Source organism: Vibrio sp. ED002, from assembly GCF_023277445.1.
Lineage (GTDB): Bacteria > Pseudomonadota > Gammaproteobacteria > Enterobacterales > Vibrionaceae > Vibrio > Vibrio jasicida.
The window spans coordinates 1,787,815-1,903,157 of record NZ_CP080238.1; the positions used below are offsets into that span (position 1 = coordinate 1,787,815).

At 45.2% G+C, this 115,343-nt stretch carries 97 protein-coding genes, 4 tRNA genes, 3 rRNA genes, 1 pseudogene and 2 other annotated features (2 of these 107 only partly in view); of the genes and pseudogenes, 37 read left to right on the forward strand and 68 right to left on the reverse strand.

Annotation, left to right across the window (positions count from 1 at the left end):
• Together ITG12_RS08270 and ITG12_RS08275 are read left to right on the forward strand one after the other, a co-directional pair.
• Positions 1–153 carry the 3' portion of a hypothetical protein gene (locus tag ITG12_RS08270; RefSeq protein WP_042606299.1) on the forward strand. It extends 69 nt beyond the left edge of the window, so the window shows 153 of its 222 coding nt (coding positions 70–222); the start codon falls outside the window, past its left edge; the stop codon is at positions 151–153.
• 234 nt (positions 154–387) lie between these two features.
• Positions 388–834, forward strand: coding sequence for a CBS domain-containing protein (locus ITG12_RS08275; RefSeq protein ID WP_095760575.1), 447 nt, complete (start codon positions 388–390; stop codon positions 832–834).
• Between the two features lie 108 nt (positions 835–942).
• Here ITG12_RS08275 and aceA read toward each other — a convergent pair whose 3' ends face one another.
• The 3 genes from aceA to ITG12_RS08290 form a co-directional block, all read right to left on the reverse strand.
• On the reverse strand, positions 943–2,256 hold the full coding sequence (gene aceA, locus ITG12_RS08280) for an isocitrate lyase (protein WP_038878398.1): 1,314 nt from the start codon (positions 2,254–2,256) through the stop codon (positions 943–945).
• Positions 2,257–2,423: 167 nt separating this feature from the next.
• Positions 2,424–4,052 (reverse strand): malate synthase A, encoded by a 1,629-nt coding sequence (aceB, locus tag ITG12_RS08285; RefSeq protein WP_248873934.1) that lies wholly within the window; start codon positions 4,050–4,052, stop codon positions 2,424–2,426.
• A 606-nt stretch (positions 4,053–4,658) separates the two neighbouring features.
• The gene (locus ITG12_RS08290) at positions 4,659–5,564 is read right to left on the reverse strand and encodes a hydrogen peroxide-inducible genes activator (RefSeq protein WP_005424789.1); all 906 of its coding nucleotides are present in this window, start codon (positions 5,562–5,564) and stop codon (positions 4,659–4,661) included.
• A gap of 199 nt (positions 5,565–5,763) precedes the next feature.
• Between ITG12_RS08290 and ITG12_RS08295 the strand changes: the two genes are divergently transcribed.
• From ITG12_RS08295 to ITG12_RS08320, 6 genes are all read left to right on the forward strand, one after another.
• Positions 5,764–6,372: a peroxiredoxin C gene (locus ITG12_RS08295; protein WP_005424820.1), complete on the forward strand. Its 609-nt coding sequence runs from the start codon at positions 5,764–5,766 to the stop codon at positions 6,370–6,372.
• A 275-nt stretch (positions 6,373–6,647) separates the two neighbouring features.
• Positions 6,648–7,391, forward strand: coding sequence for a copper homeostasis protein CutC (locus ITG12_RS08300; protein ID WP_248873935.1), 744 nt, complete (start codon positions 6,648–6,650; stop codon positions 7,389–7,391).
• Positions 7,392–7,457: 66 nt separating this feature from the next.
• On the forward strand, positions 7,458–8,234 hold the full coding sequence (gene ppk2, locus ITG12_RS08305; protein ID WP_042606303.1) for a polyphosphate kinase 2: 777 nt from the start codon (positions 7,458–7,460) through the stop codon (positions 8,232–8,234).
• Positions 8,235–8,243: 9 nt separating this feature from the next.
• Positions 8,244–9,176, forward strand: a complete 933-nt coding sequence (locus ITG12_RS08310) for a LysR family transcriptional regulator (protein ID WP_248873936.1) — start codon at positions 8,244–8,246, stop codon at positions 9,174–9,176.
• 137 nt (positions 9,177–9,313) lie between these two features.
• Positions 9,314–9,958 carry a YadA C-terminal domain-containing protein gene (locus ITG12_RS08315; protein WP_248873937.1) on the forward strand — a complete coding sequence of 215 codons (645 nt, stop codon included), beginning with the start codon at positions 9,314–9,316 and terminating at the stop codon, positions 9,956–9,958.
• 53 nt (positions 9,959–10,011) lie between these two features.
• Positions 10,012–10,491 carry a hypothetical protein gene (locus ITG12_RS08320; protein ID WP_038869543.1) on the forward strand — a complete coding sequence of 160 codons (480 nt, stop codon included), beginning with the start codon at positions 10,012–10,014 and terminating at the stop codon, positions 10,489–10,491.
• 3 nt (positions 10,492–10,494) lie between these two features.
• Here ITG12_RS08320 and phoU read toward each other — a convergent pair whose 3' ends face one another.
• Genes phoU through ITG12_RS08340 form a run of 4 tightly spaced genes read right to left on the reverse strand, consistent with a single transcriptional unit; the run spans position 10,495 to position 15,951 of the window.
• Positions 10,495–11,193, reverse strand: coding sequence for a phosphate signaling complex protein PhoU (phoU, locus tag ITG12_RS08325; protein WP_038869541.1), 699 nt, complete (start codon positions 11,191–11,193; stop codon positions 10,495–10,497).
• A 31-nt stretch (positions 11,194–11,224) separates the two neighbouring features.
• On the reverse strand, positions 11,225–12,043 hold the full coding sequence (pstB, locus tag ITG12_RS08330) for a phosphate ABC transporter ATP-binding protein PstB (RefSeq protein WP_005424834.1): 819 nt from the start codon (positions 12,041–12,043) through the stop codon (positions 11,225–11,227).
• A 2-nt stretch (positions 12,044–12,045) separates the two neighbouring features.
• Positions 12,046–13,719 carry a phosphate ABC transporter permease PstA gene (pstA, locus tag ITG12_RS08335; protein ID WP_038878380.1) on the reverse strand — a complete coding sequence of 558 codons (1,674 nt, stop codon included), beginning with the start codon at positions 13,717–13,719 and terminating at the stop codon, positions 12,046–12,048.
• A gap of 27 nt (positions 13,720–13,746) precedes the next feature.
• Positions 13,747–15,951, reverse strand: a complete 2,205-nt coding sequence (locus ITG12_RS08340; RefSeq protein WP_248873938.1) for an ABC transporter permease subunit — start codon at positions 15,949–15,951, stop codon at positions 13,747–13,749.
• A 208-nt stretch (positions 15,952–16,159) separates the two neighbouring features.
• On the opposite strand from ITG12_RS08340, the gene ppk1 reads away from it, so the two are divergent.
• Together ppk1 and ppx are read left to right on the forward strand one after the other, a co-directional pair.
• The gene (gene ppk1, locus ITG12_RS08345; RefSeq protein WP_042603100.1) at positions 16,160–18,250 is read left to right on the forward strand and encodes a polyphosphate kinase 1; all 2,091 of its coding nucleotides are present in this window, start codon (positions 16,160–16,162) and stop codon (positions 18,248–18,250) included.
• Positions 18,234–19,739 (forward strand): exopolyphosphatase, encoded by a 1,506-nt coding sequence (gene ppx, locus ITG12_RS08350; protein WP_248873939.1) that lies wholly within the window; start codon positions 18,234–18,236, stop codon positions 19,737–19,739. Before ppk1 ends, ppx begins: the two co-directional genes overlap by 17 nt.
• A gap of 34 nt (positions 19,740–19,773) precedes the next feature.
• Here the strand turns inward: ppx and ITG12_RS08355 are convergent, their stop codons facing one another.
• The 3 genes from ITG12_RS08355 to phoB are packed head-to-tail and all read right to left on the reverse strand — an operon-like array spanning position 19,774 to position 22,767.
• Positions 19,774–20,739: a phosphate ABC transporter substrate-binding protein PstS family protein gene (locus ITG12_RS08355; protein ID WP_029789222.1), complete on the reverse strand. Its 966-nt coding sequence runs from the start codon at positions 20,737–20,739 to the stop codon at positions 19,774–19,776.
• Positions 20,739–22,037 (reverse strand): phosphate regulon sensor histidine kinase PhoR, encoded by a 1,299-nt coding sequence (phoR, locus tag ITG12_RS08360; protein WP_039977028.1) that lies wholly within the window; start codon positions 22,035–22,037, stop codon positions 20,739–20,741. The genes ITG12_RS08355 and phoR overlap by 1 nt, the downstream gene beginning before the upstream one ends.
• Positions 22,038–22,077: 40 nt before the next feature.
• On the reverse strand, positions 22,078–22,767 hold the full coding sequence (gene phoB, locus ITG12_RS08365; protein WP_038869529.1) for a phosphate regulon transcriptional regulator PhoB: 690 nt from the start codon (positions 22,765–22,767) through the stop codon (positions 22,078–22,080).
• 224 nt (positions 22,768–22,991) lie between these two features.
• Here phoB and rdgC point away from each other — a divergent pair, with 224 nt between their 5' ends.
• The 3 genes from rdgC (at position 22,992) to ITG12_RS08380 (ending at position 25,729) form a co-directional block, all read left to right on the forward strand.
• Complete coding sequence (rdgC, locus tag ITG12_RS08370) at positions 22,992–23,906, forward strand: recombination-associated protein RdgC (protein ID WP_248873940.1); 915 nt, start codon at positions 22,992–22,994, stop codon at positions 23,904–23,906.
• A gap of 165 nt (positions 23,907–24,071) precedes the next feature.
• The gene (gene yegQ, locus ITG12_RS08375) at positions 24,072–25,472 is read left to right on the forward strand and encodes a tRNA 5-hydroxyuridine modification protein YegQ (protein WP_039977030.1); all 1,401 of its coding nucleotides are present in this window, start codon (positions 24,072–24,074) and stop codon (positions 25,470–25,472) included.
• Positions 25,473–25,474: 2 nt separating this feature from the next.
• Positions 25,475–25,729, forward strand: a complete 255-nt coding sequence (locus tag ITG12_RS08380) for a YfhL family 4Fe-4S dicluster ferredoxin (protein WP_005445273.1) — start codon at positions 25,475–25,477, stop codon at positions 25,727–25,729.
• Between the two features lie 41 nt (positions 25,730–25,770).
• On the opposite strand, the gene ITG12_RS08385 is transcribed toward ITG12_RS08380, so the two are convergent.
• From ITG12_RS08385 to rluD, 13 genes are all read right to left on the reverse strand, one after another.
• Positions 25,771–26,079 (reverse strand): hypothetical protein, encoded by a 309-nt coding sequence (locus ITG12_RS08385; RefSeq protein ID WP_009705551.1) that lies wholly within the window; start codon positions 26,077–26,079, stop codon positions 25,771–25,773.
• Positions 26,080–26,414: 335 nt separating this feature from the next.
• Positions 26,415–27,251, reverse strand: a complete 837-nt coding sequence (gene mepA, locus ITG12_RS08390) for a penicillin-insensitive murein endopeptidase (RefSeq protein WP_248873956.1) — start codon at positions 27,249–27,251, stop codon at positions 26,415–26,417.
• Positions 27,252–27,263: 12 nt separating this feature from the next.
• Entirely contained in the window at positions 27,264–27,596 is a 333-nt protein-coding gene (locus ITG12_RS08395) for a DUF1904 domain-containing protein (RefSeq protein WP_038869523.1), read from the reverse strand.
• Between the two features lie 200 nt (positions 27,597–27,796).
• Positions 27,797–27,873 (reverse strand) — tRNA-Trp (locus ITG12_RS08400).
• 36 nt (positions 27,874–27,909) lie between these two features.
• Positions 27,910–27,986: transfer RNA gene (locus ITG12_RS08405), tRNA-Asp, on the reverse strand.
• A gap of 32 nt (positions 27,987–28,018) precedes the next feature.
• Positions 28,019–28,135 (reverse strand): 5S ribosomal RNA (rrf, locus tag ITG12_RS08410).
• Between the two features lie 93 nt (positions 28,136–28,228).
• Positions 28,229–31,113: ribosomal RNA gene (locus ITG12_RS08415) — 23S ribosomal RNA — on the reverse strand.
• Between the two features lie 294 nt (positions 31,114–31,407).
• A tRNA-Glu gene (locus ITG12_RS08420) sits at positions 31,408–31,483 on the reverse strand.
• Between the two features lie 42 nt (positions 31,484–31,525).
• Positions 31,526–31,601: transfer RNA gene (locus ITG12_RS08425), tRNA-Ala, on the reverse strand.
• 99 nt (positions 31,602–31,700) lie between these two features.
• Positions 31,701–33,245: ribosomal RNA gene (locus ITG12_RS08430) — 16S ribosomal RNA — on the reverse strand.
• Together the 16S, 23S and 5S rRNA genes with 4 tRNA genes alongside form the textbook arrangement of a ribosomal RNA operon.
• 571 nt (positions 33,246–33,816) lie before the next feature.
• Positions 33,817–36,390: an ATP-dependent chaperone ClpB gene (clpB, locus tag ITG12_RS08435; RefSeq protein WP_248873941.1), complete on the reverse strand. Its 2,574-nt coding sequence runs from the start codon at positions 36,388–36,390 to the stop codon at positions 33,817–33,819.
• Between the two features lie 148 nt (positions 36,391–36,538).
• Positions 36,539–37,267 carry a peptidoglycan editing factor PgeF gene (gene pgeF, locus ITG12_RS08440; protein WP_248872954.1) on the reverse strand — a complete coding sequence of 243 codons (729 nt, stop codon included), beginning with the start codon at positions 37,265–37,267 and terminating at the stop codon, positions 36,539–36,541.
• A 1-nt stretch (position 37,268) separates the two neighbouring features.
• Complete coding sequence (rluD, locus tag ITG12_RS08445; RefSeq protein ID WP_104024290.1) at positions 37,269–38,246, reverse strand: 23S rRNA pseudouridine(1911/1915/1917) synthase RluD; 978 nt, start codon at positions 38,244–38,246, stop codon at positions 37,269–37,271.
• Between the two features lie 136 nt (positions 38,247–38,382).
• Here rluD and ITG12_RS08450 point away from each other — a divergent pair, with 136 nt between their 5' ends.
• The 5 genes from ITG12_RS08450 to yjjX all read left to right on the forward strand — a co-directional run bounded on the left by ITG12_RS08450 (position 38,383) and on the right by yjjX (position 43,398).
• Positions 38,383–39,111: an outer membrane protein assembly factor BamD gene (locus ITG12_RS08450; protein ID WP_248872955.1), complete on the forward strand. Its 729-nt coding sequence runs from the start codon at positions 38,383–38,385 to the stop codon at positions 39,109–39,111.
• Between the two features lie 153 nt (positions 39,112–39,264).
• Entirely contained in the window at positions 39,265–40,722 is a 1,458-nt protein-coding gene (locus ITG12_RS08455; protein WP_038868800.1) for a lytic transglycosylase F, read from the forward strand.
• A gap of 369 nt (positions 40,723–41,091) precedes the next feature.
• Positions 41,092–41,418 carry a ribosome-associated translation inhibitor RaiA gene (gene raiA, locus ITG12_RS08460; RefSeq protein ID WP_038868798.1) on the forward strand — a complete coding sequence of 109 codons (327 nt, stop codon included), beginning with the start codon at positions 41,092–41,094 and terminating at the stop codon, positions 41,416–41,418.
• A 108-nt stretch (positions 41,419–41,526) separates the two neighbouring features.
• Positions 41,527–41,648: a sequence feature (Phe leader region), on the forward strand.
• A 13-nt stretch (positions 41,649–41,661) separates the two neighbouring features.
• Positions 41,662–42,840, forward strand: a complete 1,179-nt coding sequence (pheA, locus tag ITG12_RS08465) for a prephenate dehydratase (RefSeq protein ID WP_038866429.1) — start codon at positions 41,662–41,664, stop codon at positions 42,838–42,840.
• A 24-nt stretch (positions 42,841–42,864) separates the two neighbouring features.
• Entirely contained in the window at positions 42,865–43,398 is a 534-nt protein-coding gene (gene yjjX / locus ITG12_RS08470) for an inosine/xanthosine triphosphatase (RefSeq protein WP_042605393.1), read from the forward strand.
• A 99-nt stretch (positions 43,399–43,497) separates the two neighbouring features.
• On the opposite strand, the gene trpR is transcribed toward yjjX, so the two are convergent.
• The gene (gene trpR / locus ITG12_RS08475; protein ID WP_248872956.1) at positions 43,498–43,800 is read right to left on the reverse strand and encodes a trp operon repressor; all 303 of its coding nucleotides are present in this window, start codon (positions 43,798–43,800) and stop codon (positions 43,498–43,500) included.
• Positions 43,801–43,813: 13 nt separating this feature from the next.
• Positions 43,814–45,760: a transglycosylase SLT domain-containing protein gene (locus tag ITG12_RS08480; protein WP_038876277.1), complete on the reverse strand. Its 1,947-nt coding sequence runs from the start codon at positions 45,758–45,760 to the stop codon at positions 43,814–43,816.
• Between the two features lie 373 nt (positions 45,761–46,133).
• Here ITG12_RS08480 and ettA point away from each other — a divergent pair, with 373 nt between their 5' ends.
• From ettA to ITG12_RS08495, 3 genes are all read left to right on the forward strand, one after another.
• Entirely contained in the window at positions 46,134–47,801 is a 1,668-nt protein-coding gene (gene ettA / locus ITG12_RS08485; RefSeq protein ID WP_248872957.1) for an energy-dependent translational throttle protein EttA, read from the forward strand.
• A gap of 257 nt (positions 47,802–48,058) precedes the next feature.
• On the forward strand, positions 48,059–48,427 hold the full coding sequence (locus tag ITG12_RS08490) for a PilZ domain-containing protein (RefSeq protein ID WP_038876273.1): 369 nt from the start codon (positions 48,059–48,061) through the stop codon (positions 48,425–48,427).
• Between the two features lie 29 nt (positions 48,428–48,456).
• Positions 48,457–49,458: a M23 family metallopeptidase gene (locus ITG12_RS08495; RefSeq protein WP_038876270.1), complete on the forward strand. Its 1,002-nt coding sequence runs from the start codon at positions 48,457–48,459 to the stop codon at positions 49,456–49,458.
• 60 nt (positions 49,459–49,518) lie between these two features.
• Here ITG12_RS08495 and tyrA read toward each other — a convergent pair whose 3' ends face one another.
• The 3 genes from tyrA to nagZ form a co-directional block, all read right to left on the reverse strand.
• Positions 49,519–50,646 carry a bifunctional chorismate mutase/prephenate dehydrogenase gene (gene tyrA / locus ITG12_RS08500; protein ID WP_248872958.1) on the reverse strand — a complete coding sequence of 376 codons (1,128 nt, stop codon included), beginning with the start codon at positions 50,644–50,646 and terminating at the stop codon, positions 49,519–49,521.
• Between the two features lie 25 nt (positions 50,647–50,671).
• Positions 50,672–51,745 carry a 3-deoxy-7-phosphoheptulonate synthase gene (locus tag ITG12_RS08505; protein WP_038876265.1) on the reverse strand — a complete coding sequence of 358 codons (1,074 nt, stop codon included), beginning with the start codon at positions 51,743–51,745 and terminating at the stop codon, positions 50,672–50,674.
• A 239-nt stretch (positions 51,746–51,984) separates the two neighbouring features.
• Complete coding sequence (gene nagZ / locus ITG12_RS08510) at positions 51,985–52,968, reverse strand: beta-N-acetylhexosaminidase (protein ID WP_248872959.1); 984 nt, start codon at positions 52,966–52,968, stop codon at positions 51,985–51,987.
• A 100-nt stretch (positions 52,969–53,068) separates the two neighbouring features.
• On the opposite strand from nagZ, the gene ITG12_RS08515 reads away from it, so the two are divergent.
• The gene (locus ITG12_RS08515) at positions 53,069–54,181 is read left to right on the forward strand and encodes an anhydro-N-acetylmuramic acid kinase (RefSeq protein WP_248872960.1); all 1,113 of its coding nucleotides are present in this window, start codon (positions 53,069–53,071) and stop codon (positions 54,179–54,181) included.
• A gap of 64 nt (positions 54,182–54,245) precedes the next feature.
• Positions 54,246–55,172 (forward strand): N-acetylmuramic acid 6-phosphate etherase, encoded by a 927-nt coding sequence (gene murQ, locus ITG12_RS08520; protein WP_248872961.1) that lies wholly within the window; start codon positions 54,246–54,248, stop codon positions 55,170–55,172.
• Between the two features lie 88 nt (positions 55,173–55,260).
• Here the strand turns inward: murQ and ITG12_RS08525 are convergent, their stop codons facing one another.
• Both ITG12_RS08525 and ITG12_RS08530 read right to left on the reverse strand, forming a co-directional pair.
• Positions 55,261–55,590 carry a hypothetical protein gene (locus ITG12_RS08525; RefSeq protein WP_005440588.1) on the reverse strand — a complete coding sequence of 110 codons (330 nt, stop codon included), beginning with the start codon at positions 55,588–55,590 and terminating at the stop codon, positions 55,261–55,263.
• A gap of 110 nt (positions 55,591–55,700) precedes the next feature.
• Positions 55,701–56,042, reverse strand: a complete 342-nt coding sequence (locus tag ITG12_RS08530; protein WP_009707688.1) for a DUF2799 domain-containing protein — start codon at positions 56,040–56,042, stop codon at positions 55,701–55,703.
• 316 nt (positions 56,043–56,358) lie between these two features.
• Here ITG12_RS08530 and ITG12_RS08535 point away from each other — a divergent pair, with 316 nt between their 5' ends.
• From ITG12_RS08535 to btsR, 3 genes are all read left to right on the forward strand, one after another.
• On the forward strand, positions 56,359–57,843 hold the full coding sequence (locus ITG12_RS08535; RefSeq protein ID WP_038876257.1) for a carbon starvation protein A: 1,485 nt from the start codon (positions 56,359–56,361) through the stop codon (positions 57,841–57,843).
• Positions 57,844–57,982: 139 nt separating this feature from the next.
• Positions 57,983–59,653, forward strand: coding sequence for a sensor histidine kinase (locus ITG12_RS08540; RefSeq protein WP_248872962.1), 1,671 nt, complete (start codon positions 57,983–57,985; stop codon positions 59,651–59,653).
• Between the two features lie 33 nt (positions 59,654–59,686).
• Complete coding sequence (gene btsR / locus ITG12_RS08545; RefSeq protein WP_248872963.1) at positions 59,687–60,415, forward strand: two-component system response regulator BtsR; 729 nt, start codon at positions 59,687–59,689, stop codon at positions 60,413–60,415.
• A gap of 82 nt (positions 60,416–60,497) precedes the next feature.
• Here the strand turns inward: btsR and ispH are convergent, their stop codons facing one another.
• From ispH to murJ, 6 genes are all read right to left on the reverse strand, one after another.
• Positions 60,498–61,463: a 4-hydroxy-3-methylbut-2-enyl diphosphate reductase gene (gene ispH, locus ITG12_RS08550; RefSeq protein ID WP_005440578.1), complete on the reverse strand. Its 966-nt coding sequence runs from the start codon at positions 61,461–61,463 to the stop codon at positions 60,498–60,500.
• Between the two features lie 24 nt (positions 61,464–61,487).
• Complete coding sequence (gene fkpB / locus ITG12_RS08555) at positions 61,488–61,919, reverse strand: FKBP-type peptidyl-prolyl cis-trans isomerase (protein WP_005533267.1); 432 nt, start codon at positions 61,917–61,919, stop codon at positions 61,488–61,490.
• Between the two features lie 161 nt (positions 61,920–62,080).
• Entirely contained in the window at positions 62,081–62,587 is a 507-nt protein-coding gene (gene lspA / locus ITG12_RS08560; RefSeq protein WP_248872964.1) for a signal peptidase II, read from the reverse strand.
• 73 nt (positions 62,588–62,660) lie between these two features.
• Positions 62,661–65,489 (reverse strand): isoleucine--tRNA ligase, encoded by a 2,829-nt coding sequence (gene ileS / locus ITG12_RS08565; protein ID WP_248872965.1) that lies wholly within the window; start codon positions 65,487–65,489, stop codon positions 62,661–62,663.
• A 64-nt stretch (positions 65,490–65,553) separates the two neighbouring features.
• Positions 65,554–66,489, reverse strand: coding sequence for a bifunctional riboflavin kinase/FAD synthetase (ribF, locus tag ITG12_RS08570; protein WP_038866392.1), 936 nt, complete (start codon positions 66,487–66,489; stop codon positions 65,554–65,556).
• A 70-nt stretch (positions 66,490–66,559) separates the two neighbouring features.
• Positions 66,560–68,122, reverse strand: coding sequence for a murein biosynthesis integral membrane protein MurJ (gene murJ / locus ITG12_RS08575; RefSeq protein ID WP_248872966.1), 1,563 nt, complete (start codon positions 68,120–68,122; stop codon positions 66,560–66,562).
• A 294-nt stretch (positions 68,123–68,416) separates the two neighbouring features.
• Between murJ and rpsT the strand changes: the two genes are divergently transcribed.
• Positions 68,417–68,677 (forward strand): 30S ribosomal protein S20, encoded by a 261-nt coding sequence (gene rpsT / locus ITG12_RS08580; RefSeq protein ID WP_005440571.1) that lies wholly within the window; start codon positions 68,417–68,419, stop codon positions 68,675–68,677.
• A gap of 133 nt (positions 68,678–68,810) precedes the next feature.
• Here rpsT and ITG12_RS08585 read toward each other — a convergent pair whose 3' ends face one another.
• A complete protein-coding gene (locus tag ITG12_RS08585; RefSeq protein ID WP_038866389.1) occupies positions 68,811–69,113 on the reverse strand; it encodes a metalloregulator ArsR/SmtB family transcription factor in 303 nt (100 codons plus the stop codon).
• A 126-nt stretch (positions 69,114–69,239) separates the two neighbouring features.
• Complete coding sequence (gene nhaR / locus ITG12_RS08590) at positions 69,240–70,130, reverse strand: transcriptional activator NhaR (RefSeq protein WP_038866387.1); 891 nt, start codon at positions 70,128–70,130, stop codon at positions 69,240–69,242.
• A 383-nt stretch (positions 70,131–70,513) separates the two neighbouring features.
• On the opposite strand from nhaR, the gene ITG12_RS08595 reads away from it, so the two are divergent.
• Positions 70,514–71,662 carry a Na/Pi symporter gene (locus ITG12_RS08595; RefSeq protein WP_005440565.1) on the forward strand — a complete coding sequence of 383 codons (1,149 nt, stop codon included), beginning with the start codon at positions 70,514–70,516 and terminating at the stop codon, positions 71,660–71,662.
• Positions 71,663–72,108: 446 nt separating this feature from the next.
• Here ITG12_RS08595 and ITG12_RS08600 read toward each other — a convergent pair whose 3' ends face one another.
• From ITG12_RS08600 to rppH, 5 genes are read right to left on the reverse strand one after another with little or no spacing between them, the layout of a single operon-like run.
• A complete protein-coding gene (locus ITG12_RS08600; RefSeq protein WP_005434888.1) occupies positions 72,109–72,960 on the reverse strand; it encodes a thymidylate synthase in 852 nt (283 codons plus the stop codon).
• Between the two features lie 9 nt (positions 72,961–72,969).
• The gene (gene lgt, locus ITG12_RS08605; RefSeq protein ID WP_038866385.1) at positions 72,970–73,791 is read right to left on the reverse strand and encodes a prolipoprotein diacylglyceryl transferase; all 822 of its coding nucleotides are present in this window, start codon (positions 73,789–73,791) and stop codon (positions 72,970–72,972) included.
• 39 nt (positions 73,792–73,830) lie between these two features.
• Positions 73,831–74,622: a sulfite exporter TauE/SafE family protein gene (locus tag ITG12_RS08610; RefSeq protein WP_038876243.1), complete on the reverse strand. Its 792-nt coding sequence runs from the start codon at positions 74,620–74,622 to the stop codon at positions 73,831–73,833.
• 6 nt (positions 74,623–74,628) lie between these two features.
• On the reverse strand, positions 74,629–76,875 hold the full coding sequence (ptsP, locus tag ITG12_RS08615; RefSeq protein ID WP_038876242.1) for a phosphoenolpyruvate--protein phosphotransferase: 2,247 nt from the start codon (positions 76,873–76,875) through the stop codon (positions 74,629–74,631).
• A 9-nt stretch (positions 76,876–76,884) separates the two neighbouring features.
• Entirely contained in the window at positions 76,885–77,403 is a 519-nt protein-coding gene (rppH, locus tag ITG12_RS08620; RefSeq protein WP_005434895.1) for an RNA pyrophosphohydrolase, read from the reverse strand.
• A 617-nt stretch (positions 77,404–78,020) separates the two neighbouring features.
• Between rppH and mutH the strand changes: the two genes are divergently transcribed.
• Positions 78,021–78,701 carry a DNA mismatch repair endonuclease MutH gene (mutH, locus tag ITG12_RS08625; protein ID WP_038876241.1) on the forward strand — a complete coding sequence of 227 codons (681 nt, stop codon included), beginning with the start codon at positions 78,021–78,023 and terminating at the stop codon, positions 78,699–78,701.
• Here mutH and ITG12_RS08630 read toward each other — a convergent pair whose 3' ends face one another.
• Positions 78,702–79,013 carry a DUF6482 family protein gene (locus tag ITG12_RS08630; protein WP_038866376.1) on the reverse strand — a complete coding sequence of 104 codons (312 nt, stop codon included), beginning with the start codon at positions 79,011–79,013 and terminating at the stop codon, positions 78,702–78,704. It abuts the gene before it with no gap.
• Positions 79,014–79,167: 154 nt separating this feature from the next.
• Between ITG12_RS08630 and ITG12_RS08635 the strand changes: the two genes are divergently transcribed.
• The gene (locus ITG12_RS08635) at positions 79,168–80,202 is read left to right on the forward strand and encodes an NADP(H)-dependent aldo-keto reductase (protein ID WP_038876239.1); all 1,035 of its coding nucleotides are present in this window, start codon (positions 79,168–79,170) and stop codon (positions 80,200–80,202) included.
• 124 nt (positions 80,203–80,326) lie between these two features.
• Here the strand turns inward: ITG12_RS08635 and ITG12_RS08640 are convergent, their stop codons facing one another.
• The 7 genes from ITG12_RS08640 to xerD all read right to left on the reverse strand — a co-directional run bounded on the left by ITG12_RS08640 (position 80,327) and on the right by xerD (position 89,060).
• Positions 80,327–80,578, reverse strand: a complete 252-nt coding sequence (locus tag ITG12_RS08640) for a hypothetical protein (RefSeq protein WP_038866374.1) — start codon at positions 80,576–80,578, stop codon at positions 80,327–80,329.
• Between the two features lie 508 nt (positions 80,579–81,086).
• Complete coding sequence (gene vpsR / locus ITG12_RS08645) at positions 81,087–82,421, reverse strand: cyclic-di-GMP-binding transcriptional regulator VpsR (protein WP_038866373.1); 1,335 nt, start codon at positions 82,419–82,421, stop codon at positions 81,087–81,089.
• Between the two features lie 245 nt (positions 82,422–82,666).
• Complete coding sequence (lysS, locus tag ITG12_RS08650; RefSeq protein ID WP_038866372.1) at positions 82,667–84,199, reverse strand: lysine--tRNA ligase; 1,533 nt, start codon at positions 84,197–84,199, stop codon at positions 82,667–82,669.
• Between the two features lie 35 nt (positions 84,200–84,234).
• Positions 84,235–85,333, reverse strand: a protein-coding gene (prfB, locus tag ITG12_RS08655; protein ID WP_096030938.1) for a peptide chain release factor 2 whose coding sequence is annotated in 2 segments (ribosomal slippage) — positions 84,235–85,257 and positions 85,259–85,333 — 1,098 coding nt in all. Because the reading frame shifts where the segments join, the coding sequence is not laid out codon by codon here.
• A gap of 173 nt (positions 85,334–85,506) precedes the next feature.
• Positions 85,507–87,246 (reverse strand): single-stranded-DNA-specific exonuclease RecJ, encoded by a 1,740-nt coding sequence (gene recJ / locus ITG12_RS08660; protein ID WP_038876237.1) that lies wholly within the window; start codon positions 87,244–87,246, stop codon positions 85,507–85,509.
• Positions 87,247–87,292: 46 nt separating this feature from the next.
• Positions 87,293–88,081 (reverse strand): bifunctional protein-disulfide isomerase/oxidoreductase DsbC, encoded by a 789-nt coding sequence (gene dsbC / locus ITG12_RS08665; protein ID WP_038876235.1) that lies wholly within the window; start codon positions 88,079–88,081, stop codon positions 87,293–87,295.
• A 61-nt stretch (positions 88,082–88,142) separates the two neighbouring features.
• On the reverse strand, positions 88,143–89,060 hold the full coding sequence (gene xerD, locus ITG12_RS08670) for a site-specific tyrosine recombinase XerD (protein WP_038876233.1): 918 nt from the start codon (positions 89,058–89,060) through the stop codon (positions 88,143–88,145).
• Positions 89,061–89,218: 158 nt separating this feature from the next.
• Here xerD and fldB point away from each other — a divergent pair, with 158 nt between their 5' ends.
• Positions 89,219–89,737, forward strand: a complete 519-nt coding sequence (gene fldB, locus ITG12_RS08675) for a flavodoxin FldB (protein ID WP_038876231.1) — start codon at positions 89,219–89,221, stop codon at positions 89,735–89,737.
• Between the two features lie 87 nt (positions 89,738–89,824).
• On the opposite strand, the gene brnQ is transcribed toward fldB, so the two are convergent.
• Positions 89,825–91,138 carry a branched-chain amino acid transport system II carrier protein gene (brnQ, locus tag ITG12_RS08680; RefSeq protein ID WP_248872967.1) on the reverse strand — a complete coding sequence of 438 codons (1,314 nt, stop codon included), beginning with the start codon at positions 91,136–91,138 and terminating at the stop codon, positions 89,825–89,827.
• A gap of 329 nt (positions 91,139–91,467) precedes the next feature.
• On the opposite strand from brnQ, the gene ITG12_RS08685 reads away from it, so the two are divergent.
• Positions 91,468–92,187: a tRNA1(Val) (adenine(37)-N6)-methyltransferase gene (locus ITG12_RS08685; protein WP_038876229.1), complete on the forward strand. Its 720-nt coding sequence runs from the start codon at positions 91,468–91,470 to the stop codon at positions 92,185–92,187.
• A gap of 107 nt (positions 92,188–92,294) precedes the next feature.
• Complete coding sequence (srmB, locus tag ITG12_RS08690) at positions 92,295–93,518, forward strand: ATP-dependent RNA helicase SrmB (protein WP_038876227.1); 1,224 nt, start codon at positions 92,295–92,297, stop codon at positions 93,516–93,518.
• Between the two features lie 60 nt (positions 93,519–93,578).
• Here the strand turns inward: srmB and ITG12_RS08695 are convergent, their stop codons facing one another.
• From ITG12_RS08695 to ITG12_RS08705, 3 genes are all read right to left on the reverse strand, one after another.
• The gene (locus ITG12_RS08695; protein ID WP_038876226.1) at positions 93,579–94,214 is read right to left on the reverse strand and encodes an alternative oxidase; all 636 of its coding nucleotides are present in this window, start codon (positions 94,212–94,214) and stop codon (positions 93,579–93,581) included.
• Positions 94,215–94,416: 202 nt separating this feature from the next.
• On the reverse strand, positions 94,417–95,193 hold the full coding sequence (gene yaaA, locus ITG12_RS08700; protein ID WP_038876225.1) for a peroxide stress protein YaaA: 777 nt from the start codon (positions 95,191–95,193) through the stop codon (positions 94,417–94,419).
• Positions 95,194–95,301: 108 nt separating this feature from the next.
• Positions 95,302–96,738, reverse strand: a complete 1,437-nt coding sequence (locus ITG12_RS08705) for a sodium:alanine symporter family protein (RefSeq protein WP_038876224.1) — start codon at positions 96,736–96,738, stop codon at positions 95,302–95,304.
• A 722-nt stretch (positions 96,739–97,460) separates the two neighbouring features.
• Here ITG12_RS08705 and ITG12_RS08710 point away from each other — a divergent pair.
• Positions 97,461–97,646: a DUF3545 family protein gene (locus tag ITG12_RS08710; protein WP_038876223.1), complete on the forward strand. Its 186-nt coding sequence runs from the start codon at positions 97,461–97,463 to the stop codon at positions 97,644–97,646.
• Between the two features lie 228 nt (positions 97,647–97,874).
• Here ITG12_RS08710 and ITG12_RS08715 read toward each other — a convergent pair whose 3' ends face one another.
• The 3 genes from ITG12_RS08715 to nfo form a co-directional block, all read right to left on the reverse strand.
• Complete coding sequence (locus ITG12_RS08715; protein ID WP_038876222.1) at positions 97,875–98,426, reverse strand: hemerythrin domain-containing protein; 552 nt, start codon at positions 98,424–98,426, stop codon at positions 97,875–97,877.
• Between the two features lie 142 nt (positions 98,427–98,568).
• A complete protein-coding gene (ung, locus tag ITG12_RS08720) occupies positions 98,569–99,249 on the reverse strand; it encodes a uracil-DNA glycosylase (protein ID WP_038876221.1) in 681 nt (226 codons plus the stop codon).
• A gap of 354 nt (positions 99,250–99,603) precedes the next feature.
• Positions 99,604–100,491: a deoxyribonuclease IV gene (gene nfo / locus ITG12_RS08725; RefSeq protein WP_038876220.1), complete on the reverse strand. Its 888-nt coding sequence runs from the start codon at positions 100,489–100,491 to the stop codon at positions 99,604–99,606.
• A 326-nt stretch (positions 100,492–100,817) separates the two neighbouring features.
• Here nfo and grcA point away from each other — a divergent pair, with 326 nt between their 5' ends.
• On the forward strand, positions 100,818–101,195 hold the full coding sequence (gene grcA, locus ITG12_RS08730) for an autonomous glycyl radical cofactor GrcA (RefSeq protein WP_005434930.1): 378 nt from the start codon (positions 100,818–100,820) through the stop codon (positions 101,193–101,195).
• Positions 101,196–101,306: 111 nt separating this feature from the next.
• On the opposite strand, the gene ITG12_RS08735 is transcribed toward grcA, so the two are convergent.
• The 5 genes and pseudogenes from ITG12_RS08735 to thrA all read right to left on the reverse strand — a co-directional run bounded on the left by ITG12_RS08735 (position 101,307) and on the right by thrA (position 108,197).
• Positions 101,307–101,966 carry an NAD(P)H-dependent oxidoreductase gene (locus ITG12_RS08735; RefSeq protein WP_038876219.1) on the reverse strand — a complete coding sequence of 220 codons (660 nt, stop codon included), beginning with the start codon at positions 101,964–101,966 and terminating at the stop codon, positions 101,307–101,309.
• A gap of 45 nt (positions 101,967–102,011) precedes the next feature.
• A pseudogene (locus ITG12_RS08740) lies at positions 102,012–103,251 on the reverse strand (IS256-like element ISVa19 family transposase).
• A 232-nt stretch (positions 103,252–103,483) separates the two neighbouring features.
• On the reverse strand, positions 103,484–104,764 hold the full coding sequence (thrC, locus tag ITG12_RS08745) for a threonine synthase (RefSeq protein WP_038878173.1): 1,281 nt from the start codon (positions 104,762–104,764) through the stop codon (positions 103,484–103,486).
• Positions 104,761–105,717 carry a homoserine kinase gene (gene thrB, locus ITG12_RS08750; RefSeq protein WP_038878176.1) on the reverse strand — a complete coding sequence of 319 codons (957 nt, stop codon included), beginning with the start codon at positions 105,715–105,717 and terminating at the stop codon, positions 104,761–104,763. The genes thrC and thrB overlap by 4 nt, the downstream gene beginning before the upstream one ends.
• A gap of 20 nt (positions 105,718–105,737) precedes the next feature.
• Positions 105,738–108,197 (reverse strand): bifunctional aspartate kinase/homoserine dehydrogenase I, encoded by a 2,460-nt coding sequence (thrA, locus tag ITG12_RS08755; protein ID WP_038878179.1) that lies wholly within the window; start codon positions 108,195–108,197, stop codon positions 105,738–105,740.
• 53 nt (positions 108,198–108,250) lie between these two features.
• Positions 108,251–108,370: a sequence feature (Thr leader region), on the reverse strand.
• Positions 108,371–108,810: 440 nt separating this feature from the next.
• Here thrA and ITG12_RS08760 point away from each other — a divergent pair.
• Entirely contained in the window at positions 108,811–109,281 is a 471-nt protein-coding gene (locus tag ITG12_RS08760) for a hypothetical protein (RefSeq protein WP_038866336.1), read from the forward strand.
• Here ITG12_RS08760 and ITG12_RS08765 read toward each other — a convergent pair.
• Positions 109,278–109,760: a putative 4-hydroxy-4-methyl-2-oxoglutarate aldolase gene (locus ITG12_RS08765; protein ID WP_038866333.1), complete on the reverse strand. Its 483-nt coding sequence runs from the start codon at positions 109,758–109,760 to the stop codon at positions 109,278–109,280. The two genes, ITG12_RS08760 and ITG12_RS08765, sit on opposite strands and share 4 nt — an antisense overlap.
• Positions 109,761–109,813: 53 nt before the next feature.
• Positions 109,814–110,221 (reverse strand): DUF3293 domain-containing protein, encoded by a 408-nt coding sequence (locus tag ITG12_RS08770; protein WP_038866331.1) that lies wholly within the window; start codon positions 110,219–110,221, stop codon positions 109,814–109,816.
• Between the two features lie 361 nt (positions 110,222–110,582).
• On the opposite strand from ITG12_RS08770, the gene arcA reads away from it, so the two are divergent.
• Complete coding sequence (arcA, locus tag ITG12_RS08775) at positions 110,583–111,299, forward strand: two-component system response regulator ArcA (RefSeq protein ID WP_038866329.1); 717 nt, start codon at positions 110,583–110,585, stop codon at positions 111,297–111,299.
• 69 nt (positions 111,300–111,368) lie between these two features.
• Here the strand turns inward: arcA and ITG12_RS08780 are convergent, their stop codons facing one another.
• The 3 genes from ITG12_RS08780 to ITG12_RS08790 form a co-directional block, all read right to left on the reverse strand.
• Complete coding sequence (locus ITG12_RS08780) at positions 111,369–111,818, reverse strand: hypothetical protein (protein WP_038866326.1); 450 nt, start codon at positions 111,816–111,818, stop codon at positions 111,369–111,371.
• A gap of 1 nt (position 111,819) precedes the next feature.
• Positions 111,820–114,180: an aerobic respiration two-component sensor histidine kinase ArcB gene (arcB, locus tag ITG12_RS08785; RefSeq protein ID WP_038878182.1), complete on the reverse strand. Its 2,361-nt coding sequence runs from the start codon at positions 114,178–114,180 to the stop codon at positions 111,820–111,822.
• Positions 114,181–114,400: 220 nt separating this feature from the next.
• Positions 114,401–115,343: the 3' portion of a diguanylate cyclase gene (locus ITG12_RS08790; protein WP_038878184.1), read on the reverse strand. It continues 803 nt past the right edge of the window; only the last 943 of its 1,746 coding nucleotides appear in the window; its start codon lies off the right edge, out of view; its stop codon occupies positions 114,401–114,403.

The window sequence follows — 115,343 nt, forward strand, 5'->3', positions numbered from 1 at the left end:
AACCACCAGAAGATCACCGCAATGCAACAAGCATGTGACTTAAAGCAGGTCCCTCGTTTATGTGCGGTCAACCTTCCTAATAAAAGCTATATCGGCCGATGTGTGGACGCGAAAGCTTATGGTCTTATCTGTGTGCATTTTAAGCAACGTTAAGAGTAACCAAAGCTAAGGTTTCAACGCCTTAGCTTTGGTTATTTATGATAGCGCTTACATCCTAACATCGCCCCAAATGAGTAGCTGGAATTATGGAAAACTCCAGTACATTCTCACCTCTGATTGATCTCCATCTAATCGTTTTATTTTATTAGTGAAAAACGAGGCAGCTCCCAGATATACGGAAAAATATTCTCTATATTTAAAGGAAGGACAATGCCGCTGGAGGTCTCTATGATCAAGGTTGAAGACATGATGACTCGCAACCCTCATACCTTGCTGCGTGAGCACACATTACGTGACGCAAAAAGCATGATGGAAGCGCTTGATATTCGACATATTCCGGTTGTTGATGCCAATAAACACTTACAAGGCTTGGTGACTCAACGCGATATTCTTGCCGCACAAGAATCCTGTTTACACCCAGATGAGGCTGAACAATCTTTTACCCTCGACACCCCGCTTTATGAAATGATGCACACCAACATCATGACAGCAGAACCAAGAGCTGGATTAAAGCAAAGTGCTATCTATATGCAAAAACACAAAGTAGGCTGTTTGCCTGTGGTAACTAAAGGTCACTTAGTCGGAATTATCACCGACACAGACTTTGTTTCCATCGCAATCAACCTACTAGAGCTTCAGGAAGAAGTTGAACCTGAAGAGCTAGAAACAGAATAGTTTGAGCAGAGCTTATTGCACTCACAACAAATAAAAAGCAAAAAAAGAGCGGCTAATTCGCCGCTCAAGATGTCATTACTAACGTAGTAATTATAGACTCTATGCTTGTTAGAATTGGTCTTCTTCGGTAGACCCTGTCAGTGCTGTCACTGAAGATTGCCCGCCTTGGATAGTATTGGTCATTCTGTCAAAGTATCCCGTGCCAACCTCTTGTTGGTGCGCTACGAACGTATAGCCTTTTTCTGCCGCTTCAAACTCAGGACGCTGCACTTTCTCAACGTAATGACGCATGCCTTCGCCTTGTGCGTAAGCGTGTGCCAGTTCGAACATGTTGAACCACATGTTGTGAATACCTGCTAGCGTGATGAACTGGTACTTGTAGCCCATATTCGCCAGCTCTTGTTGGAACTTAGCAATGGTTTCTGCATCTAGGTTTTTCTCCCAGTTGAATGAAGGAGAGCAGTTGTATGCCAATAGTTGGTCTGGGTACTCGGCATGAATCGCTTCTGCAAACTTACGAGCTTCTTCTAAACATGGCGTTGCCGTCTCACACCAGATTAGATCCGCATATGGTGCGTAAGCTAGGCCACGAGAGATAGCTTGGTCGATACCCGCACGAACACGGTAGAAACCTTCTGGAGTGCGCTCTCCTTGAATAAAGTCTTTATCATATGGGTCGCAATCAGACGTTAGCAAGTCGGCTGCGTTTGCATCGGTACGCGCAATAACCAGTGTTGTTGTGCCAGCAACATCCGCGGCTAGGCGAGCTGCTACCAGTTTTTGCACCGCTTCTTGAGTTGGAACCAATACTTTACCGCCCATGTGACCACATTTTTTCACTGATGCTAATTGGTCTTCAAAGTGAACACCTGCCGCACCTGCGTCGATCATCGATTTCATTAACTCGTAAGCGTTAAGTACACCACCAAAGCCTGCTTCTGCATCCGCGACGATTGGTAGGAAGTAATCAATGCCGCCTTCATCTTCTGGCGATTTACCTGCAGTCCATTGAATTTGGTCTGCACGACGGAACGAATTATTGATGCGTTTAACGACCGAAGGAACAGAATCTACTGGATACAGAGATTGGTCTGGGTACATCGTAGACGCAGTATTGTTATCTGCCGCTACCTGCCAGCCAGATAGGTAAATCGCTTCGATACCTGCTTTCGCTTGCTGTACGGCTTGACCACCCGTTAGTGCACCAAGGCAGTTAACATAGCCTTTCTTTGAGCTACCGTTGACCAGTGACCAAAGTTTGTCAGCACCACGTTGTGCAATCGTGTTCGCAGGTACCATAGAACCACGCAGTGTTACTACTTCTTCCGCAGTGTAGGTGCGTTTTACGTTTTTCCAGCGTGGGTTGGTTGCCCAATCTTTTTCCAGAGCTTCAATTTGTTGGCGGCGAGTTAAGTTAGTCATTGGTCTATCCCTCTTATAATGTGCACTTGTGCATGTGCGTTGAGTTTTCCGTTCTCAGGCAGTACATCCTTATCTGCCTCGAATCTTTCACGTAGTCGTTAAACAAACACGTATTAGTTAAATAAACATGTATTAGTTAGATAAATTGAGTGTTTAAAATCTTTGGGTTAATCCAAGTAGTCATAACCTGGAATGGTTAAAAAGTTGGTCAGTTCATCGCTTGTGGTGAGCTTAGCCATCAAATCTGCCGCTTCTTCAAATCGACCAGCTTGGTAGCGCTGCTCGCCAATTTCTTGTTTCACGACTTCAATCTCTTCTTTCAGGTAGAGTTCGAACAGCTCTTTAGTGACCTTCAATCCGTTGTCGAGCGACTTACCGTGTTGAATCCATTGCCAGATAGAAGCACGGGAGATTTCAGCCGTTGCTGCGTCTTCCATCAGTCCGTAAATCGGCACACAACCGTTGCCAGAGATCCAAGCTTCGATGTATTGCAGCGCAACGCGGATGTTATGGCGCATGCCCTCTTCTGAACGTTCACCTTCGCACGGTTCAAGCAGCTCTGCGGCGGTTATTGGTGCGTCTTCTGAGCGGTTCACATCCAATTGGTTGGTGCGCTGCCACAGCGTGGCACTGAACACTTCCATTGCGGTGTCTGCCAACCCCGGGTGAGCAACCCAAGTTCCGTCGTGACCGTTGTTAGCTTCTAGCGATTTATCGTTGTGGATCTTATCCAGTACTTTTTGGTTTTCTTGTGGGTCTTTAGCCGGAATAAAGGCTGCCATGCCGCCCATCGCAAATGCGCCACGTTTATGACAAGTACGCACCAACAATCTTGAGTAAGCGTTGAGGAATGGCTTGTCCATGGTTACCACTTGGCGATCTGGTAGTACGCGATCTGGGTGGTTTTTCAGTGTCTTAATGTAGCTAAAGATGTAATCCCAGCGACCACAGTTTAAACCAACGATGTGCTCTTTTAGTGAGAACAGAATCTCATCCATTTCGAATACGGCTGGTAAGGTTTCAATCAGCACAGTCGCTTTGATAGTGCCAGTATCCAAACCGAAATACTCTTCAGTGAAATGGAACACTTCGCTCCACCACTTCGCTTCATGATACGATTGCAGTTTCGGAATGTAGAAGTAAGGACCGCTTCCCTTTTTCAGTAGCGCTTTATAGTTGTTGTAGAAGTACAGAGCGAAATCGAATAGCGCACCTGGAATGATCTGACCGTGCCACGTTACGTGTTTTTCTTTTAGATGCAGTCCGCGAACACGGCAGATCAACACCGCTGGGTCGTCTGCCAGCTGATAGTGTTTGCCATTGCCAGGGTTGGTGTAGCTGATGGTGCCATTAACAGCGTCGCGCAGGTTGATTTGACCATCCAGAACTTTACTCCACGCAGGGGACATCGAATCTTCGAAGTCTGCCATGAACACTTTTACATTCGCATTCAGTGCGTTAATCACCATCTTGCGATCAGTCGGTCCTGTAATCTCCACTCGGCGATCTTGCAGATCTTGCGGGATTCCGAGGATCTTCCAGCTTCCTTCACGAATGTCTTGTGTCTCTGGTAGAAAGTCTGGCAGCTCACCAGCGTCGATGCGTGCTTGCTTCTCTTCTCGTGCTTCCAGCAACTGTTCAACACGTCCGGCAAATTTTTCACACAGTAGAGATAAAAAGGTTTGGGCTTCAACAGGGAAAATTGCTTGATGTTCAGGAGCAACGACTCCATTCACCTCAAGCATGCCTTGGGTTTGCTTTAGTTGTTGTGTTTTTTGTTCTGTCTGAGCAAGCATAATCATTCATCCTTAACGTGCTTTATCCATCTTGGGCAGTCAGCCTAAAGCTACATTTGTAAGTTATGAACAACAAATTACATCCTTCGATTTGGTGTTCACTTCGCTTCGTCGTGTCTATACATTGCGCAACCTGAATTGCTTTTTCAATCTAGACATAAGTCTTACAAGCCTTTAATTAAGCTAACCCAACAAAGGTTTCAGCGAAACCCCTCAAGTAAACAAAACGTTAAATTCAAAGTTTTATTCGGTATCAAACAAGTGTTTGATTTTTGAGTTCAATTTGTAAGTTATTACGTAATTAAATTACATTAAATTTACAGGTTATTTTTGAATTCAAACAAGCGTATGAATAGTAAGGCAGGAGAAAAATCCTTGTATTCACAAGGGCTAGGAAGAGGAAATTAAACGCGACTTAAACGCGTTACGCAGGCAGTTGTGTAAAATTAACATTGTGAAATTTCACTATTTTATGAAAGCTTCATGAAAGTTCATCTGTAAAATTTTACAAGTCAAAGTTCACGTACAGAATAAAATGCTAAAAAGCGCACTATTTCTAGTGCGCTTTTTGATATTAGATCGGGAGTAGCAGGCTAATACTAATCGCTAAAGCAGTTCAGAGACGACTTCTGCCAATTGATTGAAAGTGTTTGATCGTGACGAGCTCGGACGCCAAACCAAACCAATATCGCGATATGCTTGCTGACCTGGAGGGTCGATCACCACTAAGTTCTGGTTGTGTAGCAAACCATGATCAATCGCCATTTGCGGGATAAACGTGGTGCCCAGACCATTCGCCACCATTTGCACCAATGTATGAAGACTGGTTGCGGTGAATGGGTTGATCTTCTCTTTGTCCGTTAGCTTACATGCTGAAACCGCGTGCTCTGTAAGACAGTGCTCTTTCTCTAATAAGAAGACGGATTCATCTGGCAAGTCTGCATAACGGATCGGTACAGGAACAGAATCCGCTTGATTGGCGCTGATCACCATGCGAAATGGATCTTGACCGACTACACGACTTTCCATTCCTTCTATCTCTACAGGCAGAGCCAGAATCAATACGTCCAACTCACCGTGGCGAAGCGCTTGCAGTAAGTTAGTCGTGGTGTCTTCTCTTAATAGAAGATTTAATTGCGGGAAGCGGTAGTTCACCTCTTGAACAAGATCGCACAATAAGAAAGGTGCTATGGTCGGAATACAACCGACTTTAAGCTGCCCTTCCATATCATCGCCTTGGCATAAGCGACCCAGTTCAACAAGATCTTGCCCTTTGGCGAGCAATTCTCGACCTTGCTGCACCACCATTTCACCAGCTTGAGTGAAGACTAATGGGCTTTTTTTATCTTTCTTTTCGTAAAGTGGACAACCAATCAACTCTTCAAGGTTTTGGATGCCTTTACTTAAGGTGGATTGACTGACAAAACAACGCTCAGCAGCATCACTAAAATGTCGAGTTTCGTGCAGAGTGACCAAATAGTGTAACTGCTTCAAGCTAGGCCATTTATTCATAATTCTATTTGTATCTATTGCTGTTCCAGTGATCGAGATAATAGTTTTGGTGTTATCGCTTTTTTCGATGAACTCAATCTATTTATTTCGCTTTTTTCAATACTACAATCTGTACTATAGTTTGTCTCGCACAAACACGGACCAAACCTAAATAACTGAATGTAGGTTTGGAGCAAACAAAATTTTTAGGAGCAAAAAAATGGTACTAGTAGGTCGTCAAGCCCCTGACTTTACTGCAGCAGCTGTTCTAGGTAACGGTGAAATCGTTGAAAACTTCAACTTTGCAGAATTCACTAAAGGTAAGAAAGCAGTAGTATTCTTCTACCCACTAGATTTCACGTTCGTTTGCCCATCTGAACTAATCGCATTCGACAACCGTCTAGCTGATTTCCAAGCTAAAGGTGTTGAAGTAATCGGTGTTTCTATCGATTCTCAGTTCTCTCATAACGCATGGCGTAACACTGCTATCGAAGATGGCGGTATCGGTCAAGTTAAATACCCTCTAGTTGCTGACGTTAAGCACGAAATCTGTAAAGCGTACGATGTAGAGCACCCAGAAGCAGGCGTTGCTTTCCGTGGTTCTTTCCTAATCGACGAAGACGGTCTTGTACGTCACCAAGTAGTTAACGATCTACCTCTAGGTCGTAACATCGACGAAATGCTACGCATGGTTGATGCTCTTAACTTCCACCAGAAGCACGGCGAAGTATGTCCTGCACAATGGGAAGAAGGTAAAGCAGGTATGGACGCATCTCCAAAAGGTGTTGCAGCGTTCCTATCTGAGCACGCAGACGACCTAAGCAAGTAATAGACACTGCCGCCCAAGCTCAATGGGCGTGTTGGTTGGATGTATATATAAAGCAAAAAGCTATAGCGGGAAAACCGCAAACGCCAATCAGTCTAAGTAAAGTCATAAAAAAGCCCAGAGTTCGCTCTGGGCTTTCTTTTTATCTGCGCTTTGGAAAAGCAAAAGAGGCAAGCATCACGCAAAAAATTTACCTCTATTTCCCTCGGTCTCAGTACAGATTATCCCTTTTCGTCCTGCTAGTATTTGCTGTAATTACAATAATTCAGGACAACCTCGTGAACACTCAACTTGAAGTCTGTATTGATAACATTGAATCTCTCCACAACGCGATTGCCGGTGGTGCAACCCGCATCGAACTCTGCTCTTCACTTGCTTTGGGTGGCTTAACCCCAAGCTATGGCTTTATGCAGCAAGCCGCTAAACGCTCTACTATTCCGGTTTACGCGATGATTCGCCCTCGCCAAGGCGACTTCTTCTACAGTGAGGAAGAAATCGAAATGATGCGTTGGGATATTGAAGCCGCTAAACAAGCAGGCTTGAATGGTGTCGTGCTCGGCGTGCTCACTCAAGACGGCGACATTCATATGCCTTACGCGACAGCGTTGTGTGAATTTGCCCAAGCTCTCGGATTGGGCGTGACTTTCCACCGTGCCTTTGACCAGTGTCGCGATGCTGAAAACGCGTTAGAAGAAGTGATCAGCTTAGACTGTGAACGCATTTTGACTTCGGGACTTGCGCCTTCAGCACCACAAGGGATCGATGTGCTTAGAGCTTTGGTTGAGCAAGCGCAGGGACGTATTGCGATCATGGCGGGCGCCGGTGTCAATGCAGACAATGTTGGCCAGATCGTGGAACAAGCCAAAGTTACTGAAGTGCATTTATCTGGTAAGGCAACTCGCCCGAGCCACATGACCTTTATTGCAGAGCAAAGCAAAATGGGCGCTGCCGATGTGAATGACTTTTCGATTCCAGTCACTAACACTGAAGCTATCGCGAACATGGTAACAGCTCTCAATTAAGCGCTTTCAAATCCCGTCTTTGGTTATTGAGTGCTAACATATTGATAACTAAGGACGGGAGGAAACATGACGAAACTGAAGAAAAAGGAATACGAAGAAGCACTAGAACATCTGCAAATTGAATTAGTTAAGCTCCAAGAGTGGGTCAAACACAAAGGGCTTAAAGTCGTGGTACTGTTTGAAGGACGCGACGCCGCTGGCAAAGGTGGCACCATCAAACGCATCACTGAAAAACTCAACCCTCGAGTCTGCCGTATCGCAGCCCTTCCCGCCCCAACAGAAAAAGAAAAAACACAATGGTACTTCCAGCGCTATGTGGCACACCTGCCTGCTGCCGGAGAAATCGTGTTGTTTGACCGCAGTTGGTACAACCGTGCCGGTGTAGAGAAAGTCATGGGCTTTTGTACTCCCGACCAATATGAGGAATTCCTTCGTTCCTGCCCTGAATTCGAGCGCATGTTGCAACGCTCTGGCATCATCTTAATTAAGTACTGGTTTTCAGTCTCCGATGAAGAGCAAGAAAAGCGTTTCTTAGAACGTATCAATACCCCTATCAAACGTTGGAAGTTCAGCCCGATGGATTTGGAATCACGTAACCGCTGGGCAGAATATTCAGAAGCAAAAGATAAGATGTTTGCCTACACAGACACGAAAAACTGTCCTTGGTGGGTGGTCCCTTCTGATGATAAAAAGAAAGCTCGGCTGAACTGTATCAGTCATTTACTCAGCCAAGTCGAGTACGAAGAACTTGAGCATCCCGTTATCGAATTACCAGAGCTGAGTAAAGAAGGTTATGTTCGTGCCCCTATCGACGATCAAACCTTTGTCCCTGATAAATACTAGAGAGACACCATGGCGAAAGACTTGTTTCATACCCTTGATCTGAACTTACTCAAAACCTTTATGATTTTGATGCAAGAGCGAAACATGCGTAAAGCGTCACAACGTCTATTGGTCTCGCAGCCAGCAATCAGCCAAGCATTACAAAAACTGCGTCATCACTTTGATGACGAACTGTTTGTGAAAGTAAAAACAGGTCTTGAACCGACGCCTTTCGCCGAATCTCTCGCCAACGATATTACGCCGCACCTCGATGGTTTAGCTGCCGCAGTTAATCGCTCCCATCAGTTTGATCCTATCGAAGTGGACAACAAAATACGTATTGCGCTTGCGCCAATTACAATGACTTGCTTGCCCGGTTTCCTCTTCGAACAAATTAGAATATTAGCTCCTAACGCCCAACTTGAACTGGTCGGTTGGTCAAACAGTACTGTGGATGAGATCTTAAAGGGTGAAACCCTGATGGGCGTAAACTACGAATTACTTCTAACCAACAAAGAGATCTACACGCCGAAGCTACTGGATTTGAAAGGGCGTATTTTTGTCCGCGAAGATCACCCAATCACCAAACCTCATGTTGAACCACATGATCTTCGCGGTTACCCAATTGCTTCTTTAATTTCTCCAGGGTGGAACGACAAATTTAGCTATGCATCTGAACTTCTAACCGAAATGGGCGTTGAACACAGCATTGGATTTCGCTCAGAAATGGTCTCTGCAATACTTGATGTCGTCAAACACACCGACATGTATTTACCTCACTCCAATTTACTTCCGGTTGAGCAATTTCCGGGATTAAGAGCCGTTGACGTCACGATTGATGGTCAACCACAAATGAAGTCTGTACATTGCCACATGCACGTCCGAAACCGGAATAACCCTTTAGTAAAATGGTTAACAGAGCTTATTCAACAAGGCCTAAAGTTACAGGCTGATAAGATTTGATTATCACCGAGATAATGATAGCCATTTAGTCATAAATCATACTTCTCAATAAGATAGCCCTGCTTTAAGGGAAATAACAAAAAGCGATTGCTTACAGTAAGGATGCTGTCCCTCGTTTACTTATTGAGAGTTCAGACATGTCTAAAAAAATTGTAAAGCTTACCGCTGCTTACACCCTTCTTGCATCTTTCAGCTCAATTGCAGCTGTTATCCCAGATCGCCCAAGTCCACAAGTGCCAACTAATCCAATAGAAGAGCTACCCATTGCTCCACCGATTGAGGCTGCACCAGAGCATCCAACGCTTCCTGAGCCAGACAATGGTATTCCAGGTGTACCTGAGCGACCAAAACCACAACTTCCAACTAATCCAATTGAAGAGCAGCCTGTTCACCCAATTGAAGGCTCTACCCCACCCAATCGACCTCAACCAGGTTCTCCAGAGCAACCTATTGAACGCGATACCACCGATGAACGATTGACTCACTTGGAAGGGCTCGCGGCAGAATATGATTACCGCTTAAACCAGCAAGCAGAACAAATGGACGGAATCCGAGCAAGTCTACACGCAGTCACCAACGCTCGACCTTACGCGACAAGTGGTGAACTGGCTATCGGTGCAGGTGTTGGCTTCTCAGGTAGCAAAGAAGCGGTCGCGGTTGGCGGTGCTTACGGTCTAACAGACCAAGTTAGTTTATCAGGTACCTTCCACTACGAATCATCGGGTAAGTACTCCTCCTCTGACGTTGCTGGCGGCGTTGGTGTCCAAATTAGCTTTAGATAAAAACTGCACTCAATAAGTCCATAGCCAAGGAAGGCTTTTATTTAGGTAACTCTATGAAACGCAAATTCTTTCTCGCTGCCCTTATTCTCGCTCCTATTAGCGTCCAAGCTTCAGGTATTTATGTTTCTCCAGAAGTTAAGATTGGCTCATTTCGAGGGGCTGGTATCCAACTGGGGGCAACCGATATTGCGGGCTTTGATGCGCTGTATTTTGATTACTCTCAGATTACTTATAAGAGCGGTAATTATGATGAAACCATTGACGCCTACCGTATTGGCTTTCAACACTTATTTGGTCATCAACCACAGATGGGATTTCAAGCGAGCTTAGGATTAGCGCAGTACGATGGAACGTATCGCAATGAACGAAGAGATGCGAACGGATTGAGTATTGGTGGCGCTTACGTATATCAAGTTAACCCATTATTGTCGGTAAGAGCAGGGGCGGATTTAGACGTTTTCATGAACGATAAAACCCACACCTTTACTGATACGGCAATTAACTTTTCTCTGGGCTTTGGCCTGCGCCTTTAAGACTTACTTCAGTACGTCATCGATGCTTTGATCACCAAGGTGACGTACGTCTTTGCCTTTCACGAAATAAATGATGTATTCACAGATGTTTTGACAACGATCGCCCACACGCTCAATGGCACGTGCCGACCACATCACTTGCAGAATATGCGGAATATTTTTCGGGTCTTCCATCATGTATGTCATCAACTGACGAATCACCGCTTCGTATTCCGCATCCAACTTATCATCGAGCTTATGCACTTCTGCTGCGGCTTCTACGTCCATACGCGCAAATGCATCTAACACTTGGTGTAGCATCTGGATCGCTTGACGACATAGTGGCTCTAACGATACATGAAACTGACGTTCTTGCGATGATGGGCTTTCAATTGCGACATAAGCAATGCGCGTCGCAACATCACCAATACGTTCAAGATCGGTGATGGTCTTAATAATCGCCATGATCAAACGTAAGTCTTTTGCAGTTGGCTGACGCTTGGCAATGATACGGGTACAAGCATCATCAATAGACACTTCCATCGCGTTCACTTTATGATCATCACGCACAACTTTACGCGCCAGCTCGATATCTTCCTTATGCAAGGCTTGAATAGCATACGAGAGTTGCTGCTCTACCAAGCCGCCCATGGTAAGTACATGGGTACGAATCGATTCTAGCTCTACGTTAAATTGTCCTGAGATGTGACGTCCAAAGTGCATGGCTTTCCTTTAATCCTTAAGAGATCGTAACTTAACCGTAACGACCGGTGATGTAATCTTCGGTTTGTTTCTTCATTGGAGAAGTGAAGATCGAATCCGCATCCGAGTATTCAATCAACTTACCCATATGGATAAATGCAGTGTGATCACTGACACGCGCCGCTTGTTGCATGTTATGGGTAACGATAACTACAGTATATTGAGTCTTGAGCTCATTGATAAGCTCTTCAATAGTTAAAGTTGATATTGGGTCCAATGCCGATGTCGGTTCATCCAATAATAGAACTTCAGGTTCGATAGCGACGGCACGAGCAATCACCAAACGCTGTTGTTGGCCGCCAGAAAGTCCAAATGCGTTTTCATGCAGACGGTCTTTTACTTCGTCCCATAATGCCGCAGAGCGTAGTGAACGCTCGACCGCATCATCCAACATGCGACTGTTCTTCACACCTTGCAGACGAAGGCCATAAACCACGTTTTCGTAAATCGACTTAGGGAATGGGTTTGGGCGCTGGAATACCATGCCAACTCGGCGACGCAGCGTGGCGACATCCACACTTGGGTTGTAGACGTTCTTACCATGCAGACGTACTTTACCCGTCACTTTACAACCTTCAACTAAGTCGTTCATTCGGTTGATACAGCGCAGCAGTGTGGATTTACCACAACCTGACGGACCGATGAACGCCGTTACGCGCCCTTTCGGAATGCGCATGGAGATATCATGTAGCGCCTGAGCCTGACCATAGAAAAGATTAAGGTTCTCAATCGAGATAGCCGTTTGTTCATCCGTCAGGTTATGCACATCCAATGGTGGCTCGTAACCCAATGTATTATCAAAGTTAAACATACTTAATCTTGTCCTAAAGTTCTGTATTTCTCTCGCAGATTATTACGAATGCTGATTGCTGTTAAGTTTAGTCCGACAATAACCGTCACGAGTAAGAAAGAAGTCGCGTAAACCAGCGGACGCGCAGCTTCGATATTCGAAGTCTGGAAGCCAACATCGTAAATGTGGAAGCCTAGGTGCATAAACTTTCTGTCCAAGTGCACATAAGGGAATTGCCCATCCACTGGCAAGCTAGAAGCTAACTTCACAACGCCCACCAGCATCAATGGTGCCACTTCCCCCGCAGCTCGGGCAATTGCGAGAATTAAACCTGTAATGATCGCAGGGGTTGCCATAGGCAATACCACACGCCACAACGTTTCGAACTGCGTTGCGCCCAACGCCAACGATCCATGACGAACAGAGCTAGGAATACGGGTTAAGCCTTCTTCCGTGGTGACAATCACTACCGGTAACGTCAAGACAGCCAGAGTCAGTGCTGACCACAATAAGCCAGGCGTGCCAAAGGTTGGAGCGGGTAATCGCTCGGCGTAAAACAGGTTATCGATAGAGGCGCCAATAGTGTAAACAAAAAAGCCTAAACCAAACACGCCGTAAACGATCGAAGGAACACCAGCAAGATTAATAACTGCAATACGAATCACGCGAGTAAGAGCATTGTTCTTGGCATACTCATGTAAGTAAATCGCCGCAACTACGCCCAATGGCATCACGATGATAGACATGATGATAACCAAGAAAACCGTCCCGAAAATTGCCGGAAAAACACCACCTTCAGAGTTCGATTCGCGAGGGTCTTCGGATAAAAACTTCCAAACCTGTTTCCCCCAATGGGCAACCTTCTCAGGTAATGACATTTGGTTTGGATACCAGTAGTCCAAAATATCTTCTAACGGAATCGCAACCTGAGTTCCAGTCATGTCTTCGACAATGAGAGAATAATCAGAGAAGCCTAAACGTAACCCATCAAGCTGAGTATCTAGCTTCGCGAGTTCCGCTTCAATTTCGGCTTTTCGTTGGCTATTGTTCACCAAAAACTCGTCCGTGATGGTGTCGTTGAGCTCGTGCTTGCGTTTATCTAAGCGAAGCTGCTCTAACTGCCACCCCAAGTCTTTTACTTGATCATCCACCAACATATCAATTTCATGATGTAAGGTTTCTGCATCATCGAGCTTCTGATCCAAAAGCGTTTGGATGTTGTTTTCGTAGCGTTTTTCCCCGTCTTGGAAGGCTACAAATTTACCGAAGAAGTAGCCACCACTGCTGCGTTCGATCACTGCCCATTCACTCGGCGTCGTCGGATCATCCAACTGTATTTTCAGCACAGAAATAAAATCTGATGGATACAATTCACGGTTAGCAATTTTGATGTTTAAGCGCGTCGCGAATTCTTCATCATCCTCGAGTTTATTCGCCGCATCTTCTGGTAGGTAACTTCTTGGTACAAAACTGCGCTCGTAAACTTGACCAACAAGAGTCGAGTTTTCATGCAACACTTCGCCCTGCACAGGAGTCAGCGCAGCAACATTCCATTGATAAAGTGGCGCGGGCCAGAAGTATGTGAGTCCCTTCCAACCAATCAACAGCAATAAACCAAGGACAGAAAGCAAGCTGATGCTTACCGCTCCCCCAGTTAACCATATCCAAGGTGCGCCAGAACGAATCCAATTTAACACGCTATTACTCGCTCTTTCATTAACTGATTACAACGCACGATATTTATCTCTCAGCCTTTGACGAACCCATTCCGCCAATGCATTCACCGCAAAGGTGAAGACAAACAAAATTAATGCTGATAGGAACAATAATCGGTAGTGAGAACTGCCCACTTCCGACTCTGGCAATTCAACCGCAATGGTTGCCGACAAGCTACGTAAGCCTTCTAGCACGTTCCAATCCATTAATGGTGTATTGCCCGTCGCCATTAACACAATCATGGTCTCCCCCACAGCGCGACCAAGCCCCATCATGATTGCCGAGAAAATCCCCGGACTGGCTGTCAGCAGGACGACATAAATCAAGGTTTGCCATGGCGTGGCTCCCAGAGCTAATGAGCCATCCGATAGGTGCTTCGGCACTGAGAAAATTGCATCTTCTGCAATGGTGAAAATCGTAGGGATAACCGCAAAGCCCATCGCTAAGCCAACCACCAGCGCGTTACGTTGGTCAAAGCCAATACCATGATCAGTCAGGAACAAACGCATGTCACCACCAAAGAAGGCTTGCTCAAGCATTGGCGATACCCACACACCTAAACCAATCAACAGCAAAATCAAAGGCATTAACACCAAAGCATGCCATCCGTTTGGCAGGCGGTTACGTATTGGTTGTGGGATCAGCGCCCATAGTCCGCCCATCACCATGGTGCTCAAAGGCAAAACAAACAGCATCACCACAACGGTAATCAGGTGGTCTTCCACAATCGGAGCGAACCAAAGCCCGGCAAGGAAACCAATGATAACCGTCGGCAAAGCTTCCATTAACTCAATTGAAGGCTTTACCACACGACGCATTCGAGGCGACATAAAATAAGCCGTATAAATCGCTCCTAGTACCGCCAAAGGTACCGAGAATAACATCGCGAACATCGCCGCTTTAATGGTCCCAAACGCAATAGGAACCAAGCTGAATTTCGCTTCGAAATCATCACTGGCCGAGGTCGATTGCCATACAAACTCTGGCTCAGGGTAACCTTCATACCACACTTTTTGCCATAAAGATGACAACGATACTTCTGGGTATGGGTTATCAACGAACGCCACATTTAACTCGTCATTTTGCCAAGTAATTAGATAACGCTCGTTATTCGACATTCCCGCCATCACGGGTGCCAGCTTGTATGCACGCTTAAACAGCACCAGTTTCTCGCTGGTGGTGTAATGGCTCTGCAACGTTCCGTTTGTGTAGAAGCTGTAAAAACCTTTACGGTGGGAATCCGGCAACAAGTACTTAAGCTCCGATGCCAACTTGAATTCACGAATGTGCGTCAAGGTGCGTTGATCACCTTGTAGGGTATCAAACCATTGAGAAACGTGACCATCGTTATGAGTAACCAAGATGGAATAAGCGCCAGCTAATAAGTCAATGGTTCTCACCGAATGTTTAGTATCACCTTGAGTAAGATCGATGACCTCACGCACAGAGAACTTACCTTCTCCTTTCACTAACACAATCAGCTCGGAGCCATTACGCAGGTACAAGTTCTTTCCGTCAGGTGTTAGTAACATTTGATCGGGCGAATCAAAACCTGATGAAAAAGTGTAATCAATGGTGATCGGTGGTGCGTCTAATAGCTGTGGCTCTTGCCAGCGAGCTTTAAGCACTCCTGTCTGAGTCTGCCATACTAACGTTGGGGTTTGGGTCGAAGCACTAAAAGCAAACTGTGTTACCGGATCGCTTGCATTTGTTAGCTGCATACCCATGCCAGAATGAAAAGGAATGACCTCCGGTGGACGGGTATTTTCTCTTAGTGTCGCATTAAATTCTGGCTTAAAAAGGTGAGCGAAACCATTTTCATCAACTAATCCATACCAACCTAAACCAGGGGCAGATTGAGCAAACGCAACAGGGTTGCGAGCCATTTGCTGTGTGTATAAAGCTGGCTTACTCGGGTGATCCAGCGATAAGAAACGAACCTCCCCCGACTGGGTTAACACCAGTCCAATTTGAGAATAGTCATCGACTGAAATTGCGAGAGGTTTCCCACTTTGGGTTGCTCTAGAGGCATAATTGGTTTCGATCTCTGCATCAGAAAATAGAGGGATGATCACCATTGCAAGGTAAACAAAGATCAAAACAAGGGCGGCTAACACGCCTACACCACCGGATGTCACTGCAAATCGAACTAAACGATCTTTGATCAATCGCTTCTTATCTTTTTCCTGCAATGAAAACTCGGCTTGTGCCATTGATCTCTCTACCCTTTTTGACTTAGTACTAGAATATGTCGTTAAGATGACAATTATATTACAGATCACATTAAACGACTGAAAAGAATACAACTCTTATGCATGCCGTAGTATGAAATAAATCTGTAATGAAAAACTCATAATGTTCACACTCTTCTTTTATCCCTCGATGAGTGCGGATTCACTCTTTTTTAGGCTAGGTAAGGTTATGAGCGCAGAAAAACTCTATATAGAAAAAGAACTTAGTTGGTTATCTTTCAACGAACGAGTACTACAAGAAGCTGCCGACAAAACCGTCCCTCTCATTGAACGAATTCGATTTCTCGGGATATTTTCCAATAACTTAGATGAATTCTATAAAGTACGCTTTGCGGATGTAAAACGTCGGATCTTGATCAGCCAAGAACGCGGTGGAAGCGACAACTCTAAGCACTTGTTAACAAAGATGCAAACCAAAGCGTTGAAGCTAAACGAACAATTCGATGAATTATACAGTGAATTAATACGTGAAATGGCACGACGTCGGATTTTTTTAGTTAATGAGCACCAATTAGATGACACACAAAAACGTTGGGTAACCAAGTATTTTCGTAAAGAAGTCATGCCGCACATTACCCCTCTTCTTATTAAAGAAGATATTGATGTTCTGCAGTTTCTTAAAGACGAATACGCTTACATTACGGTCGATCTGCAAAAAGGTGATCAATCCCAATACGCTTTAATTGAGATCCCAACCGATCACTTACCTCGCTTTGTTATGTTGCCTGAAAAAAAAGGCAAGCGACGTAAAACGATCATTTTACTCGACAACATTATTCGCTATTGCCTTGATGAACTTTTTAAAGGCTTTTTCGAATACGATGCTCTTAACGGCTATGCGATGAAAATGACCCGTGATGCTGAGTACGACTTGCGTTACGAGGTTGAGTTTAGCCTGCTTGAACAAATGTCTGAAGGGGTGAATCAACGTCTTACCGCCTTACCTGTACGCTTTGTATATGAGCGAGATATGCCGCAAAAGATGCTCGATTTTTTATGCAAAAAACTACAGATTTCTAATTACGACAACCTCATCCCTGGTGGGCGCTATCATAATTTCAAAGACTTTATTGGTTTTCCTAACGTTGGCCGAGATTATTTAGAAAACAAACCGATGCCGCCAATGAAGTGTGCAGACTTTGAGGGCTACGCAAACAGTTTTGAAGCCATCAAAGCCAACGATATACTGCTGCACTACCCTTATCATACCTTTGATCATATTTCAGAATTGGTTCGACAAGCCTCGTTCGATCCTAAAGTCCTAAGCATCAAGATCAACATCTACCGCGTCGCCAAAGACTCGCGTTTGATGAACTCGTTGATCGATGCTGTACATAATGGCAAGGGAGTCACCGTTGTTGTGGAGCTGCAAGCTCGCTTCGATGAAGAAGCGAATATCGAGTGGTCCAAAATACTAACGGAGGCTGGTGTACATGTCGTCTTCGGCGCCCCTGGTCTTAAGATTCACTCCAAGTTACTGCTAATAAGCCGTCGTGAAGACGGAGAGATTGTTCGCTACGCTCACATTGGTACTGGGAACTTTCACGAGAAAACAGCACAAGTGTACACGGACCTTACCTTGCTGACCGCCGATCAAGAACTCACCGATGAGGTACGAAATGTATTTGGCTATATCGAAAATCCATACCGTCCGGTGAAGTTCAATCATTTGATTGTCTCTCCACGAAACTCACGAACACAATTATATCGCTTAATTGACAACGAAATTGCCAATGCCAAATCAGGAAAAAAAGCAGCACTGACCATCAAGGTCAATAACCTCGTCGATAAAGGCATCGTCAATAAACTCTACGGCGCGAGTAATGCTGGAGTAAAAATCAAGATGATCATTCGTGGTATGTGCTCATTGGTCCCAGGCATTGAAGGGGTGAGCGAGAACATTCAGATCATCAGTATCGTCGATCGCTTCCTAGAGCATCCTCGCGTTGTAATTACTCACAATGACGGCGAACCACAGGTGTACATCTCCTCAGCGGACTGGATGACTCGAAATATCGATCATCGAATTGAAGTTGCAGCCCCCGTCCGTGATCCACGTTTGAAACAGAGGATTATTGATATAACTAACATTCACTTTACCGATACAGTAAAAGCTCGCCTGATAGATAAAGAGATGAGTAACAGCTACGTACCGCGAGGTAATCGTAAAAAAGTTCGCTCACAAGTTGCCATCTACGACTATCTTAAAAATATAGAGAAGCAAATAAGAAAACAAAAAACCGATGCCTCAAATACTTGAACAAGATGTACGCCATATCGCTGCAATTGACCTCGGGTCAAACAGTTTCCATATGGTGGTAGCGAAAGTTGTCGGTAGTGATCTTCAACTTGTCAGTCGCCATAAACAACGCGTACGGTTAGCTGCCGGACTCGATTCAGAGCTCAATCTTAGCCATGCAGCAATGGAACGAGGTCTTGAGTGCCTCGCGATGTTCGCCGAACGCTTGCAAGGCTTTGAAGCTTCAAACGTAAGAATTGCAGCCACCCACACTTTAAGGCGTGCTAACAACGCCCATCTCTTTATCCAACGAGCCAAAGAGGTGCTGCCTTTTCCAATTGAAATTATTCCGGGCGAAGAAGAAGCTCGCCTCATCTATCTCGGCGTCGCACATACTCAAGCGGAATCTAACTCCAAACTGGTCGTCGACATCGGTGGCGGCAGTACTGAGATGATCATTGGTCAAGAGTTTGACCCAGAGCTTCTGAACAGCAAGCAAATGGGTTGTGTAAGCTTTACCGAGCAGTTCTTCAATAACGGCAAACTGTCGCGGAAGAACTTCAGCAAAGCGATTCTCGCCGCAGAGCAACGCATGGAGTCCATTGCTGCAAAATACCGCAAGAAAGGCTGGGATATTGCCCTCGGCTCTTCAGGTACTATTAAAGCGATTCGCGAAGTCTTGATTGGATTGGGTCATGAAGATGGGCTGATCACCAACAAGCGTTTGGGTAAGCTCATCGACACATTGTGCGAATTTGAGTCCATTGATGATATCGAGCTTGTTGGTCTGACCGATGAACGCAAGCCAGTCTTTGCCGCTGGTGTAGCCATTTTGTCTGCCATCTTCCAATCACTAAAAATCAACCAGATGTTCTTCTCTGATGGCGCATTACGTGAAGGTCTGCTTTACGAGATGGAAGAACGCTTCGCCCGTTCTGATATTCGTATGCGCACCACAGAAAATCTAGCAAAACAACATCGCGTTGATATCGAACACGCAGCGCGCATAAAAGGTCATGCAAGAGAGATGCTGTGCAATGTTCGTTCTGAACTTGGTATCAAGAAGAAGAGTGAGCTGTTTGATTTACTAGAATGGGCTGCTTTGCTGCATGAAGTCGGCTTGAGCATCAGTCTGCGCGGTTTCCATCGTCACTCATTCTACATTCTGCTGCACTCCAACTTACCCGGCTTTAACCGCGAACAGCAATTGGTATTGGCGACTTTAGCTCGCTTCCAACGTAAATCCCTCAAGCTTAATGAGTTCCCAGAGTTCAATCTCTACAAAGAGAGTGACATCATCAACTTAATTAAGGTTCTGCGTCTAGCCATTGTGGTCAACGGTCAACGCAATGATGATCCGCTGCCTGAGCTGACACTATCGATACAAGAAGATAAGTGGGTACTTACCTGCGTAGAAGAAGATTGGTTGGAGAGTAACAAACTGCTCGGTGCTGATTTGCAGGAAGAACAGCAACGTTGGGAAAGCGCAGGATGGGCATTGAACTTCTAACCACGAACTCAATGAGATAAAGAAAAAGGTCGGCTTATAAACCGACCTTTTTTAATTCCTCTGCAGCGAAATCGGCAGTAATCGGAACATAACCATCTTTCGCAACCAGCGCTTGCCCTTGGGCAGAGAACATAAAGCGAATGAACTCAGCTTCAATTGGGCTTAGCGGGTAATCAGGATGTTTATTCACGTATACATAGAGGTAACGTGATAGTGGGTACTTACCTGAGATGATATTTTCACGCACAGGGCTAACGTAATCTGTGCCTGTTTTCGCAATTGGGACTAAACGAACACCCGCCACGCGATAGCCTACGCCTGAATAACCTACACCACTAATCGTAGATGCAACAGACTGCACCACTGATGCAGATCCCGGTTGCTCGTTCACACGAGTTTTAAAATCACCGCCACACAAGGCATTGCTTTTAAAATAACCGTACGTACCCGATACTGAGTTACGACCAAACAGTTGCAAGTTACGTTTCGCCCACTCGGCTTTGATGCCTAACTCACGCCAGTTGGTGATGAACTCACTTTCGCCACAGCGTAAAGTCGCGGAGAACATCGCATCCAGCTGATGGAAATTAAGCCCTTTGATCGGGTTATCTTGATGTACAAAAATACCAATCGCATCAATCGCAACACGAAGCGCCGTTGGCTTGTAACCATGCACCCGCTCAAATGCTTCGATCTCACGCATACGCATTGAGCGACTCATTGGACCGAATTGAGCAGTTTGTTCTGTTAACGCCGGCGGCGCAGTCGATGAGCCAGAAGCTTGCACCTGAGCATTAATATTCGGGTAGATAGATTTAAACTCTTCCACCCAAAGCGTGGTCATGCCCGCTAGCGTATCCGAGCCGACAGACAATAAGTTGCCCGCTATACCAGTCGTCTTTTGATAATTCGGCAGCGGTTTATCTTGTGCAACAGCCACGCAGGAAAGCATCAACGTGGCGAGAGTGATTTTCTTGATAGCTTTGGATACAACACTCATTACTTCACCACCAAACGACTTGGTAGGATGAAGGAGAACTTACTGCCGACACCAACTTCACTGTAGATTTCGAGGTGAGAGTCATGGTGGCTCAATGCGTGCTTCACGATGGCCAAACCGAGACCACTGCCCCCCGTATCACGAGAGCGTGCTTTATCCACGCGATAGAAACGTTCGGTCAATCGATGTAAGTGTTGTGGCTCAATACCATCACCGCTGTCTTCAACCTCTAGACAAGCACCTTGTGCGGTTTGATACCAACGGACATTAACGTGAGCACCTGGAGGGGTGTACTTCACCGCGTTGTAAACCAAGTTGGAGATAGCACTGCGTAACTGGTCATCATCACCAAGGACACGTAAGCTAGAATCAACATCGAAAGTCAACTGGTGCTGATCATCACCACTCAAACTGACCGCTTCTTTCTCAAGCACTTCTAACATACTTGGTACGTTCACAACGTCTTCTAGCTCATGCATTGGCGCCGCTTCGATCTTAGACAGCGTTAATAACTGGTTCACCAAACTGTTCATTCGGTTTAGCTGCTCGGTCATTACACCATGTGCTTTACTCCACATTGGACCAACGATCATGTCTGGATCTTCCGTCATCTCTAAATAGCCTTGCAGTACCGTCATAGGGGTACGCAGTTCATGAGATACGTTAGCGAAAAAGTTACGGCGCATACCTTCAAGCTGTTTAAGCTGGCTCACATCACGTACCACCATCAAATGTTCGCCTTCGGTGTAAGGCACGATACGCAATTCCAACATACGTTCGACGTTGAGCGGCGAGCGCATTTCTAGCGGCTCAGAGAAATCTTGCTTGTTGATGTACTTGATAAAATCAGGAGTACGGATGAGATTAGAAATAGGCTGTCCAGAATCTTCTGGCCAGTGGAATCCTAAAAGGTGCTGAGCAAGCTTGTTACACCACACAATATTGCCTTCAGCACGAAAAACCACTACCGCATCCGGTAGCGATTCAGCACCATTACGGAAACGGCGAATTAAATTGGTGAGCTCTTTACGTTTTCGACGCTGACGTTGTTGTAAGCGGTATAAACCGTTAAACAAAGATTCCCAGTTACCACTACCTGATGGTGGGGTCAGACGCTTTTCATCCCATAACCAAGCCGATAAGCGAACCTGATTATGCAGATGCCAAACAAGCTGCAAAGCCGTGGCCGCCAGAAGCAACCACGGCATATAACCGAATATCCATCCTATGATCACCCAAGGGGTGTAAAAAAAAGCCAGCTCCCAGGCCAGCTTTTTCCAAGTTAATCTTTCAACCACTCATTACTCCAGAAATGGTATTGATAAGCTGCTAGCGATGTTATGCCTTCGTCGAGAAACGGTAACCTGCACCACGAACGGTTTGGATGAGTTTGTCGTGACCTGCCGCTTCAAGTGCTTTACGCAAGCGACGAATGTGTACGTCAACGGTACGGTCTTCAACATACACGTTGGTGCCCCAAACGTTATTTAGCAGTTGTTCACGACTGTAAACGCGCTCTTGGTGCGTCATAAAGAAGTGCAGCATTTTGAACTCTGTTGGTCCCATATCAACCGCTTCATTATTTGCGGTCACGCGGTGAGAAACAGGGTCCAACTTCAGACCTTGTACATCAATCACATCTTCAAGCGCTGTTGGCGTTACTCGGCGAATAACCGCTTTAAGGCGAGCCACTAACTCTTTTGGTGAAAAAGGCTTAGTGATGTAATCGTCTGCACCAACTTCAAGGCCACGAACCTTGTCTTCTTCCTCACCGCGAGCTGTTAGCATTACGACAGGAATATTGCGCGTTAACTCTTCACGCTTCATGTGTTTGATGAAGTTGATGCCACTACCACCAGGTAACATCCAATCTAGTAGCACTAAATCTGGGAAGGGTTCAGCCAGTTTAGTTACCGCAGTATCATAATCTTCTGCTTCTACTGCTTGATAACCTTTCTGTTCAAGCACAAAGCACAACATTTCGCGAATTGGAGCTTCGTCTTCAACAACCAGAATCCTTCTAGACATAATTGAGTAACCTTATGTTAGTTAAGCTAATGAATTTAAGAGACCAAGCGCCCCTCTATGCATAAGCATTATTACCATCAATTATGACACTTTTGTGACCTTTGAAAACAAATTTTCATATAAGTTTCTTTTGAGATTCATCATGATCTTTTTCAATTCTATTAGGACATCAGTCGGAAAATTCCCTATGATTAGTCCCTTGTCATCAAGCCTAGAGAAGATTTATGTGGTTTAAAAACTGTCTGGTATACCGTGTTAACCGTGAGGTTAGCTTCAACGCCGATCAACTAGAAACTCAACTAGCCGAGTTCCGATTTACCCCTTGTGGCAGCCAAGATAAACAAAAATTTGGTTGGGTTAGTGCAATGGGCAGACACGGCGACATGATGACGCACGTTTCTGAAAACCGCATTCTTGTTTGCGCTAAGAAAGAAGAGAAAATGCTTCCTGCATCAGTGATCAAAGATTCATTGAATGCCAAAGTTGAAGCAATGGAAGCGCAAGAAGGTCGCCCACTCAAGAAGAAAGAGAAGGACAACCTCAAAGATGACATCGTGATGGATCTACTACCACGCGCATTTAGCCGCAGTAGCCATACTCACGTGCTTATCATGCCAAAAGAAGGCTTCATCCTTGTTGATGCAAGCAGCTATAAAAAAGCAGAAGATGTATTGGCACTATTACGTAAAACAATGGGTAGCCTACCTGTTGTGCCTGCAATCCCTGAAGTCGCGATTGAAACGACCTTGACTGAATGGGTGAAAACTGGCGACACGCCACAAGGCATTTCTATGATGGACGAAGCTGAGCTTAAGTCTGTGCTAGAAGAAGGCGGTGTGATTCGTTGTAAGAAGCAAGAACTGACAACTGATGAAATCCGCAACCACATCGCAGCGGATAAGGTGGTGACTAAGCTAGCACTGAACTGGCAAGATCGTATCGAATTCATCATGGCAGAAGATTCTGGCATCAAACGTCTGAAGTTCTCTGACGAACTTAAAGATCAAAACGACGATATCCCGCGTGAAGATCAAGCAGCTCGCTTCGATGCAGACTTCTCTCTGATGTGTGGCGAGTTCAGCGCTTTCCTACCAAATCTATACGAAGCATTGGGCGGTCTGCCAAACCCTAATGCTTAATTTCGTACAAAGATTAACCATAACGCCCTCACTTTTTTTGAGGGCGTTTGTTTATCTAAACCATAATTCTCCTAGTCACAGGTCACATTTTGACGTAAAATTTGCGCCCCATTTCCATGAGGTGGAATTGGCCTGACTTGTGATCAGATATAAGAGAATTGAGCAATGACAACAGAGAAAGTATTCGTACCTGAGCTACTATCCCCAGCAGGTAGCCTTAAAAATATGCGTTACGCATTCGCCTACGGCGCAGATGCAGTTTACGCAGGCCAACCTCGCTACAGCCTTCGCGTACGTAACAACGAGTTCAACCACGAAAACCTACAAATTGGTATCAACGAAGCGCATGCCCTAGGCAAAAAGCTTTACGTGGTATGTAACATCCAACCGCACAACTCTAAGCTTAAAACTTTCATCCGCGACCTTAAACCTGTGGTAGAAATGGGCCCAGACGCACTTATCATGTCTGATCCAGGTCTTATCATGATGGTTCGCGAAGCGTTCCCAGAAATGCCAATTCACCTGTCTGTACAGGCGAACGCAGTAAACTGGGCAACTGTGAAGTTCTGGGCTGCTAACGGTGTTGAGCGTGTGATTGTTTCTCGTGAGCTTTCTCTAGAAGAAATCGAAGAAATTCGTGAGCACTGTCCTGAAACTGAATTAGAAGTTTTCGTTCACGGTGCCCTATGCATGGCTTACTCTGGTCGTTGCCTACTGTCTGGTTACATCAACAAACGTGACCCTAACCAAGGTACTTGTACTAACGCATGCCGTTGGGAATACAAAGTAGAAGAAGGCAAAGAAAACGACACTGGCGATATAGTAGAAAAATTTGACCCAACGGAAGCGCAAGCAATCGAAGTCGCTGACGAGCGTCCTGAAACAACCATCGGTCGCGGCAAACCAACCGATGAAGTCGTTCTGCTTTCTGAAGCGCATCGCCCTGAAGAAAAAATGGCAGCGTTCGAAGACGAGCATGGTACTTACATCATGAACTCGAAAGATCTTCGCGCAATCCAACACGTTGAACGCCTAACTAAGATGGGCGTTCATTCATTGAAGATCGAAGGCCGTACTAAGTCGTTCTACTACTGTGCTCGTACTGCACAGGTTTACCGTAAAGCAATCGATGATGCGGTCGCTGGTAAGCCATTCGATGAAAGCCTAATGGGCACATTGGAGAGCCTAGCTCACCGTGGTTACACAGAAGGCTTCCTACGTCGCCACACTCACGACAGCTACCAAAACTATGACTACGGCTACTCTGTATCAGATGCTCAGCAATTCGTTGGTGAGTTCACAGGTAAGCGCCGTGGTGACATGGTAGAAGTAGAAGTTAAGAATAAGTTCATCGTTGGTGACAGCCTAGAGCTAATGACGCCAAAAGGTAACGTAATCTTTACGCTAGAAGCGATGGAAAACCGTAAGTCAGAATCAATTGAAGACGCAAAAGGTAACGGCCACTTCGTATTTATCCCAGTTCCAGAAGACATGGATCTAGAATACGGTCTGTTGATGCGTAACTTAAATGCAGGTCAGGATACCCGTAACCCAACTGGTAAGTAATCATGGCACTACTTATTACCGATAAGTGCATCAACTGCGACATGTGTGACCCAGAATGCCCTAACGGTGCAATTACTATGGGTGACAGTATTTTCGAGATTGACCCTGCTCTATGTACAGAGTGTAAAGGTCACTACGAAAAGCCAACATGTCAGTCGGTGTGTCCTATTACAAAATGCATTATTACCGACCCAAATCATGTCGAGACTGAAGAGCAATTGCTAGAGAAGTTTGTGATTATTCAAGGGTTAGCGTAATCGAAAGAGGTTCAACTTTGCCGACAAAGTTGAACCTTTTTTTAACCCGATTTTTCGATAGGATAGATATTACAAAACAGCTCTTTCTCGAAGTGATACTCTAACCTCTCACGCCAATTTTCAGCTTGCGAGACAGGGATCAGATAAAAGTTCTCCCTACTTGTATCAGTAACGAAAGCCATTCCATATTGCATCAGCTCGTAATGCACGTCATTAACAAAGCCTGGGTCAAGGCGTTGGCGCCCAGTCAGGTGATTAACATCCTCTCGAGTCAAAAAGACTCCTTTAGTATCACTGCTAAATCTGTGTCTTAACCACTCTGCAAACTCTTTTGCACAAATCATAGTCATGGTTTTATCCTTGATTAACTCTCGATGGGAAAAGCCTCCTTACCCACCTCAATACACTTGTCTGCGTTGTCGTTTGTCTTTCACCAACCAACAGACATATTGCTAAGAAATCAGAGAATCGCGACGAAAAGATCTTTCTTAATATGAGTTGCCACAACATTTTAAAATAATGCAACTCTTTGTTTATATAAGATTTCTATAATATGCCACAAAAACCTAAAGGTCAGTTTTTGTACTGGTATTATTCACTGTAGACAAAAGTATGATCTTTCTCCAGTTTCATAATAGAGATCCAGAGAAAGCATATTTGGTATTTCGTTGGTAGGACACACCACTTATTTCTGCGTAATGAGCGGCTGACATTGTGTTGGCAGTATCTTTTTCTTCTTCGGTTTAGGCGTTACCTTAGTTTTTTTGGTCACAGGTGGAGGCGTTGCTTTCGGCTTCCAACTTGCTAACTCTGCTCCACAGCCATCTCCTGCAGGTGGTGGCGCTTGGTTAACACAATTAGAGCTCGACTCAGGGCAAGTTAATCTCACGTGGAAGTGGTAATGATGCCCCCACCAAGGCCGAACCTTACGTAACCAATTTCGGTCTTTCTCACCTTCTTGCTTACATAACTGCTCTTTAATCACTGGATGAACAAAGATACGAGCAACATCTTGACTCTTCGCGGCACTTCGAATCAGTTCAAAGTGCCTATCTTCCCAACGGTGTTCTAGAATCTTGTATTTTTTAAGATCTACGACACTCATGGGTTTCGGAAGTTGAAGCTCATTATAAGAAAGCGGTTCATCGGCCAATCGCAGCCAAATATCAATATCTAGGCCAGTTTGATGACTAGAGTGGCCAGAAGAAAAACGTCCACCACGAGCTAGGGATAAGTCCCCAATAAGTAACGTTGTGTTGAGATCTTTACTGGTTTTTTTCGCTAACTCTTCAACAAAGCTTATTGTATGAGGATGCCCATAGTAACGCTTCGTTTTACTGCGTAAAACCTGATAACCAACACCATCAAGCGGGAGAGGAGAAGCACCATCTAAACAGCCATTCGCATAACTGCCGATAGAAGAGGATGTGTTATGTGTGGGACCAAAGACCTGCTCCCACGGAGTAGCAGAAAGAGAAGCTGAGAATAGAAAACTTAAACAAAAAGAAAGACTCGGCTTCATCACGCTCATTCCTTAATAGTGGTCACCATTATCATAGTAGCCTTTGGGAGAGAGTGCAGAGAAAATTACCGCAACATCGATATCTTCACCGGCAATACCACGAACTTGCTCAGTAATCGCTTTAGCCACTTTATTCTGAGTCTCTTGCCCACGGTCAAACCACAGAACTTCAACAAAAGGATATGCACTGCTTACTTCACCTTCACTGAAGAAAGTACTGTAGATGTATTCAAACGTGAAGTCTTCACGAGGACATTCCATTAATGGCTGTAATTCGTCAGTAAGAGGCTTTGATAAAGCTTGAACGGTTTGAGGCTCTACTGCGCGAAATCGAAGATGTGGCATAACATAACTTCCTAATTATTAGAATTCAGCGCCGATAATAACAGGAAGTCACCTTCTAATCACGTTGAGCACTAGCTATGCACTACAAAATAGCACACATACCGCGAGACATAAGCATGACTGACAATTTGAGGGAGAGGCAGAAGCAGAAAAGTGATAAAACGAAAAAGGCTCTAGCATTTCTGCTAGAGCCTTAAATATGGCAGGGGTGGAGAGATTCGAACTCCCAACACGCGGATTTGGAATCCGCTGCTCTGCCAATTGGAGCTACACCCCTGTAGTTCGTGTTTAGTGAGACGACTCTCGGAATAAGTGGCGGAGCGGACGGGACTCGAACCCGCGACCCCCGGCGTGACAGGCCGGTATTCTAACCAACTGAACTACCGCTCCGCACTGGTTAGACATTTAAGTCTAAATTTAAAGCCTGGCGATGTCCTACTCTCACATGGGGAAACCCCACACTACCATCGGCGCTAATTCGTTTCACTTCTGAGTTCGGAATGGAAGTCAGGTGGGTCCAAATCGCTATGGTCGCCAAGCAAATTCTTTAATTCGGAAAACTGATTTTAAGTTCTATTTATACACATTCAATCGTTCTTGCATTGAGTCCATCAAAACCCCTTGGGTGTTGTATGGTTAAGCCTCACGGGCAATTAGTACAGGTTAGCTCAACGCCTCACAACGCTTACACACCCTGCCTATCAACGTTCTAGTCTCGAACAACCCTTTAGGATACTTAAAGTATCAGGGAAGACTCATCTCAGGGCTCGCTTCCCGCTTAGATGCTTTCAGCGGTTATCGATTCCGAACTTAGCTACCGGGCAATGCGTCTGGCGACACAACCCGAACACCAGAGGTTCGTCCACTCCGGTCCTCTCGTACTAGGAGCAGCCCCCTTCAATCTTCCAACGCCCACGGCAGATAGGGACCGAACTGTCTCACGACGTTCTAAACCCAGCTCGCGTACCACTTTAAATGGCGAACAGCCATACCCTTGAATCGACTTCAGCCCCAGGATGTGATGAGCCGACATCGAGGTGCCAAACACCGCCGTCGATATGAACTCTTGGGCGGTATCAGCCTGTTATCCCCGGAGTACCTTTTATCCGTTGAGCGATTACTCTTCCATACAGAACCACCGGATCACTATGACCTGCTTTCGCACCTGCTCGAATTGTCATTCTCGCAGTCAAGCGGGCTTATGCCATTGCACTAACCTCACGATGTCCAACCGTGATTAGCCCACCTTCGTGCTCCTCCGTTACTCTTTGGGAGGAGACCGCCCCAGTCAAACTACCCACCAGGCACTGTCCGCAACCCCGATAAGGGGTCGACGTTAGAACATCAACACTACAAGGGTGGTATTTCAAGGACGGCTCCACACAATCTAGCGACTGTGCTTCAAAGCCTCCCACCTATCCTACACATGTAGGGTCAATGTTCAGTGCCAAGCTGTAGTAAAGGTTCACGGGGTCTTTCCGTCTAGCCGCGGGTACACTGCATCTTCACAGCGATTTCAATTTCACTGAGTCTCGGGTGGAGACAGCGTGGCCATCATTACGCCATTCGTGCAGGTCGGAACTTACCCGACAAGGAATTTCGCTACCTTAGGACCGTTATAGTTACGGCCGCCGTTTACCGGGGCTTCGATCAAGAGCTTCGACCGAAGTCTAACCCCATCAATTAACCTTCCGGCACCGGGCAGGCGTCACACCGTATACGTCATCTTACGATTTTGCACAGTGCTGTGTTTTTAATAAACAGTTGCAGCCACCTGGTATCTGCGACTCTCGTCAGCTCCATCCGCAAGGGACTTCACCATCAAGAGCGTACCTTCTCCCGAAGTTACGGTACCATTTTGCCTAGTTCCTTCACCCGAGTTCTCTCAAGCGCCTTGGTATTCTCTACCCGACCACCTGTGTCGGTTTGGGGTACGATTCCTTACAATCTGAAGCTTAGAGGCTTTTCCTGGAAGCATGGCATCAATGACTTCACTACCGTAGTAGCTCGACGTCGTGTCTCAGCCTTAAGAAGAGCCGGATTTACCTAACTCTTCAGCCTACGCACTTGAACCTGGACAACCGTCGCCAGTACTCACCTAGCCTTCTCCGTCCCCCCATCGCAATTGTAAGAAGTACGGGAATATTAACCCGTTTCCCATCGACTACGCCTTTCGGCCTCGCCTTAGGGGTCGACTTACCCTGCCCCGATTAACGTTGGACAGGAACCCTTGGTCTTCCGGCGAGGAGGTTTTTCACCCCTTTATCGTTACTCATGTCAGCATTCGCACTTCTGATACCTCCAGCATGCTTTACAACACACCTTCAACGGCTTACAGAACGCTTCCCTACCCAATGAAGTAAAACTTCATTGCCGCAGCTTCGGTTTATTACTTAGCCCCGTTACATCTTCCGCGCAGGCCGACTCGACCAGTGAGCTATTACGCTTTCTTTAAATGATGGCTGCTTCTAAGCCAACATCCTGGCTGTCTGAGCCTTCCCACATCGTTTCCCACTTAGTAATAATTTGGAATCTTAGCTGGCGGTCTGGGTTGTTTCCCTCTCCACGACGGACGTTAGCACCCGCCGTGTGTCTCCCGGATAGTACTTACTGGTATTCGGAGTTTGCAAAGGGTTGGTAAGTCGGGATGACCCCTAGCCTTAACAGTGCTCTACCCCCAGTAGTATTCGTCCGAGGCGCTACCTAAATAGCTTTCGGGGAGAACCAGCTATCTCCAGGTTTGATTGGCCTTTCACCCCTAGCCACAAGTCATCCGCTAATTTTTCAACATTAGTCGGTTCTATCCTCCAATTGATGTTACTCAATCTTCAACCTGCCCATGGCTAGATCACCTGGTTTCGGGTCTATATCCAGCGACTAAGTCGCGCAGTTAACACTCGCTTTCGCTACGGCTCCCCAGATGGTTAACCTTGCCACTGAATATAAGTCGCTGACCCATTATACAAAAGGTACGCAGTCACACCACGAAGGTGCTCCTACTGCTTGTACGTACACGGTTTCAGGTTCTATTTCACTCCCTCACAGGGGTTCTTTTCGCCTTTCCCTCACGGTACTGGTTCACTATCGGTCAGTCAGTAGTATTTAGCCTTGGAGGATGCACCCCCATATTCAGACAGGATATCACGTGTCCCGCCCTACTCGATTTCACTGAATGTGCGTTGTCAACTACGGGGCTATCACCCTTTATTGCCGGACTTTCCAGACCGTTCGTCTAACGCATATAAAGCTTAGGGGCTAGTCCAATTTCGCTCGCCGCTACTTTCGGAATCTCGGTTGATTTCTTTCCTCGGGGTACTTAGATGTTTCAGTTCCCCGGTTCGCCTCGCTGCGCTATGTATTCACGCAGCGATACTAGCTTATGCTAGTGGGTTTCCCCATTCGGAAATCCCAGACTCAAGTGGTTTTTACTACCTAATCTGGGCTTATCGCAAGTTAATACGTCCTTCATCGCCTCTGACTGCCAAGGCATCCACCGTGTACGCTTAGTCACTTAACCATACAACCCGAAGGAGTTTCGAGTTGATGTTCAAATCACCAAAGTTGTCTCTCATTATTTGAATGAGCGAGAGACATTTCGATTTTGCCGGACTCAATTTCGAATAATCACTTTAAAAGTGATATTCCCAAGAACACTTGAATGTGTTTTTTGGTGTTTGTCATAAAGACAAACATTGAGAACTTTACAAGTAATCTTAAAGATTACTTTGTCAGCTTTCCAAATTGTTAAAGAGCTAATCACTTCTTATGAAGTAACCATTTTTAAAAACTCTCAAGAGAGAATGTTTAAAGATGGTATCCCGTAGGGGAGTCGAACCCCTGTTACCGCCGTGAAAGGGCGGTGTCCTAGGCCTCTAGACGAACGGGACACTGTAAGCTTGTTTTGCTAAAAGCAGAAACAATATAGCTAGTGGTGGAGCTAATCGGGATCGAACCGATGACCTCTTCGCTGCCAGCGAAGCGCTCTCCCAGCTGAGCTATAGCCCCACATAAAATCGCTTCAGCATTTTATGCAGAACCAATCTTTTGCTCTGAAATTTAAACCATATCAATCTGTGTGGACACTCATCGTGAGTAATCATCGTATAAGGAGGTGATCCAGCGCCAGGTTCCCCTAGCGCTACCTTGTTACGACTTCACCCCAGTCATGAACCACAAAGTGGTAAGCGTCCTCCCGAAGGTTAAACTACCTACTTCTTTTGCAGCCCACTCCCATGGTGTGACGGGCGGTGTGTACAAGGCCCGGGAACGTATTCACCGTGGCATTCTGATCCACGATTACTAGCGATTCCGACTTCATGGAGTCGAGTTGCAGACTCCAATCCGGACTACGACGCACTTTTTGGGATTCGCTCACTATCGCTAGCTTGCTGCCCTCTGTATGCGCCATTGTAGCACGTGTGTAGCCCTACTCGTAAGGCCATGATGACTTGACGTCGTCCCCACCTTCCTCCGGTTTATCACCGGCAGTCTCCCTGGAGTTCCCGACATTACTCGCTGGCAAACAAGGATAAGGGTTGCGCTCGTTGCGGGACTTAACCCAACATTTCACAACACGAGCTGACGACAGCCATGCAGCACCTGTCTCAGAGTTCCCGAAGGCACCAATTCATCTCTGAAAAGTTCTCTGGATGTCAAGAGTAGGTAAGGTTCTTCGCGTTGCATCGAATTAAACCACATGCTCCACCGCTTGTGCAGCCTCGTCAATTCATTTGAGTTTTAATCTTGCGACCGTACTCCCCAGGCGGTCTACTTAACGCGTTAGCTCCGAAAGCCACGGCTCAAGGCCACAACCTCCAAGTAGACATCGTTTACGGCGTGGACTACCAGGGTATCTAATCCTGTTTGCTCCCCACGCTTTCGCATCTGAGTGTCAGTATCTGTCCAGAGCCGCCTTCGCCACCGGTATTCCTTCAGATCTCTACGCATTTCACCGCTACACCTGAAATTCTACCCCCCTCTACAGTACTCTAGTCTGCCAGTTTCAAATGCTATTCCGAGGTTGAGCCCCGGGCTTTCACATCTGACTTAACAAACCACCTGCATGCGCTTTACGCCCAGTAATTCCGATTAACGCTCGCACCCTCCGTATTACCGCGGCTGCTGGCACGGAGTTAGCCGGTGCTTCTTCTGTCGCTAACGTCAAGTAATGCAGCTATTAACTACACCACCTTCCTCACGACTGAAAGTGCTTTACAACCCGAAGGCCTTCTTCACACACGCGGCATGGCTGCATCAGGCTTGCGCCCATTGTGCAATATTCCCCACTGCTGCCTCCCGTAGGAGTCTGGACCGTGTCTCAGTTCCAGTGTGGCTGATCATCCTCTCAGACCAGCTAGGGATCGTCGCCTTGGTGAGCCATTACCTCACCAACTAGCTAATCCCACCTAGGCATATCCTGACGCGAGAGGCCTGAAGATCCCCTCTTTACTCGTAGGCATCATGCGGTATTAGCCATCGTTTCCAATGGTTATCCCCACATCAGGGCAATTTCCTAGGCATTACTCACCCGTCCGCCGCTCGACGCCCTTAACGTCCCCCGAAGGTTCAGTTAAGTCGTTTCCGCTCGACTTGCATGTGTTAGGCCTGCCGCCAGCGTTCAATCTGAGCCATGATCAAACTCTTCAATTTAAGATTTTGTTCGGCTCAACGAATACTGACTTCAAAACTCATCCTTACTCGAAAGTAAGAAGTAATTTTAAAGCTATTACCATTCCAACAGAATGATAATGAATTGACTGTGCCAAGTCTTGCGACTTGATTGGTCACTCAGTTCATTGAAACCTAATTTGAAACCGCTCTTTATTAAGAGAAATTTCTAATTGGATTATCATCAACGAGTGCCCACACAGATTGATAGGTTCTTATTTTTAAAGAGCACACTCTGAAGTTCTCTTCAAAGTGGACGGCCATTTTAGCGAGATAACTTATCGTGTCAAACACTTTTTTAAGTTATTTCTCTGTGAGTTACTTTCGAACTCACTGACCTTGTCATCTCGGCTTCGCTTTGTTTGCTTTCCCGTGACAACGGAGGCGCATTATAGGGAGTTCGTTTAGGAACACAACCCTATTTTTCAAAAAAACTTATCTTTTTGGTTCGTTCGTATAGAAAACAATCAAAATCCGATAAAAGTGCATCAAAAAGGGGGCTACTGCCCCCTAAACCTTGAACTTCATCTCACTTTTCACTGCATTAGTGAAATTACTGGTGAGCGATAACTTGGTCATTGTTCACAATCAGCTGTACTTTCTTATCTGGCAATATTTGTCCGGCTAAGATTGATTTCGCTAGTGGGTTTTCGACATTTTGTTGAATGGCACGTTTTAGAGGTCGCGCACCATACACAGGATCAAAACCAACTTGAGCAATCAAATCGAGGGCTTTTGCGGATACCTCTAATTGGTAACCTTTTTCTTCTAAGCGTTTAGCTAGACGTTCCAGTTGAATAGAAGCAATCGACTTTATGTGCTCTTGACCAAGCGGATGGAATACAACACTTTCATCAACACGGTTTAAAAACTCAGGACGGAAGTGCTTACTAACCACATCCATAACTTCATTCTTAATGCCTTGGTAATCCAGAGTAGCAAAGTTCTCTTGGATGCGAGCTGAACCTAAGTTCGATGTCATGATCACTACAGTATTACGGAAATCAACCGTTCTACCCTGACCATCAGTTAATCGACCATCATCCAATACTTGCAGCAAAATATTGAACACATCGGGATGCGCCTTTTCTACTTCATCTAATAGGATGACAGAATAAGGTTTGCGACGAACCGCTTCTGTTAGATAACCACCCTCCTCATAACCAACGTAACCCGGAGGCGCACCAACTAACCTTGCCACAGAATGTTTCTCCATGAATTCAGACATGTCGATACGTACCAATGCGTCTTCGCTATCGAACATAAAGCTCGCGAGTGTCTTACACAATTCCGTTTTACCCACCCCCGTAGGGCCTAAGAATAAGAAGGAACCAATTGGTTTGTTTGGATCTGATAATCCTGCTCGACTACGGCGGATTGCATTCGATACCACTTCTACCGCTTCTGCCTGACCAATCACACGTTTGTGCAATACCTCTTCCATGCGGAGCAGTTTCTCTTTTTCTGCTTCGAGCATTTTAGAGACTGGTATACCCGTTTGCTTAGAGAGTACTTCTGCAATCTCGTTATCCGTCACCTTATTGCGTAGTAGCGTCATCTCTTGCATCTCAGCTTGAGTTGCAAGGTCGAGTTGTTTTTCAAGTTCAGGAATACGACCGTATTGCAATTCAGACATACGGTTTAAATCACCTGCGCGGCGAGCAAAATCCATGTCCATACGCGCTTGCTCTAGTTCACCTTTAATATGTTGTGTACCAGAAAGGGCCGCTTTTTCAGCATTCCACACTTCTTCAAGCTCCGCGTATTCGCGTTCTTTTTCATCCAACTCTTCATTAAGTGCATTTAAACGTTTTTCACTCGCTTCATCATGTTCATTACTTAATGCTTGTTGTTCGATTTTAAGCTGAATGATCTTACGCTCTAGCTTGTCTAGTGACTCAGGCTTGGAGTCAATCTGCAAACGAATGCTAGAAGCCGCTTCATCAATTAAGTCGATCGCTTTGTCCGGTAATTGACGGTCTGACACATAACGGTGTGACAAACTGGCCGCTGCGACAATCGCAGGGTCGGTAATCTCTACATGATGATGAAGTTCATAGCGCTCTTTTAGACCACGCAAAATCGCAACGGTATCTTCAACACTAGGTTCGTCCACCAGCACTTTTTGGAAACGACGCTCAAGAGCGGCATCTTTCTCTATATACTGACGATATTCATCCAATGTTGTTGCACCGACACAGTGAAGCTCGCCACGTGCCAACGCTGGTTTAAGCATATTGCCTGCATCCATAGAGCCTTCGCCTTTGCCAGCGCCGACCATAGTATGTAATTCATCGATAAAGAGAATAACGTTGCCTTCTTCTTTGGCTAATTCATTCAATACCGATTTCAAACGTTCTTCGAATTCACCACGATATTTCGCTCCTGCTACGAGCGATCCCATATCTAGTGAAAGCACACGACGCCCGCGTAGACCTTCCGGAACTTCATTATTAATGATGCGCTGTGCCAAACCTTCCACAATAGCGGTTTTACCCACGCCCGGCTCACCGATAATGACAGGATTGTTTTTAGTTCGACGTTGCAGTACTTGAATGGTTCGACGGATTTCATCATCGCGACCGATCACAGGATCCAGCTTACCCTGCTCTGCACGTTCGGTAAGGTCAATCGTGAACTTTTCCAAGGCTTGGCGAAGCTCTTCTGCATTGGGGTCATTGACCTTTTGACCACCTCTGATCTTTTCGATTGCTTGGCTAACTTTTTGCTCAGTTAAGCCGAGCTCTTTAAGCAATTGACCAAGAGGACCGCGGTCTTCCATTGCAGCAAGTAAGAAGACTTCTGATGAGATGTAAGAGTCCTGACGCTTTTGAGCCACCTTGTCACACAGGTTAAACAAAGTCCCCATTGAACTAGACAATTGAACATCACCACCAATACCGCTTACTTTTGGCAATCGGTCTAACATCTCGCTCAACTTTGAACGTAACTGAGTAACGTCGACATCTAACATTGTTAGCAATGGACGAATTGGGCTACCGTTTTGATCCAGCAAAGCCACCATAAGATGGACTGGTTCGATGTATTGATGATCGCGCCCTAACGCCAGTGACTGAGCATCAGAGATAGCGATTTGAAACTTACTTGTGAATCTATCAAGACGCATATCTTCCTTCCTAACCTCAACTTAAGAGAATTCTTTTGACAGTTAGAAAGATGGATACGCAAAGGGGGAATTTCAAGGGAGTGAATCAATAAAGATAGCTTTGCAAAAATAGAGCTATGCATCATAGCGAATTTGCGCTTGGTCAGAGTTAATCTTCAATCCAAATAAAAGTGGCTTGTCGACCAGTCACACCATCACGGCGATAGGAATAAAAGTCATCTTTGTCTTGAAAAGTACATAGACCTGAATCAAATACTTGAGTGACACCAAGTTTATTAAGACGCTGAGTTGCAAGCTTGGACATATCCGCTAACCACTTTCCTTCAACATCACGAGGGGTAAAGGCTTGATGAGCTTGTGAGTCGAAATCCATAAAGGCTTGGAGGACATCCTCCCCCACTTCAAATGCTTTTGGTCCAATAGCAGGACCAAGCCACGCCATAACCTCACCAGAAAACAACTCTAATGCGTTTTCAATGATACCATTCGCTAAACCACGCCAACCGGCATGCACCGCAGCAACTTGGGTACCTTGCATATTGGTCAGTAAAACGGGTAAACAATCTGCCGTCATAGCAGAACAGATAACATTGCTTGAAGACGTATATATGCCATCCGCATCGAGCACTTGCAAAGTCGGAGCACTCACTTGAGTGACAACCGTCGAATGAGTTTGGCTTAACCAGATAGGTGCGGTCGGCATATTTGCCTGTTGCGCTAGCCATTCGCGGTTTTTTTCAACTAATGACAGTTCATCCCCAACGTGTGCACCTAAGTTAAGCCCTTGATACGGAGCAGAAGAAAAGCCCCCTACTCTCGTAGAGGAAAAAGCTTTTACATTCTTAGGCGCAGGCCAGTTGGGAATAACTGTCTTCATATTAGAACTCGTCTGGTAGACCGTATTCTTCTGTATCTTTGCGCAACGCTTCTGTCATGACGACCATATCCGTAGGCACTGGAGCATGGAACTCAAGCTCTTCACCAGTGATAGGATGTTCAAAGCGAAGCATTACCGCGTGCAGTGCTTGACGGTCAAAGCCACGAATCATCGCAGTCACTTCTTCTGAAGCACCTGTCGGGATACGAGCACGACCACCGTAAGCAGTATCACCTAATAGCGGATGCTGCAGGTAAGACATGTGCACACGGATTTGGTGTGTACGACCGGTTTCTAGACGAAGACGAATGCGTGTATGCTCGCGGAAGTGCTCAGCAACACGGTAGTGTGTTACTGCTGGCTTACCCAGAGGTGCTACAGCCATCAGCGTACGCTTAGTAGAGTGACGACCAATTGGCTTATCCACTTTACCGCCTGCTGTCATACGGCCGATAGCAATCGCTTCGTATTCACGTGTAATGTTACGTTTTTGCAGAGCACGAACTAGACGAGTTTGCGCCGGAACGGTTTTTGCGACCACCATTAGGCCAGTCGTATCTTTATCCAAACGGTGCACAATACCTGCACGAGGTACTTCTGCAATATCAGGATAATGATGCAATAGCGCGTTGAGCACGGTACCATCTGGAGTACCCGCACCAGGGTGAACAACAAAATCACGAGGCTTATTGATTACGATGATGTCATCATCTTCGTAGACGATATCTAGAGGGATATCTTGCGCTTCCCAGCGTTCTTCATCTTCCAGCTCGGCTTGCAAGGTAATTTCCTCGCCACCCATAACTTTGGTGCGAGGTTTAGTGACAACTTCACCATTCACTTGTACTTTCCCGTCAAGAAGCCATTCTTTCAGGCGAGAGCGAGAAAAGTCTGCGAATAATTCGGCGATAGCTTGGTCCAAACGTTGACCTAATTGGCTATCTTTTACGGTGTTGGTTAAAACAATCTGCTGAGCCATATCGAACTTTTTTAAAAACTGTGAGACTAATGCTCACGACTGTGGAAAAATAGACTATTACGTCATTGTATCTGTTACTGGAAAGAAAGTAACGGCAGCTTAAGAAATATTTAGATTCAAGGAACAGACTCCTGATATGAAACATCAGACTTTAACAGGCCTTTTAGCGGTATCCCTTCTGTTTGGCTGTGCAAGCAAAGAAGAAATCGTTCCTGATGTGCCACCTTCTGAACTGTATGCTGACGCGCAAACGTCGCTTCAAAGTGGTAACTGGCTTTCTGCTATTGAGAAATTGGAAGCTTTAGATTCGCGTTACCCGTTTGGTGCCTACTCTGAGCAGGTACAACTTGACCTTATTTACGCGTACTACAAAAACGACGACCTAGCATTAGGTCTTGCAACGATTTCTCGCTTTATGCGTTTGAACCCAACTCATGAAAAAATGGACTGGGTATTGTACATGCGTGGTTTGAGCCACATGGCGCAAGACCGTAACTTTATGCATGACTTGTTCAACGTTGACCGTAGTGACCGAGATCCAGAGCCAGTTAAGAAAGCATTTGATGATTTCAAAAAACTGCTAGAGCGTTACCCAAACAGCCCATATGCTGAAGATTCACAAAAACGCATGGTGGCACTGAAAAACCGCTTAGCAAACTACGACCTTGCTACTGCGGACTTCTATCTACGCCGTGAAGCTTGGATTGCTGCGATTAACCGTGTCCAAGAACTTCAAAAAGCATTCCCAGATACTGAAGCAGCACGCAAGTCACTGGATATTCAGTTAGAAGCTTACAAGCAACTGGAACTAAAAGATGCCGTTGCCAGAACGGAAGAGCTGATAAAGCTTAACCCAGTAAAATAACACCAACCGCCACAGCTTTGCTTGTGGCGGTTTTGTTCCCCCCCTTCCTTATTTTTGCTTTATCCTTTCTCGTTACCACATTCATTACCTTGATGATTTTTTAAGCGACACATATGCTTAAGGTTCTCCTTCACCATCAACATGGATGTGAACATGGCATTATCAAAGCTATGGACAGGACTTCTACTGTTACTCTCAGCATCAGCATTTGCTTTAGAGTTGTCCCCTCTGAGACAGCCCCCTTACACAGGTGATCTCGATGTCATTAAAGAGAAGAACGTCTTGCGTGTGTTGGTATCTGCCGATTTGGGTTTCTACTACATAGAGGGAGGTGAACCAAAAGGGATTGGCGCTGAGTTGCTTGCGCATTTTGAGAGAGATTTACGCAAACTCAAACCTAAGATCAATATTCAAATCATTCCTGTATCTCGTGATGAGCTGCTTCCTTCCCTAGAACAAGGGCTGGGAGATCTGGTTGTTGCGAACCTCACCATTACCGACGCACGTAAGAAATTGGTTGATTTTAGTGATCCTGCCATTACGGGAATTGAAGAGTGGGTGATCACCGACAAGAAAACACCTGTGATGACCAAGCTTGACCAGTTAAGCGGCAAGGAAATATGGGTACGTGCCAGTTCAAGTTACTTCGAGAGCATTCAGGCATTAAACAAACAACTTAATAAGAAAGGCTTACCACCTGTTGTTGTGCATTTCATAGAAGAAACACTACAAGACTACGAATTGGTGGGAATGCTCAACAATGGCTATGTCAAAGCCATCGTTCTTGATAGCCACAAAGCCAAGTTGTGGATGAGCTTTATGGATGATATTCGCTCTCATACCAAAATCCCCCTCCGCACCGGAGGTGAGATAGCATGGGCAATGAGGCACGATAGTCCAGAGTTGAAGAAAGTGGTGAATAAATTCATCAAGACATCAAGATCCGGCACCTTATTGGGCAATGTGATTTACGGCAAATATATCGATAATACTAATTGGCTCAACAAAGCCCTCAACCCGAAAAAAATCGCGCAATTAGAAAAGCTCTCTTCCTTATTCTCTAAATATGGAGAGAAATACGATTTTGATTATCTGCTTATCGCCGCAGTGGCCTATCAAGAATCTGGATTTAACAATAATCTAGTATCGAGTCGAGGTGCAGTTGGCATCATGCAAATTCTGCCAAGTACTGCCAGCGACCCAAACGTAAACATCAAAAACGTTCGAAACTTAGAGAACAATGTCCATGCTGGTGTGAAGTACATGGCCTTTCTACGTCGATACTACTTCAGCGATGAAGCAATCAGTAAAGAGAACAAACTGTACCTAACGCTTGCCGCATACAATGCGGGGCCTGGAAATATAGAGAGAATGCGTAAACGCGCCGCGCAACAAGGTTATGACCCAAACGTTTGGTTTCACAATGTAGAAGTGGTGACGCGACGTAGCTTAGGCGAGACAGTCAGATACGTCACTAACGTGAACCGCTACTACGTTATTTACAAGCAACTCGAAAGCCTCGACCTAGCCAAGACATTGGACAACGTCTTATTAGCGCCAGAAGACCCTGTTTTCATGACGCCATTGAAAAAAATAAGCCAAACGCCATAAAACCGAGAACAAAAAACCAAAAACGCCGCTCAGTTCATGAGCGGCGTTTTTGAATCTAACTTACTATGCACTTTAAGAGTGATCTGATTCACATCTTTGTTCTGGTTAATTTTTAACTAACTAGAACTACTGGCCGTATAACTCCCCTAAAAACGGGATAGTTTTCAGCTCAGTACTCTATCCAATCTAATGATTTCGAATCCGATAACAAGCAATTTTCACAGAAATCTGAACAGTTCTTGAGAAAGATCACATTCACTTCCCACCTATAAAAAACCACTCAAAATAGTGATCTATATCACATCATTTTATCCTCAGAGCGGTAATCTGAATTCAACCCATGAGGGATGAAACAGAGGAAAAACATTTATGACAATGAACATCACTGGTAAAAATATCGAAATCACCTCTGCAATCCGAGCTCATATTGAGAGCAAATTTAAAAAGCTGGAGAAATGGCAAGTAGACATCATCGGATGCCAAGCAACTTTCAGTGAGGAACCAAACAAACAGAAGAAATTCGAAGCCGTTATTACGGTTCCTAAAGGGCAACTAATCGCCTCAGCTACTCACGAAGATCTTTACGCAGCTATCAACGAAGTGGAGCAAAAACTAGAACGACAATTGAATAAGCTGACCCACAAACCTGAAGCTCGACGTGCTAGCAAGCCAGAGTTAGTGGAAGAAGAAGAGTAAACCGACCAGATCGAGGAAGTAGCGCCGTAAGGCGCTATTTTTTTGCTTGACGCTCCCCGCCTGCTTGCTTATTGTGTTTAAACACTCACAAATTAAGCACTATTTATGCATTTGACTCACCTGTTTCTTTTTGACTTCTTTTTCCTTCCATAGTTGGAGGGGCTAACTCGTTTGTGAAAGAAAAGTCAAAAACAAACAGAAAGCCTCCCGAATCGGGAGGCTTTTTTTATAAGGAAAGAATTGATGACTGACCAACCTATTTCCCTGGATGAAATTCGTTTACGTTTGAATGAGCTTGATGACGAGCTTTTAAGCTTGCTGTCTGAACGTCGTAAGCTCAGCATTGAAGTAGCAAAAAGCAAAGTCCAAACATCAAAACCTGTTCGTGATGCTGTCCGTGAACAACAACTACTAGTAAAACTGATTACCAACGGCCGTGATAAATACGAACTCGACGCTCAGTACATCACCAAACTTTTCCATACGATCATCGAAGATTCGGTGCTTTTGCAACAAAGCTATCTACAGAACCTAGTCAACCCTCAGCAAAGTCGTAAACCATTAGCACGAGTGGCTTTCTTAGGAGCTAAAGGGTCTTACTCTCACTTAGCTAGTCGTGAGTACTTCAGTCGTAAAAATACAGAGCTAATTGAACTCAACTGCGAGCACTTCAAAGAAGTAACTCAGACCGTTGAATCTGGCCATGCTGATTATGGTGTTCTACCAATTGAAAACACCAGTTCTGGTTCAATTAACGAAGTCTACGACCTTCTACAACACACAACACTTTATATCGTAGGAGAGCTGACTCAACCGATTGAGCATTGCCTTGTTGCAACCAAAGACATTCGTCTAGAGAACATCAAAACGCTTTACTCTCACCCGCAGCCCCATCAGCAATGCAGTGAGTTCCTTAGTAGAATGAAAGGCGTTCAACTCGAATCTTGTGCGAGCACAGCCGATGCGATGCAAAAGGTACAAGAATTGGGCCGTGATGATGTCGCCGCTATCGGTAATGCTTCCAGTGGTAAGCTCTATGGCTTACAAGCGATCCAAGGCAACATCGCGAACCAAACTGAAAACCATACCCGCTTTATTGTGGTTGCTCGTAAACCTGTCGAGGTCTCCACACAGATACCGGCAAAAACCACATTGATTATGTCTACCTCTCAAGAGGCAGGTTCTTTAGTCGAGACCCTGTTAGTACTGCAACGTTTCGGTATCAACATGACTAAGTTAGAGTCCCGTCCGATCATGGGTAACCCATGGGAAGAAATGTTCTATGTTGATTTAGAATCACACCTTGGTTCCACCGCCATGCAGCATGTGCTCGATGAGCTCACCAAGATAACTAAACACCTGAAAGTATTAGGATGTTACCCAAGTGAGAACGTAAAACCCACTCAAGTAAAATTGGGTTAATAGACATCGATAGGTAAAAAGATCATGGTAGACCAAAAAGTCGTTATCGCTTCACTCAACCCTGCAAAAATTAAAGCCGTAGAGAGTGCTTTTCAAAGTGCTTTCCCTGAACAACGTTTTAACTTTTTCGGAGTCAGTGTCCCGAGTGAAGTTTCAGACCAGCCAATGACCAATGATGAAACACGCCGAGGTGCTTTAAATCGTGTTCGCAATGCTAAAACTGAGATGCCGAATGCTGATTTCTATATTGGTTTAGAAGCGGGTATTGAAGGAAAAGTTACATTTGCTTGGATGGTGATTGAATCCGAGACTCATCGTGGAGAGTCGCGTTCAGCAAGTTTGATGCTACCACCAAAAGTGCTAGAAAAACTTGAACATGCCAATGAACTGGGTGATGTAATGGATGAAGTATTTGGTACTGACAACATCAAACAAAAAGGTGGCGCAATTGGCCTGTTAACTCAAAACCAACTGACGCGCAGTTCGGTCTACCACCAAGCTTTGATTCTGGCGTTGATTCCTTTTACCAACCCTGAACATTTCCCTGCAAACCTATAGCTGTGTGGCTCTTATTAAGAGTCTGAAGCTGATAGTCGAGTAAAGTACGTATTAAAAAGGGCGGATATTCCGCCATTTTTGCTGTCCGTAACTCAAAGATTATTGAGCGCCCTGCTCTAATAATGTCTTAAGTTTGTCTTTGTCGACATCGGACTTTGACTTTAACTCGTTAGAGCCACGGGTAATTGTCGCAATACCAACCCCAAGCATTTGACTGATTTGACGCTGTGAGAGCTCACATTTTAGCAACTCGTTGAGAATATTAACGCGTGCGGTCAGTGACTCTCGCTCATCCGGTGTCATTAGCATGGTCAACAACATTTCGTGTTGCTGATTGTCCACACTTGAACGGATTAACTCGACAATCTGTTGCCAGTCTTTGTACTCAGGTTCATGTGACATCAAGTTACCTCACTCAATACTTGGTATTGATCTCTTCTTGGGTCAAGAACGAACCGTCGACACCCAAAAGGTCGCGGTAGTACGTTTCGAACATCAAAATGTTCTGTACATACCCACGCGTCTCTTTAAATGAAATCGCCTCTATAAAGGAATAAGCATCCACTTTTCCTTGAGTTCGCTCTCGCCACATTTTTACTCGGTTAGGCCCTGCATTATAAGCAGCGAGCGAAAAAATACGATTATTATCGTAATCTTCCATTAAGCCTTGTAAGTAATGGCTACCAATTTCAATGTTCTTACCTACATTGTAGAGATCTTGCGTACCTTGATATTTCAGCTTGTACTTGTTTGCCGTGTACTTAGCCGTCGCAGGCATAATCTGCATCAGACCACGAGCTCCAACCGGAGAACGCGCTTCAGAATCAAGTGCACTCTCTTGTCTCGCCAAAGACATCATTGTGATTGGGTCGATATTGTGTTTCTCAGCGTAAAAGTTAAACCACCAGCGATGCGCGACAGGGAATCGCAACGGAATGTTATCCCACATCTGAGCTTGAATACTCGCAATAACCGTCAAGTTATGCCAATGCTTAGACGCGGCAAAAGCGGCAAGTTGCGTTTTCTCCTCTTTACCAACACGACGGAGCAAATGTGTCCATTCACTCTTCGCCGCAGCGATCTTGTCGGTTGCTATCAGCTCTTCAATACGAAGCAGCGATTTTTGATATGGCTGAATAGCTGTCTTATCGAGCTTAACAGAGCTTGATGGATACTTGATCGATTGACCAATCGCATTCGCTGCGGCCACACTGTAAAAGTTACGCTGGCCAGTCTGTTTTGCTAAACGTTGCTTACCTGCGACTTCATCACCCAATGCGATTTCACTGCGCCCTAACCAGTATTGCCACCGAAGTGATGCTTGCTCTTCATCATTAAGCACTGCGATCCATTTTTTTACCCCTTGCCAGTCGCCATTTTGAATCGATAAACGAATACGACTTTCAATCAGAGGTAGGTTTTTACTGGTTTTTGTTTTGTCATCGCGCCACTTCGCCAATGAATCTGATTCAGTACGAATCAAACGAATCGCAATGTAATCCGCCAGTGCTTGAGCCTTTTCTGGAGAGAACTTTTGCCCTTTCACTACGGTCGCATAAGCATCTTGCGCTTGCTTGGTGTTTTTTCGAGCCAGTTTCTCTAATGCGAATTCTGCTTGAGTTCGATTAAAGTCATTCGCTTGTTGCTTCTTGGCAAACTCCGCCACATTTTCAGGCTTATCGAACAATGCCTTCATCGCTTTGGCTTGCTGCTGAGCTTTGGCCGATGTAGGCAACTTTTGCAGATAGGCCATTAGCCCGCCATTACGCGCATCAAATGCTAATAACATGCGTTGTAAAATCATGTCATCTGTACGTTCACCCGCTTTGTCCCATGCAGAGAACAGTGGGTCACATTCATCAGCAATACTCTTGCCGCGCAGCCACATGTGCTCTGCGCCTTTAAAGGCCGCGACTTGTTTCCCTTGTTCTAGCTGAGCGACATAGAAAATACACTGATAACGCTCACCACTTGGCTCAACTTTCTGGAACTCGGTAATGGTTTTCCAATCTTTCTGGCGATAAAGGTTATCTAGATACGGGGCGCGAATACGACGTGAGAATGGAAAAGCTTCATGTTCACTAATAAACGCATCTACCTGTTGTGGTGACTTGCTCGATAATTGCCTCAGAAATACCCGATAGTCCACATAAGGAGTGAGTGGATAATCAGCGATTTTGGAACGAATAGACAAATAGCCATCAATGTCATTCTTGTCTAATAAATTTTGTGCCTGCTCATAGACTTGACGCTGCTTTTCTAGGCTCAGCGTCGCGTTTGCCGACACGCTTACCGCACATAAAGCGGCTGCGTAGCATACTCTTTTAGCCAATTCAGTTACGTTGAATTTCATGTGCGTCATTTTCCCCAGACGTTTCTCTCTTCATGCTTTACCACTGGTGAATACAAACGTAGTAAGCAATAAAGCATATGCATCTATTTACACCGTAATAAGTGCTTATTGTAAAGCGACTTGATGTAATAAATGTTGTACTCGTAAAACTTTAGAACCCTTTAAGACAAATAGATTCCCATCAATTCATCCAACTAAATGAACTGTTGGCTTTGATTTAAAGACGAACAAGAAAAGTGTATACCCTAAAGTTGAGAGTTTCCGGTCAGCGATGAAGAAGAAATTACACAAGATGCTAATTTCTTGCAATGCGGTAACAAAACTGAAGGAGTTGGTATAAAATAGAGCCTTTGAATGACAGTTAATTTAGGAACGATCGGCAATGGCTGAATACGTATATACCATGTCGCGGGTGAGCAAAATTGTGCCACCTAAGCGTCAAATTCTTAAAGACATCTCTCTAAGCTTCTTCCCTGGTGCAAAAATCGGTGTTCTAGGTCTGAACGGTGCGGGTAAATCTACGCTGCTACGTATCATGGCGGGTATCGATACCGATATCGATGGTGAAGCACGCCCACAACCGGGCCTAAACGTAGGTTACCTACCGCAGGAGCCTGCTCTGGACGAGTCAAAAACCGTTCGTGAAATCGTTGAAGAAGCTGTTGCAGATGTTGCTGGCGCACTTAAGCGCTTGGATGCGGTATATGCAGCGTATGCAGAACCAGATGCCGATTTTGATGCTCTAGCAAAAGAACAGGGTGAACTAGAAGCGCTAATTCAAGCGAAAGATGGTCACAACCTAGACAACGCGCTAGAACGTGCTGCTGATGCACTTCGTCTTCCTGAATGGGATCAAAAAATCCAACACCTATCCGGTGGTGAGCGTCGCCGTGTGGCTATCTGTCGTCTTCTTTTAGAAAAACCAGACATGCTACTGCTCGACGAACCGACCAACCACTTGGATGCTGAGTCTGTTGCATGGCTAGAACGCTTCCTAGTTGATTACACTGGTACTGTAGTTGCGATTACCCACGACCGTTACTTCCTAGATAACGCAGCGGGTTGGATCCTAGAACTTGACCGTGGTGAAGGTATTCCATGGGAAGGTAACTACACCTCTTGGCTAGAGCAAAAAGATGCGCGTCTACAACAAGAAGCGTCGCAAGAAAAAGCTCGTCAAAAGACCATCGAGAAAGAACTTGAATGGGTTCGTCAAAACCCTAAAGGTCGCCAAGCGAAATCTAAAGCACGTATGGCGCGCTTTGAAGAGCTACAAAACACTGACCACCAAAAACGTAACGAAACTAACGAGCTGTTCATCCCGCCAGGTGAGCGTCTAGGTGATAAAGTTATCGAAGTGAACAACCTGACTAAGTCATTCGACGGTCGCGTTCTTATCGATGATCTATCATTCAGCATGCCTAAGGGTGCCATCGTGGGTATCATCGGGGCCAACGGTGCGGGTAAATCAACCCTATTCAAGATGCTAAGCGGTACTGAACAACCTGATTCGGGTACGATTGAACTGGGTGACACTGTGAAACTGGCTTCTGTTGAGCAGTTCCGTGATTCAATGAACGATAAAAACACGGTATTCCAAGAGATCTCAGAAGGCGCTGACATCATCAAGATCAACAACTTCGAAATCCCTGCACGTGCTTACTGTTCTCGCTTTAACTTCAAAGGCTCAGATCAACAGAAAGTTATCGGCGAGCTTTCTGGTGGTGAGCGTAACCGTGTGCACCTTGCTAAGCTGCTTAAAGCCGGCGGTAACGTACTACTACTCGATGAGCCAACCAACGACCTTGACGTTGAAACACTACGTGCACTTGAAGAAGCGCTGCTTGAGTTCCCTGGTTGTGCCATGGTTATCTCGCACGACCGTTGGTTCCTAGACCGTATCGCAACGCACATCATCGACTACCGCGATGAAGGCCAAGTTAACTTCTACGAAGGTAACTACAACGAGTATATGGAATGGCTGAAGAAGACGCTTGGTCCTGAAGCCGCTGAACCACACCGTATCAAATACAAGCGCGTATCGAAGTAATTTCGTTTATAAGATGAGTGTGCGGTATATCACCTTACACTCACCTTTGCTTGTAATTCGTACAAAGGTCGCTATCATAGCGGCCTTTGTTGTATGTGTTGCATAAATGGCTCAGATTGGCATTTTTTCAATTAAGAGCTTGACCTTTAGCAATCGTAACTCTGTGCTACCTCGACATTTTAAGAACAACAATTGAACAATTTTTGTTCTATTTGATATAGTCATCGACAGATTCGACGACTATATGAGAAAGCTCTATGACGGAGAGACGACGCTTTTCACGCATCATCTACCAAGTTTCTGCTTTAGTGGAACAAAGTGACTTGGCACTACAAGCCACGATTCAAGATCTCTCATTACATGGTTTATTGTTAAGAGCTGAAAATGCAAACTCACTTGAGTCGTCACTACCGGTAGAAGTCGCATTCTCGTTCGCTCAATCAGAACAGGTGATGCAGTTAACCGCTGATATCATCGCTGTTGCAAGTAACGAGATCCGGCTGAAGATCATCAACATAGACATCGACAGTATTAGCCAATTAAAACGATTTATAGAGTTAAACGTAGGCAATAACGAGCTGCTGAATCGAGAGTTAGAATACCTTTCTGATTTGGGGGAAGAATAAATTGAACGCCTGCTTTAGTAACAATAACTATGTCTAAAAAAATCATCATGCAGATCCCAACAAAAGATGGGAATCAGCAATTTTATGTGGGTCGCCTTTCGATCCTTGCAGTATGTGTGTCAGTCATCGCTTTGCCTGCCGTCGTTGGTAGCGCTTGGTATTTGAATCAACAACAAACATACAATCAAGAGACGCTAAACCAAACCATCGCAAAGCTGGAAGGTGAAAAAGCGGAGATCACGGCACTGTATGAAGAACAACTTGATACGAACCACTCTCTTTCTCAATCTTTAACTGACAAAAACAATCAGATTCAATTGCTAGGTAAGCGTGTATATGATGTGGAGTCGGTTCTGGGTCTCGCTGACGAAGAGCTTGAAAGCGAAGAGTACAACGTTGCCCTAGAAGAGCGTATTGATGCCGCAGCCATTGATTCAGCAGTGCGCGCAACGATGTTCCGTTTAATTCCAAACGACAGTCCGATGACTTACCAACGTATCTCCTCCCCTTATGGCAGTCGGATTAACCCTATTTCTGGCAAACGTCATGTGCATACAGGCATCGACCTTACATGTAAACGCGGCGAAGAAATCTTAGCCCCAGCGGATGGTGTGGTAGAAACGGTGCGACCAAGTAATCGTGGATACGGTAACTACCTTACGCTCCGTCATTCATTTGGTTTCTCAAGCTCATTCGCTCATCTGAACAAATTCAGCGTGAAAAATGGCCAGTTTGTCAGTAAAGGCGATGTAATAGCGAAATGTGGTAATTCAGGTAACTCGACTGGGCCACACCTTCATTACGAAGTACGCTTTCTTGGGCGTACGCTAAACCCGCGCTACTTAATGGATTGGACACCAGAGAACTTTAACTCCGTGTTCGAGAAAGAAAAGATGGTAAAATGGGGTCCTCTGGTTCAGTTGATCGATAACGTGGTTCGTCTGCAAATCAATCTAACCAATTCGCCATACCGAGATACGAGTATTAGCACGGTATCAAGTGAAGACAACAGTGGTACATCGACCAACTGATTATTTTCAAACAAAAAAGAGCAGCCAATGTGCTGCTCTTTTTGCATCTAAAATAGGGAATTAGCCACGATGGATATTATCGTTCGCTTGCTTAAGTAGGTTCTGACTCTCGTTCATGAATTGCTGAGAGTACTCACCAAACCAATCGCTCACTTGCTCGAAGCTTTCGACAAACTCAGCCTTGTCTTTACTGTCTAAAACAGACAAAGCTTCACCAAAGCGTTGGTGGAAACGCTTAATCATATCGATGTTTTCTTGTGATGAAAGAATGATGTCACCGTATAGATTTGGGTCTTGACCAAACAGACGCCCTACCATCACTAACTCCAAGCGGTAAATTGGCGAGCTCAGCTTTAACAATTGTTCAATGTTAGGGTTTTCTTTGCTTAAGTGCATACCGTAAGCGAAGGAAGTAAAGTGACGTAGCGCCTGAATCAAAGTCATACCATGATCGTGCTCTTGCGCATCGATCTGGCACAAGCTTGCGCCCCAAATACCAAACTGTTGCAGTAGCCATTGGTATTGCTCATTCTCACGACCATCGCAGTACACAATCACCTGTTTCGCTAAGCTTGGCACATCAGGACCAAACATTGGATGGAGACCAACAACCGGGCCAGAGTGTACATTTAACATTGCTTGCAGTGGCTTGGACTTGATAGAAGTCAGATCACAAAGAATGCAATCTTGTGGCAGGTTACCGAGCTTTTCAATCACACCTTCAGTTAAATGGATTGGTACAGTCACGACCACCAGGCCAGCGTCTTTTAAGATTTCGTCAGCGTGCTCCCAGTCTTTACTGCCCAAGACTTTCACTTGGTATCCAGACAGTTTGAACATACGTCCGAACAAACCACCTAACTGGCCATTACCACCAATAATAACGACTGAGCGCAATTCTGGGTTCAAACACTTAAAACCGGAATCTTTCTCGCTGGCATAAGACTCACGCATTGTTCGACGAAGAATGTCTTCTATCAGCTGTGGAGGGATCCCCATTTTTTCAGCTTCAGCTCGTCGTGATGCCAGCATTGCCGCCTCACGATCTGGGGCGTAAATTGGCAAACCGTGTTCGCTTTTTACTTCACCCACTTTCTCTACTAGCGCTAAACGCTGAGAGAGTAGCTCTAGCATTTGCTTGTCGACTGCATCAATCTGATCGCGCAATGCGTTAAGTTCAACTGCCATTGATGTTCCTTAAATAAGTTCCGTTTTAGCCTTTAAGGCGATTCTCTAAGAAAGGCACCAGCTCTTCGTGTGCATGACGTAATAGTGCCTCAGTTGAATCCCAATTGATACACGCGTCGGTAATTGAAACACCGTATTTCATCTCTTCGAGAGTAAGGTCTGAAGATTGATTACCTTCATTAATATGACTTTCAATCATCAGGCCAATGATCGACTTGTTGCCTTCTCGAATCTGGTGAATCACGTCTTCTGCAACTAACGGCTGACGGCGGTAATCTTTACGTGAGTTCGCATGGCTACAATCCACCATCAAGGACGCATCAAGGTTGGACTTCGCCATCTCTTGCTCACACTCAGTAACGGATACTGAGTCGTAATTGGTCTGCTTACCACCACGAAGAATCACATGACCATTCGGGTTGCCTTGCGTAGTCAGAAGCGCTACTTGACCTTCACGGTTAATACCCATGAAACGGTGGCTAGAAGAAGCCGCTTGCATTGCGTTGATCGCCGTTGCCAAACTACCGTCCGTACCATTCTTAAAGCCGATAGGCATTGAGAGACCACTTGCCATCTCACGGTGTGTTTGTGACTCAGTCGTACGAGCGCCGATTGCTGCCCAACTAAAGGTATCTGCCAAGTATTGTGGGCTAATTGGGTCAAGAGCTTCTGTTGCCAGCGGAATATCCATCTCAGCGAGTTCAACCAACAGTTCACGACCAACATGCAGCCCATGTTCAATGTCGAAGCTGCCGTCTAGGTGTGGGTCATTGATCAAGCCTTTCCAACCAACCGTGGTTCGAGGCTTCTCAAAGTAAACACGCATAACAATATACAGTTGGTCGCTTAGTTGTTCTGAAAGTGCTTTTAAACGCTTGGCGTAATCCTTCGCAGCGTCTACGTCATGGATAGAACATGGTCCACATACAACGAGTAGACGATGATCTTTTTTGTGAATGATATCAGCGATGGTTTGACGAGAATCTTGGATAAAACGACGGGCCTTTTCACTTAGAGGAAGCTTAACTTTTAGCTCCTCAGGCGTGATAAGAACTTGTTCTTCGCAGATGTTAATGTTGCTCAATTCACTTCTTTGCATAACCTTGACCTGTATATTATTTTTTACACCCAACCAATTCCTTGGTGAGACAACTAAGCCTTATGGACAAGATAACAGGCTAAAAAAGAATTACAACCGTACACAATAAAAAACATCCAGTGTAAATTTAAATTTACATTAAAAGAAAAAGCCGAAATGCAGAGCACTTCGGCTTTAAATGGATGTTTTAGAAAGTTTACGTCTCACCCTGAACAAACCATTATTCAGGGGTGAGATGGCTAGCCAACCAATCGCTTCATAGCTTCAGAGGCATCTTTCCACTCTTGCGAAAGTTTTAGCTCGCTTAGAGAAAAGCTCTGTTTCTTCAACAAGGCATCAGCGAGGGGAACAGAAGTGATGGGTAGATTATCAAGCACCTCAACTTGCGCATCGCGCTTGTTGCAAACCAGCAGCATATCGCAGCCAGCGTTTAATGCTTGTGCGCCACGTTCGGCAGGACCACCCATAATTGCGGCACCTTCCATGGTCAAATCATCAGAGAAGATCAAACCTTTAAAACCAAGTTGCTGGCGCAGGATTTGTTTAAGCCAATACTCAGAGCCGCTAGCAGGTTGGTCATCATAATTTGGGAAAATGACGTGAGCAGGCATCATCGCGTCTAAGATGCCAGCATCGATTTGCGCTTTGAAGATAGCCATGTCTTGCTCAAAGATATCGCTACGCTCGTCATACGGTGTCTCTAAGTGTGAATCAGCAATCACACCACCATGACCCGGGAAGTGCTTACCTGTTGTTGCCATACCGACACTCTTCATACCCTGCATATAAGCAGTGCTGTGACGCAAAATGGTGTCTAAATCCTCACCAAAAGCACGGCTGCCAATCGCTTTACATTGGTGACCTTTATCCAACACTGGCGCGAAGCTTAGGTCGATATCATGAGCAATCAGCTCAGCAGCCATCAACCAACCGCCCATGCGGGCCAGATCTTCACTGTTTTGGTGTTTGGCGTATTCGTCTGCCGCAGGAATCAATGAAAAGCCTTCACGGAAACGCTGAACACGTCCGCCCTCTTGATCAACACCAATCAAAATCGGACGTTTCGCCGCTTTGCGGATAGATTGGGTAAGAGCTTGAAGCTGCTTGCTGTCGTGATAGTTACGCGTAAATAAAATCAAACCACCAACCGTTGGATGCTCCAAAATTTCTCTGTCTTCTGCAGTCAGTTCATAGCCTGCAACATCAACCCATAACGGTCCCATTTTTTCTCCTCAAAATCGGCTGAATATCTCGTATTCGATGAGGTTATTCGCTTCAGAATTGCTTTACAATAAGTGAATCGAAGAATTGACGGAATTGGCTGTGAATCTTAACAAACTGTATATCGGTGTGATGTCTGGAACCAGTATGGACGGTGTAGATACCGCACTGGTTGAAATTGAAGATAACCGTGTTCGCTTGCTCGCACACGATGATTACCCAATGCCTGCTCATATTAAGCAGACGCTTTTGTCGGTTTGCACTGGGCAAGACACGAATCTAAAAGCCATTGGTAAGCTCGACCACCAACTTGGCCATCTGTTTGCCGATGCGGTTTTACAGCTACTGGATAAATCCGGCTATTCCGCAGAGCAAATCCGAGCCATTGGTAATCATGGTCAAACCGTGTTCCATCAGCCGACTGGCGAACAGCCCTTCACCACCCAACTGGGTGATGCCAACATCATTGCAGTCAAAACTGGCATTGATACCGTGGCAGATTTTCGTCGTAAAGACATGGCGTTAGGTGGCCAAGGTGCACCGCTCGTCCCTGCCTTCCATAAAAGTATTTTTGCCATGCAAGATTCCACCACCGTGGTGCTTAACATCGGTGGAATTGCCAATATCTCGGTACTGCATCCTGACCAAGCAGTGATCGGCTACGATACTGGCCCAGGCAACATGTTGATGGATGCATGGTATGAACAGCACACAGGACAAGGCTTCGACAAAGACGCGCGATTTGCTCTGCAAGGCAACACCGATGCAACACTACTAACTCAACTCTTAGCAGAGCCTTACCTCGCCATGTCGACGCCTAAGAGCACTGGTCGAGAGCTGTTCAATATCGATTGGCTGCATCATCAGTTAGCCAACCACAATATCTCAGCACAAGATGTACAACGCACGCTGTGTGAATACTCGGCAAAGACCATTGCAAACGAAGTGGAGAAATTCACGTATGGTCAGCAGCCACAGCTGTTGGTGTGTGGCGGAGGGGCGAGAAACCCTCTACTGATGCAACGTTTAGCGGAACTTCTGCCGCAGTGGCAAGTCGCAACAACGGATGATAAAGGTGTCGATGGCGATTACATGGAAGCCATGGCGTTTGCTTGGCTTGCTCAGCGACATATTGACGGGCTGCCGAGCAACTTACCTGAAGTGACTGGTGCGAGCCGTCTTGCTTCGCTGGGTGTGCTCTATCCTAAAAACTAAATGCGTTGTGCCAGACACAGCGACAAAATAAATCGAAATCAGTATTCAAAAGGCTTAAACCACTATGACAAATGACGCGCTTATTGCTGCTCTTGCCCACCTAGTATCAGAAGGTCGTAACCCAGAGACGATGGACATCGATTTACTGCCCTCTCTGGACATTGTTCAGCGACTTAATCAGCAAGATAAGCTCGTACCACTTGCGGTTGAGAAGGTTTTACCCGAAATCGCACTCGCGGTGGATAAGATCACCGACGCGTTTAAAGTCGGCGGTCGTCTGGTTTATATGGGCGCTGGCACCAGTGGCCGTTTAGGTGTGCTTGATGCATCGGAATGTCCGCCAACATTTGGCGTATCTGACAAGATGGTGGTCGGTCTGATTGCAGGTGGCCCAGAGGCGATTCTAAAAGCAAAAGAAGGTGCGGAAGATTCGCCGGCTTTAGGTGAGCAAGACCTAAAAGATATCAAATTCACAAATCTCGATGTGGTCGTAGGTATCGCTGCAAGTGGCCGAACGCCTTATGTCATTGGTGGTTTGGAGTACGCCAACGAGATCGGTGCAACCACGATTGCACTATCTTGTAATCCAGATTCTCCAATCGCCGACATTGCCGACGTCGCAATTAGCCCTGTTGTAGGCCCTGAAGCATTGACTGGCTCAACACGTTTGAAATCAGGTACGGCGCAGAAACTGGTTCTGAACATGCTGACTACTGCCAGCATGATCCGTTTGGGTAAGAGTTATCAAAACTTAATGGTCGATGTGAAAGCAACCAACAATAAGCTCGTTGCACGCGCCGCACGTATTGTGATGCAAGCGACCGATTGCAGCAAAGAAAAAGCTACCGACGTACTTAAACAAACTGGTTATGAGGTGAAACTGGCGATCTTAATGATCCTGACCGATCTTGATATTGAATCTGCTCGTGCTCACCTGCACCACCAAGACGGCTTCTTACGCAAAGCAGTGGAAAACCACCAGCCTAAATAAATCTCGAGTCCCGTAGTTCAAATCTGTCGATAGAAGACAAACAAAAAGGAGACCTCGTGGTCTCCTTTTTTGTTTTAGATATCAAGATTTAGTCTTCATACAACCATTCATCAAACTCTTGGTTAAGCTTGTCATTTGCTTTACGCTTGATGTGATCAGGGTTCGTTATGTTCTTAACGTTCTCTACTTTATTGGTGTACTTGCGAGTGGTTTGGTTTACTTCTCGCTTCACTTGGTTCTCGACATAAGTACCGTCAGTGACTTCTTTAATATTACGCTTGGTATTGTTGATGGTATTGGTAATACGATGCTTATCGTGATCGTATTTACGCTTCATCTTAATCGACTCTTTCAACACGTTGGTCGCACCGACCGTTAAGGGCAACAATGCTAATGCGACCAAAAAATACTTCTTCATGTTTTCATTTCACTTCTGATTGAATCTCAAGCCATAAGTACAGCAAAGCAATAAAATTCAAATGTCAGAAGATCAACAAGCAAAACCACAGTCTTGATTATGAAACAGATCTAGTTGCTGTATTCGTTCCAGCCACGTTGCCATTCCATACGGAATTTTTGTGCCCCAGGCGTTCCCTCACATACACCTTCATAATACTGACCAGATAAGCCCATTTGGTAAGCAAAGTCAGGATTACAATATTCAGTCACCCCTTCAAGGTAACCTTGGTCATAATCGCCTTGCTTTACATTTCCTAACGAGCGAAGTTCTTTCATGGTACGAGAGGTATGCCCAGCGACACCATCTTGATAACCGATCTGGTACCAATCTCCGGACTGCGCCAGTTCTTCCGTTGTTGCCGCACACCCTGCGAGTAAAGCCAGCGCCAAGCCTAACGTTGCCTTTTTCATCATTCTTCCTTAACTAATTGTTTTCAAAACAAGCTTACCACTAAAGCCTGTGCTTTGCCGCTTATCTGTTGATTTCACCACTTAACTCTCGAACTCGCCGCTCACCCTTGATAACCACCGCTTAATCGTTGATAGAACCGCTCAGTCCTAAGCACGACCACTAGGCAAACGATAAAACCACTTAACCGTTATATCGACCACTCGCTTCTCTATTCGACCACTCATCCATAGAGCGAATGCGCTTAACAAAAGAGATGAATACCATACATCCTGAGCTTAAAAAATTACCCTACCTAACAAACCAAGGACAATTGCTATGATGTGGTTTCTAACCTGTGTCGCAGCCCTCATCGGCGGATACTTCATCTACGGTGCTTTCGTTGAGAAGATTTTCGGCATCAATGAGAATCGCCAAACGCCAGCTCATACTAAGACGGACGGCGTTGACTACGTTCCAATGTCAACCAAGCGTGTTTACCTTGTTCAGCTTCTGAACATCGCAGGTGTTGGTCCTATCTTTGGCCCAATCATGGGTGCCCTATACGGTCCTGCTGCAATGCTTTGGATTGTTGTTGGCTGTATCTTCGCAGGTGCGGTACACGATTACTTCTCAGGCATGCTTTCTGTTCGTAACGGCGGTGCATCAGTACCAACAATTACGGGTCGCTACCTAGGCAATGGCGCAAAACACTTTATGAACATCTTTGCCATTGTCCTATTGCTTCTTGTTGGTGTGGTATTCGTGTCAGCGCCAGCAGGCATGATCACAAACCTAATCAACGACCAAACTAGCTTTAGCGTAAGCATGACAACCATGGTTGTGTTGATTTTCGCTTACTACATCATCGCGACAATTGTTCCTGTAGACAAAATCATCGGTCGCTTCTACCCATTGTTTGGCGCGCTACTGATCTTCATGTCTGTAGGTCTAATGACTGCTATTGCTTTCTCTAGCGAACACACTGTGATGGGTGACTTCCAAGTAAGCGACATGCTGACTAACTTGAACCCGAACGATATGCCTCTATGGCCTGCACTATTCATCACTATCGCATGTGGTGCTATCTCTGGCTTCCACGCAACTCAGTCTCCACTGATGGCGCGTTGTATGGAAAATGAGAAGAACGGTCGCTTCGTATTCTACGGTGCAATGATTGGTGAAGGCGTTATCGCGCTAATCTGGTGTGCTATCGCTCTGTCTTTCTTCGGCACGCTTGATGGCCTTGCAGAAGCAGTGAAAAACGGTGGCCCTGGTAACGTGGTATACAGCGCTTCATTCGGTCTACTGGGTGTATTCGGTGGTGTGATTGCCTTCCTTGGTGTTGTTATTCTGCCAATCACATCGGGTGACACCGCATTCCGCTCAAGCCGTCTGATTCTTGCTGAATACTTCGGTATGGAACAGAAAACACTACGTAACCGTCTTCTAATGGCTCTACCACTGTTCGTTATCGGTGGCATTCTGACTCAAGTAGACTTCGGTATTATCTGGCGCTACTTCGGTTTCGCAAACCAAACAACAGCAGTAATGATGCTTTGGACTGCGTCGGCTTACCTACTACGTCACAACAAACTGCATTGGATTACGACTATCCCAGCAGTCTTCATGACAACCGTGTGTGTCACTTTCATTTTGAACAACAGCACGCTAGGCTTCGGTCTACCAATGCAAATCTCGACAATCTCTGGCATTTTGTTCGCTCTTGCTGCAGCGGCTTACGTTATCAAAATCTCGAAAGGCAAAGGCGAAACAGATCTTGCAGATGAAGATAAACCAGACACTGTCTCAGAAACGGCGTAATGAAATCCTTCGCTTGCTAACCGATTCATTATCAATATCTGGATAACGCTAAGAGCCTGCCTATCGCAGGCTCTTTTTCTTTCTCTTTAAAGAATGAATTCACTTACAATAACAACATCATGTCTAGGTTAGGTTCGCTATGGAACTGATCATCTCCCTTTTGCAACAAATGTGTGTTTACTTAGTGCTGGCTTATATGCTGAGTAAAACGCCAATCATTCTTCCCCTACTGAGCATTTCTTCTCGCTTAAGTCACCGACTCATTTGTTATGTGCTTTTCTCTGGTTTTTGTATCCTAGGCACCTACTTCGGTTTACAGATCAACGACGCGATAGCAAACACGCGTGCAATTGGTGCCGTGATGGGAGGACTGTTTGGCGGTCCTGTTGTCGGTTTTGCGGTGGGCTTAACTGGGGGGATTCATCGTTATACTTTAGGCGGTTTTACCGACTTAGCTTGTGCGATTTCCACAACAGCAGAAGGGCTCATTGGGGGGCTACTCCACGTTTACCTCATTAAGCGTAACAAAGGGGCAATGCTGTTTAACCCGAGCGTAGTATTCAGCATTACTTTTGTTGCAGAAATCGTTCAGATGGTGCTGCTGCTTGCTGTCGCCAAACCATTCAACCAAGCCTATGAACTCGTTTCAGCGATTGCTGCCCCAATGATCATCGCTAACTCCGTTGGTGCCGCTCTGTTTATGAGTATTCTGCAAGATCGTAAAACCATTTTTGAAAAGTACTCGGCCGCCTTTTCCCGCCGAGCATTAAGCATTGCCGACCGCTCAGTTGGTATTCTCAGCACCGGATTTAACAGCGAAAATGCCGATAAGATCGCCCGCATCATTTATGAAGAAACCAAAGTAGGCGCAGTCGCCATTACTGACCAAGAGAAGATTCTGGCTTTCGTTGGCATCGGCGATGATCATCATAGGCCAAATACTCCAATCTCATCGCAGAGTACGCTCGACTCAATGGAGAAGAACGACATCATCTACCTTGATGGCAGTGAGCGCCCTTACCAATGTTCATTAGCACAAGACTGTAAACTGGGCTCCGCACTGATAATCCCACTACGAGCAGGAAAAGAAGTGGTGGGCACCATTAAGCTTTACGAACCAAAACGTAAGCTGTTCTCGACGGCAAATATGTCAATGGCAGAAGGCATTGCTCAGCTTCTTTCGAGTCAAATTCTTTATGGCGATTACCAACAGCAACAAACGTTATTAGCTCAGGCAGAAATCAAACTACTGCACGCGCAAGTGAACCCACATTTCTTGTTCAACGCGCTAAACACCATCAGTGCGATTACGCGTCGTGATCCAGATAAAGCACGAGAACTGATCCAAAACTTGTCGCACTTCTTCCGTAGTAACTTAAAACAGAACATCAATACCGTGACGCTGAAAGAAGAATTAGCACATGTGAATTCCTACTTATCGATCGAAAAAGCACGCTTTACTGATCGCCTAGAAGTTGAGATTGATATTGAACCTGAACTGCTGGATATCAAGTTACCAAGCTTTACGCTGCAACCTTTGGTCGAAAATGCAATCAAACACGGTATCTCGACTATGTTGGAAGGCGGCAAAGTAAAGATTTACAGCCAACCTCATGCACAAGGGTACCTTATTACCGTGGAAGACAATGCAGGCAGCTATGAATCACCAAAAGAGAATCATTCTGGTTTGGGGATGGAAATTGTCGATAAGCGCCTCTCTAATCAATTTGGACGTGATTCAGCGCTAAAAATTAACTATCAACAACACCAATTTACTAAAATGAGTTTTATCATTCCCTCATCGCGATAAGCGCAATAAAAACGCATAAAAAGGTAATGCTGGATGTTAACCGCCCTCGTCATTGATGATGAACAGTTTGCTCGTGAAGAGCTGGCAGAGCTATTGGACGAAACAGGCCAAATTGAAGTAATAGGCGATGCATCAAACGCCATTATGGGCCTTAAGAAGATCAATGAGCTCAAGCCCGATGTGGTGTTCCTTGATATCCAAATGCCCCAAGTGACAGGAATAGAACTGCTTGGCATGCTCGACCCAGAAACCATGCCCTACGTGGTATTTGTTACCGCTTACGACCAATATGCCATTCAAGCTTTCGAGGACAATGCGTTTGATTACCTACTGAAACCCGTCGATCCATGTCGTTTGACGAAAACAGTAAAACGCCTTAATAAAGTCATGAGTCAATCCGCGCTCACTCAACAGTTGTCTGCCATCGCCCCAGAGAACCTAGACCAGATCCCTTGCATTGGCCACAACCGCATTGTGATCATGGCAACCGAGACAGTTGAGTCTGCTTACAGCGATATTAGCGGTGTGCATGTGCGTTCCACCAGCCAAACAGCCAGTACACAGTTAACGTTGAAAACCTTGGAAGAAAAAACGCCACTGGTGCGTTGTCATCGCCAGTATCTGGTGAGTATCAAAGCCATCAGCGAGATTAGATTATTGGAAAATGGCCTAGCTGAAATCATCACCAAAACAGGCTTTGAGATCCCAGTGAGCCGCCGTTACTTAAAGGTGCTCAAAGAACTTCTAGGCATCAGTCACTAAGCTCAGACTCTGGCATAACTCGTGTAGAAATTCCCAATTAAAAAGGCGACCTTGTGGTCGCCTTTTTGATGTTTGACTCGTCTTAATCGACTTGCTTAATTTGTAGCTCTTTTGGCACTTCGAAGAACATGTTCTCTTCACGACCAAGCACTTCGTCTACCGCTTCTGCACCAACCAGCTCTTTGATGCGATCTAGGATTTGGTTTACCAGCTCTTCTGGTGCAGATGCGCCAGCAGTCACACCAACTTTCACTTTGCCTTCAAACCATTCAGGCATGATGTCTTCTGGGCAGTCTGTTAGGTATCCTGGCGTACCTAGCTTTTCAGCCAGTTCTTTTAAGCGCGTTGAGTTTGATGAATTCTTGGAACCTACAACAACCATCACATCTACATCAGCAGAAAGCTCACGCACGGCATCTTGACGGTTTTGCGTCGCGTAGCAGATGTCATCTTTACGAGGACCTTGGATGTCTGGGAATACGCGGCGTAGCTCTTCAATTACGTCAGCGGTTTCATCAACAGACAGTGTCGTTTGGCTCACGTAGTGCAGATCCGATGGATCTTTCACGATCGCTTTTAGCTTCTCAACATCGGCTGGCGTTTCCACAAGGTACATACCGCCTGTATCACTTGAATACTGACCCATCGTGCCTTCCACTTCTGGGTGACCAGCGTGACCGATCAGTACCACTTCCATATTGCGACGGCTTGCACGTGCCACTTCCATATGTACTTTGGTTACCAACGGACAGGTCGCATCGAATACCGTTAGGTCACGAGACTTAGCTTCTTGACGAACAGCTTGAGATACACCATGAGCGGAGAAAATTACAATGTTGTTGTCTGGCACTTCATGCAGTTCTTCAACGAAGATAGCACCACGCTGTTTTAGACCTTCAACCACAAAACGGTTATGCACCACTTCATGTCGAACATAGATAGGTGGCTGATACATCTCTAGCGCACGCTCTACGATGCTAATCGCGCGGTCAACACCAGCACAGAAACCACGTGGGTTAGCTAACAGGATTTTCATTTCATTGCTCATGGAAGTTATCTTTTATTTGGTTCGCTATTCTACTGACAAAATTTCGACTTCGAAAGTCACGTCTTGTCCCGCGAGTGGATGGTTGAAGTCCACAGTTACTGAGTCGCCAGCAATCTCAGTAATGATGCCCGGGATTTCCATACCGTCTGGACCGCTAAATGCCATGATCGTGCCGACTTCAACTTCCGCTTCGCCAACAAATTTAGTGCGGTCCATATGGTGGATATGGTCTGGGTTCGGCATACCAAAAGCATCAGCGGCTTTTAGTTCGATCGCCTTTTCTTCACCTACTTGTAAGCCTAGTAGGCATTGCTCAAAGTTCTCACTCAAGCTGCCATCGCCCATCACGAATTTAGCAGGCTTACCCATATTGTGTGTGCTGTCTGCTACAGAGCCATCTTGCATTTTGATGGTGAAGTGCAGCGTTACTGCTGAATCTTGATTTATTGTTGTCACGTTACTGCTTCCTTGTTCTTGGGTTGTCCAGCGTTCTGTCTGATCACGTACTGTGATTGCTTTTTATTGTACGAAGATACGCGGATTGCGCTCCAACATAATAAAAAGCGTCGTTCGAATCAACGGACGACGCTTAGGGTTATTCGGTATATCGCAAAAGATTACTTGTCAGCATCCTTTTTGCGGAAGCCGTCAAGAATGATCATTGCCGCACCAATACAGATAGTCGTATCCGCTAGATTGAATGCTGGCCAGTGATAGTTACCCCAGAAGAAGTCTAGGTAATCAACAACAAAGCCGTGAACCACACGGTCAAATACGTTGCCCACTGCACCACCAATAATCAATGCATAAGCGATGTTGTTCCATTTTTCTTTGGCTGGAAGATTACTCATCCAGTAAGTCAAAAGACCTGTCACAACAAACGCGATACCGGTGAACAACCAGCGTTGCCAGCCCGCTTGATCGCTCAAGAAGCTGAATGCTGCACCGTAGTTATGAACATAAAGTAGGTTGAAGAATGGCAGCACCTCAATTCGGTTTGCCCATCCGTAGCCCATGTTGTCCATTACCACCAATTTGATGCCAATATCGGCAATAAATACCAGAATTGCTAACCATAGCCAGCGAACTCCAGATTGCTTTAACGTCAGTGCTTTTTCACTCATTACTTTACCTACAAACAGCCCCAGTAAATACTGGGGCTGTTAATTTTAAAAAAAGTTCAGTCGTTCTAGGCAATTACGCGAATTTACGTACTTCACCTTCGCCGTCTACGTTCGACACACAACGACCACAGATCTTCTCGTGACCTTCGATTGTGCCTACGTCTGGCGTGTGGTGCCAACAACGGTCACACTTCTCGCCTTCAGCTGCTGCTACTTCAACAAACAAGCCTTCGATATCCGTCGCTTGTGCAGCATCAGTCTTCTCACTTAGTGGCTTAACTTTCGCAGCAGATGTTAGTAGAACAAAGCGCAGTTCATCTTCAAGTTTGTTGATCTTCGCCGCTAGTGCGTCATCAGCAAATAGAGTCACTTCAGCTTGTAGTGCACCACCAATGGTTTTCTCTTTACGCGCATCTTCTAGAAGTTTGTTTACTGCACCACGAACCGCTTGGAGCTCAGTCCAGAATTCGTTGTTCAGGTCTTCACCTTCAGCAAGACCGAATAGACCATCGAACCACTCACCAGTGAATACGAACTTGTCGCGTTGACCTGGCATTTCGTTCCAGATTTCATCTGCAGTGAACGACATGATTGGCGCCATCCAACGAACTAGCGCTTCTACGATGTAGTAAAGTGCTGTCTGACAGCTACGTTGAGCGTTGCCGCCACGTTTTGCTGTGTACTGACGGTCTTTAATAACGTCTAAGTAGAAAGAGCCCATTTCGATTGAACAGAATTGCATTAGACGTTGAGTCACACCGTGTGTGTTGTACTCTTCGTATGCTTTAACAATCTCTTCTTGTGCTGCTAGTGCACGGCCAACGGCCCATCGATCTAATGCAACCATCTCTTCAACAGGAACGATGTCTGTTTCAGGGTTGAAGCCGCTTAGGTTAGCAAGGAAGAAACGCGCAGTGTTACGGATACGGCGGTACGCATCTGCGCTGCGTTTTAGGATTTCATCAGAAACCGCAACTTCACCAGTGTAGTCTGTTGAAGCAACCCATAGACGAAGAATGTCAGCACCTAGCTTGTTAGTTACGTCTTTTGGCAATACCACGTTACCAATAGATTTCGACATTTTGTGGCCTTTACCGTCCACCACGAAACCGTGTGTCAGTACTTGCTTATATGGCGCTTCGTCTTTCATCGCGATAGATGAAATAAGCGAAGACTGGAACCAACCGCGGTGTTGGTCAGAGCCTTCTAGGTATAGGTCTGCAGTGTTGCCGTTGTACTCTTCACGAGCATCAACAACAGAGTAGTGTGTTACACCCGAATCGAACCATACGTCTAGCGTATCTAGCACTTTTTCGTATTGGTCAGCGTCAGCACCTAGTAGTTCAGCTGCATCTACATCCCACCATGCTTGGATGCCTTTCTCTTCAACCAGCTTAGCGACTTTCTCGATCAGCTCTAGCGTGTTTGGATGAAGTTCTGCTGTTTCTTTATGAACAAACAGAGCAATTGGCACACCCCAAGTACGTTGACGAGAGATACACCATTCAGGGCGACCTTCGATCATACCCTCGATGCGGCTTTGACCCCATTCAGGCATCCACTCTACGTTCTTGATAGACTCTAGTGCTTTAGCACGTAGGCCAGCTTGGTCCATAGAAACGAACCATTGAGGCGTAGCACGGAAGATGATTGGAGTCTTATGACGCCAACAGTGTGGGTAGCTGTGCTCGTAAGCGTGGTGGTGTAGTAGTGCACCTTTTTCTTTCAGTACTTCTACTACTGCATCGTTCGCTTTAAATACGTGTTGACCAGCAAATAGCTCAGTATCTGGTAGGTAAACACCGTTTGAACCAACTGGGTTTGCTACTTCTAAGTTGTACTTGTTACCAACCGCGAAGTCTTCTTGACCGTGTCCTGGTGCAGTGTGAACAACACCAGTACCTGAATCAGTCGTAACGTGATCACCAAGGATCGCTGGTACAGTAAAATCGTAGAATGGGTGTTGGAATTGAGAAAGCTCAAGATCCGCACCTTTAGCAAAGCCAAGGTTGTGGAAGTGCTCGATACCCGCACGATCCATTACGTCTTTCGCCAGCTCAGCAGCAACGATGATACGCTCAGCGTTGTCGCCTTCTGTTTGGATAAGCACGTACTCTAGATCGTCACGTAGACATACTGCGCGGTTTGCTGGCAGTGTCCAAGGTGTTGTTGTCCAGATAACAATAGACACGTCACCGTGACCTTCATGACCTTCTGTCAATTCAAACTTAGACAATAGTGCCGCTTCGTCAGCCGCTTTAAAACGAACGTCGATAGATGGCGATACTTTATCTTTGTACTCAACTTCTGCTTCAGCCAGTGCTGAACCACAGTCTGTACACCAGTGAACTGGTTTAAAACCTTTCAGTAGGTGACCTTTGCTTGCTATCTTACCAAGAGCACGGATGATGTTCGCTTCAGTTGCGAAGTCCATAGTGCGATATGGCTTGTCCCATTCACCCATGATGCCAAGACGCTTGAAGCTCTCTTTCTGACCTTCAACCTGACCTGCAGCGTACTCACGACATTTCTCGCGGAACTCAGCTGCTGTCACTTTTTGGCCTGGTTTGCCAACTTTCTTCTCTACCATCAACTCGATTGGTAGACCGTGACAATCCCAGCCTGGAATGTATGGTGCGTCAAAACCTGAAAGTGTTTTGGATTTAATAATAATGTCTTTAAGAATCTTGTTTAGTGCGTGACCAAGGTGAATGTCACCATTCGCGTAAGGAGGGCCATCGTGCAATACGAATGACTTTTTGCCTTTCTTCGCTTTACGGATTTCACCGTAAAGATCTTCTTTGTACCAACGCTTAAGCATTTCTGGCTCACGATTGGCCAGGTTGCCGCGCATTGGAAACCCTGTTTCAGGTAAGTTCAGGGTATCTTTATACTCACTCATCGATTCTTAATTCCGTTATATTGGGCGAAAATTAGACATTATGTTGCACGGTGGAATAAACCGCTCAACGCTTAAGCTGACGCAGCCACACCCTTGCTGCTTCAGCATCCAATACGATTTGTTGTTTAAGTGCTTCAAACGACTCAAACTTTTGCTCATCTCTTAGTTTATGCAAAAGTTTCACTTCTAGCTGTTTACCATATAAATCAGCGTGAAAGTCGAATAAGTGTACTTCTAACTGCTGACGAACACCATTAACCGTCGGTCGTTGACCAATGTTAGCGACGCCACCAATCGGCTTATCTCCTAAGCCAAGCGCTTGAACAACATAGACTCCGGAAACCGGAGAAACACAGCGCTTCAAAGGAATATTTGCCGTAGGGAACCCGATGGTTCTACCTAGTTTTCTTCCATGTGAAACACGACCGCTGATGCTGTAATCTCTTCCCAGCATCTCATGTGCGGACTGCAAATCATCACGAGCCAATGCATCTCGAATTGCTGTACTGCTGACTCGTAACTGCTGTAAACAAAAGCTTTGAGTACTTACGACTTTAAAGCCGTACTTTTCCCCCGCTTCTTGTAGCATTGCAAAGTTACCTGTTCGACCTTTGCCAAAACAGAAATCATCACCAATGACAAGAAACTTAACACCCAATCGAGTAACCAACAAGTCACGGATAAACTCCTCCGCCGTTAGGTCGGAAAAATGACGATTGAAGTTAACGCAAAGTAAGCGATCAATATCCAGCTTACTCAGCTGGACAAATTTGTCTCGCAGTCGCGTTAACCTTGCTGGTGCCTTATCTCGAGCGAACAGCTCCATAGGCTGAGGTTCAAAGGTCATCACAACCGAAGGTAACAAAAGTTTCTTCGCTTGTTCAGACACTTGTTGCAATACTTGTTGATGGCCTCTATGTACGCCATCGAAATTGCCAATAGTCAGCACGCAGCCTTGATGGCGCGACTTGATATTGTGAATGCCTCTAATCAGTTCCATTGGATACTGCTTTATGCCTCTGTTTTTACTTTGCACTGTGTGAAACTGACGGATTATATACCAATCAACCTTATTCTGTCCCAGCTTTTAGGTCTTTTAAACGAACACCGAGTAAAAACACCACAGCAAGGTAAACCACGGCACCTAAACCAATCAACATCGCTAGCACACCACTACGGTGAGCAAAGCTCCAATCCAACCACACCGGCATGTCTTCGAGCTGCCATAGAATTGCCGCAACCATTGCGCCCCCCGCCACCATCAAGCGAACAATAAAAAAGACCGTTCGCTTGGTGACTTGGTACACCCCAGCAATATGTAAACCACGATACAACAATGCCATGTTTACAAACGCAGAGAGTGCAGTGGCAATCGCAAGGCCAACATAACCGTAGAAATAAGCAAAAATTGCATTGAAGACCATATTGGTCACCATCGCAATAATGCCGTATTTCACAGGCGTTTTGGTGTCTTGACGCGAGTAGTAGCCCGGAGCGAGCACTTTAATCAACATAAAGTTAAGCAAGCCCGAGGCGTATGCTAATAAAGAGAGAGAAGCCTGATGTACATCTTGCGGGGAAAACTCTCCTCGCATAAACAACACCATCAACATAGGCTTTGCTAATGCCATCAACCCAAGCATGGCAGGAATACCCAGTAAGGTCACCATGCGCACGCCCCAATCCATGGTATGAGCAAAACCTTCACTGTGAGCATCTACGTGTTTACGTGACAATGCAGGGAGAATCACCGTCGCAATCGCGATACCAAACAAACCTAACGGGAATTCAAGTAAGCGATCTGAATAGTACAACCAACTGATCGAACCGGTTTGCAGAAAACTGGCAATAAAAGTATCAAACAATAAGTTGATTTGGCTTACCGACACACCAAATAAGGCAGGAATCATCAAGGTACGGATCTTCACCACACCCGGATCGCGCCAACCCCATTTAGGCTTAACCATTACTCCCGCTTTAATAAGGAAGGGAATCTGGAATAGAAACTGAACAAGGCCACCTAGTAATACGCCAATCGCAAGACCGATTTCTGGTTGCGACATCTGAGGCGAGATAAACCACGCCGCCAAAATGATCATCACATTGAGGAAGACAGGCGTAAAAGAAGAGACGGCAAACTTACCTAAGGTATTAAGGATCGCACCAGAAAGCGCAACAAAAGTAATGAACCATAAATAAGGAAAGGTAATCTTGAGCATGACACTGGCAAGTTCGAACTTCTCAGCGGCCGGGCCGCCATGCATCCAGTCTAGGAACCAACCAAAACCAAACAGCGCCGTCACTACACCAGAGCCTAAAACCCCTAGAATGGTAACAATAGAGACAATCACGCCCAGCGTACCAGCCGCACGAGCAATCAACTCACGAGTTTTATCCATATCCCCTTGAGCGTGACTTTCGGTTAGTACTGGCACAAAGGCCTGAGAAAATGCGCCTTCTGCGAACAAACGGCGTAAGAAATTAGGAATTTTATTGGCAAAGAAGAAGACGTCGGCACTCGCGCCTGCCCCCATCAAGTTTGCTACTACCACATCACGAACTAAACCTAGGACGCGCGAAATTAATGTCATGGCACTGACGATCATGCCAGACTTGAGCAGTCGTTTACTCACTGTAACCTCGGAATATCACCAAAAGATAGCCAACCCTATTCCTCTAAGCCTTTGAAAGCTACAAATGGGCGTTAAAAATATATCCGTTTATTGTCAGATCTAGGCGGATAATTATTAGCAATGGTCTAAAAATGCTGTTAGAATCCCCGCCATCTTAACCGCGATAACCTTTCTTACCAAAATTTGTTTTGGCTTCGATTGGTTTTTGCACAAATCATTTGACATTTAGGCGCAAATGAGGGATAGTCCTCGCCCTTAAATTGTCACAGAAATAAGTTTTTGGGAGTTAGACCCTTGGCAAATAGTAAATCTGCTAAGAAGCGCGCTATCCAAGCTGAGAAACGTCGTCAGCACAATGCTAGCCGTCGCTCAATGATGCGTACTTACATGAAGAAAACTGTTGCTGCTATCGAAGCAGGCGACAAAGAAGCTGCAACTGCTGCATTCGCTGCAGTTACACCTATCCTAGACCGTATGGCGACTAAAGGCCTTGTTCATAAGAACAAAGCAGCACGTCATAAGTCTCGTTTCGCTGCACAAATCAAAGCTCTTTAATAGAAACTTGATTTTACAGTGAAGAAAAAACCGGCTACTGCCGGTTTTTTTATATCTAAATTCCGTGTAACTCATCGAATTTTAGACAATAAAAAAGCTGGCGATGCCAGCTTTTCTTATATGTGACCTGTCATCACATGGCCTCTGCACAGTAAAGGCCATGAAGCGTTTGGATTAATTCCTTCACTTCATCACTCTTTAACGTGTAGTATACCGTTTGTGCTTCTTTTCTCGTAGCCACCAGTTCGTCGCGACGAAGCCAAGCTAAATGTTGAGACAGTGCCGATTGGCTCAACTCTAGTTTTGCGCAAAGTTCCCCGACCGATAGTTCTTGATTATGCAGCATGCAAAGGATTTGTAGGCGTCTCTCGTTTGCCATTGCTTTAAGCAACACGACAGCTTTGGCGGAGTTTTTCTCCATTTCTTGTAGATTCATGTGCTGGACCTCTAGCTACAACTTACTTTCCCCAACCCTGGCCAGTTTGTTGTGTTACAAAGATTTTATAATTTAGAGTTATAGTTTTGTCGATAGTAATCTATTTATTTGCGCAACGAAACGTGTTCATTCAAACATTTGGCTAAAATCTGCATCACAAACGTTCTTAACTGCTGGATGTTGTATCATTCGTTCAGCAAAAATAACGTAATACTCTTCTTTAAGGTCGTCTACGTGACCGATCAGTTGTAAATTGCGGTCATCTTCAATCTCCGACATATAAACGGTCGGAGCTAAAAAAATCACATCATCACGATAACGAGCAAATGCCTTCATTAAGGCAACATCATCAAACTCGCCCAGCACATCTGGCTGTAATCCTTGTCTATCAAACCACTGCAATACTTTACGTCCCATTGCCGTTCTACTGGCCGGGATAAGTAATTTTTTATTCTCTAAAACTTCAGGAAATTTCACATCTGGTATTTCAGACGAAGCAAAAAAGCTCATGCTACTCTCACCTAACTTCTTGCTGTAAAGGCCCGGACTTTGTGTTGAGTCCACCGGACAATCAGAAAGGATCATATCAAGTTTATGCTGGGATAAACGCTCCAAAAGCAGTTCGTGAGTCGATTCGTAGCAACGTAAGTGAATGCTGTTATCTTCAGGAACCGTCGTCATTAATACTTTGCTTACGAGTCGCTTAGATAGTGCATCGGCAACGCCAACTTCGAAAAGAATATTAGAGTGCTGGCTGTAGTTAACGATATCGAGCATTTCGTAGCTCAAACCAAACATACGGTCGGCGTACTTAAATACCAACTGTCCTAGTTCTGTTGGTTCTACCGTGCGCCCATTACGCTTGGTCAACTTCCCCTTCATGCGGTCTTCAAGTGCTTTGATCTGCCCAGTTACAGTTTGTGGTGTTAGAAATAAAGCATCAGCAGCTTTAGTTACAGAACCTTGTTTGCACACCATCCAGAAGTAATAAAGGTGGTTGTAATTTAGATGTGACATCATCAATCCCTATAAAGAAGATGACACTTTTTATATCAAATGTGACAAGGACAGACAAGAAGTTCGGCAAAACCTACAATAAATAAGAAAAAGATAAGTTTTACCGAAAATAACGAATTCACACTGTCATAAAACTTGAAGTAAAACGCACTTTTTTAATCTCATCAAGATAAGTGGCAGCGAACCAATAACACAGAAAATTACATAAATTTCAATCAATTATAATGCTGTGAATTTTTCTTCACAGGCAACTATTAAAAAGAATAATAAAAATTCTCCATAGAAACCGAACTGTAATATTACTGAAATATTTAATCTCTAACATCGCCCTCAGTTTCAACAACAGACCAAATAAACGAACTGAAAGGTCCACGGAGAAAATTATGATGAACCAAGCTACTTCAACAGCAGCACCAATCTCGAGCACGACTCGCTGGTTACGCTGGGCTAACTTGGCATTCATGTTATATCTGCTTCTTCTAGCAGTATCTATGGTTGGTAGCGGCTTCAAATGGGCGACTGGCGATCAAGCTAAAGTACTCTTTGAATTTGCGTCTCACCCAGTCGCAGGTCTAATGATCGGTTTGGTGGCTACGGCCCTAATCCAATCTTCAAGTACCGTAACTTCTATTATTGTAGGTTTGGTTGCAGGTGGTTTACCTGTAGAAACCGCTATTCCTATGGTAATGGGTGCTAACATCGGTACTACCGTAACGAATACTCTTGTTTCACTTGGCCACGTACGTTGTAAAGAAGAATTTAAACGTGCATTCGCAAGTGCAACAATCCACGATTTCTTTAACTTACTTGCAGTACTGATCTTCCTACCATTGGAAATGATGTTCGGCATTCTAGAAAAGATTTCACACTGGTTAGTATCGCCTCTACTAAAAACTGGCGATATGAGCATGGGTGGTTTTGACTTCATCAAACCAATCACTAAACCTGTAGTAAGCGCGATTAAAGAGCCTCTATCTACATTTGGTGACACCATGGGTGGTGTAGCACTAATCGCTCTAGGTATCGGTACTATCTTCGTCGCTATCACTGTTATGGGTAAGCTAATGAAGAGCCTGATGGTTGGTCGTGCTCGTGACATCCTTAAGAACGCAATCGGTCGTGGTCCTATCCACGGTATCGTATCGGGCTCTGTAGTAACGGTTCTTGTTCAGTCTTCTTCTACGACAACAAGTCTAATGGTTCCACTAGTAGGCTCAGGTGTTCTAAAAGTACGTGATATCTACCCGTTCACTCTAGGTGCTAATATCGGTACATGTATCACGGCTCTACTAGCAGCAACAGCAGTATCTGGTGAGTTCGCGGTATTCGCACTACAGATTGCATTAGTACACCTAACGTTCAACATTCTGGCGACACTGTTCATCTTCGGTATCCCGTTCCTACGTGAGATTCCAGTAAAATGTGCAGAAGTGATTTCAGAAATGGCTATTAAGAACAAAGCGGTTGTAGCAGGTTACCTACTAGCAGTATTCATCGTGCTACCAGGCTCTATCCTTGCTCTGACAGCATAATAATAAGATTACCATCGCTTATGTTAGGCTCCACTTCGGTGGGGCCTTTTTTCGTTTTAGAGAAGTAAAAATGGGCTCGCCCTAGGAACGCTAAGCTTCGAGAGGGATAAGGCTCGATGATATCCACCTAAGACATCAAGTCCTGCCAAAATTCTTTAAGTTCAACTTCCTTTCACTAAGCTTCTGGTCCCCCACTCTCGATACCTACAGCGGAGCGCTCTCATTTCTTGATCACGCAGTAAACTATGGTAAAAGAGATTCCCGACGACCGTTTGATTTCAGAGTGAGTGAACATCATCTTCAAGAGCGAGGCTCGAGTGAGTTGGAGGATCTTTTATCCCCTCTCACATTTCGAAGCGTAGCGTTCTGTAGGGCGAAGCCTGTCCGCCACCCTTCGGATATAAAAAAGCCGCCCATAAAGGCGGCTTAGAAACTCAATATACTCGTTAAACTGAGAACGGGTACTGAATTGGATCGTGGTGCTCGTAACCTTCTACCCAGAAGTCATCAAGAGTTACCCATGTTTCCAAATCTTCTAGAGATTTGATTTCTGGATTGATGTGGAAGGTTGCAGCTTTCAGAGGTTCACGCTTCAACTGGATGTCACGCATTGGCGCAAGCTGATCTTCGTAGATGTGTGCATTAACAATCTTATGATAAGCCTGACCAGGTTTCTTACCTGTAATTTGCGCCATGATTGCCAAGAACACATATACTTGAACCATATTGAAGTTCAGCCCAAGCGGAACGTCACAAGAGCGCTGCGTGCTGTTTAGGTACAGTGTGTCACCTAACAGTGAGAAGTGGTGGCTGTACATACATGGGCGCAAACACCCCATATGGAACTCACCAGGGTTGTAGAAGTTTAGGATTTCACCACGGTCATCAACACCGCGCGTTAAATCATCCACAATCTTACGCAGCTGGTCGATATGACCGCCATCTGGCTTCGCCCATGAACGACCTTGAACGCCGTATACACGTCCCATGTCATCTTCACCCTTGCGGAATGGGTTGTTCAGCCATGCTTCATTTAGGTTTGCGTTCGCATCCCATGTTTTCGTACCTAACTTACGGAAGTCTTCAGCGTTGTCGTAGCCACGGATATAACCAAGTAGCTCAGCAACTGCCGCTTTCCAAAAGCTCTTACGTGTCGTTACTAATGGGAATTGGTTGTTGGCAACATCGTAGGTCAAGTCTGCGTTGATCACCGTTAGGCAGCGTTTGCCTGTGCGTTCGTTTTCAACCCAAGTGCCTTGGTCAACGATACGCTGACACAAATCTAAATACTGTTTCACACCAATTCCTTACTTCGTTTCTGCTTGGACTTTGTCTTGGTAAAGACCACGTTTGTACGCCCAAACCATCATAAGCACACCTAGAATGATCATTGGTGAAGATAGGATTTGCCCCATCGAAATATAGCCACCAAATAAACCAAGCTGTGCATCCGGCTCACGGACAAACTCAACTAGGAAACGGAATGTACCATATCCAGCTAAAAATAGCCCTGATACCGCACCCAAAGGACGAGGCTTTTTAATAAACCAGTTCAAGATTAAGAACAGTACGATACCCTCTAGGAACATCTCATAAAGCTGAGATGGATGACGTGGGAGCGGTCCACCATTCGGGAAGATAATCGCCCATGGTACGTCTGTCACGCGGCCCCAAAGCTCACTGTTCATAAAGTTACCCATACGGCCCATACCAAGACCAAATGGTACAAGCGGAGCCACAAAGTCTGCCACGCCAAAGAAAGTTCGACCATTCTTGTGCGCGTACCAGAACATGGCAGTAATCACGCCCATTAAACCACCGTGGAACGACATGCCGCCGGTCCAAACTTTAAATAGGTACAGAGGGTCCGCTAAGAATAAATCGAAGTTGTAGAAAATCACGTAGCCAACACGACCACCAATCACTACCCCAAGGAAACCCGCAAACAACAAGTCAGAAACTTGCTCACGTGTCCAACCACTACCCGGCTTATCTGCGCGGCGGTTTGCCAGCCAAAGTGCGAACATGAAGCCGACAAGGTACATCAAACCGTACCAACGAACAGAAACAGGACCAATAGAGACTAAAACCGGATCAATATTGGGAAATTCAAAGTATCCCTGAGACATAACTCATTCTCTTCTTATTACTAATAAAACAGGTGGACTTTACAGCAGCATGGTCGCTGCAACAAACATCAAGAATACGGCAAATATTTTCTTCAATACCGCAGTTGGAAGGGTAGAAGCCAGTTTTGCGCCAACTTTAGTCGTGAGCATCGACGTCATGGCGATTGCTAACAAAGCTGGAAGGTACACATAACCTACACTGTAGTCAGGTAATCCTTCTACTTTGTAGCCATGTAAGATGAATCCAATCATGCCTGAGATGGCGATCACGCAGCCGCACACCGAAGAGGAGCCAACCGCTTTACGCATTTCAATACCATGTTTGTTCAAGAAAGGGACCGACAGTGAACCACCGCCAATACCTGCAAGACTTGATACCACACCAATTCCCGTTCCGTAAATCATAGTGACCGGACTACTCGGCATGGGCTTCTCGCTTTTCGTTTTAATTGAACGAAACATCTGTACCGCTAGACACAACACAATCACACCAAAGACTTTCGGTAAATAGTGTGTAGGGATCCATTCGGCGATATTGGCACCAACAAAACCACCGATAACCACACCAGGCATCAGCCATTTCACGACGAACATATCGACGTTACCCAGTTTAAGGTGATTCATCGCCGACGAACCGGAGGTCACGATGATACTCGCCAAGGAAGTAGCAAGTGCCATGTGCATACTCATTTCAGGAGAAATGCCAGCTAAAGGAAGAAGATACAGTAATGCCGGTACAACTATCAGCCCGCCTCCGATGCCTAAGAGTCCTGCCATCACGCCAACGAAAGCGCCTAGCGCGAGCAATAATATAAATAAAGAGATGGTCACAATTACCTACTTCTTACCTGCACGAATAAAGCCGGCAAAACCTTGTTGAATAAAGAAATCATGCATCATTTGATGGATTTCTTGCCCATAAGAGCATGACATGGCTTTTTCGACGAGTTTTTCTAATTCTTTTTGCTGGCTATGGCGAATCAAATACTTCACCTTAGCCACGTTAGAGGTGTTCATACTCAAACTGTCGTAACCTAAGCCCAACAGTAAAAGGGCACCAAATGGGTCGCCTGCGAGCTCACCACAGATACAGACCGGAACCTGATATTGATGGCAAACATCATGAATTTGCTTCAACGCCAGCAGTACTGCCGGATGCATGGATTCATAGACATCCGCAACACGAGAATTGTTCCGATCGACCGCCAACAAATATTGAGTTAAATCGTTAGTACCAACAGAAACGAAGTCAACACGATGGGCTATCGCAGGCAATAAGTACACCATTGATGGCACTTCAATCATTACCCCAACCTTCGGCGCTTGAATGCGGTCATCCAATAACACGACTTCGCTGTAAGCTTGGTTAATCAGCGTAATAGCATCATCCAGCTCTTTAATACCAGAAACCATCGGTAGTAAGATGCTTAGATTACCACTTTCCGCACTCGCCCTAAGCATCGCACGCAACTGGATCAAAAAGATATCAGGGTGATCCAACGTAAAACGAATACCTCGCCAACCCAAAAACGGATTATCTTCTTCAATCGGAAGATACGGTAACGGTTTATCACCACCGATATCCAGCGTACGCATTACGACTCGTTGATTTGGATAGCTATTGAGGATTGCTTGATACTGATGATACTGCTCATCTTCCGATGGAAAGTGATGCTTAAGTAAAAAAGCGATTTCAGTACGGTACAAACCCACGCCATCCACACCAGAGTTGATGGCGATATTGCTATCCGCACTCAAGCCCGCGTTGAGCATGACTTCAATCGGATGGTCATCTTGTGTGATCGCAGGCAGTGCAAGATCTTTGTTCACCATCGCGAACAATTCAGATTCTTCACTCACTAAGCTGCGATATTCACGCAGCAATTGACGGTTCGGTTCTAAATAGATCTCGCCAGTGTAGCCATCGACAATGCCCTTCTTGCCGTTTACCGCGCGAGTATTAATGTTTGCGCCCATAATGGCAGGTACACCCAGCGCACGAGATAGAATCGCAGCATGGGAGTTCGCCGCACCTTCCAGCGAAACAACGGCAAGTAAGTGCTGTTTTGGTATTGAAGCAAGTAGCGTCGCCGTGAGTTCATTGGCAACTAAAACCACTGGGCGATCAATCGAGGCATGCTCTTGCTCACTATTATGTAAAAAGTAAAGCAAGCGTTGCCCAAGCTCGCGAATGTCTTGAGCACGTTCACGTAGATAAACGTCTGACATACGCGCGAAGCGGTTTGAGTAGGTTTCGACGACTTGTCGCAATGCCCAATCCGCTCGGTCGCCTTTTTCGATCTGCTTCTTAAGATCACCACGCAACATTGGATCGTTGAGTAAGTGGGTAAAGAGGTCAAAAATAGCTAACGCGTCTTTATTGATTTCGCTGTCAAACTTCTTACGCATACGGCGAAAATCATTCAACGCTCTTTCCACAGCAACCGCCAAAAGTTCATGTTCCCTTTCTTTATCTAAGGCAGAGGCAGGGAAAACATCACTTAAATTAGGTTGAGTATTATCAAACCAGAACTCACCGATAGCGACACCAGTCGAAGCTGGAAGCCCCTTGATAACAGTCGGCTTGGAAGCGAGTTGCCAGTGACCTAAGTTTTGCGCATGCGCAATCAACACAGCAAGCTGCGCAGATAAGGTCACAAGGAAAGACTCTTCCATTTCACTAAACAAGCGTGGGGTTTTCTGCTGGATAACCAGAACACCGAGCACTTGTTTACGATGAATGATCGGCGTACCTAGAAAGGAGTGGTAAACCTGCTCACCGAGTTGAGGGAAGAATTTAAAATCAGGATGGGTTGAAGCCTCAGCTAAGTTTAGGGGTTCCGCACTGCGTTTGACTAAACCGACCAAGCCTTCGTTGAAGTTGATATGAATACTATCGCCTTCAAAAATAAGGCCTTGAGTTGCCATTAACTCAAGGCGCTGCATTTCATCATTAGCTAGATAAATAGTACAACACTCAGTGCATAGGGCTGCGCAAGTCTCTTTAACCAATATATCCAGTGCCAGATGCACATCATCGACTCTGGAGACTTTCTCAACTATTTCCCTTAGCTGACTGAGCATGTTGATCCTCTATCTACGTTGCTTTTTTCTTTTCCCTTTCGTCTTACGCTCTCGAAAAGGCATGGCTAAAGATGCAAACTCTTTCATCGCACGACGATAAACGTCTCGCTTAAAAGAAACAACTTGCCTAACTGGATACCAGTAGCTTACCCAGCGCCAACCATCAAATTCAGGGGATTTCCCACGCTGCATATTGATGCGGGATTCATCGCATTCTAATCGCAGCAGAAACCATTTCTGTTTTTGGCCGATACAAACAGGCTTGGAGTCCCAACGCACCAATCGCTTTGGTAGCTTATATCTTAACCAATGACGACTTGTTGCGATGATCTTAACGTCTTTTTTCGTCAGACCGACTTCTTCATATAACTCCCTGAACATGGCTTGTTCAGGTGTTTCACCTTCGTCAATCCCACCTTGTGGAAATTGCCATGAGTGTTGCCCGTATCGTTTAGCCCAGAAGACCTGACCATGGTTATTACAGATCACAATACCAACATTAAGTCGGTAACCATCGCCATCTATCACCGGCTAACCTCTATGAATAATTTTTTATTACCGTGATTTTTCCACATATCCCCATTACTAGCAAACTTACTGATGTGATATGAGCAAGATTTATTACCTTTTGGCCTTTTTTGGATATCTTTTAGACAGACATTATTTTATCAACACAAGATTGAGACATAGCCCACATTTATTCACCTTTTCTGTGAATAACTTTGTGAAGAAATCATTATCAATAAAGATTTTTGTTCAAAACCATTACAAGCAATATTTTCCAACCACAAACAAAATAAACATAAGACATTGATTATAAAAACATAAAACCCAAAAATGGCGATTTAACGATCTTTATTTTCCTGATGATCTTTTCACCAAATACAGATCGGTCAAAGATCGCTCAATCGGTTATTTATCCACATTGAACAGGTAGGACTTCATGACATCTCAATAAAATCAAGTCTCAATCCACCTTTAAACCCCTGTTTATTCATCCAGCCCACATGGAGATCCTATTGGTGGCTTTCTAATCTGTGGATAAGTTATGAATTGATCATTCTTAATCCAGCTCGGTGAAATCTTGGACAGTCGATTTTGATGAAATTTGGTAGACTAACGTTTTCCCTCATCACATTGCCGTTATGAAACCAGAACCACAATCCGAAGCTGAACTGATGGAGCGCGCACATGATATTGCGGGCTTAAGCTTTACAGAGCTTGCCGAAGAGGCAGGAATGGCTGTTCCTGAAAACTTAAAACGCGATAAAGGCTGGGTTGGGCAATTACTGGAATGGCATTTAGGTGCGCCAGCAGGAAGCAAACCGCAACAAGACTTTGCCAAGCTTGGGATCGAACTAAAAAGCATTCCGATCAGTTATTCAGGTCGACCATTAGAGACAACGTTTGTCTCTGTCGCTCCATTGACTGGGGTTCAGGGACTCACGTGGGAAACCAGTCACGTTCGCAACAAACTGTCACGAGTACTGTGGGTACCTGTAGAGGGCGAGCGCGAGATTCCTTTGGCAGAGCGAAGAGTTGGTAGCCCATTGATATGGTCACCCGATCAAGAAGAAGAGTTAATTCTAAAAAATGATTGGGAAGAACTGATGGAATTGATCGTGTTGGGTAAGTTTGATCAAATTTCCGCCAGACATGGAGAAGCGCTTCACTTGCGACCTAAAGCAGCAAACGCAAAAGCACTAACTGAAGCTTACAGCTCAAATGGTAAACCGATAAAAACCCTGCCCCGTGGTTTCTACCTTAGGACACAATTCACCGAACAGATATTATTGAAACACTACATCAACGCCCAATCAGAATGATCAGTGCGTCACGAGTGACAACTCAATATCACAGTACGAGGCTGTACCTTCACTGCCAAACTCATCGTAAGCATTGTGCAGCCTCAAATAAGCTTTATCTATCCCCAACCTCAGCAGTTCTTCTTTCACCAGATCCAATGAGCCGAAATGAATCGGATCTTCACCGTCTTTGATCGGTTCAAGTTGGTGTTTGTACTCCACTGCTAATAGGTAATCAGAGACATCAGAACAACCAATCACAAAGACCTTAGGCGTTTTATAGGAGTCTTTGTGATAGCCATGCAACCACATGTCGAGTTGATGCTTCTGCATATTGCACCTCCTTTACAAGATCCTTTAAGTCTAGTTACCGTATTGATAACTTTCGAGTTAACTACATAACGAAACTTAAATCATTTGCGACAGCAACTAAAAATCCCCTATATTGGAATAACTTATTCAGTCGGTAACTCTTCAAGGATGTGAAATGCAATATACAAAACTACCGCACTCATCACTCGAGATCAGTAAGATCTGCCTTGGCACTATGACGTTTGGTGAGCAAAATACCGAACAAGAAGCTTTTCAACAGCTCGACTTTGCCCTCGATCATGGGGTGAACTTCATCGATACTGCCGAGATGTATCCCGTACCACCGAAAGCAGAGACACAAGGACTCACCGAGCAGTACATTGGCAATTGGTTAGCGAAAAGTGGTAAACGTGAGAAAGTGGTTTTAGCAACTAAAGTAGCTGGTCCGCGCAACGTCCCATACATTCGTGAAAACATGAGCCTTAACCGTCGCCATATTCATACTGCGATTGATGACAGCCTTAAACGCCTACAAACCGATTATGTTGATCTGTACCAGCTGCACTGGCCGCAACGTCAAACCAATTGCTTTGGTCAACTCAACTATCCTTACCCAGACAAACAAGAAGAAGTCACGCTGATTGAAACGTTGGAAGCGCTCACTGAACTAGTTAAGGCTGGGAAAGTGCGTTATATCGGCGTATCGAATGAAACGCCGTGGGGGGTGATGTCACTGCTGCGTTTGGCAGAAAAGCATGACTTACCAAGAATCGTTTCAATCCAAAATCCATATAACTTACTTAATCGCAGTTTCGAAGTTGGTTTGTCTGAAATAAGCCACTACGAAGGCGTTCAGCTACTGGCTTATTCACCACTAGCATTTGGTTGTTTGAGCGGTAAATACCTCAACGGAGCAAAACCAGAAGGTGCGCGTTGCACGGTTTGGGAACGCTTCGCTCGCTACTTCACACCACAAGGTGTTAAAGCGACAGAAGCATACGTCAACCTAGCGAGAGACCATGGATTAGATCCTGCGCAAATGGCGCTTGCCTTCGTCAATCAGCGCCCGTTTGTGGGTTCAAATATCATTGGCGCTACTAACCTAGAACAGCTCAAATCCAATATCGACAGTATCGATGTTCACCTAAGTGAAGCGTTGCTAAATGATATCCAAGCGATTGGTACGACTTACTCGAACCCATGCCCATAGTATTTCACTTCCCAATAGACTAAAAACAAAGAGGCTGACCACAATGGTCAGCCTCTTTGCATTGGCGAATTAAACCCAAGTTGAACCGAATAGATATGATTGAGAGCTCCACTTGGGTTATTGATTACGTTGGTATTCGCGCAGTTAAAACACGACGTAGATGACGAACTCGGCGTTCAACTTTGACAGCATCAGGCACACTGACATGGTTTGAACGACCTTCTTTATCTAAGCCAATGTCTTTTAACAAGTGCTCATTTGTCCAAGGGATTTGATGAGCATTACGGCGGACCATACGTTGCCATTGCTTTTCTTCACGTTTGAGATCGGCTTTTAAAAGCACAGTGGCCAGTTTCAAATAGATAGAGTGACGCATAATTTTTCTCCAAATAGCGATAAATAATCGACAGGGAAAAATAGTGGACTAATTAAACAGAAAGACTCTGTTGAGACTAAGCCGCTACTTTTCCGCAGCCTAGTAATAAGAGGTAGGTTACGGATTAATTTAATCTAATGAGCCAGTAGTATCTTGTTTGATCGCTTCAAAGGTTGAGCGAACATCAGACATACGATCAGCGCAAGCAGTGGTGTTAACAACGTAATGTTTCATCTTGCGCCTCCTAGCTAAAAATTAATCCGTGATTGATGTGGTATAACTCATTGAGTTACGGTTGAATTGTAAGCAACAGAGGATATTTATCAAACCATTTTTGTGTTTTTGCTTAAAAACAAACCATTAGCCTAAAATAAGGTTGCATATGGTTTTTTGAATAACATATTCAACTAAGGAATATATAAAAACTCGAGTTTTATAAATATTTAGAATTTGCGCACAAAAAAGGAGCGTCATTGCGCTCCTTTTATCTTGCTGTCAGATAGAGGGTTTATACCGTCTGCTCTGTAATCAAGTTGTGTTTGTTCAGTAATCGATACATGGTCGCACGTGACACACCAAGCTCTTTTGCGGCATTCGATACTTGACCAGAATGCGACTCTAATACCACCAGCAACGCATCTCGTTCACTCTTCTCACGAATCGATTTCAAGCTGCGCTTTGAGTCATTGCGTTGAGGTAGGTCTAGGTGATGCTCTTCAATCATGACGCTGTCAGACATCAGTACAGCGCGTTTCACTTGGTTCATCAACTCACGGACATTACCTGGCCAGAAATAACGTGTCAGAGCCTTCAAAGCATCTTCAGAAAAGCTCTTCGCCTGTGAGTTGTACTCTTTAGAGAACTCCTGCAGGTAGAAACGCGCCAACAAAGCGATGTCACTTGCGCGCTCTTTCAAGCTTGGTACGTTGATACGCAGTACATTAATGTAGTGGTAAAGCTCTTCATTGAAGTCTCCGTCAATGAGTGCTTTCTCTACATCAGACGAGTTAGCGGCAAGAACCCGTACATTGACGTTCTTCGCGCCATCACGTGTTTCAATCGTCCCTTCTTGCAGGAAGCGTAGCAGGTTCATCTGTTGCTCTTTTGAGATGGTTAGAATGTCATTGAATAAAACGGTGCCGCCATCAGCTTGCTCTAGCAGGCTTGGTCCCATCTCTTCTTCCGCCTCAATCCCAAATACTTCGGCTTGGAAACGTTGCTCGTTAAGTGCACGACAGTTAATCGATAGGAACGGCTTATGTGAACGTGACGACACTTTGTGAATTGCACGAGCGACAGCCTCTTTACCCGTGCCGCTTTCACCGTAAATAAGAATACTCACGTCTGTTGGACCGATACGCTTAACTTGGTCACGCAGGCGCTTCATTGGAATTGACTCACCAATCAACCCCATATCTAAACTGTTACCAAAACTTGGCCAAACTTTCTTTTCAAGCTTAAGCATACCCAATTGGTGACCAATCGTGCTCAATAGCTGCGCATCTGGGATTGGTGCAGTAAAGAAGTCGATACAGAAGTTCACGATGAACTGGCAGATGGTGTCAGTACCAAGTTGAGATTCGCGGATGAACGCCAACCAACGAACGTGTTTATGAGAACTCACTAAGTTCGCTAAACCATTAAGACTGAACTCATCATGGCTGAGGTCAACTATACCGATGCATGGTCCAATATCTTCTAACAATGTGTTGGCTTTACGTAAGTCACCCACTTGGTGACACTTCCATCCCACTTGTTCTAGTACTGATAACCAAGGTTCATAAGTACCGCCAACTACGACTAGCGATCCCGGAATGGAATCCATCTTAAACTGCCCAGCCATTCTCTAACCCTTATTGATTGTTGATTGAAATTTCGCGCCACAAACCCAACTTTGCGAACGGGTAACATTATCGAGACTACGCCTGACGAAGTCTGTCTCAATATTAAGACTATGCAACAGATTGAGATTTCGCGAATACTTATTTACTACTCCTATCCGACCTCAAATGCAAATAGTTGAATTTGTTCAAATTAAAGATACAAAAAAACCACCCGAAGGTGGTTTTTTATGGCTCAGCGAGGAGATTACGCTTGTGGGCGCATCGCTGGGAATAGGATCACGTCACGGATTGTGTGCGTGTTAGTCAATAGCATAACTAGACGGTCGATACCGATACCTTGACCTGCTGTTGGTGGTAGGCCGTGCTCTAGAGCAGTAATGTAGTCTGCATCGTAGAACATTGCTTCATCATCACCAGATTCTTTCGCTTCAACCTGTGCTTTAAAGCGCGCATCTTGGTCTTCTGCATCGTTAAGCTCTGAGAAGCCGTTCGCAACTTCACGGCCACCGATGAAGAATTCAAAGCGGTCTGTGAAGAATGGGTTGTCATCGCTACGACGAGCCAGTGGAGAGATATCCGCTGGGTAACCAGTGATGAACGTTGGCTGCATTAGCTTAGGTTCTGCAGTTTCGCCGAAGATCTCTTCTAGAAGCTGACCACATGTCCAGAAAGATTCCACTTCAACGTGAACAGATTTCGCGATAGAAACCATTAGGTCACGGTTTTGAATGTCTTCTTCTGTTAGCGCTTGGATTTGCGCGTGATCTGGGTTGTAGTGCTTGATTGCTTCGAACATGCTCATGCGAGTGTAAGTGCCACCGAACTCTACTGTATCTTCACCGTAAGGCATTGATGTTGAACCTAGAACTTCTAGTGCGATAGAGCTTAGTAGTTCTTCAGTTAGGTCCATCAGATCTTTGTAGTCAGCGTACGCCATGTAGAATTCCATCATTGTGAATTCAGGGTTGTGACGTGGAGAAAGACCTTCGTTACGGAAGTTACGGTTGATTTCAAATACGCGATCGAAACCACCAACGACTAGACGCTTCAGGTATAGCTCTGGCGCAATACGTAGGTACATTGGCATGTCTAGTGCGTTGTGGTGCGTGATGAATGGACGCGCACTCGCACCGCCAGGGATAACGTGCATCATTGGCGTTTCAACTTCCATGAACTGTTTAGAGATCATGAAGTTACGGATTGCAGACATTACTTTAGAACGTACTACGAACGCTTGACGAGAATCTTCGTTAACGATTAGGTCAACGTAACGTTGACGGTAACGCATCTCTTGGTCAGTTAGACCGTGAAACTTCTCTGGAAGTGGACGTAGTGCTTTGGTTAGCAACTCGTACTCTTCCATGTTCACGTATAGGTCACCTTTACCAGACTTGTGAAGTGCACCTTTCACACCGATGATGTCACCGATATCTAGGCCTTGGTATTGGTCTTTCAGTACTTTTTGTACCGCTTTGTCAGCGTAAGCTTGGATACGGCCAGAAGTTTCTTGAATTACCAAGAATGGACCACGTTTAGCCATGATACGGCCAGCAATTGCTACTACGTGGTTAAGCTCTTCTAGCTCTTCCTTCGTCTTTTCACCGAACTCTTTCTGAAGGTCGCCCGCTAGTGCGTCACGACGGAAGTCGTTTGGATGGCCGTTCGCTTTGCAGCTCTTTCGGATTGCATCCAGTTTAGCGCGGCGTTCAGCAATTAGCTTGTTCTCTTCTTGTGCAGAGGCTTCTTGTACAGTTTCGTTTTGAACAGCATCAGTCATTTTCGATGTATCCTGTTTTTTGTCGGTGAAAAGCTTTATAGACCTGATTTCAGGCTAGCTTCAATAAATTTGTCCAGATCGCCATCAAGAACCGCTTGAGTATTGCGGTTTTCAACGCCCGTACGGAGGTCTTTAATGCGTGAGTCATCCAATACGTAAGAACGGATCTGGCTACCCCAGCCAATGTCAGACTTAGCGTCTTCATTAGCTTGTTTTTCCGCGTTTTGCTTTTGCAATTCAAGCTCAAATAGCTTCGCTCGAAGCTGTTTCATTGCCTGATCTTTGTTCTTATGTTGAGAACGGTCATTCTGACATTGCACAACGGTGTTCGTTGGAACGTGTGTAATACGTACCGCAGATTCAGTCGTGTTGACGTGCTGACCACCTGCACCTGACGCTCGGTAAACATCGATACGTAGGTCAGAAGGGTTAATGTCGATAGCAATGTTTTCATCAATCTCAGGGTAGATGAACGCAGAAGCAAATGACGTATGACGACGGCCGCCTGAATCGAATGGCGATTTACGTACTAGGCGGTGAACACCTGTTTCCGTACGTAGCCAACCGTAAGCGTACTCACCAGAAATCTTAACTGTCGCGCCTTTAAGGCCGGCAACTTCACCTTCAGATACTTCGATAACCTCTGCCTTGAAGCCTTTTGCTTCAGCCCAACGCAGGTACATACGTAGCATCATGTTGGTCCAGTCTTGTGCCTCGGTACCACCTGAGCCTGCTTGCAAGTCAATGTAGCAATCAGAGCTGTCGTGGTCGCCAGAGAACATACGACGGAATTCAAGCTGTTCTAGCTTCTGTTCCAACTCAGCAAGTTCTGGTTCGATTTCGTCAAACGTTTCTTGATCTTCTTCTTCAACCGCAAGCTCTAGAAGACCATCAACGTCTTCTACACCTTGTTCTAGTTGAACGATAGTTTCAACAACCGCTTCTAGAGATGCACGTTCTTTACCTAGTGCTTGCGCACGCTCTGGCTCGTTCCATACATCTGGTTGTTCAAGTTCTGCGTTGACTTCTTCTAGACGCTCTTTCTTTGCGTCATAGTCAAAGATACCCCCTCAGGACATTCGTGCGCTCAGACACGTCCTGAAGACGGTTTTTAATTGGATTGATTTCAAACATGTTTGCTCAACATTTTAGAATAGAATTTAACCGAGAAATTCTACTCAAAAATGTGACGGAGATACAGGAAAATTTCGGCTGGGAAATCAGATTGCAATTAGAGAGAGCACGGTCATAAAATTTTTGCCCCACTTAAAGGCAACCGTACTCTATATAAAGTGTAAAACCTGACTTTACTTGGCTTCGATGTAGTCAATCATCAATTGCAATGATTGATTACCACGAAACTCATTCACATCCAACTTATACGCGAGACGTACCGTTTTGACCGAGGCATCTGGCCAACGACGCAAATCAACATTGAAGGCAATACCATCGATCATCACATTCGTTGGGTGACCTTTATGCAGTGGCTCTAACATTAGCTTAAGGTGTTTTTCTCCCACCAGCTTTTGATGTAATACTTTAAACTCGCCATCAAAGATAGGTTCTGGGAAAGCCTGACCAAATGGACCACCTGAGCGCAGTTGCTCCGCAATGTGCATAGAAAATTCTTCTGGCTTGAGCTCACCATCAGACATGATCACGCCTTTTAGCGCCGCTTCATCAAGTTCTTTTTTCACAACATCATCGAATAGACGACAAAAACGCTCAAAGTCTTGCTCTTTGATGGTTAAACCTGCCGCCATCGCGTGACCACCAAATTTGATGATCAAACCTGGGTTTTGCGTATCGATAAAGTCCAACGCATCACGCATGTGTAAGCCAGGAATCGAACGACAAGAACCTTTGATCGTCCCTTCTCCGCCATCAGCAAAAGCAATAACAGGACGGTGGAACTTCTCTTTAATACGTGAAGCCAGAATACCAATCACACCTTGGTGCCAATCACGTTGGAAAAGTGCCAAGCCGTATGGCAGTTCACTGTTTTCACCAAACTGAAGACGCTCACAGAAAGCCATCGCTTCTTGTTTCATGCCCTCTTCAATCTCTTTACGAGTTTGGTTAAGCCCGTCCAATTCACTTGCCATGCGGCGCGCAGCGTGGATGTTATTGCTCATCAGTAGTTCAACACCGAATGACATGTCATCAAGACGGCCGGCGGCGTTAATACGTGGCCCCAAGGCGAAACCAAAATCAGACGCAACCAAACGACGCGCATCGCGCTTCGCCACTTCGATCAACGCTTGAATACCAGGACGTGCTTTACCTGCACGGATGCGCTGCAAGCCTTGGTGTACAAGAATGCGGTTGTTCTCGTCGAGTGGAACAACGTCAGCGACGGTGCCAAGCGCAACAAGGTCAATCAACTCCATAAGCTTTGGTTCTTGCATACCTTGTAGTGCAAACCAATTCTGTTTACGCATGTACACGCAAAGTGCCATCATCAGATAGAAAGCAACACCAACCCCTGCTAACGCTTTCGATGGAAAAGCACAGCTGTCGAGGTTCGGGTTAACCATTGCATCGACATTCGGTAGCACTTGCCCCGGTAAGTGGTGATCGGTGACCAGTACCGTTATGCCATTTTCTTTGGCATAGCGAACACCTTCAATCGACGACACACCATTGTCGACCGTCATGATCATTTCAGCGCCGAGTTCTAAGGCTTGGTCCACTACTTCAGGGCTCAGACCATAGCCATCTTCAAAGCGGTTCGGCACTAAGTAGTCGACGTTGTTGCTACCAAGCATACGCAATGCGAGTACCGACAGAGCCGAGCTAGTAGCGCCATCAGCGTCAAAGTCACCTACGACAATAATGCGTTTTTTCTCTTCGATCGCTTGGAATAAAAGCTCGACCGCTTTATCGATACCGCCAAGTTGTTGGTAAGAATGTAAACCACGAGCAGATGTCTCTAACTGCGCCACATCCGTGATACCACGGTTAATGTAGATACGTTTGAGAATCGCAGGAATAGAATCAGGAAGAAGAGAAAGGTCCGGTTCGGGACGTCGTTGAATTTCTATCATGTTTGAAAAGAGCCAGCGAATACCGCTGACTCTGCTCCTTAAAGGATTATTGTTGCTCTAAACGTTTTAGCAGTTCTGCTGGTGGTAAGTAACCACCAACTAGCTCACCGTTTGGTAGGAAAATAGCTGGCGTACCAGAAATACCAAGCTCACGACCTAGATCGTAATGCGCTTTAATCGTTTCTTTACATTGCTTAAGATCTTTCGCTGGGTTACCAAATGAACGATCAACTTTTGCGTTGTGCATTGCTGCTTTAGGATCTTCAGCACACCAAACGGTTGCCATTTGCTCAGCGACAGGACCTGTTGCACCTTGGCGAGGGTAAGCCATGTAACGCACGGTAATACCCAGATCGTTGTAACCTTGCATTTGACTGTGCAGACGCACGCAGTAACCACAAGTGATGTCAGTAAAGACCGTCACTACGTACTTTTCATTGTCCGCTTTGTACTCGATCACGCTATCTGAAAACTTGGCAATTTTCTCTGCGTTTAGAGGTGCTTGACGCTCAGCAATTACGTCTTTGTAACCACCGTTATCATCGATGGCGTAAAGCGTACCGGCAATAAAGTGATTACCATCGTTTGATGCGAACAGCACACCACCATTAGTTTGAATTTCTAATAATCCAGCAACGTCTGATGGTTTGATATCAAGAATAGATACGCCCAATTTAGAGAACTTCGCTTTTAGCGCTGCCTCATCAAAGTTCTGTTTTGCCGCTGGTGCGACTTGTTGTGCAGGAGTTTCCGTTTTTGCCTGACTTTCTTCAGCACCACAAGCGGTAACGAAAAACGGTAAAGTCAGCAGAGTTAGTCGGCGTAATACGCTCATTAAATTCACCTTAAAATAAAATCCTTTCATCCAATGAGACAATGGATGAAACAAACCATCATTATGCTCTTGGGTGGTGTTGACTGTGGATCTGTTTCAATCGCTCAGTCGCCACGTGAGTATAAATTTGCGTGGTCGATAAGTCACTATGCCCCAACAGCATCTGTACGACCCTGAGATCTGCGCCATAGTTCAATAAATGCGTTGCAAATGCATGACGTAAAACGTGTGGCGACAATTGGTCAGTATCAATACCCGCAATCACAGCATAGTACTTGATACGATGCCAGAAGGTTTGACGGGTCATTTGTCTGGCACGTTTACTTGGGAATACCACATCTGACGTAGTCTCTCCCAATAGAGCAGACCGACCTTGCTGGATAAAAGTTTCAATCCAATCGACGGCGTTCTCCCCCATAGGTACAAGACGTTCTTTACCACCTTTACCCGTCACACGCACTACTCCTTGGCGCAAACTGACGTTTTCCATTGTCAGACTGACCAACTCTGTCACACGCAACCCCGTCGCATAGAGCAGCTCTAGCATGGCTTTATCACGCAGTTCTACTGGGTCATTCGGGTCTGGCGCTTCAAGCAAAGCATCCACTTGTTCTTCACTGATGTCTTTTGGTAGGCGTTGAGGCAGCTTTGGACTCACCAGTAACGCACTTGGATCATCCGCGCGTACTTTTTCACGATGAATGTATTGAAATAAACGACGAATCGCCGACAACATACGCGCGCGGGACGTTTGCTTGTAATCCAAATCAACAAGGTAACTCTGGTACTCTTGCAAACCTGACAAGCTGATAAAATCGAGGCGGTAGCGATGTTGCTCCATCCACACGAGCAGCTTCATTAAGTCATTTCGGTAAGAAGCTAGTGTGTTCTCTGATAAACCACGCTCCATCCACATTGCATCTAAGAATTGTTCAACAAGACCAAAATCTTGTTGATTGACAGGCTGTTGTGCCGTCATGAACGCGTCCTTATCTGTTTATATTTACAGTATTGAGAGTAAGGCAACAGCCAAGCCAATACCATAAAAAAATCATCTCCCTCGGGATATTCGCTGCAATCTTCTTCAATTTATGGTTAGAATCTGCCACAACAGCAACACAAAAAACGACGAATATAATGAAAATCGGACTCTTTTACGGCTCAACAACCTGCTACACCGAAATGGCAGCAGAGAAAATTCGCAACATCATTGGCGCAGACCTTGTCGATATTCACAACGTGAAAGAGACACCGTTGTCACTGATGGCAGACTACGATTTATTGCTGATTGGTATCTCTACTTGGGACTTCGGTGAAATCCAAGAAGATTGGAGTGCTATTTGGGAAGACATTGCAACCACACCTCTAAAAGACAAAGTAGTTGCACTGTTTGGCTTGGGTGACCAAGAAGGCTACGGCGAATGGTACCTTGATGCGATGGGCCTACTTCATGACGAGCTCAAAGCAACGGGGGCGCAGTTTATCGGTTACTGGCCAAATGAAGGTTATGAGTTCGAGGCATCAAAAGCTTTAACAGAAGATGGTAGTCAATTTGTTGGCTTGGCATTAGATGAAGATTCCCAGTACGAATTGAGTGACGAACGCATCGAGAAATGGTGTGAGCAAGTGTTGGTTGAGTTTCACGACACGCTATAAGTCCGCATAAACCCTGATAAAACGACAGACAAATAAAAAGCCCGGTGAATCACTTCACCGGGCTTTTTTAATCTTGCGAGTCAGCAGTTATGCCGCTTCTTCAGTCAACTCAGGTTGAGAAGATTTAGCAACAAAGAACATGCAGACAATTGCTGCAAACGTTGGTAGAACCCAACCCATGCCCACTTCGAACAGTGGTAGCATGTTGAATGCGGAAACGTCTAGACCTGCTACTTTCGCAGCATCAATCAATGCAAACAATAATGATACTAGCAACACAGAGCGGTATGCTACTCGCGGGTTTGGTAGCTTGCTACGTACAAACGTTAGCGCAACCAATGCGACTGCTACTGGGTACAGCGCAAACAATACAGGAACTGACAACGAAATCAGCTGTGATAGACCTACGTTCGCAATCAGTGCACAAGCGGCACCGTTAATGATAACCCATTGCTTGTAAGTCAGTTTCGTCTTAGAGCTGAAGAAGTCTGAACATGCAGAGATAAGGCCGATCGCCGTCGTCAAACACGCCAATAATACAATGATTGAAAGAACAATCTGACCGTAAGGACCAAATAGTGCCTGAACGTATTGGCTTAGTACTGCACCACCGTTGTCTGCACCAGCTGCGATAGTTGCACTCGTCGCACCTAGGTAGAACAATGAGATGTATACGAACGCCAGACCTGCTGCTGCAATACAACCTGCGCAAATTAGGTATTTCGTCGTTGCAGCACGCTCAGTGATGCCTTTATTGCGCAGTGCATCCACCATTAGCATACCGAACATCAGCGAAGCGAACGTATCCATGGTGTTGTAACCTTCAAGGAAACCTTTGGTTAGTGGCTGCGTTAAGTACTCACCATGCGCACCCATCATCTCACCTTGCGGATCAACGAATACCGCAATAGCAAGTACGATAAGGCCAAGGAACAAAACTGGCGTTAACACTTTACCGATCAAGTCAATCAGACGACCTTGGAACCAAGCAAATAGCATCGCTACTGCAAAAAACAGGATAGAGAATGACGTAAGGTGTGCTTGTGTCGCGTCAACGAAGAAAGGCTTGATTGCCATTTCGTAAGCCACGAGACCAGTACGCGGCGCTGCAAATGCAGGACCGATAATGATGAAGATAAGCGCAGCCATAAGTACTGCTGCTTTCTTAGGAAGGTCTTGCGTTAGATGATCCCAAGAACCACCTGCAACAGCAATAGCAACGATAGTAATAAGAGGTAGACCTACCGCTGTTAGCAAGAAACCAAACATTGCTGGCATCAAATGATCACCGGCTAGCTGACCCGCTAGAGGTGGAAAGATGATGTTGCCAGCACCCAAAAAGAACGCAAATAGCATAAAGCCTACTGCGATAATATCTGTTAGTTTTAACGTCTGCTTCACAGATAACCCTTTTTCTGAATTGATGAATGTTGTGTATGCATCGACCACTTTTTGTATACCCAAATAAAATGAGTACCTGTGGTTCAATCTATAAATTTTCCGCCGCATAATGACGAAAGACCCATCATTTGGCAACCTTTAAGAAAAAAACACCATATTAATTTAGTTTGCAAACTCAAAAGCAGTGGATATCACTACACTGACATTCATGACCAGTTCTTTATCTTGATCAAAAAGCAATACAAATTAATAACCAACAAGATAACAAACTATACAATTTAGAAACAATAGAGCATTTAACTCTATTATTGAGTAAATATAAAACAATCATGAAGAGCGATACATTCAAGACTAAAGGCTTCAAGTTTAAGCAATTTTCCATCGATGGTGGTGAAAGTGGCATGCCTGTCAGTACCGATGGCGTGATGCTGGGCGCTTGGACAAAGTGTCCATCGCAGTGCAATATTCTGGACATTGGTACTGGTACGGGTCTGTTGGCTCTAATGTGCGCACAACGCTTTTCAGGCTCGATGATCACCGCGGTGGACATCGAATCAACCGCAGTAGAAGCCGCCCAGACCAACTTTACGCATTCACCTTGGGCTGACCGATTAACCGTTTTGCACACCGATGTATTAACGTTTGAACCAACGCAACGTTTTCAGCACATCATTTGTAATCCGCCCTACTTCAATAATGGTGAGCAATCAAAGCAGGCTCAGCGCGCCACCGCCCGACATACCGACACATTGCAACATCGCGCGTTATTAGCGTGTTGCTATGACTTACTTGAAGAAGACGGCAAAGCCAGTTTTGTTCTGCCAATCACCGAAGGTGAGCAGTTTATTGTCATGGCGAAAACACAAAACTGGTATGTATCACGTCTATGCTACGTGCAACCATCACAGAAAAAAGCGGTGCATCGTGTACTATTTGAGTTATCGAAAAAGGTCTGCGACACCGAAGAATCACAATTGACCATCCACTCAAATCAGGGTTATGACGAAGAATTTATCCGTCTAACTCACGAGTTTTATCTTAAGATGTGAAATAACATGTGATCCTTGTCACCAATCACTTTATAATGTGCGACCTTTTTATATTCTATGCTGCTGCGGCGAACCATTAACCAAGCTTTGCTTGTGGAGAACTCATTGTGATCAGAACCTTTGCTGAACTTGATCTAGACCCAAACCTACTTGAAGCCATCGAAGAGATGGGCTACGAACGCCCAACTAAAATTCAGGCTGAGGCGATTCCACAAGCGTTGGATGGTCGTGACATTCTAGCGTCAGCACCAACTGGCACAGGTAAAACGGCAGCATTCGTACTGCCTGCGTTGCAATACCTGCAAGACTTCCCTCGTCGCAAGCCTGGACCTGCTCGTATCCTGATCCTGACGCCAACACGTGAACTTGCTATGCAAATTGCAGATCAAGCGCGTGCGCTTGCAAAGAACACAAAATTGAATATCTTCACCATCACTGGTGGTGTTCAGTACCAAGAGCACGCCGATATTCTTGCAACAACGCAAGACATCGTCGTAGCTACACCGGGTCGTCTACGTGAGTACATTGATGCAGAGCGCTTTGACTGTCGTGCCATTGAATGGTTAGTGCTGGATGAAGCAGACCGCATGCTAGACATGGGCTTCGCACCAACGGTAGACCGTCTATCAAACGAATGTCGCTGGCGTAAGCAAACCCTTCTGTTCTCCGCAACACTAGAAGGTAAAGGCGTAGAAGGCTTCACAGCAGACCTACTTAACGAGCCAGCAGAGATCGATGCAAAATCACCATTGCGTGAGCGCAAAAAAATTGCTCAGTGGTATCACCGTGCCGACACAGCAGAACATAAGCTAGAACTGTTAAAACACATCATCACAGAGCAAGCAGAACGCACAATTGTGTTCTTGAAGACTCGTGAGCGTCTAGCTGAGTTGCGTGGCCAATTAGAAAGTGCGCAAATTCCTTGTTCATGGATCCAAGGTGAAATGCCGCAAGATCGTCGTAACAATGCCATTACACGCTTTCGTGAAGGTGCTGTGAACGTACTACTTGCCACTGACGTTGCTGCTCGTGGTATCGACCTTCCAGACGTATCACACGTTGTCAACTATGACATGCCTCGCACAGCTGACGTATACCTTCACCGTATTGGCCGTACCGCGCGTGCAGGTAAAAAAGGTAACGCTATCTCTATCGTAGAAGCGCACGACCAGCCAATGATGGATCGTGTTGCACGTTACGTAAAAGAAGACATCAAAGAGCGTTTCATCAAAGAGATGCGCCCTAAACACAAAAAACCAGTGTTTAAGAAGAAAAAGAAAAAAGACGACAAGAAGAAAGTAGCGAAAAAGAAAACCGCTAAGAAGAAGTAATCACGTCTGATTGATTCCAAATCTAAAAGAGCCGCAATCGCGGCTCTTTTTGTTTTTCATCTATAATTGATGAGCTGGAAGAGTTTTATCTTCATAGGCATCAGCGAAGCCATGGTTGCGATCACGGTGCTCCGCTTCATCTTCTCGAATACGCAAAATCACGTCTCTTAGCATCGCATCAGCAGGCAGCTTGTAGTAGTCAATCGCCAGAGTCGGAGCTGGTACATTCTCCACTTCCCCGCTATCAATTTTCTCTAGGTACTCAGTGTAGCTATTACACGCTTCTTCTTCGAAGTAACCCACAACACGGTGAGCAATTTTAGAAGAAAGCAGATAGATGAAACTGTACACAACAATGAAAACACCTTGTCCCAGCAACACCAATAAACGCTCAACCAAACTTGGTTTGGCAATGTCGAGGAAAATCATTAGGTGCATGCGCTCGTTTTCGGCCTCATCAAGGAGTTCTCGGATCCAGCCTTCATCGTCTTTCATTCGGCGCAGCGCTTTCAAGTGATTGAACATCCCAGCCACCATACCTGGCACAGCGGCGATTGTTTCGAGAATCACAGCGCGCTTCGCGTATTTCTTGCCATAAAAGATGTTCAGAGTGAATTTCAGCAACTTGGTAATACGTAGTGCAATGTACTCCGATAACTTAGAGGCTTTTTTGTGTGTGAGCTTGAAGTCTGACATAGGAGAACTCCTTTATCTTAAAGTTGCATTCAAAATACAACTTTAAACCTTCACACTCAACTATTTTTTAATGAATAAAATTTTTATGTAATAAAGTCCGATTTAGATCAGGTTTAACAGACATAAAAAAGCCGGATAACTATCCGGCTTTTTGGCGTACTTTATTTCGCTGAGTCATCAACTCGCGATTCACTTACTTCAATCAGTTTTGCTCTTCGCGCTTAAACACCAAGTCAGTTGGCGTCGACTCTTCTTCAACGAAGTAGTAACCCGCAACATCAAACTTAGTGAGGTCAGCAACGCTTTCGATACGGTTTTCAATGATGTAGCGAGCCATCATGCCGCGCGCTTTCTTCGCGTAGAAGCTGATCACCTTGTATTGACCATTCTTACAATCTTTGAAGATTGGTGTGATCACTTGAGCATCCAAGTTCTTTGGCTTCACCGCTTTGAAGTATTCGTTCGATGCAAGATTGATCAGCACGTTGTCGCCTTGCGCAGCAATCGCTTCATTCAGCTTATCGGTAATGACATTACCCCAGAACTGGTAGAGGTTAGTGCCCTTTTCGTTTGCTAGCTTAGTGCCCATCTCAAGACGGTATGGCTGCATCAAATCAAGCGGCTTAAGCAGACCGTAAAGGCCAGACAGCATACGTAGATGACCTTGAGCGTAATCGAAATCGGTATCTGAAAGAGTTTCCGCTTCAAGACCTGTATACACATCACCCTTAAACGCTAAAATCGCTTGGCGAGCGTTATCTGTCGTGAAGGTTTCACTCCACTCTTGGAAACGACCGACGTTCAAGTCAGCGATTTTGTCGCTCACTTTCATCAGTGACGAAACATCGGCAGGTGTTAATTTACGGCATACCTCGATCAGCTCTTTTGAATAGCTAACCAAGTCTGGTTGAGTAAACTTCTCGGTTGCAAGTGGAGACTCGTAATCAAGCGTTTTAGCTGGAGAAACGACGATAAGCATGACTTTAACTTCCCTAATTTTGTTTTCCATTAGGGTACAAAAAAAGCCATGCATTGTCTGCATGGCTTTTTGAATCGTGTTGATAGCTTTCAACAATGATTAAGCGACTTAGTCTGCCTTCTTGTTGTTGTCCCAAATACCTTCCTCTAGCTGAGATTTCAGCTCAGGGAAGTCATTCGGATCAAACGTTGGCACTTTACCTTCACTCAACTGGCGGTTGTAGTCTTTCGCCAGTTTAATCACGATGCCAGATAGCAAGATGATCGCCACCAAGTTCACAATCGCCATCAGCCCCATAGAGACGTCAGCAAGCGACCAAACCACAGGCAGAGAAGCTAACGCACCAAACATAACCATACCTAGTACAACGATACGGAAGATGCCTAGACCCGCTTTGTGGTTATGCTCTAGGAAGATTAGGTTTGTTTCAGCGTACGAGTAGTTAGCAATGATTGAGGTGAATGCGAAGAAGAAGATCGCAACCGCAACAAAGATGCCGCCCCAATCACCCACTTGCGAGCTCAATGCACGCTGAGTTAGCTCAATACCCGTCACTTCTGTTGCTTGACCTACGTACTCACCTGACATCAGGATGATAGCAACTGTCGCCGAACAGATAACGATTGTATCCATGAACACGCCTAGCATCTGTACATAACCTTGAGATGCTGGGTGTGGTGGGTAAGGCGTTGCTGATGCTGCCGCGTTTGGCGCAGAACCCATACCCGCTTCGTTCGAGAATAGACCACGTTTGATACCGTTGATCATCGCTTGTGCGATGGCATAACCAAGACCACCAGCAGCTGCTTCTTGCAGGCCGAATGCGCTCTTGAAGATAAGCATTAGAACGTCTGGTAGTTTCTCTAAGTTAGAAAGCATCACGAACATCGCAAGAACGAGGTAAGCCAGAGCCATTACAGGAACAACTAACTCAGCAACTTTCGCGATACGCTTAATACCACCAAAAATAACGATAGCGGACAAAGCAACAACTGCGATACCTACGTAAAGGTCATCCCAACCAAATGCATTGCTCATTGCATTCGCGATAGAGTTTGCTTGAACGGCGTTAAATACCAAACCAAAAGCGATGATTAGGAAAATTGAGAACAACACGCCCATCCAGCGCATGCCCAAGCCTTTTTCCATGTAGTAAGCAGGACCACCGCGGTAGTTGCCATCATCATCTTTGGTTTTGTATAGCTGCGCCAGTGTGCTTTCTGCAAACGACGTCGCCATACCAAGCATCGCAATCAACCACATCCAGAAGATTGCACCAGGGCCACCCGCAGTCAGTGCAACTGCAACACCCGCCATGTTACCCGTACCAACACGTGCAGCAAGACTAGTACAAAGCGCTTGGAAAGAAGAGATACCAGCTTTGTCTGCTTTACGACTGTTCTTTAGAACAGAGAACATGTGGCCGAAATGGCGGAATTGAATGAATCCCAATCGAACGGTGAAGTAGATTCCTACACCAACAAGAAGATAAACAAGAATCGAGCCCCAAAGGAGGTCGTTCATCAAATTGATTAAGTCTGTCATGTGTACCTCAAAGTGAGTTGCGCCAGTCTTTGCTTCCGAGCCATCCACCAGATTGCATGCTAAGTGTCAAAGTCTGCTTAGCTTTTTGAATAATGTTTATTTCGCAATCTAGAATCGTAAACGTCGCTTCATGCATCCATTTTACGTACCAGCGTATTTTTTGACGGGCGGATAATGCAGCCTCGACAAGCAAAAATCAATATGCAACCAGTAAAATAAGCTTGTTATTTTTCACTATAAAGTCACTATTGATTAACATAAAATGAAAACTTATCGCTCACAAACAGCAACATTGCGTTTATCAAAACTCAACATAAATAGCCCCGCAATCGTTAACAAAACACCATCCCATTTATTTTTAGCGAGGCTAGCAACCACAAGGTATCTGACAAATTTTAATGACCTCACTCTGTTACGATTGGATACATTTTCATCAAAGCGATGCTATGCAACCTTAGTATTCAAAATTTAAGTAAAATCTGTCGCTCGAATTAACATACCAAATCTCTTCATTTAATCGTTTCCGTGAGTTCGTTCGCTTATTTTTTGCGCACTCCGTCCACATGCAAAATGTGATTCTGTGAGTATTTTTGCGCGAAAATGTCATGTTACCGACACAAATGCGAAATATATCATGGTTATCCTCACGTCTATTGTGGTACTTAAAAAGCTCCACAAGGACTGGTTACAACAGTTTAGATATAGAAAGGTAAAGGTGGCTTATGGAAGGCTTTCAACTCGATGACCTATTTGGTCTGGATACTACCTCAACATCAAAATCTCGTGCGAAACCATTGAAGCGTAAGTGGCGAGAAATAGAAGAAATGAACGATCGACGTAATTTGCTAAAGGAACTGCGTGAACTGGATGTCTGTAACGACATCTCTCTAGAAGATATCAAACTATAATTTAGACAAAAGGCACCTCGTGGGTGCCTTTTGTCATTTATAGACCTATGAATTTGATGGGTGTTTTTGCGTTGAATTTCGTCCTATAACACCCATTCTTATTGATTGAGAATTCACCTCAAAATTCTGCCCTATTTGTAAGAATCCAATTTACCCTTAATTCTCATCAAATAAGAAAACGTAAAATAAACCGCGCTAAAGCAATCGTTTACCTTGTCATAATTCGCTTTAAACGAACTCAACATCGTTCTGACGCACTCGTTCAGCCAATTGTTTATAGCGATCTGCAATAGTACTACCAAATAATGGATCATCTTCACTCTGATGCCATAGGCTTTCTACATATTGCCAATCGTCCGAGGTAAACAGTTCTTCAATAAGAGGCAGTACCTGGCGCTCTTCCAACTCAAGGTGGCGTTTTTGCGTCACAATAAAGTCTTCTAACTGATTAATGAACATTTCTTGAGGGACAACCGCATCCTGCAAGATCATCTCTATCAACAGTGAGAACTCTTTGGTTTTGCTCGCCAACACTTGATGCTCAAGCTCTAAGTTCTCAATTGTCTTCTGCTGACCGTACTGTTTTAGGAAGTAATGGTAGAGAATGTCTTCTTTAGGGTGGTGGATTTTTTCAGAATGGTTAGAGAGGTAATCTACGATTTCGCTCACCAACGCATAATTGATGGCATTCTCTTGTTTAATCTCATTTAATTTATGGCGCAATATCGCCAGTAAACGGACCATATAGCCGTGTTCTCGTCGAATTCTTTCGATCATCATAGCGTCTCTCCTTAACACCTACTTTCTATAAGTGTATATGAGAAACCTAATATCTGATTCGACGATGTTCAAAAAAACAACGATCGTTGTGTCACGATCGCTGTACTGAGAATTACCTCTTTATATAAGGGAAAAGTGAGATTTACACCGTTAAAGGCAAATGCCAATTGATGGCTTCTTTACCTTGCTGAAGCAGGATCTGGTTCGCTTGTGAAAATGGTTTACTGCCAAAGAAACCGCGGTGAGCAGATAATGGCGATGGATGTGGAGCGGCCAACACATGATGCTTGCTACGGTCAATGAAACGACCTTTCTTCTGCGCATGTGCTCCCCACAGTAAGAACACCACACCTTGCTGATGCTGGTTGATCGATTCAATCACACGGTCAGTAAAGGTCTCCCAACCGGTTTTAGAGTGTGAATGTGCTTTACCCTGCTCTACTGTCAATACTGTATTGAGTAACAACACACCTTGTTCGGCCCAGCTTTGTAAAAAACCGTGCTGCGGAATTTGGAAGCCTTCGATATCTTGCGCTAACTCTTTGTACATGTTCACCAAAGATGGCGGAGTTTTAATGCCTGGCAGCACAGAGAAACACAAACCGTGTGCTTGGTTCGGTCCATGATAGGGATCCTGCCCTAAAATCACGACTTTCACATCATTGAATTCAGTAAAGCGAAACGCATTAAACACATCTTTGGTTGGCGGATAAATCGCTTTGCCTGAGGCGCGTTCTGCTTCAACAAAATTCAGGGTATCTACAAAGTAGCTCTGTTGTTTCTCTTCGCCGATCACATCGTGCCAAGTCGGTAACTGATTCATGGAAAATTCCTGTCCTAGGGTTTTCCTTTATTCTACCGAGCGAAGTCCAAACAAACAAAAACTTACTATCAGCTTGAGATGGCTTTTCAAAAAATCATGACATTAACGAGAGCCCTCGCTAATGTCGTTGCGGCGTTCGAAAATGCCCCTGTCCGGTGATATGGCGATTTGGGGTGGGTAAACGCAACACTCGTCGAGAGTGTGTCGCCGGGATAAAAGAAACTGGTCGAGACATATTGTCATCCTCCTAACTAGCTTCGCCTAACTACAACGTTGAGTTCAGGCGTTTAAAACAAGCGCATAACCGCTCAATGGTTTTAGCTAAGAAAGAAGGATGCCAACTTTGCCATCCCGTTAGGAATTAACCATTTCTTCAATGTGGAATTGGCGTAAGGTGTTGATTTCTTGCTGCCAAATATCTGGGTCAATTGTTTCTAAAATCAGAGGGATACCATCAAAACGTGGATCTTTAGCGATGTACTCAAAACAGCTCCAGCCGATCTCACCTTTGCCTAATGAGTGGTGACGGTCAACCTTGCTAGCGAATTCGACTTTTGAATCATTTAGATGCATTGCTCTTAAATAGTGCATACCAACGATACGGTCGAACTCAGCAAAGGTATGCTTACAATCCTCTTTAGTACGCAGATCGTAACCTGCGGTAAACGTGTGGCAAGTATCGAGACATACGCCAACACGTTCTTTGTCTTCCACTTGATCGATGATTTCAGCCAAATGCTCAAACTTCCAACCTAAGTTAGTGCCCTGACCTGCCGTGTTCTCAATCACAGCGATCACATTCGGCACTGCTTTGTGCGCCAGGTTGATCGACTCGGCGATCGTCGCCAAACACTCTTGTTCCGACACTTTCTTTAAGTGGCTACCAGGGTGGAAGTTTAGCAACGTTAAACCTAATTGATTGCAACGCTCCATCTCATCAATAAATGCCGCGCGGGATTTATTCAGCTTTTCTTCTTCTGGAGCACCCAAGTTAATCAGATAAGAGTCATGGGGAAGAATGTGTTCAGCGCCGAAACCAAGCATTTTGCAGTTTGCTTTGAACGCACTAATGGTTTTTTCTTCGAGTGGTTTTGCAACCCATTGGCGTTGGTTCTTAGTAAACAGAGCAAACGCATTCGCACCAATTTCACGAGCACGAAGAGGCGCTTGATCAACCCCTCCAGCCGCAGATACGTGAGCACCAATAAATTTGTTTCCAAACTTGTTTTTCATGTTTGTCATTTAATCACTTTAGACTTTCAGTATGGCTACCTAAATACAGGCAGTTGCGTAAACAAGGTTAAGTTTTGAACTTATTTTGTAGTAAATTTACAACAAAATTAACTTTTAAATATTTTTTATATTATCAAATAAATTGTAAATAGTATGTTTTCAAACGTTTTATTGATTTAACTCAAGAAAATCACCTTCAAAAAATTAAGGTTTTTGGTTGTTTTTTGACTTAAATCAATATTAAAATAATGGATATTGGCTATATAATACTTAGCTCGACAAAAATTCGAAAATTAACACCAATAATCACCACGTAAGTGGTCTAGGAGATAGTGATGATCCAAGGTATCCAAATTACTAAAGCAGCTAACGACGAACTACTAAACTCAATCTGGCTACTAGATAGCGAGAAGAACGAAGCGCGTTGTGTTGCTGCAGCATCAACTTACGAAGCAGACCAAGTTATCGCAATCAGCGACCTAGGTGAATACGAAAGCCGTGAAGTAGCAATCGAAACTGCTCCTCGCATCGAAGGTGGTCAACACCTAAACGTGAACGTTCTTAAGCGTGAAACTCTAGAAGACGCAGTTGCACACCCAGAGAACTACCCACAGCTAACTATCCGTGTTTCTGGTTACGCAGTACGTTTCAACTCGCTAACTCCAGAACAGCAACGTGACGTAATCGCTCGTACTTTTACTGAGTCTCTATAATCTCTCAGTAAACTAGCTTGTTAGAATTTAAAAAGCTTGGTCAGCAATGACCAAGCTTTTTTTGTTTCTGGATCCTTCTAATCCCTTCCGGTAGTGGAAAGCAGCTAGACTCTATGGGGCGTTTCTTTGAGAAGGATCGCTCTTAAATGCTTGTGCCAACGAGGTTGGATCAAGCTTCTCTCTTTGCTGTAATGCCCCTTCTGCCCACCAAATCAATTGATGCATAGTGCGATTCATATAACTGTCCCACTGCGCCTGATCCGATTCATCCGCAACCACACCCTGTTCATCAAACACCTCTTGTGCTTTCGGGATGTGGATCATTGCCGACACAGGCAAGCATCCCAGCTCTGATAAGAAAGTACGCATCGACACTGCAGCACGAGCTCCACCCCATTGCCCTGCAGAGTAGGTCACGATAGCACTTGGCTTATAGGAAAACAGCGAACTGCCAAAATGATTAAGCATGTTTGCCAAAGCTGGACTCATCGAATGGTTATATTCCGGGCTAACCATCACATACCCATCGGCCTGTTTGATTTTGTCTGCCAGCTCACTTAGGTGCTCTGGCACTTTAGAACGGTGATAAGCAAACTCGGGCTTAAACACATCGCCAAAGTCGTAGTTCAATGGGTCAATGATTTCGACCGTATGTTGCGAATGCTGACTCACGATGAGTTTCTCACACGCTCTACTGACTCGCATTCCTAAACGGGCTGGTCGTGGTGGCGTGCTGTCTCTCACTGAACCAAGAAAAATCAAAAAATGCATGCTTCTCTTTCCATCGAGCTATTGTCAAATGTGGTGTATGGAAGATCATGCAGTAGCTTGTTGATGAGTCTCCATTTCTTTCACTCCATTGATGAAGCGAACATCTTTCACAACATCCGCTAGGAGTGCAAAACCTCGTAGACGACGCCACTTCGTCTCTGCACTGCGCATTAACTTGTAGGCCATCATCAACGTAGTCTTTCTGTTTCCACAGTTCTTCGTCTTGGTTCGTGCGTAAACGTACTGTGGCGAACATCGATTCTATTGGGTTGGTTGTCCTGATATGAACCCAGTGCTCTGCTGGGTAATCGTAGAACGCCAGCATTTCAGCTTTATCTTTCACCAAGCAGTCGGTTGCCTTTGGATACTTGGCTTCGAAGCGCTTCTGGAAGGTTGAGAAGGCGTGATAAGCATCATCTCTAGTCTCTGCCATCCAGATATCTTGCAGTGCTTCCTTCATTCGTGGTTGTACGCTTTTGGGCACCTTGTTAAGCACATTCGCCGTCTTATGTACCCAGCATCGTTGCTGAGTCGTTTGAGGCCAGCACTTAGCAACCGCTTTCCAGAAGCCAAGCGCGCCATCTCCGATGGCGAGCTTCGGTGCTAACTGTAATCCCTGCGCTCGTAGCTGCTCAATGAGTTCCGTCCAACTTGCTTCTGACTCTCTATGACCATCCAGAACGCCAAGGACTTCTTTGCGTCCAGTGTCATCGACACCAATGATGACGAGTAAGCAGAGCTTATCGTCCATCCTAACGTGACAGTAAACACCGTCAGCCCAAATGTAAACATAGCGGCGCCTACCGAGGTCACGCTTACGCCACTGTTCGTACTCCGCATACCAGCGCTCTTTGAGGCGACAGATGCTGTTGGCTGACAGGCCTTTCGCATCCTTACCAAGCAGAGACTCCAGAGCAGGCAGCATATCGCCCGTAGATATTCCCTTGAGATAGAGTAACGGGAGCAGTGTTGCAACGCTCTTTGTTCGCTTGAGATACGGTGGTATCAAGTTGCTATTAAATTTGACGCCATGCCCTGAGCGATCTCTTACCTTAGGAATTTGCACTTCGACATCACCGACACCGGTTTGCAAGGTTCGCTCAGGTAAGAAACCGTTGCGAACGATAGCTTGCTTGCCGTCAACCATAACATTCTGGTGTTGTGCAAGTAACTGTTGAAGCTCAGCTTCAACAGCTTGTGCAATCAAATCTCTAGCCCCTTGACGTATCAGTTCAGTAAGTGGGTCTTGTGGTGTATTCAGTGAAACAACAGTATTATCAGTCATGCGGTGTACCTTTCTGTTAATCGTTCTGGGGAGAACTGCATCAACAGATTACACCGCAACTTCCTTTCTCTTCCATACACCAGAAATCAGCATAGCTCCTTTCCATCTCATTTAGTTAAGTTCGTTTCTCAATCATAAAGAGAGTTAAAACTTACCGGCAATAAAAAAGGTGAATGATTGCTCATTCACCTCTCGTTATTTGTGTTTTTGATACTGACTGTATTTTTGAAGCTTACTGCACGCGGCGCAGTACTTGCTTCAGTGCGTCAAAGTCAGCGTCGAGATCTTCCGATAGCAGCTCCATCACAGCGTGCTTCGCTAGTGGCGCAGGAAGGTCGATATCTGATTCTAGAATATCATCCACCACTTCTTTGAACTTCGCAGGGTGAGCAGTACATAGGAACAGACCTGTTTCACCGTCTTGCAATTGTTCTTCAAGAACGCGGTAAGCAATCGCACCGTGCGGTTCACACAGGTAATCCATGGCGTATAAATCTTTTACTGACTGTGCGCTTTGCTCATCAGATACTGCACCTTTACCTAGCGTCTCCAAGCCCCACTCTTTGACGCGGCACAGCTCTTCAATACGAGGCCAGTTGTTTGGTTGGCTCACGTCCATCGCGTTCGATGTTGTTGCGACTGTTGGTTTTGGCTCCCACTTACCTGTTTCTAGGTAGCGCGGTACAGTGTCATTGGCATTAGTTGCAGCGATAAAGCGTTTGATAGGCAGACCCAGCGCTTTTGCCAGTAGACCAGCAGTTAGGTTACCAAAGTTACCGCTTGGTACAGACACGACTAGGTTTTCACGCTCTTGTTTGCTCATTTGCGCAGCGGCTTCAAAGTAGTAACAGATTTGCGCCATCAAACGGCTGATGTTGATTGAGTTTGCAGAGTTCAGACCGATCTCTTCACGCAGTGCAGAATCATCAAAAGCTTGCTTAACCAGTGCCTGACACGCATCGAAGTCTCCATCGATCGCGACAGTATGGATGTTCTTACCAAGCGTACAGAATAGCTTCTCTTGCAGTGGACTGATCTTGCCTTTCGGGTAAAGAATCACAACGTTGATGTCTTCCATACCGTAGAAAGCATGCGCAACGGCTGCGCCAGTATCGCCAGAAGTTGCCGTTAGGATAGTGATCTTGCCGCCATCCGAAACCGCAGCAAGAGATTGCGCCATAAAGCGACCACCAAAGTCTTTAAACGCAAGCGTTGGACCATGGAACAGCTCCAGTGCATAAACACCGTCTTTTACTTGATTGATAGGCGCAGGGAATTGGAATGCAGCATCAACAAGAGCATTCACTTGCTCTTCTGCAAGTTCATCGCCAATTAACGCTGATAGAATCTTAGTGCTACGAGAGACAAAGTCTTCTGCAAGCAGCGCATCGATATCTTCAAATTTTGGTAATTCCGATGGGAAAAATAGGCCTTGATTACGACCTAACCCTTGGCGAACGGCTTGGCCAAAGGAAACTTGTTCATCATTTTCTTTTATATTGTAAAGCTTCATAGCTCACTTCCTGTTACTTTCGAACCCTGCTTATCTAGACGACAAACGTGGACGAATCCTTCTTCGTTTTGTACGTAGTTCTGTTCTAACCAGCGAGCAACTCGCTCAGCGACATCTTTCTCTTTGCAAATACTGAACAGTGTCGGCCCACTGCCAGAAATACCGGTAGCCAATGCACCCGCAGACGCTGCGTATTGACGTGCATTCGCAAAACCCGGAAGCAGTTTCTCACGATACGGTTCTGCGATCACGTCTTTGATCATTTTTGCAGCAAGTTCTGGCTGACCAGAATGACACGCATGGATAAAGCCTGCAAGGTGGCGACCATGGGCAATGATATCTTGTCGACGGTATTGAGATGGTAGGATCTCACGCGCTTCTGCAGTGGACACTTTGATGCCCGGATATGCCATCACCCAATACCAATCATCAAAGCAAGGCACTTCTTGACTAATGATACCCAACTCTTCAAGCATCAACTGCACACCGCCAAGGTAACATGGTGCGACGTTATCGTAGTGAATACCACCAGAGATCTTGCCTTCCATTTCTCCCATCAGTGCCAGTAACTCTGTCTCGTTAAGTGGCTGTCCATGGAATCGGTTCAATGCATCTAATGCCGCAACGATAGAGCATGCACTTGAGCCTAAACCAGAGCCAATTGGCATGTTCTTTTCTAGCGTCATCTCAAGTGGTTTTAGCTCGACGCCTTTTTTGTCTAGCTCACGAGCAAACACTATCCAACAATCGTAAACAATGTTCTCTTTTGGCTCGGTAGGCAACTTTTCAACGAAGTCACCGGATGTTTTTAGGCTGAATGGCTCAGCTCCTGACTTTACCAATACTCGGTCGCCCAAAAGAGTGCCATCAACTGGGGACACCGCCGCCCCCAGAACGTCGAAACCAACGCTTACATTACCAATTGATGCTGGGGCATAAACCACAACATCCATATCACTTGAACTCATTGCCGTTATACCCCTAACTTCCAACCTAAAGTACGCATCACATCAGAGAATACGCCCGCTGCGGTCACTTCAGTACCAGCACCGTAACCACGCAATACCAGTGGAATTGGTTGGTAGTAGCGGCTATAGAAGGCCAGTGCGTTTTCACCATCTTTAATCTTAAACATCGGGTCGTTTTCATCGACTGCAGCAATACTTACCGTGCATTTACCGTCAACGATTTCCCCCACGTAGCGCAGTACTTTGCCTTCTTCTGCCGCTTTAGCTGACAGCTCTTTAAAGTACGTATCCGCTTCTGGCAGACGCTCCATGAATTCATCAACACTGCCTGAATCATCAAAGCCCGGTGGTAACGCTTGGTCAACAACGACATCTTCCAGTTCTAAAGACATGCCAGCTTCACGAGCAAGGATAAGTAGCTTACGTGCCACATCCATACCCGATAGATCGTCACGAGGATCCGGTTCCGTAAAGCCGTTTTGTTTCGCGATGTTTGTCGCTTCACTCAGGCTCATGCCTTCATCTAACTTACCGAAGATGTATGACAGAGAGCCAGAAAGAATACCGCTGAAGCGCTCTAGCTCATCACCCGCTGAGATTAGGTTTTGTAGGTTTTCGATTACCGGTAGACCTGCGCCTACGGTTGTTTCGTACATCAATTTACGACGAGAGCTGCGCGCTACATCGCGAAGTTGATGGTAGTACGCCATGCTTGCCGTGTTAGCTTTTTTGTTTGGTGTTACGACGTGGAAACCTGCAGCTAAGAAGTCTGCATACTGATTCGCAATGGCTTCGCTGGACGTACAGTCAACTAACACAGGGTTGATGATGTGATTACGTTGAACCAATGAAATCAGACGCGCTAGGCTGAATTCTTCAGTTGAAGCAGACATACGGTCACGCCAATGCTCTAGAGGAAGACCTTCACTATCAAGCAGAAGACCTTTGCTGTTTGCCAAACCACACACGCGAATCACGATGCCTTTCTCTGCAAGCTTCGCCTGTTGACGTTCGATCTGATCCACCAGCTCACCACCAACGCCACCAATACCAACAACGAATACGTCTAGGAAGTGCTTAGAGTTGAATAGGTTCTCGTGACACGCTTTGATTGCTTCAGAGATTTTGTCTTCAGGAATCACGGCAGAGATAGCACGCTCAGATGAGCCCTGTGCGATTGCCACGATGTTTACATTCACTTCAGCAAGAGATGAGAAGAAGCGAGAAGCGACACCGCGAGAAGTACGCATACCATCACCAACCAACGTCACAATAGACACATCGTCGATGAACTCGACTGGTTCAAGTAAACCGTCTTTTAGTTCCAACTCAAATGCGTCAGCCAACACTTGCTGTGCTTTGGCTTTATCTTGCGCTTCAATACAGAAGCTGATGCTGTACTCAGAAGAAGATTGTGTGATAAGTACGATAGACACGCCCGCTGATGACATCGCACCAAAGACACGGCTTGCCATGCCTACCATGCCCTTCATACCTGGGCCAGACACGTTAACCATCGTTAGATCATTTAGCGTCGTGATGCCTTTGATATCTAGATTATCTTCGCCAGTATCTTGGCCAATCAATGTACCCGCACCTTGTGGATTAAAGCTGTTTTTGATCAGGCATGGGATATGAAATTGTGCAATTGGTGCGATGGTTTTTGGATGCAGAACGGAAGCACCGAAGTAAGAAAGCTCCATCGCTTCTTGGTAGCTGAGCGACTTGAGTAGGCGTGCATCTTCAACTAGGCGAGGGTCACAGTTGTAAACGCCATCTACATCAGTCCAAATTTCACAGCAGTCTGCACGCAAACATGCGGCCAGTACCGCTGCGGAGTAATCAGAACCATTACGACCCAGAGTTACCAATTCACCTTTTTCATTACCAGCTGTAAAGCCCGGCATGATGCTGACATGGCCTTCTGGAAGCGGGTTTTGGCGGAAGTTCTGCGTAGAGACTTCAACATCAACCATCGCTTCTAGATGATCGCCTTTCGCGTATAGGTACTCAACCGGATCGATAAGATGCGCAGGTTGGCCTTTTGCTTCTAGTACCGCTTTCATCAGTTGAATCGACACACGCTCGCCTTTGCTGATAATGCGTGCGTTGACGTTGTTTGGACACATACCAAGAAGATTAATGCCGTGAACAAATTGACGTAATTGAGAAAGTGAGGTTTTAACTTGGTTATCGAAAGCCGTGCCATCCACATTTGGAACAACCGCTTGGATTTCGGAAAATAGCGTTTTAAACGACGCTTCTAGCTCATTGATTTGAAGCTCTGCTTCACCGTTTCGAAGTGCGCCTTCGATCACCGCAACAAGCTTATTGGTCGTTTTACCCGGTGCAGAAAGCACAACTGCAACGTCTTCCTGTTGAGCGTTATTGGCAATGATATCCGCTGCTCTTAAAAAGCGATCTGCATCTGCTAATGATGAGCCGCCAAACTTCAATACTCGCATCCCTTCCTCCGATGTATCTTCTTAATTCTGTCTAAATTTCATTTAAAAAAGCATAAAAAAAGGCCTGTATCTTGTTGGATACAGGCCTTTTTTGTGAATTTCTTTCGCTCAGCAGCCTGCCCCAACATTGGTCGTGTTGGTAATAATAATGGTTGTGGTCATTACTACTAGGCTATTTGATGGCATAAATAAATATTCAACGATAATTGTGTGTTTGCTTAACTCTACGTTTACCGAGTTTCCGGTACAGAGTCAACAAAAAATTGTCTATTTTCCGGTCTTGTAGTGATTTCTGCTACGCAATGTCTTTGATATTTCAATGTAATTACAAAGGGTTGCGAATTATCATAGTCAATTGAACTTTTTCTCTCTCTACAACGGTCTGTTTGATATAGAAGCAAATAGCGGTGATGACACTTGATCCTCTTCTATCTACATATGATCAAAACATCGATCCTCATGAATACTAATTAACAACAAGTTAACTGTGATCAAGGTTCATAGGATTGAATTAAGTAGAAAATAAGTGAGCTGACTTTCATATTCTATGCTTTAATATTGAGAAGCTTTAAGCACATACTAATAACAAAGTTCGACACAAGGAGTGGTCAACATGAAAAAATGGATTTTTCTGTTACTGTTTGTTGTGCCTAGCATTTGTGCTGCAAATGAGTTGCCACCTCTCCCAGGAAAAACCACAGCTTCCCCACACAAGCTTTTCATTTCTAGTGAAAACTACCATACCGAGAGCTTTGACGTTTGGAATATTGATGGCGGTTACGCGTATGAGCTGTTTGACTCGGTTGATCTTTACGTAGGTGCGCGTGTAAATAATTCACCAACGCAAAACCAAAGTGGCTTTTTGAGTGGGATCAGTTATCACTTAAATGATCGCGTCACCGTTAAAAGTACAGTTCGCTCTTATAAAGCGGAAACGACCGAAGGTATTCGTGAAGAAGACAGTAGCCTCGCTGCCGAAGTTTCAAGCCGCGTAAAAATCACCGAAAACTTAGATCTTCACGCCACTTTAGATTATCAAGATTGGCAACAAGGCTTTGAAGTCGGACTTGGTTTCCGCTTTTAAAAATCCAACGCCTCTTTAGAGATCAATACGCCATTCCAATCCGCATACACGTAATGCTTAGGTTGAACAATTTGGTTCTGCATTGTCAGCGTAACATTCACTTCTCCGACATCACGCTTTTCTGTTTTAAACGGACATGTGCCTAGGGCTTGAACACCAATGTCCATTTGAGAAATCTGAGCTACATCGCGAATCGCTCCGTACACTATGATGCCTTCCCAACCATTTTCGATCCCAAGAATCGCTAATTGATCGCCTAGCAAGGCTTTTTGACAAGAGCCGTGTCCGTCAACAATTAGTACTTTGCCAGTACCATTATCGCTCAGTACCTCGCGAACTTTTGAATTATCATGGTAGCAACGCACTGTGACTATCTCTCCATGAAACGCGGTACGTTGACCAAAATTCTGCAATGGCAGACTCAGTAACGTAACTTGTTCTTCAAATTGGTCACAAATATCTGGTGTTATGTCTCTCATAGTTCCTCCGTGAAATGTCTCACCCGAGCAAAACTCCAGTGAGTAGTATCCTTCTATACCAGTCTGGATTTCATCGAACCAAGCTTGTGCAAAATCTCTGGCTCTGAACACGCTATCAGGTAAAGCTCGTCATCAATGACGTAGTAAATCGCATTCTGTTGGAAATCTTTTGCCAGCACTATCGCCGCTTCTGGCGTGAGTTCTGCTGCGTAACTTTCTTCAAACCATTCGAATGCCTGATCACCAACCGTGACAGGCACGTGTTTAACGTGGTTTAATTGCTTTTCGAGTTCATGATTACTTATGCAATTCATCTCTTTTGACCGCAAATTACTGTAAGGGTTCCAAGCGGTTATCACTGCGTAACTTGAAGAACACCAATCAGTATGAAAACGAAAGAAAGATTCTGAATAAGCATTCCATAACGATGCGTCTATGTTCGTATTACTTTTTTCTATCATAACTCTTAAACGATTAATAACGGTTACATTTCATCAATTGATGTAAATCAACAAACTGAATGGAATTAACATTTGAGCATTGTTAGCATGCTGTTAACAATATAAAATCCGCTCCATATCTTAGGGTGTTTACGTTTCAGGCCCCGCGAAGGCTAGGAAATGAAAGGTAAACAAGCCCTATAGAATAAACGTCGCCATCGGATACTGGTGAGTTGGCAAAATTCCAAGGAAGGCGGATAACTGAAAGAAGTGTTTTTTTGATCAACTTGATTTATTATCAAAATCACATTACCTGTATGTTATATTTTTGCCTAGAATTTATTCTATTAGCACAATTTTGTCACAAATTTAGGTACCGCCAATGCAAACCCCGCAGATTCTTATCGTAGAAGATGAGCAAGTAACTCGTAACACTCTTAAGAGTATTTTTGAAGCAGAGGGATACGCTGTTTTTGAAGCCAGTGACGGTGAAGAGATGCACCAAGTGTTGTCTGAAAATTCAATCAACTTGGTTATCATGGACATTAATCTTCCAGGCAAGAATGGTCTCCTTTTAGCACGTGAACTTCGCGAGCAAGCGAACATCGCACTGATGTTCCTAACTGGTCGTGACAATGAAGTAGACAAGATCCTAGGTCTTGAGATCGGTGCTGATGACTACATCACTAAACCATTCAACCCACGTGAACTGACTATCCGCGCACGTAACCTGCTAAGCCGCTCAATGAGCACTAACGCAGTACAAGAAGAGAAGCGCTCGGTAGAAAAATATGAGTTCAACGGTTGGGTGCTAGACATCAACAGCCGCTCTCTTGTGAGCCCAGCTGGCGATGGCTACAAACTGCCTCGTTCTGAGTTCCGTGCACTTCTGCATTTCTGTGAGAACCCAGGCAAGATTCAAACTCGTGCTGATCTTCTTAAGAAGATGACGGGCCGTGAGCTTAAGCCACACGACCGTACTGTTGACGTGACTATCCGTCGCATTCGTAAGCACTTTGAATCTGTATCAGGTACTCCTGAAATCATCGCGACGATTCACGGTGAAGGTTACCGCTTCTGTGGCGATCTAGAAGACTAATCGCTTCAACACAAACAATAAGGGCTTGCTCCATGAGCAAGCCCTTTTTTTATCTGAGAAAACGCAATATCAGTATACTTTATCGATCTTAATGTGTTTCTCAACCAACCAGCCTTTCTTACCAGCATCATCTAATAACAAAGCTAAGTCGACTGACTTTTCCATATCCGCTTCAATTTGCCAAACAAAGGCGACTTCCCACTGGTTCTCACTATGAGTACGTAACTCAAGCAAGTCACCATCAATTTGCCATTCAGAATCGCCTTGTTTGATGATCAATGAATCCACGGTCAAGTTGGCTGGTAGTTCCTTGTCTGATTTCAAGTACAACGCACCATGTACGTTTTGCTCTTGAACCTCACCAATGGTTGGCATTAGGTTTACCCACAAGTTGCTTTTCAGCTCAACATTCACTTTATTCATGGTGATTTGGCTGTCTTCTTGCCAACCCACTTGAGGAGCAGAACTACAACCAGCAAGTAATGCGATTGCCAGTGCTGCCGATGCAAACTTCTTCATGTTATTTCCTCTGTTCCAACCAACTTTTTAAGACTTGAATGTCATTTTGATATTCATTTTTTATTTCTTCGACCCAGTCCGAGATATTTTCCCACCAAGCAGGCATATCCGGAGATTGTGCCTTCTGTGCAACACTTTGGATGTGTTTAAGACCAATAGAACCCGCGGCGCCTTTGATCTTATGCGCCTCTGAAACAATACCATCTTGGTCTTTCGCCATCATGTTCGAGTCTAAAATCTGAATGTAGTCTGGCATCATGTCTTCGAACATCTTGATACTGTCATAAACAGGTTTCACACCCACGATATCCACGTATGACTCTAGCATATCCAAATCAAGTAAATGGGTATTGATGACGGGCGATGGGGTCGGTGTAACATCCTCAACGAGCTCAGGCTCAACAACCTCTTCTTCTTGGTTATCAATACGATTAACGAAGAACTTATCAATCACTGATTGCATCGCTTGTACCGCAAGTGGTTTGCTGATTGCATCGTCCATACCGTTGTCTAAGTATTCACGACGATCTTTCATCACATTCGCCGTTAGTGCTACTAATGGCGGCAAGTGGTCGTAATGCTCACGGTAGTACTTAGCCACATCAAAACCTGTCATGTCTGGTAGTTGTATATCCAGCAATGCTAAGTCATATTCGTCTGGTACAAAGTTCACCAGCGCTTCTTCACCTGTCATGGCTACAGTGACGGTATGTCCCAAGCTTTCAAGCAGTGACTTAGCAACAGTAATGTTCAGTTCGATATCTTCTACCATAAAGATATTTAGATGCACTTTATCTCGCTGAGCATCGATAACAGGCTCTTCCAATTCAACAATCGGAACGTGAATTGAAACGGTAAAGGTACTACCGAAGCCCTCTTCACTCGCAACAGTAATATCGCCATCCATCATGTTGATAAGCTGCTTAGAAACCGCCAAACCAATGCCGGTACCAACCGCATGAAGGTTGTCTTTGCCTGACTTCACTTGGTAGTACATCGCAAAAATCTTATCCAGCTCTTCTTCAGGAATACCAATGCCAGTGTCTTCTACTTCCATGATGATGGTCGCGTAGTCGTCTTCGACATCTGCGCTGACTGTCATGACGACGCCACCTTCTTTGGTGAACTTCATTGCGTTGCTAACCAAGTTCCAGATAACCTGACGCAAGCGGGTCGCATCCACTTCAATCGCTTTTGGTAATGCGCTCAAGCGTTCAAGGTCGAAACGCAACCCTTTCTGCTCCGCCATCAGAGCAGAGATGCTTTCAATCTCTGCTACAAAATCCTCAAAGTTCAATGGTGCAGGCAGCAGTTCCAATTTACGACGGTCGAATTTATCCATATCGATAATGTCGTTGAAGATGTTGCCCAATGTAATGGCACTGACGTTAATAGTTTGCATGTGCTTACGCTGCTCTTGCGTTAACTGACTATCGAGCAACATTCGGCTCAAACCAACGATGCCATTCAATGGCGTGCGCAGTTCATGACTGATGGTGGAGATAAAGGTGGTCTTGTCACGGCTGGCTTTTTCTAACGATTCTTCATGGCGTTTACGTTCGGTAATATCTCGTCCAAAGCCAACTAGACCAAGGTGACGGCCATCTTTACTGTAGAAAGGTACTTTGCGCAATTCGAAGTAGTGTTTGCGACCATCTGGATATTCAAGCCATTGCTCATAAGTGATGGCCTGATTATCTGCAAAGACTTTTTGGTCGGTATCAACGATGTGCTCGGCCACTTCTTTGCTGTAAACATCCCATGGGCTTAGGCCCACCAATTGATGCTCTTTCTTACCAGTGAGTTCTTCCATTGCTCGGTTACAACCAGAGAAGACACCATCGGCGTTACGGTAGTAAATCAAGTCTGGAGATGCATCAATGAAAGAGCGTAAAAGTGCGGTACGCTCGGCAAGCTCTAACTGAGTGCGTTCACGTTGGAATACTTCGTTCTCCAAATCTTGCATGGCTTCTTCGCGCGCTTCTTCCGCTTTAATGCGCTCTTCAATTTCTTGATTGAGCTTTTCAATGTTCTGCTGCAATTGGAAGTTCAGTTCTTGGTCACGCGAGCGCATGTCTTTCAGCTTAGAGACTAGTTTGGTCAATCGTTGACGAGATTCTTCTAGCTGATCAACAACAACGGAAAGAAAATACACCGCCCAAGGGGTAATAAGCAGACCAAAGAAAACAGAACGAACAATATCAATATCGTCGACGTTCCCTTTCAAGGCGAGCGTAATACCAACTTGCACCACAACAGCCAGTGCCACCAGCGCTAAGGCCAGCAATATAGAGAAACGGACAATCCCCAGCTTAACCAATAGGTCAACATAGTACTGGGCGAGGTTTTTCATGGGCTTCATTCACTACTCCATGGAACAAGCTAGATATCGAACCCTGACAGTTAGAGAAGTTAAAACAGTGAAGATATTTCGAGCTGTTTTAAGTTTGGCAATACACATTGGCGAACCAGCGAAGCTTCAGGGCTAGCAGACACCTCACACCATGTATGGGCAGTTTAACGTGTTTAATACGGTGATTAAAACCGCCTACTCTCAACTTAGAGCAAGCGGTCACAAAGCGTTAGCAAGAACTTGGATGAACACTGGTTCGATCACGACCATCGGCCTTCGCTTGGTAGAGTGCACTGTCTGCCATCGCGACCCCCATTTCAGGTTCATCGCCGTGCTGAGGAATGTAAGAGACAAAGCCGATACTGACTGTCAATTGAGCAAAAGCTTCTGAACAGCAATGTTCGATGCCGAGGTCATGAATGCGTTCATGTATCCGCAGAGCGACTTTTTGAGCCCCTTCCGTCGTGGTATTTGGCAAGATGAAAGCGAACTCCTCACCACCATAACGAGCGACACAATCAGAAGAGCGACTGACCACCTGCTGGAATACCGATGCCACTTTAATCAGCGCCTCATCACCTTGTTGATGGCCGTAGCAGTCGTTATAGCGCTTAAAGAAGTCGATATCACATAGCATGATACACAGAGGTAGCTTCTCTCGAACATGATGGTACCAAAGCGTATCGAGTTGCTCGTCAAATCGGCGTCGGTTTGCGACTTGAGTTAGGCTGTCTAAGAAACTGAGTTTCTCCAACTCCAAGTTGGCTTCTTCCAGTTTCTGCTCCGCAAGATAACGTTCAGAAATATCGCGAGCCATGATCAGCACACCATTGGTACCAGAAGCTTTATCTTTAAAGGGTGACTTCACCACATCAAACCATGTGTAATAACCGTCGGTACTGGTCACTTTGTCGATATAACGCACGGGGTGAGTTTGCTGTAAAGCCTGAAGATCACTGGCTTCTAGGCGGATGTAAATATCTTCAGGGATCACATCTTGTAGACGCTTTCCAATTAGGTCTGAAACATCTGGAATCCCTAAAGCATTAACAAACGGCTTATTACACGCTTGATACACCATGTTTTCATTGAAGATACCGATCGAATCTGGACTGGCGTCCAAAATGGTCTGAAGAATGGTGTCACGTTGAGCCAGAGCCACTTCCGTATCT

What these genes read in the sequence shown, in the direction of transcription:
- pstB (WP_005424834.1), bottom strand. Translation starts at nt 12,043, where the DNA reads ATGTTTAACTTTGATAATACATTGGGTTACGAGCCACCATTGGATGTG.
- aceA (WP_038878398.1), bottom strand. Translation starts at nt 2,256, where the DNA reads ATGACTAACTTAACTCGCCGCCAACAAATTGAAGCTCTGGAAAAAGAT.
- aceB (WP_248873934.1), bottom strand. Translation starts at nt 4,052, where the DNA reads ATGCTTGCTCAGACAGAACAAAAAACACAACAACTAAAGCAAACCCAA.
- thrA (WP_038878179.1), bottom strand. Translation starts at nt 108,197, where the DNA reads ATGCGAGTATTGAAGTTTGGCGGCTCATCATTAGCAGATGCAGATCGC.
- ITG12_RS08480 (WP_038876277.1), bottom strand. Translation starts at nt 45,760, where the DNA reads ATGACGCACATGAAATTCAACGTAACTGAATTGGCTAAAAGAGTATGC.
- lysS (WP_038866372.1), bottom strand. Translation starts at nt 84,199, where the DNA reads ATGACTGATGCTGTTCAAAACGAAACTGTACAAGAAGCCTCTGCACAA.
- thrB (WP_038878176.1), bottom strand. Translation starts at nt 105,717, where the DNA reads ATGGATGTTGTGGTTTATGCCCCAGCATCAATTGGTAATGTAAGCGTT.
- ITG12_RS08715 (WP_038876222.1), bottom strand. Translation starts at nt 98,426, where the DNA reads ATGATGATCGAAAGAATTCGACGAGAACACGGCTATATGGTCCGTTTA.
- ITG12_RS08450 (WP_248872955.1), top strand. Translation starts at nt 38,383, where the DNA reads ATGAAACATCAGACTTTAACAGGCCTTTTAGCGGTATCCCTTCTGTTT.
- arcA (WP_038866329.1), top strand. Translation starts at nt 110,583, where the DNA reads ATGCAAACCCCGCAGATTCTTATCGTAGAAGATGAGCAAGTAACTCGT.
- rluD (WP_104024290.1), bottom strand. Translation starts at nt 38,246, where the DNA reads ATGGCTCAGCAGATTGTTTTAACCAACACCGTAAAAGATAGCCAATTA.
- ileS (WP_248872965.1), bottom strand. Translation starts at nt 65,489, where the DNA reads ATGAGTGAGTATAAAGATACCCTGAACTTACCTGAAACAGGGTTTCCA.
- ITG12_RS08505 (WP_038876265.1), bottom strand. Translation starts at nt 51,745, where the DNA reads ATGCAAAGAAGTGAATTGAGCAACATTAACATCTGCGAAGAACAAGTT.
- ITG12_RS08735 (WP_038876219.1), bottom strand. Translation starts at nt 101,966, where the DNA reads ATGCATTTTTTGATTTTTCTTGGTTCAGTGAGAGACAGCACGCCACCA.
- ITG12_RS08275 (WP_095760575.1), top strand. Translation starts at nt 388, where the DNA reads ATGATCAAGGTTGAAGACATGATGACTCGCAACCCTCATACCTTGCTG.
- mepA (WP_248873956.1), bottom strand. Translation starts at nt 27,251, where the DNA reads ATGAAGCCGAGTCTTTCTTTTTGTTTAAGTTTTCTATTCTCAGCTTCT.
- ITG12_RS08295 (WP_005424820.1), top strand. Translation starts at nt 5,764, where the DNA reads ATGGTACTAGTAGGTCGTCAAGCCCCTGACTTTACTGCAGCAGCTGTT.
- ITG12_RS08640 (WP_038866374.1), bottom strand. Translation starts at nt 80,578, where the DNA reads ATGCGTCACTCTATCTATTTGAAACTGGCCACTGTGCTTTTAAAAGCC.
- ITG12_RS08540 (WP_248872962.1), top strand. Translation starts at nt 57,983, where the DNA reads ATGGAACTGATCATCTCCCTTTTGCAACAAATGTGTGTTTACTTAGTG.
- lspA (WP_248872964.1), bottom strand. Translation starts at nt 62,587, where the DNA reads ATGAGTGAAAAAGCACTGACGTTAAAGCAATCTGGAGTTCGCTGGCTA.
- yaaA (WP_038876225.1), bottom strand. Translation starts at nt 95,193, where the DNA reads ATGCTTATCGTCGTTTCTCCAGCTAAAACGCTTGATTACGAGTCTCCA.
- ITG12_RS08705 (WP_038876224.1), bottom strand. Translation starts at nt 96,738, where the DNA reads ATGACAGACTTAATCAATTTGATGAACGACCTCCTTTGGGGCTCGATT.
- trpR (WP_248872956.1), bottom strand. Translation starts at nt 43,800, where the DNA reads ATGTCACATGAACCTGAGTACAAAGACTGGCAACAGATTGTCGAGTTA.
- ppk1 (WP_042603100.1), top strand. Translation starts at nt 16,160, where the DNA reads ATGAGCGCAGAAAAACTCTATATAGAAAAAGAACTTAGTTGGTTATCT.
- mutH (WP_038876241.1), top strand. Translation starts at nt 78,021, where the DNA reads ATGAAACCAGAACCACAATCCGAAGCTGAACTGATGGAGCGCGCACAT.
- recJ (WP_038876237.1), bottom strand. Translation starts at nt 87,246, where the DNA reads ATGATAGAAATTCAACGACGTCCCGAACCGGACCTTTCTCTTCTTCCT.
- ITG12_RS08780 (WP_038866326.1), bottom strand. Translation starts at nt 111,818, where the DNA reads ATGAAGAAGTTTGCATCGGCAGCACTGGCAATCGCATTACTTGCTGGT.
- thrC (WP_038878173.1), bottom strand. Translation starts at nt 104,764, where the DNA reads ATGAAGCTTTACAATATAAAAGAAAATGATGAACAAGTTTCCTTTGGC.
- ptsP (WP_038876242.1), bottom strand. Translation starts at nt 76,875, where the DNA reads ATGCTCAGTCAGCTAAGGGAAATAGTTGAGAAAGTCTCCAGAGTCGAT.
- ITG12_RS08290 (WP_005424789.1), bottom strand. Translation starts at nt 5,564, where the DNA reads ATGAATAAATGGCCTAGCTTGAAGCAGTTACACTATTTGGTCACTCTG.
- ppx (WP_248873939.1), top strand. Translation starts at nt 18,234, where the DNA reads ATGCCTCAAATACTTGAACAAGATGTACGCCATATCGCTGCAATTGAC.
- ITG12_RS08490 (WP_038876273.1), top strand. Translation starts at nt 48,059, where the DNA reads ATGACGGAGAGACGACGCTTTTCACGCATCATCTACCAAGTTTCTGCT.
- phoB (WP_038869529.1), bottom strand. Translation starts at nt 22,767, where the DNA reads ATGTCTAGAAGGATTCTGGTTGTTGAAGACGAAGCTCCAATTCGCGAA.
- grcA (WP_005434930.1), top strand. Translation starts at nt 100,818, where the DNA reads ATGATCCAAGGTATCCAAATTACTAAAGCAGCTAACGACGAACTACTA.
- lgt (WP_038866385.1), bottom strand. Translation starts at nt 73,791, where the DNA reads ATGTCTCAGGGATACTTTGAATTTCCCAATATTGATCCGGTTTTAGTC.
- ITG12_RS08310 (WP_248873936.1), top strand. Translation starts at nt 8,244, where the DNA reads ATGGCGAAAGACTTGTTTCATACCCTTGATCTGAACTTACTCAAAACC.
- btsR (WP_248872963.1), top strand. Translation starts at nt 59,687, where the DNA reads ATGTTAACCGCCCTCGTCATTGATGATGAACAGTTTGCTCGTGAAGAG.
- nfo (WP_038876220.1), bottom strand. Translation starts at nt 100,491, where the DNA reads ATGACAAACATGAAAAACAAGTTTGGAAACAAATTTATTGGTGCTCAC.
- ITG12_RS08585 (WP_038866389.1), bottom strand. Translation starts at nt 69,113, where the DNA reads ATGAATCTACAAGAAATGGAGAAAAACTCCGCCAAAGCTGTCGTGTTG.
- pheA (WP_038866429.1), top strand. Translation starts at nt 41,662, where the DNA reads ATGACTGACCAACCTATTTCCCTGGATGAAATTCGTTTACGTTTGAAT.
- ITG12_RS08385 (WP_009705551.1), bottom strand. Translation starts at nt 26,079, where the DNA reads ATGACTATGATTTGTGCAAAAGAGTTTGCAGAGTGGTTAAGACACAGA.
- ITG12_RS08535 (WP_038876257.1), top strand. Translation starts at nt 56,359, where the DNA reads ATGATGTGGTTTCTAACCTGTGTCGCAGCCCTCATCGGCGGATACTTC.
- nhaR (WP_038866387.1), bottom strand. Translation starts at nt 70,130, where the DNA reads ATGTCACATCTAAATTACAACCACCTTTATTACTTCTGGATGGTGTGC.
- phoU (WP_038869541.1), bottom strand. Translation starts at nt 11,193, where the DNA reads ATGCACTTTGGACGTCACATCTCAGGACAATTTAACGTAGAGCTAGAA.
- ITG12_RS08760 (WP_038866336.1), top strand. Translation starts at nt 108,811, where the DNA reads ATGAAAAAATGGATTTTTCTGTTACTGTTTGTTGTGCCTAGCATTTGT.
- ribF (WP_038866392.1), bottom strand. Translation starts at nt 66,489, where the DNA reads ATGGAACTGATTAGAGGCATTCACAATATCAAGTCGCGCCATCAAGGC.
- tyrA (WP_248872958.1), bottom strand. Translation starts at nt 50,646, where the DNA reads ATGGCAGTTGAACTTAACGCATTGCGCGATCAGATTGATGCAGTCGAC.
- ettA (WP_248872957.1), top strand. Translation starts at nt 46,134, where the DNA reads ATGGCTGAATACGTATATACCATGTCGCGGGTGAGCAAAATTGTGCCA.
- rdgC (WP_248873940.1), top strand. Translation starts at nt 22,992, where the DNA reads ATGTGGTTTAAAAACTGTCTGGTATACCGTGTTAACCGTGAGGTTAGC.
- ITG12_RS08395 (WP_038869523.1), bottom strand. Translation starts at nt 27,596, where the DNA reads ATGCCACATCTTCGATTTCGCGCAGTAGAGCCTCAAACCGTTCAAGCT.
- fldB (WP_038876231.1), top strand. Translation starts at nt 89,219, where the DNA reads ATGAAAATCGGACTCTTTTACGGCTCAACAACCTGCTACACCGAAATG.
- ITG12_RS08710 (WP_038876223.1), top strand. Translation starts at nt 97,461, where the DNA reads ATGGAAGGCTTTCAACTCGATGACCTATTTGGTCTGGATACTACCTCA.
- yegQ (WP_039977030.1), top strand. Translation starts at nt 24,072, where the DNA reads ATGACAACAGAGAAAGTATTCGTACCTGAGCTACTATCCCCAGCAGGT.
- ITG12_RS08635 (WP_038876239.1), top strand. Translation starts at nt 79,168, where the DNA reads ATGCAATATACAAAACTACCGCACTCATCACTCGAGATCAGTAAGATC.
- ITG12_RS08530 (WP_009707688.1), bottom strand. Translation starts at nt 56,042, where the DNA reads ATGAAAAAGGCAACGTTAGGCTTGGCGCTGGCTTTACTCGCAGGGTGT.
- ITG12_RS08695 (WP_038876226.1), bottom strand. Translation starts at nt 94,214, where the DNA reads ATGTCAGACTTCAAGCTCACACACAAAAAAGCCTCTAAGTTATCGGAG.
- yjjX (WP_042605393.1), top strand. Translation starts at nt 42,865, where the DNA reads ATGGTAGACCAAAAAGTCGTTATCGCTTCACTCAACCCTGCAAAAATT.
- ITG12_RS08770 (WP_038866331.1), bottom strand. Translation starts at nt 110,221, where the DNA reads ATGATAGAAAAAAGTAATACGAACATAGACGCATCGTTATGGAATGCT.
- ITG12_RS08455 (WP_038868800.1), top strand. Translation starts at nt 39,265, where the DNA reads ATGGCATTATCAAAGCTATGGACAGGACTTCTACTGTTACTCTCAGCA.
- ITG12_RS08380 (WP_005445273.1), top strand. Translation starts at nt 25,475, where the DNA reads ATGGCACTACTTATTACCGATAAGTGCATCAACTGCGACATGTGTGAC.
- nagZ (WP_248872959.1), bottom strand. Translation starts at nt 52,968, where the DNA reads ATGGGACCGTTATGGGTTGATGTTGCAGGCTATGAACTGACTGCAGAA.
- ITG12_RS08340 (WP_248873938.1), bottom strand. Translation starts at nt 15,951, where the DNA reads ATGGCACAAGCCGAGTTTTCATTGCAGGAAAAAGATAAGAAGCGATTG.
- murQ (WP_248872961.1), top strand. Translation starts at nt 54,246, where the DNA reads ATGACAAATGACGCGCTTATTGCTGCTCTTGCCCACCTAGTATCAGAA.
- ung (WP_038876221.1), bottom strand. Translation starts at nt 99,249, where the DNA reads ATGAATCAGTTACCGACTTGGCACGATGTGATCGGCGAAGAGAAACAA.
- ITG12_RS08355 (WP_029789222.1), bottom strand. Translation starts at nt 20,739, where the DNA reads ATGAGTGTTGTATCCAAAGCTATCAAGAAAATCACTCTCGCCACGTTG.
- ITG12_RS08765 (WP_038866333.1), bottom strand. Translation starts at nt 109,760, where the DNA reads ATGAGAGACATAACACCAGATATTTGTGACCAATTTGAAGAACAAGTT.
- clpB (WP_248873941.1), bottom strand. Translation starts at nt 36,390, where the DNA reads ATGCGTCTTGATAGATTCACAAGTAAGTTTCAAATCGCTATCTCTGAT.
- ITG12_RS08685 (WP_038876229.1), top strand. Translation starts at nt 91,468, where the DNA reads ATGAAGAGCGATACATTCAAGACTAAAGGCTTCAAGTTTAAGCAATTT.
- xerD (WP_038876233.1), bottom strand. Translation starts at nt 89,060, where the DNA reads ATGACGGCACAACAGCCTGTCAATCAACAAGATTTTGGTCTTGTTGAA.
- ITG12_RS08630 (WP_038866376.1), bottom strand. Translation starts at nt 79,013, where the DNA reads ATGCAGAAGCATCAACTCGACATGTGGTTGCATGGCTATCACAAAGAC.
- ppk2 (WP_042606303.1), top strand. Translation starts at nt 7,458, where the DNA reads ATGACGAAACTGAAGAAAAAGGAATACGAAGAAGCACTAGAACATCTG.
- ITG12_RS08525 (WP_005440588.1), bottom strand. Translation starts at nt 55,590, where the DNA reads ATGAAGAAGTATTTTTTGGTCGCATTAGCATTGTTGCCCTTAACGGTC.
- ITG12_RS08495 (WP_038876270.1), top strand. Translation starts at nt 48,457, where the DNA reads ATGTCTAAAAAAATCATCATGCAGATCCCAACAAAAGATGGGAATCAG.
- ITG12_RS08595 (WP_005440565.1), top strand. Translation starts at nt 70,514, where the DNA reads ATGATGAACCAAGCTACTTCAACAGCAGCACCAATCTCGAGCACGACT.
- dsbC (WP_038876235.1), bottom strand. Translation starts at nt 88,081, where the DNA reads ATGAGCGTATTACGCCGACTAACTCTGCTGACTTTACCGTTTTTCGTT.
- vpsR (WP_038866373.1), bottom strand. Translation starts at nt 82,421, where the DNA reads ATGGCTGGGCAGTTTAAGATGGATTCCATTCCGGGATCGCTAGTCGTA.
- raiA (WP_038868798.1), top strand. Translation starts at nt 41,092, where the DNA reads ATGACAATGAACATCACTGGTAAAAATATCGAAATCACCTCTGCAATC.
- ispH (WP_005440578.1), bottom strand. Translation starts at nt 61,463, where the DNA reads ATGAGCAATGAAATGAAAATCCTGTTAGCTAACCCACGTGGTTTCTGT.
- arcB (WP_038878182.1), bottom strand. Translation starts at nt 114,180, where the DNA reads ATGAAGCCCATGAAAAACCTCGCCCAGTACTATGTTGACCTATTGGTT.
- pgeF (WP_248872954.1), bottom strand. Translation starts at nt 37,267, where the DNA reads ATGAAGACAGTTATTCCCAACTGGCCTGCGCCTAAGAATGTAAAAGCT.
- ITG12_RS08315 (WP_248873937.1), top strand. Translation starts at nt 9,314, where the DNA reads ATGTCTAAAAAAATTGTAAAGCTTACCGCTGCTTACACCCTTCTTGCA.
- ITG12_RS08320 (WP_038869543.1), top strand. Translation starts at nt 10,012, where the DNA reads ATGAAACGCAAATTCTTTCTCGCTGCCCTTATTCTCGCTCCTATTAGC.